Here is a 112,617-nt window from a genome sequence, read left to right as displayed (position 1 = left end):
ATGTGGGCAATCGCGGCCTCGTCGATCTTCTCGGGTTGCGCCTGCGGATAGCGGGCGATGCTGACCGACTCGCCAGGGATACCGGCCACAGGCGCCACCACCTGCCACAGGGCTTCGGTGATGAACGGGATGATGGGGTGGGCCAGGCGCAGGATGGCTTCCAGCACGCGGATCAGCGTGCGGCGCGTGGCGCGCTGCTGCGCTTCGGCGCCGTTCTGGATCTGCACCTTGGCAATTTCCAGATACCAGTCGCAGTACTCGTTCCAGACAAAGTCATAGATCGTGTTGGCCACGTTGTCGAGGCGGTATTCCTCAAAGCCCTTGGCGACCTCGGCCTCGGTCTTCTGCAGCAGCGAGGTGATCCAGCGGTCGGCCTGGCTGAACTCCATGTAGCCGTGGGCGCTGCCGCCGGGCTGGCACTCTTCCTTGGTGTGTTCCTTCAGGCCGCAGTCCTGGCCCTCGCAGTTCATCAGCACGAAGCGGCTGGCGTTCCACAGCTTGTTGCAGAAGTTGCGGTAGCCCTCGCAGCGCTTGCTGTCGAAGTTGATGCTGCGGCCCAGGCTGGCCAGCGCCGCAAAGGTGAAGCGCAGCGCATCGGCGCCGTAGGCGGGAATGCCTTCGGGGAATTCCTTTTGCGTGTTCTTGCGCACGGTGGGCGCAGTCTCGGGCTTGCGCAGGCCGGTGGTGCGCTTGTCCAGCAGGGGTTCCAGCGCAATGCCGTCGATCAGGTCCACCGGGTCGAGCACGTTGCCTTCGGACTTGCTCATCTTCTTGCCCTGCGCGTCGCGCACCAGGCCGTGGATGTACACGTGCTTGAACGGCACGCGGCCGGTGAAGTGCGTGGTCATCATGATCATCCGGGCGACCCAGAAGAAGATGATGTCGTAGCCCGTGACCAGCACGGTGCTGGGCAGGTACAGGTTGAAGTCGTCGGTCTCGGCGGTGCCTTGTTCAGGCCAGCCCATGGTGCTGAAGGGCACGAGGGCGGACGAGTACCAGGTGTCGAGCACGTCCTCGTCGCGGCGCAGCTGCTTGCCCGGGGCCTTGGCCTGCGCCTCGGCTTCCGTGCGGGCCACGATCACGCTGCCGTCTTCGTCGTACCAGGCCGGGATCTGGTGGCCCCACCACAGCTGGCGGCTAATGCACCAGTCCTGGATGTTGTTCATCCACTGGTTGTAGGTGTTCACCCAGTTCTCGGGCACGAACTTCACATCGCCGCTGGCCACGGCATCGATCGCCTTTTGCGCAATGCTCTTGCCCGTGGGGTCCTGGTCGCTGACTTTGCTCATGGCCACGAACCATTGGTCGGTCAGCATGGGCTCGATCACCTGGCCGGTGCGGGTGCAGATCGGCACCATGAGCTTGTGCTTCTTCACCTCGACCAGCGCGCCGATGGCTTCGAGGTCGCCCACCACGGCCTTGCGGGCCACGAAGCGGTCCATGCCCTGGTATTTGGCGGGCGCGTTCTCGTTGATGGTGGCCTGCAGCGTCAGCACCACGATCATGGGCAGCTTGTGGCGCTGGCCCACGGCATAGTCGTTCTGGTCGTGTGCGGGGGTGACCTTGACCACGCCCGTGCCGAACTCCTTGTCCACGTACTCGTCGGCGATCACCGGAATCTGGCGGTCGCACAGGGGCAGGTTGACCATCTTGCCGATGAGGTGCGTGTAACGCGCGTCTTCCGGGTGCACCATCAGCGCCACGTCGCCCAGCATGGTCTCAGGCCGGGTGGTGGCCACGGTCAGGCTGCCCGATCCATCGGCCAGTGGGTAGGCGATGTGCCACAGCGAGCCGTCTTTTTCTTCGCTCTCGACTTCCAGGTCGGACACGGCGGACTGCAGCTTGGGGTCCCAATTCACCAGGCGCTTGCCGCGGTAGATCAGGCCTTGCTCGTACAGCTTCACGAAGGTGTCGGTCACCACGGCGCTCAGCTTGTCGTCCATGGTGAAGTATTCGCGGCTCCAGTCCACGCTGTCGCCCATGCGGCGCATCTGCGTGGTGATGGTGTTGCCGGACTTTTCCTTCCACTCCCACACCTTGCTCACAAAGTTCTTGCGCGCCTCGGGCGGGGTGGGGCCCATGTCGTAGCGGCTGATGCCTTGCTCTTGCAACTGGCGCTCCACCACGATCTGCGTGGCGATGCCCGCGTGGTCGGTGCCGGGCACCCAGACGGTGTTGAAGCCGCGCATGCGGTGGTAGCGCGTGAGGCTGTCCATGATCGTCTGGTTGAACGCATGGCCCATGTGCAGCGTGCCCGTCACGTTGGGGGGCGGCAGCTGGATGGAGAACGCCGGTTCGCCCGCCTGGGGCTGGCCCGTGCCACGGTGGCCTGCGGTGCCATAGCCGCGCTTTTCCCATTCGGGGCCCCAGTGGGCTTCCAGTGCGGCAGGTTCAAAAGACTTGGACAGGCTGTCGAGGCCGGGTTGTGCTTGGGGCGTGCTCATGGGGTCTGGCAGAAGGAAGAGGCGGGCACAGGGCGCGCCTCAGCGGTCAAGAGGGTGGACCGGGCATTTTACGGGAGTGTCGGCCGGTGCCTGGCGGCGTTTTTCGCTCGTCCCGGTCCCTCCAGCGCTCCATTGTCGTTCCGCCTGTCGGGCATTTCTCGCCAATTGTTACCTTGTCGCTCGACCGGCCCGCCGTGGCGTCTTGATAATCCCGCCCGGTGGAGCAAGAGGGCCTTCGGAGAGGGAGGCGTAGCTTCATGCTTCGCCCGGGTCAAAAACATATAACCAATCGGTCCCACCCATGCATCTTTCCTCCGCACTCCGCGCGGGCCTTGCCAAGGTCTTTGTCTATGCGCTGCTGGCGCTTTTTCTCATCCCGGCGTTGACCTTGGGGTTCAGCGTCTACGCACAGCGCGACCAGGACGCGGATTTTGTGGCGGGCATGAGCCAGCGCATCGACGCCGCAAAGGCCATGCCATCGGCCGAGAAGCAGGCGCGCAAGGACTACTTCCGCAGCAACCCGCCGTCCACCATTTGCGACAACCGCTCTGTCGAGGCGCAGGAGTACCGCGAAGCCCTGTGCGAGCGGTTTTCCGACGTGTGGCAGTTCCACATGGCGCACAAGGTGTCGTTCTGGACCCTGGTCGCCAGCGTTGTGCTGCTGGTGGTGGTGCTGGGCCTGGGCGCGCTGGCCTTTGCCGACCGCACGCTGCAGTACACCAGCTTTGTGGCGGGCTGGCGCCTGACCACCTGGGCCAGTGCTGCCGCGCTGGTGGTGCAGGGGGCGATGGCGGTGTGGTTGTCGTTCTGGGTCACGGCCTTCTTCTTTCACAAGTATTCGCCCAAGCTGGTGCTGTTTGTGGGGTTTGCGGTGCTGGCGGGCGTGCTGGTGGCGGTGGCTGGCATCTTCAAGCGCGTGCAGTCCCAGAGCCGTGCCGTGGGCGAGCTGGTGTCCGAGGACGATGCGCCGCTGCTGTGGAAGCGCATCCGCCACATGGCGCGGCGCCTCAAGACCGATCCGCCGCAGCACATCGTGGCGGGCATCGACGCCAACTTTTTCGTGACCGAGGCGCCGCTCACGGTGGGCAACCAGACACTGACAGGACGCACCCTGTTTGTCAGCCTGCCGCTGCTGCGCATCCTCGACCAGGCCGAGGCCGACGCCGTGTTCGGCCACGAGTTGGCCCACCTGCGCGGCGGCGACACCCAGAGCAGCGCCCGGCTGGGTCCGAAGCTGGTGCAGTTTGACCACTACCGCCACGCGGTCCGCAGCGGCGGGTTGTCGGCCGTGGTGTCGCCAGTGCTGGACCTGTTCCGCACCATCTTCGAGTTTGCCCTGGCGCGCGACAGCCGCGAGCGCGAGTTCAAGGCCGACCGCATTGCCGCCAAGCTCATCTCGCCCGCTGCGATTGCGCAGTCGCTGGTCAAGATTGCGGCCTACGCGCAATACCGCGCCAGGATCGAGGACGAGCTGTTTGGCCGCAATGAGCAGCAGGACGGTGCCACGCTGGGCATTGCGCGTTTTGTGGCCCAGGGGCTGGCGCCGTATGCGGCGTCCGACGATTTCCTGGAGGCGATGAAAACGGCCAACGTGCCGCACCCCTTCGACTCGCACCCCGCCATGCCCGAGCGCCTGCGCAACGTGGGCATGGCGCTGAAGGAGCGGGACTATGGCGCCATCGCCGTGCGCGTGCCCGCCACCACCTGGGTGCAGGAGATTTTGACGGCCGACGCGATTGAGCAGCGTCTGTGGAGCGACTACGAACAGCAGTTTGCGCAGGACCACGAACGCAGCCTGGCCTACCGCTACGAGCCCGCCACCGACGAAGAGCGCGCGCTGGTGCTGCGCTACTTTCCGCCCGTGGTGTTTGCGCTCAAGGGGGAGAACACGGTGGAGGTCAGCATCGACGGTATTCGCACCTCTGCCGACGAGACCACTGTGTTCTGGGACGCCGTCAAGGCGCTGGAATTCAAGGAAAGCAGCTTTGGCAACACGCTGCTCGTGACCCACCCCGAGAAGAATGCCCTGGGCCTGGGCGCCAAGACCAGCAAGGTCAAGCTGTCGGGCCTCACCAAGGAAAAAGATCGCTTCAACGCCGTGGTGGGTGCCTACTGGCAGCGCCACCAGATCATGCGGGCCCAGCAGCAGCAACACCAAGAGCCGCCGCACAAGGGGTGACCGCTACCGGCCAAAGCTGTTGAGGCTGGATTGCTATCAAATATATAGCTATTGACGCTTGATGGTCGCGCGGTAGCGGCCATTTTTGCTTCTATTTTCCGCCCGCGCCACGGCCCATCCTGCGCTGGCAGGCGGGGCGTGGCAGCGGCAAGAGCGGATCAGGCCTTGACGAATTCCGGCCGGTCGTTCTGCTGTGGCTTGAGCGGCTCGGCCACCTTGCCTTCGGCGCGCTCCTTGCGCCACTGTTCCTTGCGGGCCGTCCATTCGGCCAGGCGTGCGTGGGCCACGGTGCTGTCCTTGGCCATCTGCTCCTCGTTGGCCAGTTGGGCCGACAGCTCCAGCCGGATGCCGTTGGGGTCAAAGAAATAGATGCTGTGGAAGATGTGGTGGTCCGTCACGCCCAGCACCTCGATGCCGTGGGCTTCCAGGCGCTTCTTGGTGTTCTCCAGCTCCTGCACCGTGTCCACGCGGAAGGCGATGTGGTTGACCCACAGCGGTGTGTTGGGCGAAGGCTCGGCCTTCACGTCGTCGCCCAGGTCGAAGAAGGCAATGAACGAGCCATCCTTGAGGCGGAAGAAGAAATGCGTGTAGGGGCAGTATTCGCCCGTGCTGGGCACGTAGTCGCTCTGGATGATGTGGTACAGCGGCAGGCCCAGGATGTCTTCGTAGAACTGGCGTGTTTCCTCGGCATCACGGGCCTTGTAGGCGTAGTGGTGCAGCTGCTGGATGGCAGCAGGCGCGGGCAGGGTGGCCAGGTCGGGCTTCTTCAGGACAGCGTTCATGCGGAGTCTCCTCAAATCGGTTTGGTAATTCTACTATTCGTAATTGATTTACGTTAAGTTAATTTTCAATAGAACGAGCCACCAAAGAAAAAGCCACCCGCAACACGGATGCTGCGGGTGGCTTGCACAGAAGAGGGTCCAGGGCTCAGGGCTCGTGGCACCTCTGTCTTGGAGGCGTGCTGGTTTACTGCTTCACAGCTTCAATCTGCACCACCAGGCGCACGTTCTTGGGGAAGCCCCATTCCACGCCGTAGTTCATGCCCCACTGGGTGCGGTCGATGGTGGTTTCAAAGTCGCCGCCGCACACTTCGCGCTTGAGCATCGGGCTGTCGTAGCAGTTGAACTGCGTGGCCTTCAGGGTGACGGGCGCGGTCTTGCCCAGCAGCGTGAGCTGGCCGGTCACTTCGCTGACCTTGTCGCCGTTGAAGCTGAACTTGTCGGACACGAACTTGATCGTGGGGTGCTTGGCGGCGTCGAACAGGTCGGCGCTTTGCAGGTGCTTGTCAAACGGAGGCGTGCCCGAGTTCACCGAGGTGGTGTCGATGGAGATCTCCACCTTGCCGGTCTTGGCGGCGCGATCAAACTCGACCGTGCCTTGCTTCTTGTCGAAGCGGGCGCGGTTGGTGGTGGCGCCAAAGTGACCGATCTCGAACGTCACAAAGGTGTGCGTGGGGTCGATGGCGTAGTTGGCGGCCTGGGCGGCGCCAGCGGTCATTGCAGTGGCAGCGGCCACGGCGAGCAGGGAGAACAGGGACTTGCGCATGAAAAGACTCCTTGAAAAGAGGAACTACGAAACGAACCAGGGGAAAACGGAGGACGAAAGAGGCGGCGCTGCAGCCAGAGACCGGTCAAAGACCGGTCACAGCTTGCCTACGCCGGTCAGTGCGAGCTTGAACTTCACGGTCACGTCGTCGGCCACCATCGAGGTGTCGGCCCACTCGTTCTCACCGATCTTGAACGCCAAGCGCTTGATGGGCAGGGTGCCGGTGGCCGTGGTGGTGGCGCCGCTTTGGGTCAGTGTGACCGGCACGGTCACGTTCTGTGGCGTGCCCTTGATGGTGAGCTTGCCCGCCACTTCGAACTTGCCGCCGCCCAGCGCCTTGATGCTGGTGGACTCGAACTGCGCCTGCGGGAACTTGGGCACGTTGAACCAGGTGGGCTTGGGCAATTCCGCGTCGGTCTCGCGCGAGCCCAGCGTGGCGCTGCCGGTATCCACCGTGAGGGCGATCTTGCTGCTGGCCAGCTTGGCCGGGTCAAACGCCACCTGGGCGCTGAACTTCTTGAAATGGCCGTCCAGCGGCACGCCCATCTGGCGCGCGGTGAACTGCACCTCGCTCTGGGCGGGCACCAGCTGCTGCTGGGCCATGGCGGCCTGGGCGCCCACCACCAGGGCGGCGCCGAGCACGATGCGGGACAGGGGGGAAGACAGATTCATTCGCAAACTCCGTTCAAAAGACAGAAAGTGAAAGCCGTGTCGGTGGCCGAGGGCGCTGCGCGCCGCTGGCAGTGTTGGAGACTGGTGAGGCCGTGGCCTGTGCGCCTGTGAGAGCGGCAAAGCCGGGCCACCGGGTGCATACCCCGTCCAGAGGAGAGGGGGCGTGAGGTGCAGGCGAGTAGATCAGGGAACGCCCCGTTTACCAGGGCAGCATGCGCGAGAGCAGGCCATCGCGGTCGATGAGGTGGTGCTTGATGGCGGCGGCCACATGCAGCAGCACCAGGCCCGCCATGGCGAAGGCGGTGATCTGGTGCCAGGGCTTGATGGCCTCGGCCAGCTCCTTGCTCACGGGCACAAAGTCGGGCAGCTGCCACAGGCCCATGAACACGATGGGGAACCCTGCGGCCGAGCTGTAGGCCCAGCCAATCAGCGGCACGGCAAAGAACAGGGCGTACAGCAGCCCGTGGGTGCCATGGTGGGCCAGTTTCTGCCAGCCGGGCATGGCCTTGGCCATCGCCGATGGCAGGGCTGGCGGGCGGTGCGTGGCACGCCACAGCAGGCGCAGAACCGACAGCACCAGCAGGATGACCCCCGCCCACTTGTGCCAGTTGTAGAGCTTGAGCCGCTGCGGCGAAAACGGCAGGCCCGTCATGTAGATGCCCACGCCAAACAGGCTGATCAGCGCAAGGCCCAGCACCCAGTGCAGCAGCATGGCGGTGCGCGTGTAACGGCGCGGGGCGGTGGCCGTGGTGGTGGCAGAAGCAGTCATCAAAAGCGTGTGCAGTGAAAGGGCTGGAAACCTGTGTGCCGGGGCCCGGTAGGATGCGGGCGGGTACGGCGTGAAGGCAGTGTAGGAAGCACCTGCCGGGCGAGGCTTCAGGCAGATTGACGCTTCATTTCAAAAAAAATGAATTGAGAAGCCCCCAGCAATCAAAGTTCCCCAATGCTTTGCGCTTTTTTTGCGGGCAACCAGGTGCGCGCAGGCACGCCGGGCCAGGCGGCGCAATGCCGCGCGTGGGAGCCGACAGGGGTGGCCGAAGGGGGCGGATGTTGGCGTTGGAGCGCTCTGGCGGAGAGTGCCCGCCCACCGGGCTGCTTTGGAGCCGCCCCCGGCGTGTGGATGCTGCCAGGGGGCTGGTGGCTTAGAACAGGTTCTTAGCGGTTCAGCGCGGCCTGCTTCCAGGCGTTGGCGGCGGCGCTTTCGTCGCCGCGCTGCTCGGCCAGTTCAGCCAGGCGGCGCCAGGCGCTGGTGCGCAGCTGGGGGTCGGTCAGTTGCTGGGCCGACTGGGTCAGCAGCTGCTGGGCCTTGCCCCAGAGTTGGCGCTTGAGGCAGGCCATGCCTGCCAGGTACTGCAGCCGGGCGTCGCGCGGGTTGGTCTGGTGGGCCGATTCGATGCGGGCCAGCCAGGGGGCGTCGAGTTCGTCGAGCCCGGCTTCGAGTGCACGCACCAGCTTCAGCGCGTGGTGATCTGCCAGGGCATCGGGCAGGTCCACCATGCGTTCCCACACGGGCAGCAGCCAGGCGCGCACCTGGGTGGCTTCGCCGCCCAGCGCGGCCAGGCGTTGCGCCGCGTGGATGGCCAGCTCGGGCATGCTGCGCTCGGCAGGTTCCAGCGACAGCCAGATCTGCTGCAGCTGGGCGGTGTCGTGGGCGCTGTTGATGAGTTCGGTGGCCAGGCCCCGCACGATGCTTTGTGCTGCGGCGGGTGAGAAGGCGCGGTGTTTGCCCAGCAGGCGGGCGGTGTCCAGCGCTTCCTGGGTCTGCCGGTCCAGGCGTGTGGCCTTGAGCTTGATGCGCAGTGCCAGCGTGCGGCGGGCTGCGCCCTGGGGCAGGGCGGCCAGGCGCTCCAGGGCGGCGCTGGCATCGCGATCGTCGAGCGACCAGCGGGCAGCGCGCATCTGGGCGCCTTCGTGCATTTCCTGCTCGTTCACCGTGCCACGCATCGGGGCTTCCTGCAGGGCGTCCTGCAAATGGCTTTCGCGTGTGGCGCGGTCTTGCAGGGCATGCGATGCCTCGGCTGCAATCATGTGGGCCAGGGCGCGCAGCTGTTTGCCGTGGGGCACGGCCTCGCCACTGGCCTCCAGAGCGTGTTCCTGCGACAGCGCCGCCACGGCGGCCTTGCGCGAGCGGATGAAGCGGCCCCCCAGCATGTGGGTGAGCGCATCAAGCAAGGCGGCGTGCATCGCACGCTCCTTTTGCTGCACGCGCCAGCGGCGGGCCTGGTGGGGCAATTCGAGCAGCGCAGCCAGGGCGCGCAGTGCCGCATAGAGGGTGACGAACCCGCCCACCAGCAGCAGCAACACCATGTTGAGCGACAGGTCGATGCGGTACGGCGGCCAGTACAGGGTGATGGTGCCCTGGTTGTTGCCCGCAAACAAGGCGGTGGCCACGGCCACGCCAAACAACGCCAGGAGCCAGAGTGCAGCGCGCATGCGTACCGCCCTTTACCGGCCCGCTGCCGCAGTGGCCAGCGCGGACAGGGTTTCGTCCAGGCGGGGCTGTTCGGCCGCCTTCAGGCTGGCCTGGGCGGTCTGCAGCGTATTGGCGGCGATCTGGGTGCGCCGTGCGGCCGGGTCGAAGTATTTGTTGAGCGCCACCGTGGCGGCGCCCAGGTCGGCGCGGGCCGAGTCGAACTGGCGTGCCAGCACGGCCAGGCGCGCGTTGAGCAGCTTGAGCTTGAGGTTTTCGCGCAGGAAAAAGGTTTGTTCGGGCGCCAGCAGGATGGCCTCGGGCTGGTCGATGCGGCTCACGCGCACCAGGCCCCTGGCCTCGTCGCGCACCACCTCCCAGCTGCGTTGCAGGGCTGCCTGCCACCAGGCCAGGCCTTCGGTGGGGGCGGGGGCACTGCCCGGGGCGGCGGGGCCGGTGGACAGGCGCTTGGTGGACGCAGCCTGGGCTACGGCGTTGAGCACGGGCAGCTCGTCCACCTGGCGCACCAGGTCGTCGAGGCGGCCCAGCAGGCCGGCGGTGTCGGTCACGGTGGCACGGGTCAGGCGGTCCAGGTCGCGGCCGATGGCGCGCTGCACGGGCGCCAGGCGCGGCTGGGCGGCACGCTCGATGCGCTGATTGGCGCTCTTGAGGGCGGCCACCAGCGGCTCCAGGCTGCCGGTGAGCTGGGCCTGTTGTTGAGCGAGGCGGATGGCGGATTCGATGTCCACCACCAGGTTTTCGTCGCGCGAACGCGACAGGCTTTGCATCAGTTCTTCGAGCTGGCTGCGCTGCAGCGCCACTTCGCTCACTCGGGCTTCGGCCACCGACAGGCGGGCGGCCGTCTCGCGCACCAGCTCTTCGGCCTGGCGGGCCATGGTGCGGGCCTCGATGGCCTGCGCACCCGAGTCGGCGGACTGCCGGGCGAGCTGTTCCTGGATGGCGCTGAGCTTTTGCCACAGCATGCCGCTGCTGACCAGCGCGGCTGCGGCCACGGCGCCCAGCAGCAGGGTGACGGCGCTCCCCCGGCCTGGCGTGGGGCCGCCTGCAGCGGGTGTCGCTGCTGCAGGGCCTGCCGCAGGCGCGCCCACGGGTGCGGCCACAGGGGCGGCGGTGGGGGCTGGAGGCAGGTCGTTGGGCGGCGCAGAACTCATGCGGCCGATTCTATCGAGGCCACCACGTCTTCCAGCGCCGGACGGCATTCCCCCACGGTGCCAAAGCCCGCCGCACGCGCCGCTTCGGCAATGCGCGGGTGGGTGGCCAGCGCACGCGCCGCCCCCCAGCGCTGGCCGGGCAGGGCCTCTGACAGGTGCGCCACGGCTTCGGAGCTGCTCAGCAGCCAGACCGATCCGTCCTGCGCCGCCTGTTGCGCCAACGCCACCTCGGCCGGGGTCAGCCGGGGGGCGCCGCGTTGGTAGGCCACCACAAAGTCCACCTGACCGCCTGCGGCCTCGATCTGCCGGGCCAGCCAGTCGCGCCCGCTGCCCTGGGCCGTGTCGTGCACACAGCCAGAGCGCCCGCGCACGATCAGCACCCGGTCGCCGGGCTGGATTTGCCCGGCCACCTCCTGCCACAGCGCTTCCGAGTCGAACTGCGGGGCGTCGGGCGCCGGGCCGTCAATGCGGTCTGGCGGCACCCCGGCCTGCTCCAGCGCGCGCGCTGTGCCGGGGCCAGGTGCCCATGCTCTTGCTTTTATAGCTAAAAGCGCTTGACTGTCGCGCGCAAAGGCCGATTTTTTCTCAAAGAAATGAACCACGGCGTTGCCGCTGACAAACATCAGCGCCCGGTACTGCGCCAGCCGGGCATGGGCCTGGGCCAGCGCATGCTGCGCCGCCGCGTCGGGGCAGGGGCCAATGTCAATCAGCGGCAGGGCCACGGCCGGGACGCCATGTGCGGCCAGCAGCCCGACCCAGTGCGCAGCCTCGCGGGCAGGCCGCGTGACGATCACCCGGGGCGTGGGCATGGGGCTCAGGCGTGGGCCGGGTCCACACCCCGCGCACCACCGGCGCGCAGGCGCTGTGCAATCGCGTCGCCCAGCGCTTCGGCCTGAGCCAGGGTCGTGACGGGCGCGCTGGCTGCGGCACGGACCAGCGGGGCCTGGCCGTCCGGGTCACCCCAGGCCGCGTCGAGCTGCAGCACGCTGCCGTTCAGCGTGCCGTGCGCCGCCAGCGGCATGGAGCAGCTGCCGCCCATCGCGCGGCTCACGGCGCGCTCGGCGGCCACGGTGAGCCAGGTGGGCTGATGGGCCAGCGGTGCCAGCGCGTCGATGAGGTCTTGCCGGTCGCTGCGCACTTCGATGCCCAGTGCGCCCTGGCCTGCCGCAGGCAACATGGCGGTGGGCGCGAAGGTGGCACGGATGCGGGATTCGAGCCCCAGGCGCTTCAGGCCCGCAGCCGCCAGTACGATGGCGTCGTACTGGCCTTCGTCCAGCTTGCGCAGGCGGGTGTCCAGGTTGCCGCGCAAGGGCTCAATCTTTAGGTCAGGCCGCAGGGCCTGGAGCAGCACCTGGCGGCGCAGGCTCGATGTGCCCACCACCGCCCCCTGGGGCAGGGCGTCAATGTTCGCGTAGTTGGGCGAGACAAAGGCATCGCGCGGGTCTTCGCGCTCCATCACGCAGGCCAGCGCAAAGCCCTCGGGCAGCTCCATCGGCACATCTTTCAGCGAGTGCACGGCGATGTGGGCGCGGCCTTCTTCCAGCGCCACTTCCAGCTCTTTCACAAACAGGCCCTTGCCGCCCACCTTGGACAGCGACCGGTCGAGGATCTGGTCGCCCTTGGTGGTCATGCCCAGCAGCTCCACCTGGTGGCCCTGCGCGCGCAAAAGGGCCTGCACATGCTCGGCCTGCCACAGCGCCAGGCGGCTCTCGCGCGTGGCGATCACGATGGAAAGAGGGGCGTTCTGGAGGCTCAAGTTCGTAACCTGTTTGTAATCTTTCAGGGGCCGGCGATGCTAGCATGCGCCCGCACTGGGGCTGGTGCGCCCCGGGGGACACGGGGGCAGGCGGCTCCCGGCCACCACCCACCTCCGGAGACTCACGCACCATGAAACGATCCGACAAGGACCAGCCCCTGATCGACGACATCCGCCTGCTCGGCCGCATTCTGGGCGATGTGATTCGGGACCAGGAGGGCGTGGCCGCGTATGAGCTGGTCGAGCAGGTGCGCAAACTCTCCGTGGCCTTCCGCCGCGATGCGGACCAGGAGGCCGACCGCGCGCTCAAGAAGCTGCTCAAGTCGCTCTCGGGCGACCAGACGGTGAGCGTGATCCGCGCCTTCACCTACTTCAGCCACCTGGCCAACCTGGCCGAAGACCGCCACCACATCCGACGCCGCGCCGTGCACGAACGTGCGGGCGACACGCAAGAGGGCAGCATCGAAGTCGCCCTCTCGCGCCTGCGCTGGGCTGGCATCGCACCCAAGACCATCTCGCAGACGCTCGCCGGCAGCTACGTGGCTCCGGTGCTGACGGCCCACCCCACCGAAGTGCAGCGCAAGAGCATTCTGGATGCCGAGCGCGATATCGCCCAGCTGCTGGCAACGCGCGACGACATCCAGGTGCGCGCCCAGCTCTACAACAGCGCCAAGGACGCACTCACCCCGCGCGAGCTGGCCGCCAACGAAGCCCAGCTGCGCGCCCGCGTGGCCCAGTTGTGGCAGACGCGCCTGTTGCGCTACAGCAAGCTCACCGTGGCCGACGAGATCGAGAACGCGCTCTCTTACTACGAAGCCACCTTCCTGCGCGAGATCCCCAAGATCTATGCCGACCTGGAGAGCGAACTGGGCCAATACCCCGTGCACAGCTTTCTGCGCATGGGCCAGTGGATCGGCGGCGACCGCGACGGCAACCCCAATGTGACGGCGCAGACGTTGCAATACGCTCTGGGCCGCCAGGCCGAGGTGGCCCTGCGCCACTACCTCACTGAGGTGCACTACCTGGGCGGCGAGCTGTCGCTGTCCGCCCGCCTGGTGCAGGTGTCGGCCGAGATGGAGGCCCTGGCCCAGCGTTCGCCCGACACCAACGAGCACCGTGTGGACGAGCCTTACCGCCGCGCGCTCACCGGCATCTACGCGCGCCTGGCTGCATCGCTCAAGGACCTGACGGGTGGCGAGGCCGCGCGCCATGCCGTGGCGCCGCAGAATGCGTATGCCAGTGCCGAAGAATTTCTGGCGGACCTGCGCGTGATCGAAGCATCGTTGAAGTCGCACCACGGCGAAGCCCTGGCGCAAGAGCGCCTGCACCCCCTGATCCGCGCCGTTCAGGTGTTTGGCTTTCACCTGGCCACAGTAGACCTGCGTCAAAGCTCCGACAAACACGAAGACGTGGTGGCCGAGCTGCTGGCCAAGGCGCGCATCGAACCGAACTATGCAGGCCTGCAGGAAGCCGCCAAACGTGCGCTGCTGATCAAGCTGCTCAATGACGCCCGCCCATTGCGCGTGGTGGGCGCCGAGTATTCCGCCCACACACAGGGCGAACTGGCTATTTTCGAGACCGCCCGTGTGATGCGCGAGCGTTTTGGCCACGAGGCCATCCGCCACTACATCATCAGCCACACCGAAACGGTGAGCGACCTGCTCGAAGTGCTGCTGCTGCAAAAGGAAGTGGGGCTGATGAACGGCACGCTGGATGCCGAGTCGCACAACCACCTCATCGTGGTGCCCCTGTTCGAGACCATCGAAGACCTGCGCAACGCCGCGCCCATCATGCGCGAGTTCTACGCACTGCCCGGTGTGGCTGCGCTGGTACAGCGCAGCGGTGGCGAACAGGACATCATGCTGGGCTACAGCGACAGCAACAAGGATGGCGGCATCTTCACCAGCAACTGGGAGCTGTACCGCGCCGAAATCGCTCTCGTCGAACTCTTCGACGAACTCGCCACCACCCACGGCATCCAGCTGCGCATGTTCCATGGCCGGGGCGGCACCGTGGGCCGGGGCGGCGGCCCCAGCTACCAGGCCATCCTGGCCCAACCCCCTGGCACCGTGCGCGGCCAGATCCGCCTGACTGAGCAAGGCGAGGTGATCGCCTCCAAATACGCCAACCCCGAGATTGGCCGGCGCAACCTCGAGACCCTGGTGGCCGCCACGCTCGAAGCCACCCTGCTGCAGCCCACCAAGCCTGCGACCAAGGCCTTCCTGGACGCCGCCGCGCAGCTCTCGCTGGCCAGCATGGGCAGCTACCGCGCGCTGGTGTACGAGACACCGGGCTTCACCGACTATTTCTTCAACTCCACCCCCATCCGCGAGATTGCCGAACTCAACATTGGCTCGCGCCCTGCATCGCGCAAGGCCAGCCAGAAGATCGAAGACCTGCGTGCCATCCCCTGGGGCTTCAGCTGGGGGCAATGCCGCCTCACGCTGCCCGGCTGGTTCGGCTTTGGCTCGGCGGTGGAAGCCTTCATCAACACCGAAGGCAAGGACCCCAAGGCCCAGCTGGCCCTGCTGCAGAAGATGTACCGCCAGTGGCCCTTCTTCCGCACCCTGCTGTCCAACATGGACATGGTGCTGGCCAAGAGCGACCTGGCCCTGGCCTCGCGCTACAGCGAACTGGTGACCGACGCGCGCCTGCGCAAGAAAGTGTTCACCGCCATCGAGGCCGAGTGGCAGCGCACGGCCGATGCGCTCACGCGCATCACGGGCGACAAGCAGCGCCTGACACACAACACCGCGCTGGCGCGCTCCATCAAGCACCGCTTTCCGTACATCGACCCGCTGCACCACTTGCAGGTCGAGCTGGTGCGCCGCTGGCGCGCGGGGCAGGGAGACGAGCGGGTGCAGACGGGTATCCACATCTCCATCAACGGGATTGCTGCCGGGCTGCGCAACACGGGCTGATCCCGCCCGTCTTGTCCTCCGTTTTGCCGCCAGTGCCCGCGCACGCTAGCATGCTTGCCTGGGCGCGGTAGTGCCCCTGGCGGGGCGCTGGCAGCAGCGTCCCAGACTGTAGGTGTGGGGCCGTTGCTGTGGTGGCTGGCCCTGCGTGCGTCGTCATGGTGGTGGCCCGCCAACGGGCTGGGAGGCATGGCTTTGGGCATTGATCTGGCGGCCTGGAGGGTGTTGCTGTCGCAACGGCTGGAGGCTGTTGCGCGCGCCGACTCCATGCGCGCTATCCGCGAAGGGCTGCTGTGGGTGCTGCCCTGTCTCATGGTGTCGGCGGTGTTTTTGGTGCTGTCCGTGCTGGCGCGTGTGGTGGGCCTGCCGCCCGCGGTAGGCGACATGCTTGCGGGGCTGCATGGAGAGATCAGCCGCATCCTGCCCCTGCTGATTGCTGCTTCGATTGGCTACATGCTGGCCATTCGCCACCAGTTGCCACGGCTGCCGGTGGCTTTTCTGTGTTTTGTGTATGTGGCGCTGGCGTCGTACCAGCTCAGCGGGCAGCCACGTGCCGCTGCCACGCTGGTGCTGTTCATCGCGATAGCGTCCCCTCTCGTCAATGTGCCGCTGATGGCCCGTTTGATGCGGGTGCGCTGGCTGCAGGTGTCGCGCGGGGCGCTGGTCAGCGACAACGTCGAGGACGCCGTGAACATGGTGGTGCCCGGCATCCTCACCGCCGCGCTACTGGCGGCGGTGTTGGCGCTGTTGCAGCAATGGTCGGGCCTGGCGCACTGGAGCCTGCCGATGGACATGGTGGACCCCGGCCGTCCCTACTTCAATGCCGTGGTGCTCACCGGCATGAACTCGCTGCTGTGGTTCTTTGGCATCCATGGCTACCACGCGCTGCAGCCCCTGTTCCAGCTGCTGGACCAGGCCGTGGGCTGGAACGCCATCGAGTTGCTGACCGACCAGGTGCCCCAGTACCCGTTGAATGCGGGGCTGCTGGGGGCGTTTGCCTTCATCGGCGGCGCGGGTGGCACCTTGTCGCTGGTGGTGGCCGTGCTGTGGCGTGCGCGCAGCCCGGGCCTGCGCCTGCTGGCAGTGGCGAGCCTGCCCATGGCCCTGCTGAACGTGAATGAACTGCTGTTGTTCGGTATCCCGTTGATCCTGAATCCGCGCCTGCTTGTCCCCTTCATCCTGGTGCCTGCGGTCAACGCCTGCCTGGCCTTGGCGGCCGTGCAGGCAGGCTGGGTGCCCATGGCCACGGTGCCCCTGCCTCTCAACGCCCCGGTGGTGTTCAATGCCTATGTCAGCACCCAGGGGGCCTGGTCGGCCGTGATCTTGCAACTGGCCCTGGTGCTGATCGGGGCCTGTATCTATGCACCGGCTGTGCGCGCGCTGGAGCGCCACCACGCCACCACCGTGCACCTGCCCGGCCTGGACACCACGTTCACGCGGTTGCAGGAGGAGGGGAGCCTGTATGCCCACGACCCCATCGTGGCAGCGCAACAGGGCCAGGCCCGCAGGGAGGATCTGGTAGCACGGGTGCGCCGCATGGGGGACTATGAGTTCTTCCTGGAGTACCAGCCGCAGGTGTCGCCACGCACGGGCCTGTGTGTGGGGTGTGAGGCGTTGCTGAGGGCCCGCGATTCACAGGGGCGCACCCAATCGCCAGGGTCTTTCCTGGTCTGGCTGTCCGAGGCGGGGCTGATGAAGGAGGTGGACCTGTGGGTGGCTGCGGCAGCGCTGCGGCAGTACCGGCGCTGGCGCAATGCGGGGTTTGAGTTGCCTATTTCCATCAACGTCACAGGGCCCACCCTGATGTCGCCCGTGCATTGCCAGCGCCTGGTGGCGTTGATAGCACCAGCGGCAGGTTGTATCAGCATCGAGATCACGGAGGACGCCCTGGCGGCCGATGTGGCGCAGATGCGCGACGCCATCGCGCGGCTGCATGCCGTGGGTGCCAAGGTGTCCATCGACGACTTTGGCACGGGGTACTCGTCCCTGAGCTATCTGCATGCGTTTGCGGTAGACACCATCAAGATCGACCGCAGCTTTGTGGTGACGAGCGCCGAGCCACAGGGCGCCCGCGTGCTGGAAGGCTTGCTGCACTTTTGCCAGAGCCTGGGGCTGGGCATTGTGGTCGAGGGCGTGGAGACCGATGGGCAGTTGCAGGTGCTGCCCGCCTCCATCGACCTGAGCGTGCAGGGCTGGTACTACAGCCGCGCGCTGGCGGCTGACGGCCTGCCCGCATTTGTGCAGCAGTGCGCGCAGCAGGCCAGGGGCCAGGTGGCGCCTATTGCCCCAGCAGTTCACCCACCGGTTTGAGGTCTTCCACCCGGTCGCACACCGCTTTCACGGCCATCATCACCGGGATGCCCAGCAGCAGCCCCCACAGGCCCCAGAGCCAGCCCCAGGCCAGCACGCTCACGAACACGGCCACGGGGCTCATGCGGCTGGTGCGGCTGGTGAGCCAGGGGGTGAGCAGGTTGCCGACAATGGTGTGGATCACGAGCGATGCACCGCCGACGGCCAGGGCCATGTCGAGCGTGCCGAACTGCAAGAAGGCCACCAGCGCCGACGCCCCTGTGACCAGCGCCGACCCGATATAGGGCGCCAGGTTGAGCACCCCGGCCGCCACACCCCACACTGCTGCGTTCTCCAAGCCCAGTGCCCAGTAGGCCAGGCCCGTGGCCAGGCCCACCAGCACGCTGGTGAACACCTGCAGCAGCAGGTAGCGCTGGATCTGCCGCGTGATGTCTTCGAGCACATGGGCCGTGACCTTGCGCCGCTCCAGGCTGGTGCCCGCGATGCGCAGCAGTTTGTCGCGCAGCAGGTTGCCCGAGGCCAGGGCAAAGAAGGTCAGGAACACCACCACCATGAGCTGCCCCAGGGCGGACATCAGGCCCACGGTGCCACTCCAGAGGTAGTCGCGGATATTGAAGGGGGGCCGTTCGACGATGACCCGCTGTACGCCCCGGCGCGGTGTGGCCGTGGCGCTGTTTTCGTTGGCTGCCTGCTCGATCTGCGTGGCGGCCTTCTGCATGGTGTCCAGTGGGCTGCTCCCGCCCGCGCGGGCCTTGAGGTTGTCGCGCACCTTCTTGGTCGCCACGGGCAGCGAGTCCACCAGCTGCGCGGCACCGTCGCTGAGCGACCAGGCGGCGCTGGCCAGCCCGGCCACAATGGCGACCAGCAACATACCCGCGCCCAGCCAGCGCGGGATGTACCAGCGGTGCAGGATGTCCACCGATGGCCGCAGCGCCGTGGTGAGCAACAGGCTCAGCATGATCGGGATGAACACCGCACTGGCCCAGTGCAGCAGCGCCACACTCGCAAAAAGCGCCAGCAGCGCAAGCGAGAGGTTGCGCACGTCCACAGGCATGTGGATGGTCAGGGGTGATGCGGGCGGCGCCTCGATGCTCGGGGCCGCTGGTGTGGCTGCTTCAGGGACTGCCTCTGGCCCTTCGCGGGGCGAAGGGCTGGTTGCGGGAAGGCCCGCTCCCTCATCTGCAGTGAAGTGGGTGTCTTGCGATGGTGCGGCGGTGATGGAATCGGTCGTCATGTGCCCATCGTAAACAGGCTTTTGTGCCTGCTGCTTGCCGCCGCTCCGAGGCGACTGTCCCTACCGCCATCAGCACAAAGGCAAAGTGCGCTGTTTGTTGAGTGCATCCACGGTGCCCAGCATCTGCTGCCAGTAGGTGGGCAGCGCGGACCAGGGCGCTCCGATGGCCAGATTGGTGGCATAGACCAGACCAGTATTCATGCGCGGGCGATTGGCATTCTTCACGGCCGTTTGCATGTCGGTGCAGGTGCTTGCTGTGTGCACCAGCATCGCCTGCGCACTGTTGTCCTTGGCATAGACCCAGGTGTTGCCCGGCTGAGGGTCAATGTTCGTGTAGGCCGCCGCATTGCCCGCATAGGTCACCAGTGTGTCCGCTACGCCTGCATAGGCCGCGACCGGGTAGGTGCCTGTGTTGCCGATCACGACGGGGGCGGAGGGCGGTGTTGCGCCGGTGGTTAGGCCCGTGGTCAGCCCCTTCACATGGGTGTAGACCTCCTGGTAGTGTGCTACCCGGGAACTGTCGGTGGCCATGCCGTCCAGGAAGAAACCATCAAACAGGCCGGGGTAGAGCCGGATGTAGTTGGTGATGGTGGCCTTGATGTCGGCAACCGACAGCGCACCGCTGCTGGTTGACGTGGTGGCGACGTAGCCAATCACCCGGTTGCTGGTGCCCGCAACCGCCTGGAATGCCTTGATGGCCTTGGTGAGGTCTGTGTCTTCCTTGGTGTCCGCCGTCAGCACCCCACTGCTGGGGTTGGCGATGGCTGTGATTTTGACGTCGGGGTAGCTCGTCGCGCCGCCGGTGAGGGTGACCCAGGGCGACGTGGTGCCGGTGGCACTGAAATAGGCGGGCACCAGCACCTGCAATGGTTTGTGCGCGGGGCGCACATAGTAGGTAAGGCTGTCCGTGGCCGTATTGGAACTGCTGACGGCTGTGGCTGTGGTCTGGAAGGTGGCAGTGGGCGGCAGGCTGCTCACCGTCAATGTCGTACTGGCAACGCCGCCCACTGTTGTCGGAGCCACGGGTGCCAGGGTGGCTGCACTCGCAGGGCTGACCGTGAATGTCGTGGTGGTGCCGTTGGGGGCCTGGCTGCCATTGACGGTGACGTTGACCGACAGGGGCTCTGACGCGTTGGGTTCGAGCACGTTGTTGCCGGGTTGTACAAAACCCACGCCGATCGGCGCCGTTGGAACGGGGGCCGGTGCCGGTGTTGGTGCGGGCGACGGGGCAGGTGTGCTGGCCTTGTCGGAGGCACCTCCGCAGCCCGCCAGAGCAGCGGTCAAGGCCAGCAGGGATGCGAGGCGGTTTGTCGTGTTCATGGTGCGCATGGTGTTCAGGAGGTTCGTTTTGTGGAGCTATTGTGAACGCATGCCGTGGTGCTTCCAAGCGCTGAAAGCGGGGCTTTGGGCCGGAAAAGCCGTGTTGTTGTGCCGATCGTGGCGGGCCTGTGCCGCTACCATGGGTTCCATGTCATCCCCCTTCCTCCGCATTCCGAGCCTCGCGGTCGTGCTGGCTGCGGTGCTGCTGTCAGGCTGTGGCACCCTGGACGTGCCGCGCGCCGACAACTATCCTGCCACCGGCCAGAAAAAGGCGCGTGCCGTGCACCATTGGGATGTGCTCGCCGGCGACGTGGCGGCACGTGTGGCAGACAAAATTGCGTCCTGGCCACAAGGCGAGTACCCCATTCACGTCACGGTAGCGGACAACTCCAGCTTCAATCTCGGTTTTCTCAAGCTCTTGAAGGTGCATTTGCTCAATCGGGGGGTGGCTGTTTCGACAGTGCCAACCGCCGTAGAGCTGGAGGTGCAAACCCAGCTGGTCCAGCACGAGTCGGCGGTTCCCCGCAACTTGCCTGTTCCCATCGGCGGGACGCTGCTGGGCACGGGTGTGGGTGTCTGGCGCGACTGGAAGGTGCACTACGCAGACCGCACGCTGCTCCCGGGTGTGGCGACTGCACTGGGTGTGGGCGCCGGGGTGGCCCTGGACATGGCGCAGTTGTATACGCAAGGTGCTGCGGCGGGAGGCCCCACACGCACAGAAGTGCTCATTACCACTGCACTCAAAAGTCAGGACCGCTACCTGGCAGGGTCGGCAGACATGTACTACATCGAACGAGCCGATGCCGTGCTCTACCTTCCCGAGCTGCCGCCAGTTGCTCCGCCGCCCACTCCGGTCAAGACCTGGCGGGTGGTGGCGCCATGAAGATGCAGCATCCTCTGGTGCGCAGGGCCTGGTGGTGGCCGGCCATTTTTTTTGCGGCTTGCAGTCTTCCTGCCTGCGTCAGCAATCCGGTCAGTGCCTACTACTACGGTGACCGTTCCGGTGGTGGGGCCCGCTCCGACCTGATCGAGGTCAATGACCAGGCCACCGATGCGTTGCTGCAGAACGCGAGGCTGGACCCCCATCAGCCGGTGCTGGTGGCAACCTTGGTCAGCGTGGATCGGCTGAATGAGTCTTCCCGCCTGGGGCGCATTTTTTCAGAACAGATTGCCGGGCGCATGGTGCAAAGAGGTCTTCGCTTGACGGAGGTGAAGCTGCGCGAGAGCCTCGTGCTGCACCGCGACCAAGGGGAGTTGCTGCTTTCCCGCGAGGCGCGGGAGGTCAGTCAGGCCCAGAATGCCCAGGCCGTGGTGGTGGGCACATACGCGGTATCGGCGTCGATGCTGTACATCAGCCTCAAGATGGTGAATCCAGTGGGTAACCAGGTGGTTGCCGCCCATAACTACGCGGTGCCGGTGGACGAAAACGTGCGGACCTTGCTGGCTGGCCGTTGAGAAACGGTCCATTGCCGCGTGTATGTGGCCTGGCGGTAAAGACGAAATGCTGTGACCAAAAAGAAAACCAGCCACCCAAGGTGGCTGGTCGGTCCGTCAGGCACCCCGGCCTGTGCTGGTGGTTCTGGATTTCTGGACGGCGCAGGTTCAATGCAACATCAACGCACCCGCCGTCTTGCTCTTGCCTGCGCGCGCTGGGGGGTTGCACAGGCCGCAGGTGAAATGGCGGTTTTCGTACAGCTCGGTCACGAACTGGCCGCTGCACTGCGAGCACTTGGTGCGCGTCAGCATGCCGGCGTCCACAAACTTCACCAGGCGCCAGGCGCGGGTGAACGACAGCAGGGGCTCGATCTCGGCCGTGGTGACCTGCTCGTTGTAGAGCCGGTAGGCCTTGGTCAGCAATTCCACAGAATCCAGGTCCACACCCTTGGACAGGTACTCGTAGATGTTCAGGAACAGCGAGCTGTGGATGTTCTCCTGCCAGGTCAGGAACCAGTCGGTTGAGAAGGGCAGCTGGCCCTTGGATGGCGACTTGCCTGCAATCTCCTTGTAGAGGCGGATCAGGCGCTCATACGACAGCGTGGTTTCCGATTCCAGCACCTGCATGCGGGCACCCATCTGGATCAGCATGGCGGCGCGCTCGATCTGCTTGGATTCGTTGAGAACGCTCTTGGCTGGGGCTTTGGCGGAGGTGGACATGGCGGGCTTTCAGGCTGGATGAAGGTTCGGGTTCAGAGCACTTCCGACACGCGGCTGGCCATCAGGATGTTGGCGTGCAGTGTGTTGGTGGCTTCGTTGCCCACCTTCTTGGCCGAGTGGTTGGTCAACAAGCTCCACACCAGGTTGTCATCCACGCGGAAGCTGCAAAGAAGCGTGTTGCGTGACGCCAATTTCATCACTTGTGCTGCGGATAGCGAAGCGAGAATATCGGCAGACTCTTCGTTCATGCCCAGGCGGAACACGGCTTCTGCCTTGTCCTGGCGAATCAGGGTCTGTGCCAGCATCAGGTAAGTGAGGTTGGCTTCGCGGATTTCGGCGAGGAGTTGTTCGTTGGTCATGGCGGCTTCCTTTGTTCCAGTTCCCGGACCCTGCGTTGCCTGCTGGTTGCAGGTTTGCGTGATCCGTTGAAATGGATTGTGAAACCGCCCCAATCAGAAATTAAGTCGGGATTTGGCTGTGCCGCGTGTCTGGTTCTGCGGTGGGCTGTGTAGGAATTTGCCTTACACGCCGATCAGGCCTTGGCTGGCTTTTCAGGAGTGGGTTCCTGCTGCGTTGCTCGGCAGCGAGCCCTGAATTCTGCTCATGGTTTTGATAGCGCCTGCAAAGCCATCTTTTTTGCGCTTTTGCAACTGCCGCCGATCGGGTTGGGCCCCGGTCAGCCTTTTTCGACAGGTCGCGCAGGGTCGGCACACCACTCGCTCCAGCTGCCGGCAAAAAGTGCCGTGGGGCCCAGACCGGCCACTTCCATGGCCAGCAGATTGGGCACGGCGCTCACGCCGCTGCCGCACTGGTGCACCACGGTGGCGGGGTCGCGGCCTGCGAGCAGGGTGTCGAATTCAGCACGCAGCGTGGCTGCGGGTTTGAAGCGTCCGTCGCTGCCAATGTTCTCTGTGAACGGGCGGTTGAGTGCTCCCGGGATGTGGCCCGCCACCGGGTCCAGAGGCTCCACTTCGCCACGGTAGCGCGCGCCCGCCCTGGCATCAATCACGTTCTGCTGGGGGCTGTGCAGGGCGGCCAGCACGTCACTGGCCGTGGCCAGCCTGCGCAGGGGTTGGCCCAGTTCGAAATTGGATTGGAAATGTGCGGGCTCTTCACCGCTCTGCACGGGGCCCCCGGCCGCTTGCCAGGCCTGCAGCCCGCCGTCGAGCACCGCCACGGCGTCATGGCCGGCCCACTTGAGCATCCACCACAGCCGCCCGCAGTAGTTGGCACCCTGGCGGTCGTACACCACGGCCTGCATGTTGTTGGCAAAGCCCACGCTGGACAGCCACATCGCAAAGCGCTCGCGGCTGGGCAGCGGGTGGCGGCCACCGGATGCGGGCTTGTCGGCCTCCTGTGCGGTGACGGTGCCGCCCGCACCCGGCACGCCATGTTTGGCGCTCAGGTGGTTGTTGAGATCGGCGTACACCGCGCCCGGGATGTGAGCCTCGCTGTACTGCTGGGCGCCAGCCGAGGCCTGCATCAGGTCAAAGCTGCAGTCGAACACCATCAGCGGCGCGCCGCTGTCGATCTGGGCCTGCAGTTCGGTGGCAGAGATGAGGGTTGTGTAGGTCATGGTGTGTGCCGGTGCGAAGGGAAAACGGGCTCCATTGTGTCCAACTGCCTACAGCCTCGTGCAGCCACGTTGTATCAATGTTCTTCTGCGGGGGCTCCGGGCGCCGCGCGGGCGCGCAGGATGGTGGCCACAATGCCGCTGCCCACGATGAGGGCCATGCCGATCCAGCCGATGGGGGGGATCTGGTCACCAAACAGCAGCACGCTGTAGAGGCCCGCAAACACGATGCCCGAATACTGCAGGTTGGCCACCACCAGCGTGCCGCGCTGGGTCTTGGCGCTGGCATAGGCCTTGGTCATGCACAGCTGGCCCCCGGCGGCCAGAATGCCGATGGGCAGCAGCCACAGCGCCTGCCAGCCCGGCCAGGGCGAAGTGCCCGTGAACAGCAGGGCGCCACCGCCCGCCACGGCCGAGCCCACCGCAAAGTAAAAAACGGTGCGTGATTCGGGCTCGCCGATGCGCGACAGCGCCACCACCTGCATGTAGGCAAATGCTGCCGTCAGGCCGGACATCAGTCCGATCAATCCGGCAAAAGCCTGGTTCTGGTCCAGGCTGGGGCGCAGCATCAGCACCACGCCCACAAAACCGACCAGCACGGTCACCACCAGCGGGCCTTGCAGGGCGGGGCGGGGAGTGGCCGCAGAGGGGCGCCAGGCCAGCAACGTGCCCCCAATCAGAAAGGCCGCGATCCACACACTGCTCATGTAATTGAGCGTCATGGCCGTGGCCAGGGGCAGATGGGCGATGGCAAAGAACCAGGCCCCAAGCGACGTCACACCCACCAGGCTGCGCCAGGCATGCATGCCGGGGTACTGCGTGGCCAGCGTCACCTTTTGCGAACGCGCCAGCAGCCAGAGGATGAACATGCCGATCAGGCCCCGGTAGCACACCAGCTCGGCCGAGTTGAAGAAGTCCGATGCGATCTTCACGCACACGCCCATGCTGGCGAACAGGAACGCGGCCAACACCATCCAAAGGGCTTGCATCGGGTTGAGGTCTCTTCAGGGGCGCCGTGGGGCGCAGAAATGAAAATAGCTGCCAGCGCTTATTTTTTGAGCACTGGCAGCTATTGTAATGAGAGCAGGCCACAGCGGGCCTGCGGATTGGCGGGGTTTTGCCGCCGTATTCAGCGTTTTGCCGCAGCTGGGTCGAGGGTGTCGCTCCCCATAGCCTCGCGGTACCACTCGTGGAAGTGCTGCATGCCATCTTCCATGGGGCTCTGGTAGGGGCCGACTTCGTTGTCACCGCGCGCTAGCAGGGCCTTGCGACCGGCATCCATGCGCTCGCCGATCTCGTCGTCCTCGATGCAGGTCTCCATGTAGGCGGCCTTCTGCGCCTCGACGAATTCGCGCTCGAAGGCGGCGATTTCCTCGGGGTAGTAGAACTCCACCATGTTCAGCGTTTTGGTGGGGCTGATGGGGTGCAGCGTGGACACGGTGAGCACATGCGGGTACCACTCCACCATGATGTGTGGGTACAGCGTGAGCCAGATGGCGCCGTACTGTGGTGGCTTGCCGTCCCGGTAGTCCAGCAGCGCCTTGTGCCAGCGCTCGTACACGGGGCTGCCGGCCTTGCCCAGGCGGTTGGCTACGCCCACAGTCTGCACCGAGTAGTTCTTGCCGAACTCCCAGCGCAGGTCGTCGCAGGTGACGAAGCTGCCCAGGCCCGGGTGGAAGGGCCCGACGTGGTAGTCCTCCAGATAGACCTCGATGAAGGTCTTCCAGTTGTAGTTGCACTCGTGCAGCTCTACGTGGTCGAGCACGTAGCCGCCAAAGTCCAGGTCGGCGCGCGGGCCCATCTGGGTCAGGTCCGCAGCCACGTCGCAGCCGTTGTCTTCAAACAGAAGGCCGTTCCACTCGCGCAGCTTGTAGTTGTTCAGGTCCAGGCAGGGGTCGTGTGCAAAATGCGGCGCACCCAGCAGTTCGCCCTTGGGGTTGTAGGTCCAGCGGTGCAGGGGGCAGACGATGTTGCCACCGGCATGGCCCTTGCCCTGGCCCGACAGCGAGCCCTTGCCCTTGAGCATGACGGCCTGGCGGTGGCGGCAGACGTTGGAGACCAGCTCGATGCCGCCCTGGGCGTTGCGCACCAGGGCGCGGCCCTCGCCCTCCTGGGGCAGTGCATAGTAGTCGCCGGGGTTCGGCACGCTCAATTGATGCCCCACATAACGGGGCCCGCGCTGGAAGATGGTGTCCAGCTCGCGCTGGAACAGCGCTTCGTCAAAGTAGCTTGAAACTGGTAGTTGGCTTGCGGCCTGCTGCAGTTGAAGACTTAAATCAGACATGGGTGACCTGACCTAAAGACTCCCCACAGGGAAGTGCGGGAGGTGCGCCATGGCGCATCCAGAAAAAAGAAACCGGCTAGGGTGGGTAGCCGGCTCGACGGGAATGGGATTATAGGCGGTGGGGTTATTCCCGCACCCCCCCTACGTGTATTGAAATCCTTGTTCTAGACGCAGGTCAAACAGGCGCTGGCTGGTCCTGTGCCTTTGGCGGTTGCCGGGCGGGTTCTGGGGCGCCGCATCCATTCGGCGTGCTCCGGTCTGTGCGCCGTGATGGTGCGCCTAAAATGGCCGGTTTTCTCACCTGCGCTCTGCCGCCTCCCCCATGCCCAAGGCTCCTGCCACCCCCGCGCCGCCCGCCGAACCTGCCAGCTACGAAGCGGCGCTGGAAGAGCTGGAGCAGCTTGTGGCCCGCATCGAGTCGGGGCAGTTGCCGCTGGACCAGATGCTGGCCGGTTACCAGCGTGGCGCGGCGCTGCTGGCGTTTTGCCGCCAGCGGCTCACCGCCGTGCAGGACCAGATCAAGGTGCTGGACGATGGCCAGCTCCAACCATGGACCCAGGAATGAGTGCAGTGCCCGCGCCGACCGCCGCAGTGATGAGTCATCTCCCTTTGTTTGATGTGAGCCCCTGGAGCCAGAACCACCTGGCCCGCGTGGAGCAGGCCCTGTCCGGGTGGGTGGGCCACGGCGCCCCTGCCGGGCTGGGCGATGCCATGCGCTACGCCGTGCTCGATGGCGGCAAGCGCCTGCGGCCGCTGCTGGTGCTGGCCGCGTACGAGGCGGTGTGCAGTGGCACGCCTGCTGCGGAGGTGTCCGGCGAAGCGGCCCTGCGCGCCGCCTGTGCGGTGGAACTGATCCATGCCTATTCCCTCGTGCACGACGACATGCCCTGCATGGACAACGACGTGCTGCGCCGGGGCAAGCCCACGGTGCATGTGCAGTTTGGCGAAGCCCAGGCCTTGCTGGCGGGCGACGCGCTGCAGGCCTTTGCGTTCGAACTGCTCACCCCCGATGACAGCGCCGTGCCAGCCACCATGCAGGCCACGCTGTGTCGCCTGCTGGCGCGCGCCGCAGGCTCGGCCGGCATGGCGGGCGGCCAGGCGATCGACCTGGCCAGTGTGGGCGTGGCGCTGACCGAAGACCAACTGCGCCAGATGCACCGGCTCAAGACCGGCGCGCTGCTGCAGGGCAGCGTGCTCATGGGCGCCGTGTGTGGCCACGCGGCACCCGACGCCTACCAGGCACTGTCCGACTACGGGGCGGCCATGGGTCTCGCGTTCCAGGTGGTGGACGACATCCTGGACGTGGTGGCTGATTCCGCCACGCTGGGCAAGACTGCAGGCAAGGATGCCGCCGCCGACAAGCCCACCTATGTCTCGTTGCTGGGCCTGGAGCGCGCCCAGGCGCATGCCCAGGAACTGCTGCACGACGCCCACGCCGCATTGGCGCGCAGCGGTTTGCCCGACACCCGCGCCCTGGCCGCGTTGGCCGACATGGTGGTGCGCCGCTCTTACTAGAATTTGAACAAAATTGGCCTCTACCGCCTGTCCATCATGCGTTAGTAGCTATTAAAAGAATAGTAAATGTCCACGACCTCATTCCCCCTGCTGCAGACCATCAATGACCCGGCAGACCTGCGCCAGCTGGCGCGGGCCGACCTCAAGGCGCTGGCTGCCGAGCTGCGCGAGTTTGTGGTGCACAGCGTCTCCCAGACCGGCGGCCACCTCAGCTCGAACCTGGGCACGGTGGAGCTGACCGTGGCCCTGCACCATGTCTTCAACACCCCGGAAGACCGCCTGGTGTGGGACGTGGGCCACCAGACCTATCCGCACAAGATCCTGACCGGCCGGCGCGACCGCATGCACACGCTGCGCCAGCTGGGTGGCATCTCGGGCTTTCCGCAGCGTGCCGAAAGCATCTACGACACCTTTGGCACAGCGCATTCCAGCACCAGTATCTCGGCCGCACTGGGCATGGCCCTGGCCGCCAAGCGCAAGGGTGAGAACCGCCACGCGGTGGCCATCATTGGCGATGGCGCCATGACGGCAGGCATGGCCTTCGAGGCGCTGAACAACGCGGGCGTGGCCGACGCCAACCTGCTCGTGGTGCTCAACGACAACGACATGTCGATCAGCCCGCCCGTGGGCGCGCTCAACCGCTACCTGGCACAGCTCATGAGCGGCCAGTTCTACGCGGCTGCCAAGAACGTGGGCAAGACCGTGCTCAAGCCCGTGCCGCCGCTGCTGGAGCTGGCCAAGCGCTTCGAGCAGCAGGCCAAGGGCATGGTGGTGCCCGCCACGCTGTTCGAAAAATTCGGCTTCAACTACATCGGCCCCATCGACGGGCACGACCTCGATTCGCTGATCCCCACGCTCGAAAACATCAAGAGCCTGAAGGGCCCGCAGTTCCTGCATGTGGTGACCAAGAAGGGCCAGGGCTACAAGCTGGCCGAGGCCGATCCCGTGGCCTACCACGGCCCCGGCAAGTTCGACCCCAGCGTGGGCCTGACCAAGCCCGCCACCCCGCCCAAGCCCACCTTTACCCAGGTGTTCGGCCAGTGGCTGTGCGACATGGCCGCGCAGGACATGCGCCTGGTGGGCATCACGCCTGCCATGCGCGAAGGCTCGGGCATGGTCGAATTTGAAAAGCGCTTTCCCGACCGCTACTACGACGTGGGCATTGCCGAGCAGCACGCCGTTACGTTTGCAGCGGGCATGGCCTGCGAGGGCGTGAAGCCCGTGGTGGCGATCTATTCCACCTTCCTGCAGCGCGGCTACGACCAGCTGATCCACGACGTGGCCCTGCAAAACCTGCCCGTGGTGTTTGCGCTGGACCGCGCGGGCCTGGTCGGCGCTGACGGCGCCACCCATGCGGGGGCGTATGACATCCCCTTCGTGCGCTGCATCCCCAACATGGGCATGGCCTGCCCGGCCGACGAGCGCGAATGCCGTCAGCTGCTCACAACGGCCTTCGAACAGAACCATCCCGTGGCCGTGCGCTATCCGCGCGGCAGCGGCGCGGGTGTTGCGCCGCTGGCTGGTCTGGAGGCCCTGCCGTACGGCAAGGGCGAGATCCGCCGTGAGCGCCAGGGCACAGACGCCAAGGCGCCGCGCATTGCTATCCTCTCGTTTGGCACCCTGCTGTACCCTGCGCTGGAGGCGGCTGAATCGCTCGATGCCACCGTGGTCAACATGCGCTGGGCCAAACCCATCGACGAGGCCCTGCTGCGCGATGTGGCCGAGCGCCACGATGCCCTGGTCACGCTGGAAGAGGGTGCCATCCAGGGCGGTGCTGGCAGCGCGGTGACCGAGGCGCTCAACACCATGGGCATCGTGCGCCCCGTGCTGCAACTGGGCCTGCCCGATGTGTTCATCGAACACGGTGACCCCGCCAAGCTGCTGTCGCTGCAAGGGCTGGATGCGGCAGGCATCCGCGCATCGATTGCGGCGCGTTTCCTGCCCGGCCACGCCGCCTGACCGTCCGTGCCTGCCGGGTGGTGGAGCCCGGTGGTTGTTTCGCGCGTCGCCGGGCGCGCCTTTCCGTGCTGCCTTGCGGATGCTTGCAGAAGCCTGAAGGTGCATCGCCAGCGCCGGATTTCGCGGGAAAACCCGCAAAAGTCCCCCGGGGCATGTTCCTACAATGAGCCTCGGCTGAATCGAGTCCTTGGCTTGTCGTGCACAACGCGTGCAGTCCAAGTTTTGCAATCAATATATCGGAGAGAACCTCATGGATCGTCGTTCAATCATCAAGCACGCTGGCATCGCCGGTGTGCTGGCTGCGGGCGCTGCGCCTGCTGTCCACGCCCAGGCCGCCATCCGCTGGCGTCTGGCTTCCAGCTTCCCCAAGTCGCTGGACACCATCTACGGTGGCGCTGATGTGTTCTCCAAGGCCGTCAAGGCCATGTCCGGTGGCAAGTTTGAAATCTCCGTGCACGCAGGTGGCGAGCTGATGCCTCCCTTCGGCGTGATGGACGGCGTGCAGCAAGGCACCGTGGAGATGTGCCACACCGTGCCTTACTACTTCTATGGCAAGAACCCCGCCTTCGCGCTGGGCTCGGCCATCCCCTTCGGCTTCAATGCCCGCCAGATGAACGCCTGGATGCTGCATGGCAACGGCCGCAAGCTGATGAACGAGTTCTACGCGAACTACAACGCCATCAGCTTTGCAGGCGGCAACACCGGCACCCAGATGGGTGGCTGGTACCGCAAGGAAATCAAGTCGCCTGCCGACTTCAAGGGCATGAAGATGCGCCTGGGCGGCGGTCTGGTGGGTGAAGTGATGCAGAAGTTGGGTGCCGTGCCCCAGAGCATCCCTGGCGGTGAAATCTACCAAGCCCTCGAAAAGGGCACGCTGGACGCTGCCGAGTGGGTGGGTCCTTACGACGACCAGAAGCTGGGCTTCAACAAGGTTGCTCCCTTCTACTACTACCCCGGCTGGTGGGAAGGTGGTCCTGAAGTGGACTTCTTCGTCAACCAGAAGGCGTTTGACGGCCTGTCGGCTGAGAACAAGGCCATCATCGAAGCCGCTACCAATGTGGCCCACATCGACATGCTGGCCAAGTACGACGCACTGAACCCGACGGCGCTCAAGCAACTGGTGGCTGCCAAGACCAAGGTGCTGCCGTTCTCGCAGGCGGTGATGGATGCCTCCTTCAAGGCCTCCATGGAAGTGTTCGCCGAGAACGACGCCAAGAGCCCCGAGTGGAAGAAGATCTACGCCGACATGCGCACTTTCCAGCGCGATCAGATCCTGTGGTTCCGCTTTGCCGAAGCCCGTTACGACACCTTCATGTCCGCGCAGAAGGTCTAAGCGCTGCGAGTCCTTGCGGCCCCGTGCCGCATGGTTCCAACGATCAACCCGCCAGGTTCGCCTGGCGGGTTTTTTTGTGCCTGAGCCTTGCCAACAGTGCTTGTCTTGTGCCCGGTGCCCGGGGTGGCGTGATATTCCCGCTGCAGAGCTGCTGATGCTGGAGGGGCGATGGCGGGAAGCGGCTGTGCGAAAGGCGGCCATGCGGGATGGGGCAGTGTTTCTAACCGCGCATGTCTCGGGATGGAGGGGCGGAAGCTTCTGCAGCGGGCTGTAAAAGCGCCAGTCGGCATTGCGCTGGCCCTTGCCTTGCGCCGTCCTCCACAGTCCCGTTCCCGAGTCCCTGCAACTGCGCCACGACCCCGCCTGGCGAGTTGCGGACACAAACATCGGAGGGTGCCCCGGCCTGCCTTCTGTGGGTGCCGGGTGTTCCGCACCACGGGTGGCCTGGGGCTGCTTCTGGTCTGCCCTCGATCGGTCCCTGTGCGTGCGGCCATGAAAAAAGCCCCGGCGGATGGCGTCCGCCGGGGCTTTGAAGGGGCTCTGTGAGAGGCTGTTGTCAGGGGTGTTGCCGCCCCTGCAGCCGTGTCACATCACTTCTTATCGTTGGCCATCGAGTCTTGCAGGGCCTTCAGTGGGTCATCTGCTGCGGGCGCTGCCGTGTCGCTGCCGGGGGCTGCTGCGGCGCCCTCCATGCCTGCGGTGGGGTCCGCGGCTTCGGCTGCCTCGCCTGGCATGGTGGCTTCCATTTCCATGCGCACCTTGTCGAGGTCATAGACCACTTCCTTGTCGAGACCGCTGGAGACGATGCCGGGGAACGCAATGATCAGGCCCACCATCAGCAGCTGGATGCACAGGAAGGGAATGGCGCCCCAGTAGATCTGTGGCGTGGTCACTGGTGCAATCATCTTCTTGGTGACCTTGTCCATGTACTCCTTGGCTGGTGCCACGCTGCGCAGGTAGAACAGCGCAAAGCCAAATGGGGGGTGCATGAACGAGGTCTGCATGTTCACGGCCAGCAGCACGCCGAACCAGATCAGGTCAATACCCAGCTTGTGGGCCACGGGGGCCAGCAAAGGCACCACGATGAAGGACAGCTCGAAGAAGTCCAGGAAGAACGCCAGGAAGAACACCATGATGTTCACGACGATGAGGAAGCCGAGCTGGCCGCCAGGCAGGCCGGTCAGCAGGTGCTCCACCCACAGCGGGCCGTCCACACCCTGGAAGGTGAGACCGAAGATGGTGGCTCCCACCAGGATGAAAACCACAAAACACGACAGCTTGGTGGTGGTGGTGATGGCCTGCTTGAGCAGCGACAGCGTCAGTCGGCCACGGATGATGGCCATGATGCCGGCGCCCAGTGCGCCCATGGCGCCGCCTTCGGTGGGGGTGGCAACACCCAGGAAGATGGTGCCCAGCACCAGGAAGATCAGCAGCAGCGGCGGGATCAGCACAAAGGTCACACGCTCGGCCACGCGGGAGAGCAGGCCCATGCGGGTGATCTTGTTGATGCTGGCGGCCACAAAGGCCAGGGCCACGCCAAAACACATGGAGACCACGATGGTTTCGTCCAGCGCGACCTTGTCTACGGTTTCACCCGACCACCAGCTGTGCAGGGCGGGCATGTTCTTGGCGACATAGATCGAAGCGGCCACGCAGATGCCGGTCAGCACCAGCAGCGAAGGCACGCCGCTCTTGCCGTCGTCACCCCGGAGCGTGCGTGCTTCGGGGGGGATGGCAGGCACCCACTGGGGCTTGAAGATGGCCAGCAGGATGACGTATAGCGCATAGAAGCCGGTGAGCATCAGGCCGGGCAGGAAGGCGCCCTTGTACATGTCGCCCACGCTGCGGCCCATCTGGTCGGCAATGATGATCAGCACCAGAGAGGGCGGAATGATCTGCGCCAGCGTGCCGGAGGCGGCAATCACCCCGGCGGCCAGCCGCCGGTCATAGCCGTACCGCAGCATGATGGGCAGCGAGATCAGGCCCATCGAGATCACCGAAGCGGCCACCACGCCCGTGGTGGCTGCCAGCAGCGCGCCCACGAAGATCACGGCCAGTGCCAGGCCACCACGGATGGGACCGAACAGCTGACCGATGGTGTCCAGCAGGTCTTCCGCCATCCCGCTTCGCTCCAATATGAGCCCCATGAGCGTGAAGAACGGAATGGCCAGCAGGGTGTCGTTCTGCATGATGCCGAAGATGCGCAGCGGCACGGCTTGCAGCAGGGCCTCGGGCAATACATTCAGCTCGATGCCGATGAATGCGAAGAACAGGCCGCAGGCACCCAGGCTGAAGGCGACCGGGAAGCCGACCAGCAAGAAGCAGATGAGCCCCGCGAACATGATCGGGGCGAGGTTGTGTGCAATGAATTCCATGGTGTGTGCTCCGCTCAGACGGCCTCGGTCTTGTTCTTGCCGTTGCCCTTGGCGGCTTCAGCCAGGTTGCGGATCGATTCGGCGAGTTCTTCCTCGGCGGTTTTTTCCACTTTCTTGACCGTGGGGTCTTCGATCAGGCCCTGGAGGAAGCCCAGGCGCTTGATCAGCTCGGAGATACCCTGCAGCCACAGCAGCGCAAAGCCCAGCGGCATCATCAGGTAGACGGGCCAGCGGATCAGGCCGCCTGCGTTGTTCGACATTTCGCCCGACGCCAGTGCGCGGGTGAAGAAGGGAATGCCATACCAGAGCACGGCCAGGCACATGGGCGTGAGGAAGGCGATGTAGCCAAACACGTCGATCCAGATCTGGGTGCGCTTGGAAAAGCGGCTGGAGATCACGTCCACCTTCACATGCTCGCCCTGCAGCAGCGTGTAACCCGCTGCCAGCAGGAACGAAGCGGCAAACAGGTACCACTGCACTTCGAGGAAGGCGTTGGAGCTGATGTTGAACGCCTTGCGCACGATGGCATTCACGCCGCTGATGATTGTGGAGGCCAGAATCAGCCAGACCACGTATTTACCGACCTGGGTGTTAAGCCAGTCGATCCCCCTTGATAACTTCAGTAGAGCCTGCATGGTGTCTCCAATAAAAAGGCTGTGCATGCGATATGTCGGGCTGCGCGCAGGTGGGCGCAGCGGCCCGACAAACTTTTACAACGGCGCGATTCTACGGAGCACTGTAGGCCCAGGCTGACGGATGCGTGACGGTGTTATCCCGCAGCAGGCTCTTGTTCTTTAGCTATCAAAAGTGGAGCGATTAGGGTTTCTTCCTAGATGTCGGAGCGCGTTTTTTGCGCGTGAACTCCCACCAGGGCAGTACCCGGCTCATGGCCAGCACCTCGCCGCAGCGCAAGGGGCTGTAGCCGGGCAGGGTGGCCATCTGCGCCAGCCATTCGGGGGTTTGCAGCAGGGTGCGCAGGGCCAGCGTGGCGGGCTGGTCCAGGCTGGCTTTCAGGCAGGCCAGGTGGTAGCGCTCGTGCACCAGCGGCACAAAATCCAGCCCGCGCGCACGCGCCGCCACCTCGATGCCCATGCCCACATCGGCCGCCCCGGCGGCCACGGCCTGGGCAATGGCGGTGTGGGAGGGCTCGTTGAGTTCGTAGCCCAGGATGCGGGCCGGCTCCAGCCCCGCCTGCGCGAGCAGGTCGTCCAGCAGCACCCGCGTGCCTGTGCCCAGAGGGCGGTTCAAAAAGCGGGCGCCGGTGCGGGCCACATCCTGCAGGCTCTGCAGCGCCAGCGGGTTGCCCGGCGCGACGATGAGGCCCTGCGTGCGCTGCGCAAAGCCGATGATCTTGTGCAGGCCCGGCTGCAGCAGGGGCTGGTAGGTCTGGGCGGTGAGCGAGTCGGCCCCGGCCTTGTCCACCGTGTGGAAGCCTGCGAGCGTGCCGCGCCCCTCGTTCAGTGCGCGGATCGCGTCCACGCTGCCGGTGAAGCGGATATCCAGGTGCAGCGCCCCTGTATCGGCCTGTGCGGCGTGTGTGCGCAGCGCCACCAGGGCGTCGTCGTGGCTGGCGTACAGGGTAAGCACATGGGCGTTGGGGTCGAAGGCCACGGCAAACGCGCGCTCCAGGTCGGCGTTCAGGGCTGCAATCTGCGGTGCCAGCCGGGCCTGGGCCTGGCGCTCGGCCCACAGCAGCTTGGCGCCAAACTCGCTGAGTTGGGCCGACTGGCCCTTGCCCCAGATGATCAGCTCGCCGCCCAGCTGGTCCTCCCAGCGCTTGAGTGCGCCCCAGACATGGCGGTACGAGAGGTCCAGTGCGCGTGCAGCGCCAGAGATGGATCCGTGTTCTGCCACGGCCTGCAGCAGCTCGGGCAGCGGGTTGCGGATGAGGGCGTTGCCTGCATCCTTGCTGAGTGTGTAGTGAAGTTGGACCCTATGCACGGACGTTCATATCGCTGGATATTGGATGGGTGCCTACGATAGCCGAACCCATGTCTACCCTCACCGAAAGCGCGGTCACAGCGCTGCAGCTCACCCTCTCCTCCGACCCCGTCCTCTGGACCATCGTGGGCCGATCCCTGTCCGTCAGCGCCACCGCATGCCTGTTGGCGTGTGGTGCGGGCCTGGTGCTGGGCGCCTGGCTGGGCGTGGCCCGCTTCACGGGGCGCGGGGCGGCACTGGCGGTGCTCAACACCCTGCTGGCCGTGCCCTCGGTGGTGGTGGGGCTGGTGGTTTACCTGGTTCTGTCGCGCAGCGGGCCGCTGGGGTCGCTGGGCTGGTTGTTCAGTTTCAAGGCCATGGTGCTGGCGCAGGCCATCCTGGTGCTGCCTGTGGTCACGGCGCTTACGCGCCAGGTGGTGGAAGACGCCGAACGCGCGCATGGCGAGCAGTTGCGGTCCATGGGCGCGGGCCCGTTGGTGCGGGCGCTGCTGCTGGCCTGGGACGAGCGCTATGCCTTGCTCACAGTGCTGCTCGCATCGTTTGGCCGCGCCATTTCCGAGGTGGGTGCGGTGATGATCGTGGGCGGCAACATCGACGGTTTCACGCGTGTGATGACCACCGCCATCGCGCTGGAGACCAGCAAGGGCGACCTGCCGCTGGCGCTGGCGCTGGGCATCATCCTGCTGGCCGTGGTGCTGGCGCTCAATGTGCTGATTGCGCTGCTGCGCCGCTGGCGCGAGCGGGTGGATGGCTCGGCATCCGGCACCTCGGTGGGGGTGGCTGCATGAGCGGCTTGCCAGACACCCCCTGGGCCGAACTGCGCCAGGTGACGGTGCGCTATGGCCGCGTGCCCGCGCTCGAACAGGTCACGCTGCGCATCACCCCCGGCGAGCGCGTGGCGCTGGTGGGCGCCAACGGCTGTGGCAAAAGCACCTTGCTGCGTTTGCTCAATGGTCTGGCGGGCACCCAGGCGGGCGGCCTGCACTGCGATGCCACGCTGCGCCAGGCCATGCTGTTCCAGCGCCCGCACATGCTGCGCACCAGCGCGCAGAACAACGTGGCGCTGGGCCTGTGGTTGCGTGGCATGCGCTGGCGCGATGCGCGGCTTCAGGCGCTCACGGCGCTGCAGCGCGTGGGCCTGCAGGACATTGCTGCGCAGAACGCCCGCACGCTGTCCGGCGGCCAGCAGCAGCGCGTGGCGCTGGCCCGCGCCTGGGCCCTGCGGCCCGATGTGCTGCTGCTGGACGAACCCACCGCCAGCCTCGACCCGCATGCCAAGCGCGAGGTCGAGGCCCTGATGGCCGACTTTGCCGCCAGCCACGGCGCCGCAGGCCCGGCCCACCCCGTGACCATGGTGTTCAGCAGCCACAACCTGGGCCAGGTCAAGCGCCTGGCCAGCCGCGTGATCTACCTGGAGCACGGCCGCCTGGTGGCCGACCTGCCCGTGCACGATTTTTTCAACGGCCCCTTGCCGGAGGCTGCCCGTTTGTTTGTCAAAGGAGAACTGGGATGATGTCGATGACAGAAAATTTCAAGGTTTTTAAGCCTCTTGCGCGCGTCCAGTATGCGCTGATAGCTACTGTTTTTGTAGCGAGCGGCACTGCGTCAGCCCAGAGCATCACGATGGCGTCCACCACGTCCACCGAGCAGTCGGGTCTGTTTGGCCACTTGATGCCCGAGTTCAAAAAGGCCAGCGGCCTGGATGTGAAGGTGGTGGCCCTGGGCACCGGCCAGGCGCTCGACATGGCACGGCGCGGTGACGCCGATGTGCTGTTTGTGCACGACCAGGTGGCTGAGGAAAAGTTTGTGGCTGACGGCTGGGGCGTGAAGCGCTACCCCGTGATGTACAACGACTTCATCCTGATTGGCCCCAAGGACGACCCGCTAGGCACCAAGGGCAAGGACATCGTGGCGGCGCTGCAGAAGCTGGCCACTGCCAACGGCAACTTTGTCTCGCGCGGCGACAAGAGCGGCACCCACGCGGCCGAGCTGCGCTACTGGAAGCTCGCGGGCGCTGACGCAGCCAAGGGCAGCGGCTACAAGGAATGCGGCTGTGGCATGGGCCCTGCGCTCAACATCGCCGCGTCGAGCAACGCCTACGTGCTGGCCGATCGGGGCACCTGGCTCAACTTCAAGAACCGTGCCGATCTGGCCATCCTGGTCGAGGGCGACACCAAGCTTTTCAACCAGTACGGCGTGATGGTGGTCAACCCTGCCAAGCACCCGCATGTGAAGACACAGGACGCGCAGAAGTTTGTGGACTGGGTGGTGTCGCCCACAGGCCAGCAGGCCATTGCGGGCTACAAGATCGGTGGGGAGCAGCTGTTCTTCCCCAACGCAGCGAAGTGAGCGGTCGCCATGGCACGCCGTTCCCTGGTGGCTGCGGCTGCAGTCGCCGCGTGGGCCCTGGCCGGTTGTTCGGCGGGCCCTGCGAAGGCGCCGGTGGCTGACACAGCCCCTGTGCTGGTCCACGCCGCAGGCAGCCTGCGCGAGGCCTTCACCGAGATCGCCCGCGACCACGAAGCGCGCACGGGCCAGAAAGTGGCGCTGGCCTTTGGCGCCTCGGGCCTGCTGCGCGAGCGCATCGAAAAGGGCGAGCCCGCGCAGGTGTTTGTCTCGGCCGACACCGACCACCCCCAGCGCCTGGCGGCGCGGGGCGGCTGGTTGGCCCCGGTGGTGTTCACACGCAATGCGCTGTGTGCCTTGACCAGCGAGCAGATCAGCGCCACCCCCGACACCCTGCTGGCCACCCTGCTGCGCAACGATGTGCGTGTGGGCACCTCCACGCCCAAGGCCGACCCGTCGGGCGACTACGCTTGGGCGTTGTTCCGCCAGGCCGACAAGATGCAGACGGGCGCCTACGCGCAGCTGGACGCCAAGGCCCTGAAGCTCACGGGCGGTGCGGATTCGCCCAAACCGCCTACAGGCCGGGGCACCTACGCCTGGGTGATGGACCAGCGCCAGGCCGATGTGTTCCTGACCTACTGCACCAATGCCGTGGCCGCGCAGGCCGAGGTGCCGCGTCTGCGCGTGGTGCAGCTGCCGCCTGCGCTGCAGGTGGGCGCGGCCTATGGCCTGACGGTGCGCGCCGATGCGCCTGCGGCAGCGCAGGCCTTTGCCGAGGCGCTGCGCCAACCGGCGGCACAGGCGGTGCTGCGCCGCATGGGGTTTGGGGCGCCCTGACCACCGCGCGCATAGGGCGTTGATTCTTGTGTGCACACACCGCGTCTGCCCGCCTGGTGGGGCGGCACGGTGTGTGGCTTTTTCAGATGGTTGAGCCGTGGCGCGGCAACACCCGCAATTTCCCAGTCGTCAGTCATCGTCCCGGTGGTGGCTGCTGCGCCAGATGGCGCGCACCAGCCACAGGCCACACACCACCGCGCCAAAGAAGCCCAGAAAACCAAACGCGGGCAGCCCGAACAGCGTGGGCCCTCCCTTCACGGTCATCACGATGGACGAGCCGATGATCAGCGCCGCAATCACCAGCGCCATGGCCAGGCGGTTGGCCGAGCGGTCGATCTGGTCGCCCACGCGCTTGAGGTGGGCCAGCTCAATGCCCACCTGCAGGTGCCCGCGCCGCGCATTGCGCAGCAGGCGCCCTATGTCGTCCGGCAGCTGCTCCGCCGTGGCCAGCACCCGCCGCAGTGTGGTCCAGGCGCGCCCGGCCAGTGCTTCGGGGCGGTAACGGTGGCGCACCACCTGCTTTAGCACGGGCAGGGTTTCGGTGGCCATGTGAAAGCCCGGGTCCAGGTTGCGGCCCATGCCTTCAAGCGATATGAAGGCCTTGATCAGCAGCGCCAGGTCGGGCGGCAGGCCCAGGCGGTGCTCGCGCAGGATGGCGCTCACGTCGGCCAGCATCTGGCCCAGGCTCAGCTGCGCCAGCGGCACGCCGTGGTACTGGTCCACAAAGGCCTCGACCTCGGTTTCGAGCTGGCCCAGGTTCAGTCCCTGGGCGTCGCCCGTCCAGTCCAGCAGCACATCGGCCACCACCTGGGGCTGGTGCTCCACCAGGCCCAGCAGCAGTTGCAGCAGTTCGTCGCGCCGCCGCTGCGACAGCCGCCCCACCATGCCGAAGTCAATGAAGGCAATGCGGTTGCCCGGCAGGTAGAACACATTGCCCGGGTGCGGGTCGGCGTGGAAGAGGCCGTCTTCCACAATCATCTTGATCACCGCCTGTGCGCCCCGCTGCGCCAGCACGCGGCGGTCAAAACCCGCCTCGGGTGTGAGCGCTGCCAGCGCGCCGCCCGGAATGCCGTCGATGAAATCCTGCACGTTGATGCGTTCGCGCGTGTAGGTCCAGTGCACACGCGGAATCACGATGTGGGGCAGTGCCTCGGCCATGTTGGCCGCTATGCGCTCTGCCTGGCGGCATTCGCCTGCAAGGTCCAGCTCGCGCCGCAGCGAACGCGCAAACTCGCGCACCAGCTGCTGGGGCCGGTAGGGCTTGAGCGTGGGCAGCTCGGCCTCGGCCAGCGCAGCCAGGCGCTGCAGCAGGCGCAGGTCGGCGTGGATGGTGTCGGCAATGCCGGGGCGGCGGATCTTGACGATGACCTCGGTGCCGCCATGGAGGCGGGCACGGTGTACCTGGGCGATGGAGGCAGCGGCCAGCGGGGTGGTGTCGAACCAGGCAAACACCTCCTCCGGCTCGGCGCCCAGGTCTTCGCGCAGCTGCGGGCGCAGGGCGTCGATGGGCACGGCGGGCACCTGGCTGTGCAGCTTCTCGAACTCGGCAATCCATTCGGGGCCGAACAGGTCCGCCCGGCCCGCGAGGATCTGGCCGAACTTCACGAACGCCGGGCCCAGCTCTTCCAGCGCCAGCCGCACCTGCACGGGGGGCTCGACACGGGCCAGGTCGGCGGCGTGCGTCCAGTTCAGTGCCTGGCCCGCGCGCTCCAGCCGGTCGGCCAGGCCCATGCGGCGCACGGTGTCGCCAAACCCGTGGCGCACCATCACGCCCAGGATTTCCTTCAGGCGCCCCAGGTCGCGGGCCGTGTCCAGCGTTTCGATGAGCATGGGGCCATCATAGGTTCAGACGCCCAGGGTGGGCTTGTTCACCATCAGGTAGAAGACCACGGCCATCGCCACAAAGGCGGGGTAGCCCAGCGCCTCCCACCAGCGTGCATAACGCCAATACAGCGGGGGCAGCACGCCGTCCCCTTGGGCTGCCGCTGCTGCCATGTCGCGCATGCGCAGCTGCAGCCAGACCACGGGCAGCCAGCAGGCACCGGCCACGAGGTACAGCGCGATGGACACCGCGAGCCACGGTGTGCTCCAGGGCAGCCCGGCCATGGCCGCCATGGCGAGCCCGGTGGCTGGCTGGATGAGCACCGTGGGCGTGGTGAACCACCAGTCCGCCCGCACCACCAGGCGCGTGACCACCGCCTGCGCCTGCACATTGCCGCTGCGGTTGGTGAAGAACATGTAGAACGCCGAGCCCAGCCCGGTACCCACCAGCAGCACGCTGGAGACGATATGCAGCCATTTCAGGATCAGGTACAGGCTCATGGCTCGGGCGTGGGATTGGTCGTGTCTTGCAGCAGCACCCACAAAATGGCTGCAATCGGCAGGTTCTTGGTCAGCGGGCCCAGTGGGTGCAGCCACCATGCGGGGTGGATGAAGGTGGCCAGCAGCGTCATCGCCCCCATCAGCACCAGCGCGCCCAGGTAAGCACTGCGACTGGGGCGCAACGCCAGCCACAGCCCGAGCACGGCATCGGCCGCCGCGCCCGCCAGAATGATCGCCGTGGGCAGCCATACGGCGTTGCCCGTGGTCCAGCCGCTGGGCAAGCCCGCAAGCAGTTCGCGGCTTTGGCCGTTCAGCTCCACCACGCTCACCACGGCCGTGGCCAGCCAGACGAAGACAAGGCTCCAGCGCAGCAGCGCATGGGTTGCGGGCGTCATGCCTCCTCCACGATGTCCGTCACCATGCCCCACTTTGCAAACTCGGGGGCGAAGGCCTCCAGGGGCAGCAGGCCCGTGCTGGTGTGGGCGCCGGTGGGCAGGGGCTGCCCGGCGGCCAGTTGGCGGGCCAGCAGGATGGCGGCCATGCAGGGGATCTCGGGGCCATGGTCGTGGTCGGCTGCAATGTGCCACGCACGCTGGCGCGGCTGGCCCTGGGCATCCGTGCCCGCCACCCGCACCACCATGCCACCCAGCGGAGTGCCCAGGGCGTCGAGCACGCCGCCGGTGCGGTGCAGCAGCCCCGCCAGCTTTTCGGGGTGGGGCAGCAGCCCCCAGTGGCGCAGGGCGGCCAGGGTGGCAAAGCTGCGCTGCGCCAGGCCCACTTCCAGTGCGGCGCGGAACATGACGCGGTCGCGCACCCGGTAGTGGGCCGGGAAAATTTCCAGGTCCGGGATGTCGCACACCGCCCCCAAGCGCGGCCGCAGGCGGTGGAACTGCACCGGTGTGGGCCCAGCCCAGCCCCGCCGGGCTTGCCAGCGGCCGCCTTCCCACACGGGGATCGGCAGCCCGCAGTAGCTCAGCACGGCCGCCAGCGTGGCCTCGCCGCGCGGTGCGCGCTGCGCCGGGGCGATGCAGATGTCAATGCTGTCGATGTGCTGCCAGCCTGCGCACAGGTGGTCGATGACGGCCGACGACAGCGCGGGCACGGTGCTGGCCCCGGTGACGGCGGTGCGCCCGGCCACCGCAAATGTGGCCTGCAGCGCCGCTGGAAAGTCACAGACAAACCGGCGCCCGTCGGCCAGGTCGATGTAGTGCGCGCCCGCCTCGGCCGCTGCCTGGGCCACGCCATAGGCCTGGGCCTGGAAGGGGCCCGCCGTGTGGATCACCAGGCCCACGCCCAGCGCGCGCAGCCGGTCGGCCAGGCCGGGCGCCTGGTGGTCCAGCGCGATGCCTTGTGCGCCATGGCCCAGTGTGTGCGCCAGGGCCTGGGCGCGTGTGGCATCGCGGCCTGCCACCAGCAGCGCGATGCCGTGGTGGGTGGCCGGGCCGCCTGCCAGCGCGCGGCAGATGCGTGCGCCAAAGTTGCCATAACCGCCCAGGACCAGGGTTTTGAGCGCTGCCATGGTTCAGGCCGCGCGCGGATTGTTGTGCACGCCTTCAAGGCGTCGCGCGTGCGTGCCGGTCAGTGATTGTCTGCATAGGTTTTTCCGCACCATGGCCACCCTGTCCTCCCCTTTTGTGCTGTGTGTCTGCGGGGCATCATACGGTCGGTGCGGCCTGCTCTCGGACGGGGTCAGTTCACGACGGCAACGCCCTTGACCTGTGCAAACACAGCCCGGCCCGGTGCCAGCCCCAGCGCCTGGGCCGACCGCTGGGTGACCCGCGCCAGCAGCCGCGTGGCCCCGGCATCCAGCGCCACCATGCACTGGCCCGGGCTGTCTTCGGCCAGGGCCACCACGGTGGCGGGAAGGATGTTGAGGATGCTGCTGTCTTCGGGTGCGGCCAGGGCCAGGCTCACGTCGCGGGCCTGCACCCGCAGGCGCAGTGCCTCGCCTGGCGCGCGGGCTGTGGGGCTGACCAGCAGCAGTTGCCCGCCGCTGAACCCCACGGTGGTGATGTGGTCGTGCGCGTCGTGCCGTTGCACCGTGCCTTCGATCACCGTGGCGGCCGCGTCGCCATGGGCCAGGGGCAGATCCAGCCGCGTGATCAGCTCGCCCGTGGGGCCCTGGGCCAGCACGCGGCCGTCGCCCATCAGCACCATGTGGTTTGCCAGCCGTCCCACTTCGTCGATGGCGTGGCTTACGTACAGCACCGGGATGTCGAGCGTGCGGTGCAGCGTCTCCAGGTAGGGCAGGACTTCGGCCTTGCGCTGCGCATCCAGCGCGGCCAGGGGTTCGTCCATGAGCAGCAGGCGCGGGCTTGTGGCCAGCGCGCGCGCGATGGCCACGCGCTGGCGCTCACCGCCCGACAGGGCCTGGGGCATTCGCTCCATCAGGTGGCCAATGCCCAGCAGTTCCACGGCCTGCTCCAACGCCACCTGGCGCCGTGCGGGCGGCGTGCGCTGCAGGCCGTAGGAGATGTTGCCGCGCACGTTCAGGTGGTCGAACAGGCTGGCCTCCTGGAAAACATAGCCCAGCGCGCGCTCATGGGGGGGGCGCCAAAGGTGGGCGTCTTCGTCCTGCCAGACCTCGCCATTGACCACCACGCGGCCGGGCCGTGCGCGGGACAGTCCTGCGATGGCGCGCAGGCAGGTGGTCTTGCCGCAGCCCGAGGGACCAAACAGCGCCGTCAAGCCGCGCCCGGGCAGGTGCAAATCGACATCGAGCGTGAAGCCTGGGCGCACCAGTTGCAGGCGGGCCTCGATGGAGGGGCGGTGCAGTGCTTTTTCCATCACTCCCTCACGACACCATGGACGCGCGGTGCCGCGTGAGGTTGAGCCCCAGCAGCACCAGGAACGAGAAGATCACCATGCCCCCGGCCAGCCAGTGGGCCTGGGCGTATTCCAGCGCCTCGACATGGTCGTAGATCTGCACCGACACCACGCGCGTCACGCCGGGGATGTTGCCGCCCAGCATGAGCACCACGCCAAACTCGCCCACGGTGTGCGCAAAGCTCAGGATCGCCGCAGTGATAAAGCCCGGGCGTGCCAGCGGCAGTGCCACCGTGAAGAACCGGTCGATGGGCCCCGCGCCCAGCGTGGCAGCCGCCTCCAGCGGGCGTGTACCGATGCTTTCAAACGCGTGCTGCAGCGGCTGCACCGCAAACGGCAGCGAATAGATGAGCGAGCCCACCACCAGCCCCCAGAAGGTGAAGGGCAGCGTGCCCAGGCCCAGGCTTTGGGTGAACTGCCCAACGGGGCCATGGGGCCCCAGGGTCACGAGCAGATAAAAACCGATCACCGTGGGCGGCAGCACCAGGGGCAGCGCCACCACGGCCGACACCGGCCCGCGCCAGCGCGACGGCGTGTGGGCCAGCCACCAGGCCAGCGGCGTGCACAGCACCAGCAGCAGCACCATGGTGGTGCCCGCCAGCCGCAGCGTGAGGCCGATGGCCGCCAGATCGGCGCTGGAGAAAGGCATGGAAGGTTGAAGTGCTCTGAGGTAATTGGAGTGCTGACGGCGCTTCCAGGCGTCTGATAAAACTCAGCGTAGCGGTCCTGGCTAGGCGCTCCGTCGCAGACAGTACTGAAAGTACAGCAAGGCGGGGCAACGACGCCAGGAGAGTTTTAGCAGTCGCCCGTCAGAAACTATAGCCGTAGGACTTGATGATGCCCCTGGCCTTCTCGCCCTTGAGGTACTGCATCAGCGCCAGTGCCGCCGCATTGCCCTTGCCGGTCTCCAGCAGGGCGGCATCCTGGTGGATGGGCTCATGCAGGTTGGCGGGCACCTGCCAGGCCGAGCCGCTGGTGATCTTGCCGTCGGCCATCACCTGCGACAGCGCCACAAAGCCCAGTTGTGCATTGCCGGTGGCCACGAACTGGTGGGTCTGGGCAATGTTCTCGCCCTGCACCAGGCGCGGCTGCACGCGGGCGGTCACGCCCAGCTTGTCCATGGTCTGCATGGCTGCCAGGCCATAGGGCGCGATCTTGGGGTTGGCAATGGCCAGGTGCTTGAAGTCACCGGTCTTGAGCACGGCGCCCTGGGCGTCCACATAGCCGGGCTGGGCACTCCACAGCACCAGCGTGCCGACGGCGTAGGTGAAGCGGGTGTTGGGCACGGCCTTGCCTTCTTTTTCCAGCTTGGCCGGGGTGGTGTCGTCGGCCGACAGCAGGATCTGGAACGGTGCGCCGTTGGTGATCTGTGCATAGAACTTGCCGGTGGCGCCAAACGACAGCTCGGCCTTGTGGCCGGTATCAGCCTCGAAGGCCGCAGCGATCTTCTGCATGGGGGCCGTGAAGTTGGCTGCCACGGCGACGGAGACGGTGTCGGCATGCGCTGCTGGCAGCACGGAGTAGGTGAGCCCCGCCAGCAAAAGGTGGCGGGTCAGGGGCACGATGCGATGGAGCATGGTGTGGCGGCGCAAAGCGCTATTCATGAATGGAATAGCGAGAGTATATGCACTGGCCTGCAGTAACCTTCTGGACGCATCGCTATTGACTGGGTTTTGCATGGCCTGGCTGGGTAAGCCGGGCCACAACCCGGCGCGCCAGCGGGGCAGCCAGCATCACCGCCGGAAAGGCGAACAGCCAACCGGTCAGCCAGGCGCCCATCCACAGGCCCACAAAGCCCTGGTCGGGCGGCAGCGTGCGCCAGGTGGAGATGCCCGACACCAGCAGCGACATGCATCCCGACAGGATGAGGCTGAACAGCAAAGGGGCATAGCGGGCGGGGATCACGCAGTGACCTCCTCGTGGGGCTGCGGTGCAGCCACGGTACCCAGGCGCTGCAGGGTCTGCGCAAAATGCCGGCCAAACATCCGGGCCGTTTTCACATCGCCCGGCGCAAAGGCATCGGCGGGGGACCCGTGGCCTGCCTGCGCCATCAGGCCCGACCAGGAGCCCAGCCGGTTGGCGGCCTCGTCATACGGCACACCGGCATGCTGCTCGGGCAGGATGGGGTTGCCTACCCACACCATGCCGTGCTGCATGGCAAACACAAACATCGACAGCAGCGTGGACTGCTTGTCGCCCGCAGGCAACGACGACACGGTGAAGCCTGCCGCGAGCCGGTTCTTGAGCTGCTGCGTTTTCCACAAGCGGCCGGTGGCGTCCATGAAAGACTTGAACGGCCCGGACACCCCTCCCAGGTAGGTGGGCGAGCCGAGGATGACGCCGTCGTAGCGCAGCAGGGCGTCGGGGGTGTGGGCCAGGTCTTCGGCCCGGACCAGCTCGGCGTGGATGCCGGGCAGCCCTTGGGCGCCTTGGCAGACCTGCTGCGCGATGTGGGCGGTGTGGCCGTGGGCGCTGTGATAAATGATGGCGATGTGTTGCATGGTGTGGTTTCCGTTGGGGTGATTTCTTGGGAAAGGCGCGGAAGAGGTCATCGTGAAATCAGTGCGATGGCCAGCGCGGACAGGTACAGGCCGAAGCCAAAAACGGTGTGATTGGCCAGGCTGCGCAGGCAGTTCTTGAGCGGCGTGGGCGTGCGCGATGCGGCAAAGCCCGCGCCCATAGCCGGCTGCATCACCAGCAGGGGCGCGGCCACGGTGCCAATGCCCAGGGCCAGTGCGGGCAGCAGGGTGGGGCTGCGCACCCAGTCCGCGCCCTGGATGGCCACCAACACCGTGGCAAAACCCACGCCCACGGCGTAGTGCGTGAGCCAGCCCCAGGCCTGCTCGCCCGGGATGGGGCTGGCTTTGGCGATGGCCGTGTGGGCGAACTGGCCGCGCAACAGGTGGCCCACCCAGCGGCCAATGAACGCGAAGTTGAGCGTGGGCACGCCCAGGCGCTGGAGCAGCACCAGCCAGGCATCCATGACGGCGGTGGCGCCCACGCCGATCAGCAGGGCGAGGGGGAAGTCTTGCCATTGAAAAGCCATAAAAAAACTCCTTGGACGGTGGACGTGAAAACGGGTTGAATTCACGGTTAAATGGACTGTAAAAGTTCAAGTCAACTTGAAGTCAAGGGTTTGTTGGAGGTGTTTTTATGGACATTGCAGAAGTCGCCAAACGCTCGGGCCTGCGGGCATCGACGCTGCGGTACTACGAAGAAAAGGGGCTGGTGCACTCGGTGGGCCCGCCCGGCGAGCGCCGCCGGTTTGCGCCCGGCGTGCTGGACCAGCTGGCTTTGATTGCGCTGGGGCAGTCGGCGGGGTTCTCGCTGGACGAGATCCGCTCCATGTTTCTGCCCGGCGGCGAGCCCAGCATCGACCGGCAGCTGCTCTCGGCCAAGGCCGACGAGCTGGACGCCATGGTCAAGCGCCTCAAGGCCATGAGCAACGGCCTGCGCCACGCCGCCGCCTGCCCGGCCGAGAGCCATGCGCAATGCCCGTCCTTCCAGCGGTTGCTGAAGGCTGCGGCGGACGGCGCGCTGGCGCGCCAGCAAAAGCAGGCCAAGCCGGTCACGGGGCTGCGCCGCAAGGTGGCCTGAAGGCCCTTTGCTGACAGCCCTGTGAGGCATCATCAGCCCATGCCTGCTTCACTTTCCCTCACGGACGCGCTGGGCCACGCGCTGACCGACAAACGCATCGACATCCTGCGCCAGATTGGCGCCTGTGGCTCCATCTCGCAGGCCGCCCGTGCCGTGGGCGTGAGCTACAAGGCCGCGTGGCAGGCTGTGGACACACTCACCAACCTGGCGGGCACACCGCTGGTGGCCCGCGCTGTGGGCGGGGCGGGCGGCGGCGGCGCGCAACTGACCGAGGCGGGCCACCAGCTGCTGGCCGCCGCCGATGCGATGGCGCAGGCGCGGGGCGCCGTGCTCTCACGCTGGCAGGCCACGCCCCACGCGGGCCCGGCGCTGGCGCGGCTGGCGGTGCGCACCAGCATGCGCAACCAGCTGCCCTGCGTGGTGGACCGGCTCGTGGTGCAGGGGCAGATCGTGTGTGTGCACCTGCGGCTGGAGGGGGAGGGCGCAGGCGCCTTGGGTGGGGCAGCAGGCGCCGTGTCGCTGGCCTCGCGCATCACCCGCGAGAGTGCCGAGCTGTTGGGCCTGCAGCCGGGCCTGGCTGTGCTGGCGCTGTGCAAGGCCACGGCGGTGCGGGTAGAGCGTGGCGGGCGTGCGGCGTCTGCTACCGCCACTGCCGATGCCGCGCCCGCAGGCACCCACCGGTTGCCCGCACGGGCCACCCGTGTGGTGCGCGGCGAATCGGGCGATGAGGTGTCGGCCGAGCTGGCGGCGGGCCTGCACATGGTGGGTTTTGCCGCGCCCCAGAGCGGGTTGCGCGCGGGCAGTGCCGTGGTGCTGGTGCTCGAAGAAAACGCCGTGGTGCTGGCACTGGCGGAACTCTGATCAGCGGCCTGCTGGATTACTTGTTTACTATCTATTTTATAGCTTATAAGGCAATAGGGTCGCGCGCAGAAGCCCTTTTTGACTCAGGTTTTCGACGGTGGCGGGCAGCGTGCGCGCGGGGTAGGGCTGGCGCAGCGCCGCTCATGTCCCTTTGGGCGTGCCCAGCTTGCGGTACACCGTGGCACGGCTGATACCCAGCGCGCGGGCGGCCTCGGCCACGTTGCCCCGGGCGTCTTGTACCGCCTGGCGGATCAGGGCGGTTTCGGCCTCGCGCAGCGGTGCGGCCACGGGCGGCGATGTGGGCGCCAGGGGCGCGGCCGCGCTGGGGCTGAAAGAGGTGGAAGCGCCAAGGCTTCCATGGCTACTTCGGCGGTGGTGGGCAGGCCACTGCACCAGGGCCTGCAGGCGCAGGCCCGACCACAGGGGCAGGTCCAGTGGCTGCGCGGGGTGGCGCCGGGCCGCGTCGAACAGCATGGTCCAGGGCATGGCCAGCAGGTCGCTGCAGTGGGTGGACGTTCCGGCTGCGCGCAAGGGCTGGGGCACCAACTGGCGGGCCATGCTGTTCGCGCCCACCACGCAGCCTTCGGCGTCGAGTGCAAGCAGGCCGTCGCCTTCGCCGCCCAGCGTGCAGCCGGGCCAGTTCATGCGCAGCAGCAGGGCGTGGGGGCGCTGCAGCAGCAAGGCGTCCTCCATGGCGCGGGCCGAGCGTGCCACCAGGTGGCGCAGCTCGGGCCGTTCGGGCACGTCGATGCCAGTCAAGTCCAGCATGCCCATGCACCGGCCTTCGGGGTCGAACAGCGGTGCGCCCGCGCAGCTGTAGCTGCCGTTGTCATCCAGAAAATGCTCGCCCCGGTGCAGCCACACGGGCTGCAGCTCGGCCAGCGCCGCGCCAATGGCCGTGGTGCCCACAGCGGCTTCCGAGAGGTCAATGCCCACGCGGCCGATGCTGCTGGCGCGTGGGTCGCTCGCGTCGCAGTGGCCCTGCACCTCGACCACGGTGCCCCGGGCGTCGGTCAGGATGGCGAAGTAGCGCATGCCCGCGATGGCGCGCGTGAGCTGCTCCAGCACGGGGCGGGCCGCGCGCAGCAGGGCCTGGTTCTGCTCCAGGCTGTGGCGCAGCGCTGGGGCGCTGACGGCCTCGAACACCACACGCTGCGTGGGGTCCATGCCCTGTGCCAGGCAGCGCTGCCACGACCGCGCAATCCAGGGCTCCACCTCTGCACGCAGGGGCGCTGCGCCATCCACCAGCAGGGTCTGGCGGGCCTGCGCAATCAGCGCGTGGCGGTGGGCGGTGGAGCTGGGGGCGGAGGACAGCATGGTGATCCGAATCCTTGAGCTGCGCATGATGCGCCGGTGTGCGCTGCAACATGTTTCATTTTGAGAATATCCAGCGAGGGGGCCCGAAAATCTAGGGTTGTCCCTAGGGATGGGTGGTAGGGGGCGGCAGAAGATGCGCGAGGTAAGTCCAGCCAAAACCTACCCAGGAGACAGCCAGATGCAAGTCCAGTTCACGGTCAACGGGCGCGCTGCCAGTGTTGACGTCCCTCCCAACACCCTGCTTGTCCATGCGCTGCGAGAGCACCTTGCGCTCACCGGCACCCATGTGGGCTGCGACACCAGCCAGTGCGGCGCTTGCACCGTGCACGTCAACGGCCGCGCCGTCAAATCCTGCGCCATGCTCGCCGTGCAGGCCCAGGGGGCCGAGGTGACCACCATTGAAGGCATGGCCGCGCCCGACGGCACCATGCACCCCATGCAGGCGGCGTTCAAGGAATGCCACGGCCTGCAGTGCGGCTTCTGCACCCCCGGCATGGTGATGAGCGCGGTGGACCTGTGCAAGAACCACCCCAACGCCAGCGAAGGCGAGATCCGCGAGCTGCTCGAAGGCAACATCTGCCGCTGCACGGGCTATCAGAACATCGTGCGTGCGGTGCAGGTCGGCCAAAAGGCCATGGCATCAGCTTAAACACACAGGAGAAGAACCATGGGTGCATCCGACTTTTCCAAGCTGCCGCACATTGGCGAATCGCTCAAGCGCAAGGAGGACTACCGCTTCCTCACCGGCGCAGGCCAGTACACCGACGACGTGGTGCTGGCCGCACAAAGCCATGCGGTGTTTGTGCGCTCGCCACACGCGCATGCCGCCATCAACAGCATCAACACCAGCGCCGCCAAGGCCGCGCCCGGCGTGCTGGGCGTGTTTGTGGGCGCCGATGTGGCGGCCGACAACATCAATGGCCTGCCCTGCGGCTGGCTCATCACCAGCACCAACGGCGAGCCCATGAAGGAGCCGCCACACCCCATCCTGGCGCAGGGCAAGGTGCGCTATGTGGGCGATCATGTGGCCATGGTGGTGGCCCAGACGCTGCAGCAGGCGCGCGATGCCGCCGAGCTGGTGGAGGTGGATTACGACGTGCTGCCCGCCGTGGTCAACGTGGCCGATGCGGCCGCAGGGGCCGTGCCAGGTGCTGCGCTGCACGACATCGCGCCCGACAACCACTGCTTCAAGTGGGCCATTGGCGACAAGGGCGCGGTGGACGCCGCGTTTGCCAACGCCGCCCATGTCACCCAGCTTGATTTGATCAACAACCGGCTCATCCCCAACGCCATGGAGCCGCGCGCGGCCATCGGTAGCTACAACCGGGCCAGCGACGAATACACGCTGTACGTGAGCAACCAGAACCCCCACGTCGAGCGCCTGCTGATGACGGCGTTTGTGATGGGCCTGCCCGAACACAAGGTGCGCGTGATTGCGCCCGATGTGGGGGGCGGATTCGGCTCCAAGATCTATCTGTATGCCGAAGACGTGTGCCTGACCTGGGCCGCCAAGAAGCTCAACCGCAACATCAAGTGGGTGGCGGACCGCAGCGAGTCCTTCCTGTCGGACGCGCATGGCCGCGACCACATCAGCCACGCCGAAATGGCCATGGACAAGGACGGCAAGTTCCTGGCTATGCGCGTGCACACCCACGCCAATCTGGGCGCCTACCTGAGCACCTTTGCCAGCGCCGTGCCCACCATCCTCTACGCCACGCTGCTGGCGGGGCAGTACACCACGCCGCAGGTGTACGTGGAGGTGGATTCGTGGTTCACCAACACCGCGCCCGTAGATGCCTACCGGGGCGCGGGCCGGCCCGAGGCCACCTACCTGCTTGAGCGCCTGGTCACGCGTTGCGGCTGGGAGATGGGCCTGGGCCAGGACGAAATCCGCAAGCGCAACTTCATCACCAGCTGGCCCTACCAGACACCTGTGGCGCTGCAGTACGACATTGGTGACTACCACGCGTGCATGACACAGGCGCAGCAGTTGGCCGACGTGGCCGGGTTTGCCGCGCGCAAGGCGGCCAGCGAGGCCAAAGGCCTGAAGCGTGGCATCGGCTACAGCAGCTACATCGAGGCCTGCGGCATTGCGCCTTCGAACATCGCCGGGGCGCTGGGTGCGCGCGCCGGGCTGTTTGAATGCGGCGAGGTGCGGGTGCACCCCACGGGCAGCGTGACGGTGTTCACCGGCTCGCACAGCCACGGCCAGGGGCATGAGACCACGTTTGCGCAGGTGGTGGCGGCGCGCCTGGGCATCCCGGTGGAGAACGTGGACATCGTGCACGGCGACACGGGCCGCGTGCCGTTTGGCATGGGCACGTATGGATCGCGCTCCATCAGCGTGGGCGGAGCGGCCATCATGAAGGCGCTGGACAAGATCGAGGCCAAGGCCAAGAAGATCGCGGCCCACCTGATGGAGGCCAGCGACGCCGACATCGACTTCAGCGGCGGCGAATTCACCGTGCGCGGCACGGACAAGAAGATTCCGTTTGGCCAGGTGGCGCTCACGGCCTATGTGCCACACAACTACCCGCTCGACAAGCTGGAGCCGGGCTTGAACGAAACCGCCTTCTACGACCCGACCAACTTCACCTTCCCCGCTGGCACCTACATCTGCGAGGTGGAGATCGACCCCGCCACCGGCAGCACGCGCGTGGACAAGTTCACCGCCGTGGATGACTTTGGCACCATCATCAACCCCATGATCGTGGAGGGCCAGGTGCACGGCGGGCTGGTGCAGGGCATTGGCCAGGCGCTGCTGGAAAACTGCGTGTACGACCGCGAAACGGGCCAGCTGCTCACCGGCAGCTTCATGGACTACGCCATGCCGCGCGCCGACGACTTCCCCGAGTTCAAGCTCGGCCATGTCTGCACCCCCTGCACCCACAACCCGCTGGGCACCAAGGGCTGCGGCGAGGCCGGGGCCATCGGATCGCCCCCGGCGGTGATCAACGCCGTGCTCGACGCCCTGCGCCCCCTGGGCGTGAAGGACTTCGACATGCCCGCGTCGCCGCACCGCGTGTGGGAAGCGATTCAGAACGCCAAGGCATAAGGAGATCGACCATGTACGCATTCACCTTTGAAGCGCCCACCTCCACCGCCGCTGCCGCGCAGCTCATCGCCCAGCGCGGCAAGCTGCTGGCGGGCGGGCAGAGCCTGCTGCCCTCCATGCGCCTGCGCCTGGCCAACCCCGAGAAGATCGTGGACCTGAACGGCGTGGCCGAGCTGGCGGGCATACGCCGCGACGGCAACGCCCTCGTCATCGGCGCCATGACGCGCCACATGGACGTGGCGAACAGCGCCGATGTGAAGGCCGCCATCCCCGCGCTGGCCGACCTGGCTGCGCACATTGGCGACCGGCAGGTGCGCGCACGCGGCACGCTGGGCGGCTCGGTGGCCAACAACGACCCTGCCGCCTGCTACCCCAGCGCGGTGCTGGGCCTGGGCGCTACGGTCATCACCAACCGCCGCGAGATCAAGGCCGACGACTTCTTCGTGGGCATGTACACCACGGCGCTGGATGAGGGCGAGATCATCACCGCCATCCGCTTCCCCATACCGAAGCGCGCGGCCTACATGAAGTTCAAGCAGCCTGCGTCGCGCTTCTCGCTGGTGGGGGTGTTTGTGGCGCAGACCGACAGCGGCGCGCGCGTGGCCATCACCGGCGCGGCGACCAGCGTGTTCCGCCATGCAGGGCTGGAGGCGGCGCTGGGCCAGAGCTTCACGCCTGCAGCGGCAGCAGCGGTGAAGATCGACGCGAGCGACCTGAACAGCGACATCCACGCGAGTGCCGCCTACCGCGCCAACCTCATCAGCGTGCAGACGCAGAGGGCCGTGCAGAAGATGCTTGGTTGAGCAGGGCGCGCGGCACCGCAGCAGGTCGGGTGGGCCCGTCAGGGCGTCCCCCGACCTATGGCGTGTGGCGCGGGTCGTGACAACCGTCCGGACAGCACCTGCCAGAGCCCGGGCGCATTGCCGACAAGATCAATTGATAGCCAAACAGGCCTCCTGCGCGCGTCCATCAAGCGCTGGTAGCTATATGAAGAGTAGCAATGAGTTTGCCAACCACCGTCGATGCCCTGGTGCAAGCGCTGCAAAGCGTGGGTTACTTCGCCGACCGGCGCCTGGCCACGGCGGTGTTTTTGGCGCTCAAGCTGCAGCGCCCGCTGCTGCTGGAGGGCGAGCCCGGCGTGGGCAAGACGGCGCTGGCCAAGGCGCTGTCGGAAGTATTGGCGCGCAGCCTGATCCGCCTGCAGTGCTACGACGGCCTGGAGCAGCGCGAGGCGCTGTACGAATGGAACTACGCCGCCCAGCTGCTGCACATGCGCGCTGCGGAGGGCCAAGGCAGTGCCGACATGGCACAGGTGGAGCGCGAGGTGTATCAGGACCGCTACCTCATCCGCCGCCCCCTGCTGCAGGCCCTGCAGGCCCCCGCGCCCGGCGCGGTGCTGCTCATCGACGAGGTGGACCGCGCCGACGAGCCCTTCGAGGCTTTCTTGCTCGAATACCTGGGCGAGTACCAGGTCAGCATCCCCGAGATTGGCACCGTGCGTGCCACGGCCACGCCGGTCACCATCCTCACCAGCAACCGCACGCGCGACCTGCATGACGCCGTCAAGCGCCGCTGCCTTTACCACTGGCTGGACTACCCGGAGCGCGAGCGCGAGCTGGCCATCGTGCGCGCCCAGGTGCCCGGCGCCAGCGCCGCGCTGGCGCAGCAGGTGGCCGAGTTTGTGGGCCGCCTGCGCAGCCAGCCGTTTGCCAACGCCTTCCAGCGCGCGCCGGGCATTGCCGAGAGCGTGGAATGGGCCAAGGCGCTGGTCGCGCTCGACACCATCGTGGTGGACCCCGAGGTAGTATCCGACACGGCCGGCATCTTGTTCAAGCAGCGCGAGGATGTGGCGGCGCTCACGCGCGACATGGCGGTGCAGCTGCTGCAGCCCGCCGATGCCTGAGACCGCGTGAACCCGTCAGAAGGCGTTGCCATGGCTCAGGGTGCAACCATCTCCCAGCTCGGCGATGCCCGCACTGGCAAGCTGGCCGACAACCTGAGCGGCTTTGGCCGCACCCTGCGCCGCGCCGGGGTGCGCGTGGACGCCGCCCGCATGGCGCTGGCCCAGCAGGCGGTGATGTTGGTGGGCCTACAGCGCGAGGATTTTTGCGCGGCGCTAGAGGCTGTGCTGGTCAGCCGCGAGCAAGACCGGCTGGTTTTTCGCGAGCTGTTCGACGCCTACTTCAAGAACCCCAACGTGGCCCAGAAGCTGCTCGCGCAGATGCTGCCCAGCGCCGAGTCCAAGGCAGAGCCCGCCAAGCGCCGCCCGCGCGTGAGCGAGGCGCTGGCCCCGGTGCGCGCAGCGCGCAACGCGCCGCCGCCGCGTGAGGAAGACAAGGTGGACTTCGATGCCGCGATGACGGCCAGCGACCTGCAGCGCCTGCGGCAGGCCGATTTCAACCAGCTCTCGGCCAGCGAATACATCCTGGTGGAACGCCTGGCACGCGAGATTCCCTTGCCCCTGCCGCACTACGCGGCCCGCCGCACGCGCCCCGGCGCGCGGGGCAGCCGCCCGCACTGGCCGGGTGCCATGCACCTGGCCGCACGCAGCGGTGGCGAGGTGCTGCGCGTGCCCCTGCTGCAGCGGCGCCAGCAACCCCTGCCGCTCTTGGTGCTGGTGGATGTCTCGGGCTCCATGGAGCGCTACGCGCGCCTGCTGCTGGCCTTTTTGCACGCCGCCACGGCGCCGCGCCATGTGGGCGCCGCCGTGCGCCGTGACGTGTTTGCGTTTGGCATGGGGCTGACCGACCTCACCCCCGCCTTCCGCCTGGCCGACACCGATGCCATGCTGCAGGTGGCCAGCCACGCCATCAACGACTTTGCTGGCGGCACACGCATGGGGGACAGCCTGGCCCAGCTGCGGCAGCAGCATGCGCGGCGCCTGGTGGGGCGGCGCACGCTGGTGCTGCTGATCAGCGACGGGCTGGACACCGGCACGCCCGAGGTGCTGTCGCAGGAGCTGGCTTGGCTGCGTCGCCACTGTGGCCGCCTGCTGTGGCTCAACCCCTTGCTGCGCTTTGAAGGCTATGCGCCCACGGCACGGGGGGCGGCCGAGCTGCACCGCCAGGCCCACGGCATGCTCGCTGTGCACAACCTCAGCCGCCTGCAGGACCTGGCGGCCAGCCTGGCCAGCGTGCTGCGGCAATGACCGATTTCAGACATAAGACACCAGGAGGAACCCACCATGGAAATGCAAGCCAGCCGTACCCTTGCCGTGAGCCAGCAACAGGCCTGGGAGGCGCTCAACGACCCCGAGGTCCTCAAGCTGTGCATCCCTGGCTGCGACAAGATCGAGCCCACGGGTGACAACCAGTACGCCGTGGCCATGGCGCTCAAGATCGGGCCCGTGTCGGCCAAGTTCGCGGGCAAGATCACGCTGTCGGACATCGTGCCGCCCGAGAGCTACCACATCGCCTTTGATGGCTCGGGCGGTGTGGCGGGCTTCGGCAAGGGCAATGCACAGGTCAAGCTGGTGCCCTTGGCTGTGGACGGGGTGGGGCAGACCGGCTGCGAGCTGCATTACACGGTGCATGCCACCGTGGGCGGCAAGATCGCCCAGCTGGGCCAGCGGCTGATCGACGGCGCCGCCAAGACCATGGCGGAAGACTTCTTCAAGCGCTTCGACGACGAGATGCAGCGCCGCTATCCGCGTGCCGAGGTTCCGCAAGCTGGTGCGTCGGATGCCGCGCAGGCCGAAGCTGTCAATCCACCGGGTGCGGGAGGCGATGCCATCCAGGGCGGGGGTATCCCTGCATGGGCGTGGGGTGTTGGCGCGGGGGCCCTGGTGTTGCTGGCTTGGTGGTTCAATCGCGGCTGAGTGATCCGGGTAGCCAGAGGAAGCGAGTCATGGAAAATTTGGACGTTGTGGTGCTGCGCACCTTGCAGGGCTGGCGTGCCGCCGGGCGCCGCGCGCTGCTGGCGACGGTGGTGCGCACCTGGGGCTCGTCGCCCCGGCCCGTGGGCTCCATCATGGCGCTGTGTGAGGATGGCGCAGTGGTGGGTTCGGTGTCTGGCGGGTGCATCGAGGACGACCTGATCGACCGCCACACCCGCGCCTATGCGCAGGCGGCTGCGTCAACGGCTGGCGGTGCCCACAGCATCCCCAGCGGACCGCCGTCTTTCGTCAAGTACGGCATCAGCGCCGATGAGGCCCACCGCTTTGGCCTGCCCTGTGGCGGCACGCTGGAGCTGCTGCTGGAATACGACCCGGACCCCGACAGCCTGGCAGCGCTGATTGCCGCGCTGGAGGTCGGGCGCCTGATGCGGCGCACGGTGCGCCTGTCCGATGGTGCCGTGACCCTGGCCCCCACCCAGGCGCCGGAAGAACTGGCGGTGGATGCGGCGCAGCTCACCAATACCTTCGGGCCCGAGTACCGCATGCTGCTCATCGGCGCCGGGCAGCTCACCGAGTACCTGGCCACCATGGCCTTGTTCAACGGTTTTGCTGTGACGGTGTGTGACCCGCGCGAGGAATACCGGGGCAGCTGGAGCGTGCCTGGCGCCAGAGTGGTGAGCGACATGCCCGACGACGTGGTGCAGGCCTTCAAGCCCGACCGCCGCAGCTGCGTGGTGGCGCTCACGCACGACCCCAAGCTCGACGACCTAGCGCTGCTGGAGGCGCTGAACACCGAGGCGTTCTACGTGGGCGGCATCGGCTCGCGCCGCAACAACGAGGCGCGCCGCGCGCGCATGATCGAGCACTTCGAGCAGACCGAGGCCAGCCTGGCACGCCTGCGCGGGCCGATTGGCATCTACATCGGCAGCAAGACGCCGCCCGAGATCGCGGTGAGCGTGATGGCCGAGATCCTGGCCGTGAAGAACGGTGTGGCCCTGCCGCGCGATGTGGAAGTGGCCCGGGCCAAGAACGAGCGGGAGCAAGCGCACAACGACCCCGGCGCGCTGGTGTGCGGGGTGCGGTAGCTCCGGGCTTCAGTGTCAGTGCTGCACTGGTGGCATCTGCGCCTGCGCCTGCAGCTGCCGCCGCACATGCCTGAGTAACCCTTCGCAGGCGTCTTCCACCAGGTCCAGCACCTCCTCAAAGCCCTGGCTGCCGCCGTAGTACGGGTCGGGCACTACCGGGCTGTCGAAGCGCAGGCAAAACTCGGTCAGGCGCCGCAGCTTGTGGGCATGCTCTGGCGGGCACTGGTCTTGGGCCAAGGCCAGGTTGTCCCAGTCCATCGCCAGGATCAGGTCGTGGCGGGCGAAGTCGGCATCTGTGATCTGGCGTGCTCGCAGGTCCGACAGGTCATAGCCGCGCTGTACCGCGTGGCGCCGGGTGCGGTGATCTGGCGCTTCGCCCGGGTGGTAGTTGTGGGTACCCGCCGAGTCCACCTGCACCTGGTTTGCCAAGCCACTGTGAATCATCTTGTGCCGGAACACGCCGTGGGCCGTGGGGCTGCGGCAGATGTTGCCCATGCACACAAAAAGCACCGAATAGGTGGCGATGCGATCCTGCATGTCTTTGGCCCCGGCAGTGTTCAAGCAGATATGACCACCGGGCCACCTTTGGCGATGCCGCGCTGGTAGGCGGGGCGGGCTTCCATGCGCTGCTTGAAGGCCAGCAAGTGGGGGCTGGCGCTGGTGTCGTTGGCGCGGGACAGCAGGGCCTCCACGGCAAAGCTCATCTGGAAGTCGGCCATGGTGAGGTGTTCGCCCGCAAACCAGCGGTGGGTGGCCAGGTGCGCCTCGATGAAAGCCAGTGCACCGTCCACGTTGGGGTCGATGAGCTTCTTCTGTACCGTGCCGCACAACTGGCGCGCAATGGGTTTCACGAAGAAAGGCATGGGCTGGGTGGGGATGGTCATGAACACCAGCTTCATCACCAGCCAGTTCATGAGCGAGCCCTCGGCATAGTGCATCCAGAAGCGGCACTGGCGGTGTTCGGGCGTGCGCAGTGCAGGCTGCAAGTGGGCCAGGTCACCGCTGGCTTGGGCACCGTAGGTCTCCACCAGGTATTCGATGATCGTGCCCGACTCGGCAATCACTTCGCCACCGTCGGTGATCACTGGCGATTTGCCCAGCGGGTGGATCTTCTTCAGCGCTGGCGGTGCCAGCTTGGTGGCCTTGTCGCGTTGGTAGATCTTGAGTTCATACGGCACCCCCAGTTCTTCCAGGAGCCAGAGAATGCGCTGCGATCGCGAGGTTTCGAGGTGGTGGAGGGTGATCATGGTGTGATCCTGTGCGGGTTATTGGAGCTGGGTGAGGAATGCGCGCAGCTTGCCCCAATGGTCCAGGCAATGGAGGGGATCGGGCTGGGCGGCGGCGTTCTCCAGCTGGCGTGCCCGCACGCTCTGTGTGGGGTGCCCCAGGGTCAGCAACACCGTGGCCAGGCTATGCGCCAGACGGCGCAGGGCGGGCCAGTCCTGTGCGGCGCAGGCCGCATCACCTTGCCGCACATCGTTGGGGAACTGCTGCAAGCAACTGGCGCGGTAGGCCTTGAACAGGAATTCGTCCCCCGCAAAGTGGGTGGCAATCGCTTCTGCCTCGGCCTGGGCCGTGGTTTCCGCATGGGCCGAGGTGCGGATGGTTCCGTCGGTAGGTTGGCTGGTTGGTGAGGGCGCGGGCAGCGCCAGGGCGTCGCGCACGCAGTCTTCCAGCTCCATCACCGAGGTGGGTTTGGACAACATGCGCCAGACCTTCATGGCGCTCAGCTGGTCGCGCACATCCGGCGTCAGGCCCGCGCTGAAAACGGCCACGGGGATGGGGTGGCCGGGGACTGGCTCATGCAGCAGCCGTTGCACCAGGTCAATGCCGGACTCTCCGGGCAGCATGAGGTCGGTGATGATGAGCCGCGTGTCGTGGGCCTGCAGCGCCTGCATGGCGTCGCGCACATTGGTACAGGTGACCAGCTCGATGGGAAGCTCTTCCAGGGCCAGTTGCACAAAGCGTGCAATGGAGGCGTCGTCTTCGACCAGCAGGACCCGGGGCGGATTCATGAAGGCACCTGGCCCGGTGGCAGGCAGGCCGCGAGGGCGGCGGGTAACTCGGCCACCAGCCGGGGCTTGTGGATCACTTTCACGCCCTGCAGGGCAAATGCATAGGGCTCGCGCTGCGATTCGTCCAGCGAGGTGACAACGATGAGGTGGCTGCGCGCAAACTGCGGGTGAGAACGTAGGGTGGTGATCAAGGTGGCCCCGTCGATGCCGGGCAGCAGGATGTCAACAATGAGCACATCCGGCTGGATCTGTCCGTACAGCGCCAGGCCCGTGATCCCGTCGTTGGCCACTTGCAGCGCCGCTGCCGGAAAGTGCTGCTTCACGATAAGCCCCAGCAGATTCTGGAAATGGACCGAGTCTTCAATCAGCAGGATCTGCGGTGTGTGTGCGGGCGCTGGAGCGGCAGCCGTCCTGGGGGGCACCGGGAGGGGGGCAACGGCAGCTGTAGATGCTGCGGGGGAGGGCGAGGGCGGAGTGCCGCCAGCTCCGGCTAGGCCGTGGGCGCTGGCCCAGCGTTCTACCGAGGCCCGGGATATCCGCCGGTGTCCGCCGGGGGTCTTCCAGGCCTCCAGTTCGTTGCGGTCCACCATCAGCTGGACCGAGCGCACGGCCATACCCAGGATCTTGGCGACTTCCAGTGTGGTGTAGTGATCCGGCACCTGGCGCTCCGGTGGATATTTGTCAGATTGCATAGATCCCGCATTTTGACGGGTTTTTCTGTTGGAGATCTCTTGTATTTGATAAAAATGATTGATATGATTCAATCAATCGCAAAAAATCACCTGAAGTCGCGTTTTTTTGCTCCCAATTGATTCATGTCCTGGAAAGGGGCCCGCTGTGAAGAAGATCCTCATCGTTGAAGACCATATGGATATCCGCAAGCTGCTCAAGATGACGCTGGAATTTGATGACTTCGAGATCCATGAAGCTGCCACCGGCGATGCCGGGTGGGTACTGGCCCGCGAACTGCAGCCCGACATCGTGCTGCTGGATGTGATGATGCCGGGCGCCTTGAATGGTCTGGATGTATGCCGTCGCATCAAATCCGATCCTGAGATGCGGCACACCAAGGTCATCATGCTCACGGCACGGGTGCAGTCCGAAGACAGGGCCGCAGGTTTCGTTGCCGGTGCGGATGACTACCTGATGAAGCCCTTCAGCACCTTGCAGGTCCTGGAGACGATCTACCGCATGGAGGCGGCACTGTGATGCTGGCCGCTCTTGTTGACCCTGCGCCCCAGACAGAAGAAGGGGTGCGCTGTTTCGACGAAGCCGCCGCAGCGCAGATGGAGCGTTTTGTGGACGACTTCGGCCGAATGTACCGCGAGCGCAACGAAGCCCTGCGCGAAGTCACCCGCGCTCACCACGAAGCCTTGTTGCACCTGTCAGCGGCAGCCGATCTCAAGGACGATGACACGGGCATACACATCGTGCGCATCGGCTACCTCGCAGAAGCGCTGGCTTTGGCGCTGGGGCAAACAGTGGGTTTTGCCCGCATGCTGCGCAAGGCAGCGCCTATGCACGATGTCGGCAAGATTGGCACACCCGACAGCGTGCTCAAGAAACCCGGCAAGCTGACCCCTGAGGAGCGAGAGATCATGAACGGCCATGCCGCCATGGGGGCGCAGATACTGGGGCGTTCTCGTATCCCGGTGTTCCGCATGGCCGCGGAGGTGGCGTTGACACACCATGAACGTTTTGACGGCGCAGGGTATCCGGCGGGGCTCGCCGCGGATGCCATTCCGCTGTCTGGTCGTATCACGGCTGTGGTCGATTTTTTTGACGCGCTGACCATGGACCGTGTTTACCGCCCCGCCTTCAGTGTGGCGGAGGCGCTGGAGATGCTGAAGGCAGAGCGGGGCCGTGCCTTCGATCCGGCGGTGGTGGATGCCTTCCTGGCGCATGCCGAGGACATCAATGCCCTGCGCTGCCGGATCACGCAGGAGTGTCCTTCTTTCGATTCGCTGATTGACTCGCCCTAGGGCGAAACATGTGCTGTAAACAACCGAAATTCAAGGAGTTCGTATGCTGATGTCTGGTGTGAGTCGATGGAGCGTAGCCGCGGGCCTGTGCATGGCCTTGGTCGCCCCAAGTGCCGCTGCGGGCCCGGTGCTGGATCGTGTGCAGGGCCAGGCCCTGGTGAAGGTCTGCATCTGGCCAGACTACTATGGGGTGACATATCGCCACCCGCGCACCCAGGAGCTGGCGGGTATCGACATCGAGCTGTCGGCAGAGTTGGGGCGCGATCTCAAGGCCAAAGTCGAATACGTGGAGTCTTCATTCGCAACGCTGATCGAAGATTTGCGTCAAGACCGCTGCGATGTTGCGATGTTTGCCGTTGGCATGCTGCCCCAGCGCATGGAAAAACTCGCGTTCACGCAGCCCTACATGCAAAGCGACATCTATGCTGTCACCACCAAAAGCAACGTGGTGGTCAAACAATGGGCTGATATCGACAAGCCTGGCGTGATGGTGGCCGTTCAGGCAGGCACGTTCATGGAGCCCATCATGGCTCAGCGCCTCAGGAGTGCAACCATGGTGAAAATCAGCCCCCCCGCAACCCGGGAGCGTGAACTGGTCGCAGGGCGCGTGGATGTGTTCATGACCGACTACCCCTACAGCAGACGCTTGCTGGACAACGCGGACTGGGCCCGGCTGATCGAACCTTCGGAGCCCTTCTCCGTGCTCCCTTACGCTTATGCGGTCAAGCAAGGGGATGCCGCTTGGCTCGCAGCTGTGGATGCCTTTGTCTCTCGCATAAAGGCAGACGGTCGGCTTCTACGCGCTGCGAGCCACCATAGCCTCAAATCGATCGTGGTGCGCTGATGGGCCTCAAGCGCCATCTGGAGCATTTGTCCATGAGGTCTGTTTCGTGGATATCGCATGCAAGCACCATGGTCCTGGTGGTGGGGGCACTCGCTGCGCTCGCGAGTCTTCTTGCCGTAGGGGCGTTGGCTGTGAATGACTTTCGAAGTGCCCGGGCCAATGACCTGTCGCATGCCACGATGCTGGCCCGCATCCTGGAGGACCAGGCCACCCGAACCTTCGAGACCGCGGAGTTGGCGCTGGAGGCGCTGGCTATTGCACCTGCGCTGGGGTCGGTGGCGGCGGACCCCCGGCGGATGGAAGAAGCTTTGACCCAGGCGTTGACGGGCTTGTCGTTTCTGCGCAGCCTGGCGGTGGTAGACGCCGGCGGCCGCATAGTGGCCAGTACGCAGAAGGGGGATGCGGAAACGTTTGTGGACATGTCCCGGCTCGGAGGCAAGGCTACCCTCGGGCGCAGTGTTCTGGGACCATTGACCCCCGGACGCAGCCTGCAGGCAATCCGTCTTCATGGAGCTGCTGCACCGGCACCGGCTGGCGTGGCGTTCGTACCGATGCTGTACAGCTACAAGAACGAAGCCGGGCACGAGTTGACATTGATCGCTTTGGTCAACCCGGATTCGCTCTCAAATTTTCAGCATCTGACGCTGGAGACAGACAGCTTCGATTCAGTGGTGACCTCTTACGGGGGGCAGGTTCTTGCTACTTCCGGGCCCGCTGCTGGACACGTCGGGACCTGGGTTAACCAGCGCGTCCCCGTGTTCACGCATTACCTGCCGGGCCAAGAACACGCGGCCTACCTTGGCGCGGGTGTGTTGGGCGAGGACCAGATCGTCGGCTTTCGCGTTTCGGGCACCAAGCCGCTGTTGGTCATTGTTGAAGAATCCTCGCGCAGTGCTGTGCAGCGCTGGTTGCGGGAGGCACGTGCCTTGCTGGGCATTGGCATTGCGCTGGTTTTGCTGGTAATTGGCTTGACTTTTGTGGTGTGGCGAAGTGTGAGAACCCGCGAGTTTGCGCGCCGTGCGCTGGATGCGGCGCATGCCCGTGTAGCCCGCAATGAGCGGGAACTTTCAGTCCTAATGCGCAGTGTGCAGGAGTTGATCTTTCGCACCGATGCCGATGGTGTCATTACCTATGTCAATGCCCATTGGACGGCCTTTACGGGAGATGCAACAACGCGTGCCAAGGGGCAGAATTTGCGGGACGTTGTGGCCCCCTTGAGCCGCGCCGACCTTGCCAGGATACTGAATCCCATTTCCGCCGACGGGGTGCGTACATGCCAGGTCGTGCTGAATGTGGGTGAGGGCAAGGAGATGATGCTGCAGCTCGCTGTGGTCCCGTTGCTTTCTGACGGACGTGTAACCGGCTTTGCAGGCAGCGCAGTGGATGTGACTGAACGTTGGGTCGCGCAGCAGCAGTTGCATGCTCAGTTGGCGTTTCAGGACTTGTTGCTGGAAACCAACCCGCTTCCGATCTCGGTCACCGATGAGCAGGGGCGATTCATATTGGTCAACAAGGCCTGGGAGCAATACAAAGGGCGGCAGCGCGCAACCGTGCTGGGTCGGGAATTCGTATCCGTCCTTCCACCTGATGAGGCCAAGGTGCACCAGTCCTCCAACGTCCAGTTGCTGCGCTGGGGTGGGCGGGCCTTGTTGGACACCAAGGTTCGCCACGGGGACGGATCGCGGCGTGACACGCGTATCGCCAAGGCGGCGATTGAAGACGAGCATGGCCGGGTGACGGGTGTGCTCAGCATCCTGATGGACGTGAGTGAGTTCCGCGAGGCCGAGCGTGCGACCCAGGAGGCACGTGATGCTGCCGAAGAGGCGTCGCGGGCCAAGTCGGAGTTTGTGGCCAACATGAGCCATGAACTGCGTACCCCACTGCAGTCCATCCTGGGTTTCGCCGAGCTGGGCATGTTGCGCGGGCGTGCGCAGCCCAAGCTAGCGGGAATGTTTGAAGACATTCATCTTGCGGGCAAGCGCATGCTGACGCTGGTCAACGACCTGCTGGAGGTTTCGAAGCTGGAGAGCACGGTGGGGACCTTCCACCTGGAGCGCATCGACCTGCGTGGCGTGGTGCGCCCGGTCATCCGCGAGCTGGAGCCCCTCTTGGAGCGCAGCCACTTGATGATGGATATGGACATGTCCGATACGCCCCTGGTGGCTAAGGCCGATCCACTGCGTTTTCAGCAGGTGATTCGGAACGTGGTCGCCAACGCCATCAAGTTTTCGCCTCCGGGAAGCACGATCACGCTGCAGGGCTTCATGGACCCGCAGGGCCAGGCCCACGTGGTGGTGCAGGACGAGGGGCCAGGAATCCCGGAGTCCGAAATCGAAACTATTTTCGAGGCGTTTGTGCAGTCGAGCAAAACCAAGGATGGCTCGGGGGGCACCGGTCTGGGGCTGGCCATCTGCCGCAAGATCGTCGAGGCGATGGGGGGGCAGATTTATGCGCGCAACGTGCCGGCCAGTGGTGCGGCGTTCCACATCATCCTGCCAGCCCGAGGGCAGGCGGAAACCATGCCCGCACCCCTCGGACTGGAATAGTCGATCAGTGGCCATGCACCCACTTCCAAGCTTTTTTGCAGACGGATGGTCTGTCGGTGTTGCTCCTACCGGGGCCGACTAGGGGTAAACCGGTGCCGCTTGCCAGGACTCTTGTTCAGCATTCTTGCCGTACGGCAGAGTGATCCCGAAGGTAGCAGGCAATGGCCTGCAATACGCCAGTGAGATCGCGCTGCACGGTGCCGAACTGGGCGTTGCGCTCCCGGCTGGTTTCGTCCATGTAGATCGGTCGCCGGATTTCCACTTGCATGCTGTGCCGCTGGCGCCCGGGCTGGCCGATGTGGGCAATGAGCTGTACGCCTTTGTAGGGGTCGTTCCGGGCCACGGTGTACCCCCGGGCCTTGAGTTCCCGCTCCACCAGGTCCACGAACGCCGGTTCGCAGGTGGTGCCGTCGCGGTCGCCCAGCACGAAGTCAGCCAGTGGGTGGGTGTTCTGGATCTGCAACCGCTCGTAGGCGTTGTTGGGCATGGAGTGCAGGTTCAGGTGCCAGACGGCGCCGAACCGCGCATGGGTTTGTTCAATGGCGGTGGCGAGTGCCGTGTGGTAGGGCTGATAGCAGCGTGTGATGCGCCTCTGCACCTCGGCCACCGGGAGTTTGCGGGCATAGATGGGGGTGGTGGCGTTCACATTGCGCCAGATGAGGCCGTATCCCAGGCGGGTTTTCTCGCTGGGGGCGAGAGGGGTGGGCCAGGGCGCGTCCAGCAATTCCGGGTCCAGGTCGTCCAGTGTGCGGTTGGCATCGATGTAGCTGCGCGGGAAATGCGCCGCCAGCAAGGTGGCGCCCACATCCGGTGCGGCCTGCCAGAGGGCCTCCACATGCGTGTCCTCGGCAGCGCGCAGCAGCGCGCGCGGGACCGCGTGGCCGAAGTCATCCGGGTAGGTGGTGCCGCTGTGCGGGGAGTCGCAGACCAGTGGGATGGAGGGCGCCACTGGGGTCCGAAGGGTGAATGCAGATGACCCGCCGTGCAAGTGCTCCATGTTCATTCTGCAGCCAGCTTGGCGACCTTTGCCACACGTGCATAGCGGTCCAGCGCCTGCTGGATCTGCACACCAAACTGTGCGGGCGTGCCGGGAATCAACGTGGCGCCCGCCTCGTTCATCTTCTTGATGAAGTCGGGCTGTTTCATGGCGGCATGAATCGCCTGGTTGAGCCGGTTGACCACCGGGGCGGGCGTACCAGCCGGAGCTACCACGCCGAACCAGCCCCCCGAGCCCATTTCCTTGAAGCCCAGCTCGCCGTAAGTCGGCACGTCGGGCAGCAGGGCAGAGCGGCTCTCGGACAGCACTGCCAGGGCGCGCAAACGCCCTGACTTGATATGGGGCAGGGCCGAAGGCAGGTTGTCGGTGATGCCATCGACTTGGCCTGCCACGGCGTCGTTGAGCGCCATGCCTGCGCCCTTGTAGGGGACATGCAGAAGCCGGATCTGCGCCAGACTGGAGAAGTGTTCGACATTCGCGTGTCCCAGCGAGCCTGTGCCTGGCGAGCCGAAGGTGTACTTGTCGGGGTTGGCCCTGGCCAGCGCGATGAACTCCTGCATGGTCCTGGCGGGGAAGTTTGCGTGCACCGCGAACACGCTGGGCACGGTGGCCACATTGGAGATGGGGGCGAAGTCCTTCACAGCGTCGTATTTCATGCGGCTGCCGTAGGCCGCTGCGTTGGAGCCATGCGTGCTCATGGTGGCCATGCCCAGGGTGTAGCCATCGGCGCGTGATTTGGCCACCTGCTCCATGCCCAGTGACCCGCCGGCGCCCGCCTTGTTCTCCACCACGATGGGCTGGCCCAGTTCGCGGCTTGCAAACTCGGCAATCAGCCGTGCCGCCAGGTCTGTGGAGCCGCTGGGCGCGAAAGGAACGATCAGCTTGATGGGGCGGTCTGGGTAAGCTGCCTGCGCCTGGACTGCACCGCTCCATGGTGCGAGTGCCAGTGCCAGCAACGCAGCGCGCCGGGCAAGTGAGAAAGGGGTGTGGGTGGTGGCCATGGTGGTCGGATGGATGGATGACACGCCTAGTCTCTGGGGAACGGCCTGTACCGGCAAACGACAGTCTGGCACTCTCGCATTACCATTGGTCATACAAACAGTTGGCCGCCCACTGTTTTCCGTGTCTTTTCACATTCCGCCACACCATGCGCCTTCACTCGCCGTCCATGTCCGAGCTGCATGCTTTTGTCACGGTGGTGCGTACGGGCAGCTTCTCGCGGGCGGCTGAGGAGCTGTGCGTGACCCAGGGCGCCATCAGTCGCGCTGTGGCGCGCTTGGAGGGCCACTACGGCAAGGTGTTGCTGAGGCGCAGCGCGCACCAGATGGTGCTCACCCAGTCGGGAGCGCAGTTGCTGGAGGCTGTGCGGGAGCCCTTGGCCGCCATTGAAGCGGCCAGCGAGGCGCTGAGGGTTGGCCCCTCGCAGACCACCGAGCTGGTCCTGTCGGTGGTGCCGACGCTGGCCAGTGTGTGGCTGGTGCCTCGCCTGCCGGATTTTCAGGCGCGGCATCCGCAGGTGCGTGTGCGCTTTGTCCCCTATCGCAAGGACGAGGATTTTTCTGGTCCTACGCCGCATGCCGCCATCCTGACGGGCCTCGGGCCATCCCAGTGGCCTGCCTGGGAGTGCGACTACCTGATTGGCCGCGAAGTGGTGCCCGTGTGCCATCCTGCGCGGGCTGCCAGGCAGCGCTGGCAGCACCCCGCCGACCTGATGGCCGAATCCTTGCTTGCCCACTCCACTTCTCCCAGCAACTGGGCGCATTGGCTGCATGCCGCTGGGGCTGGTGAGGTGGTGCCCGAACTCTCGACGGTGTTCGACCAGGTTTCCATCCTGATCCAGGCGGCCATGGCCGATATGGGAGTGGCGCTGGTGCAGCGCTGCCTAGTGCGCGCTGAACTGGATGCGGGCCGTCTCGTCGCGCCGTTTGATCTGCCGATCACCTTGCCGCGCGGATACTTTCTGTGCAGCTTGCCCGGCCGCCATATGGCGGCGAGTCTGCCGGTCTTCCGCCAGTGGCTGCTGGAGATGGCGCGCGAGGATATTGCGTCCATGCCTTCCTAGCGCCGCGCTGGCGGAGTGGGCACACAAAGCAAAAAGCCCTCTCGCGAGGGCTTTTCTGCAAGGTGCCAGCTGCAGCCGGCCCATGGCACACGGGCGATCAGCCGCCCTTCTTGGAGCGCTTGCCAGGGTTCTTCTTGCTACGGGTTGCCACACCGCGCTCCAGGCTCACGCGCTGGCCACGGCCGGGGGTAGCCAGGGTGTAGCCAGGCACGGGCGTAGGGCGGGGGGTGCGCTTGCGGTCTGCTTCGGTGACGATCTTGTTGCCCATGGTAGGTCTCAAAGTTGGTGGAAAAGAGATGGATTTTAGGCCACAGCCGGGTTGCCAGACTTTCAAAGGTGTTTGGTGGGTGTTTTTGCAGTGCCCCTGGCACCACAAAACAGCTGCCCACCCCATGCCCTGGATGGCCGTTCCCTTGCCTGCTCCCTTCGGATCTGCTCGGGCACCGGCAAGCTCTCTGGTCAGGCAGGGATGGCAAGACGTGCCAGTACCTCGGCTTTGCCGCTGGGGTTGGCCCGCAGGATCAGCGCTTCGCCAGAGCTGGTGTTGGCGTTTGCCAGGTCGGACAGCACAAACATGTGGGTGAACCACACCTCAAAACGATTGGGCCGGGAGGACGCCACAGCCAGCGCGGCCCGTAGCTCATGCAGATGGGCAGCACTGGTGGTCCCCGGGCTGCCACGGGGTGACCCGAGCGCTGCCCAGACCTCTGGCGGCCCAAAGGCAAGGGTGGCGCTGTCCACGCAGCGGCACCAGGGGCTCGATAAGACCTTGCTCGGTTGAAGATTTCGCTGCTGAAACCATGCACCTACGCTGCGCGCCTGTGCCCGGCCTTCTTCGCTCAGATTGCGTTGGGTGCTGCAATCACCCAAACAGAATCCGGGGGGATCAAACGTGCCAGGGGCCAGCGAGTGGCGAAAGGCTGCCACCACCCCGCCTTTGCGCAACAAGGTTTCGGCATTGGCGTCTTGTGCCGCCCAACTGCGCAGGCTGGCGAAGGCCAGCCCTGCGCCCAGCACCGCCCTGCGGGCAACACGGGGCTCAGGTGGCTGGCTGGAAGGCATAGCCGTTGCCCGAAACCGCCATCCGGCCGAATGCCGGGAACGGGAAGTGGAAGCCGCCCAGCATGGCGTTGCTGGCGGTGATGCGCGCGAACACATCGCGGCGTACCTTGCGGGCTGCCTCTGCATCCATGTCAAAAGTCACGGCCCAGTCGGGATTGCGGGCAAACAGTGCAGGCACGTTGGTGAGGTCGGCCACATAGAAGAAGTTCTGGCCTGCAGACTTCAGCTCGAACAGTGTGTGGCCCGGAGTGTGGCCGTAGGCGGCCACAGACTGGATGCCCGGCGCAACCTCGGTACCCGCTTCAAACCGCACCAGCTTGTCTGCAGGCATGCTGGCAAAGGTGCGGCGGGCGTTGTCGAATGCGCCTTTCATGCCCGCAGGGGCCGCCGCCATGCGGGCATCATCCATCCAGAAGGCGTGCTCGGCGGCGGGCACCATCACCTTGGCGTTGGGGAAGGTCCATTCGCCTGCCTTGTTGCGCAGGCCGTTGATGTGGTCGCCGTGGTAGTGGCTGATGAGGACGGTGTCGATATCAGAGGCCTGCATGCCTGCAGCGCGCAGGCTCTCCAGCAGCTTGCCGGTGGTGGGGCCGCCAAACTCCCCCAGGCCCGTGTCGATCAGGATCTTGCGCGCACCCGCTACCACCAGGAACGGGGTGTAAGGCACGTCGATATAGTCGGTGGGCAGGCTTTGCGACGCGAGCAGCGCGCGCACTTCAGCCAGCGGCGCGTTCTTCACAAACTCTTCTCCCAGCGGGCGGCGCGTGATGCCATCGTTCAGGGCAATCACCTCCACGTCGCCCACCTTCATGCGGCGGAAACTCGGGCTGGGCAGCGTGGGCATACCGAAATTGGGAGCGTTCTGCGCCCACGCGGGGACAAAGGAGCCCGCTGCGTAAACGGTGGTGGCCAGGCTTGCGCCCAGGAAGTGACGGCGTGACAGCATGAAACTCTCCGGTCTTGAGTTGAACTGATGAGTCGCAACTTTAGCGTTGTCAGAGAGACGATCACGCGCCGCTGCACTAACCTGTGCACAACGTGGGGCTTTTTGCCAGTAACTGGGGTTAACCCCTTGTTGAAGGCCTATTCAATTCCGAAGGCTTCGCGCAGTGCACTGCAAAAGGCCGGGGTTCCGCTGACTGTCAGGGTGATCGTGGTCCTAGTCGGTGCGGGGCTGCCTGCTGCAGCCCGCAGTGGCCCGGTGGCGCCGTCAAACGCCAGCACCAGAGGTGTGCTTACCTCCTGGACACCTTGCAGGTCGTATTGCCACTCGCCCCCGTCTTCTGAGGGGCCGCAGGCATCGGGCCAATGCTGGTGCGCCCAGGCCAGCACGGCGCTGATCTCGGCGTGCAACGCAGGAACCTGCGCGGGCGACACGCTCGCCATGGCATCAAAGGTGCCCACGCCTTCGGCATCTTCGCTGTAGTCAAAATCCAGGTAGTTCAGGTTCATGTTTTTCATTCAAGGTCATGCCCAGGTGCGGCCCAGCGCCTGGGCGGCTTCGCCCAGGCGGGGCACCAGTTGCAACGCCTGGGCCAGGGGCATGCGGGCTGCTGGCGCCTGCAGTGCGACGGCGCTGCGCACATGGCGCCGCCCGCCAGCCAGCACCGGCACGGCCACACAGACCAGGCCATCCACAAACTCTTCGGCGTCGGTGGCATAACCCTGCCGCAGGATTTGCTCCAGTTCGGCCTCCAGTGCGGCGCGGTCGGTCAAGGTGGTGGCCGTGTGGCGGGTCAGGGGCAGGCCATCCAGAATCGCCGCCCGGCGCGCGGCCGACAGGTGGGCCAGAAACAGCTTGCCGCTGGCCGAGCAGTGGATGGGCACCCGGGTGCCGGGCCGCAGCTCCATGCGCAGCGGAAAGGCCGATTCCACCCGGTCCAGGTAAATCACCTCGGCGCCGCTGAGCGCCGTGAGGTTGCAGCTCTCGCCGATGTCGGCCACCAACTGGCGCAGCACCGCGTGCCGCACGCCATGCTGGGTGCCTGCGCTGAGGGTGCTCTCGGCCAGGCGCAGCAGCCGGGGGGCGGGGGTGTAGCGGCGCCCGTCGGGCTCGCGGGCCAGCAAGCCGCCGCTTTCAAGCTGGCCCAGCATCCGGTGCACGCTGGGCTTGGGCCAGCCCGATGCATCGATGGCGTCCGCCAGGCTGAACGGCCGACCGTGCGCGCACATGATTTCCAGCAGTTCAAACAAACGCAGGCTGGGTGAAGGATTGGTCATAAATCCCGGAATTCGAGACGAATTCATAAAACATTTCGGGATTATTGAGCATTGTGGCTAAGCTGCAAACCAACATTTCACGGGGTGGTCATGGCGGCGACTTTTCAGAACGCGGTACTCACAGGCGCTTGTGGTGGCCTGGGCCAGGCCCTGGCGCGGGCGCTGATCGGCCATGGCGCCGCTGTGGCGCTGGTGGGGCTGGACAGGCCCAGCCTGCAGGCGCTGGCAGCGCTTGCGCCCGAGCGCTGTGCGGTGTACACGCCCGATGTGGCCGACAGCGCTGCGATGCAGGCCATGGCGGCCGATTGGATGGCGCGCGCTGGCACCCCCGACCTGGTGATTGCGAACGCGGGCGTGGCAGGCGGTTTTGACACTGCCGAAGCCGACGACCTGGCTGTGCTGCGCCGCATGCTGGAGATCAACCTGCTTGGCGCAGCCACCACCTTCCAGCCCTTTGTAAAAGCCATGCGCGAGGAGCGGCGCGGCGCACTGGTGGGTGTGGCCAGCATTGCGGGCTGGCGCGGCATGCCGGGTAACGGAGCCTATTGCGCGAGCAAGGGGGGGTTGATTCGCTACCTGGAGAGCCTGCGTGCCGAGCTGCGCAGCGATTCCATCGTGGTGAGCACGGTCAGCCCCGGCTATTTGCGCACCGCACTCACGGCGGGCAACCGGTTTGCCATGCCGGGCCTCATGGAGCCCGAAGCCGCCGCCCGGGCATTGCTGGCGGGCGTTGCGCAAGGCCGCTCCCACATCGTGCTGCCCGCGCGCATCGGTTGGTTGGCCCGCCTGCTGAACCTGTTGCCCGATGCGCTGCACGACCGTCTGCTGCTCGGCCAGCCGCGCAAGCCACGTGTGGGCGAGGCGGGTGCAACGGCCATACCAGGCCTGCTGCTGCCCGCAGAGACACCGATCAAGAACGAAAGCAAAAACGCATGACAACGGAGACAACACCCACTGTGACAGACACCCGCACCCAGATCGCCCTGATCGGCGCAGGCCCCAGCGGCCTAGCGGCCGCCCGCAACCTGCAAAAGCTGGGCCTGCCCTTCCAGGGCTTTGAAGCGCACACCGATGTGGGCGGCCTGTGGAACATCGAAAACCCGCGCAGCACGGTGTACGAATCCGCGCACCTGATCTCCAGCAAGCACACAACGGAGTTCAGCGAGTTCCCCATGCGTGCCGAGGTGGCTGACTATCCCAGCCACCGCGAGATGCGGCAGTACTTCATGGACTTTGCCGAGCACTTTGCCCTGCGCCCGCACTACCGGTTTGGAACCCGGGTGCTCAAGGTCGAGCCGGTGGGCGAGGGCGCCGCTCCGCTGTGGCGCATCACCTGGAGCCAGCAGGGCGGCCCTGCGCAAACCGCCGAATTCAAGGGCGTGGTGATCGCCAACGGCACGCTGGCCGAGCCCAACATGCCCCGTTTTGAAGGCCGGTTTGATGGCGAGCTGCTGCACACCAGCGCCTACAAAAGTGCCGAGCTGTTCAAGGGCAAACGGGTGCTGATTGTGGGCGCTGGCAATTCGGGCTGCGACATTGCGGTGGACGCGGTGCACTACGCGCGCAGCGTGGACATCTCGGTGCGGCGCGGCTACTACTTTGTGCCCAAGTATGTGTTCGGCCAGCCTGCAGACACACTGGGTGGCAAGTTCAAGATGCCGCCCTGGCTCAAGCAGACAATCGACCGGGTGGTGTTGCAGTGGTTCACGGGCGACCCGGCGCGGTTTGGCCTGCCCAAGCCGGACTACAAAATGTACGAATCCCACCCCGTGGTGAACTCGCTGGTGCTGCACCACCTGGGCCATGGCGACATCCATGTGAAGCCCGACATCGCCCGTTTGGACGGTCACACGGTGCACTTCAAGGATGGCCGCGCGCAGGACTACGACCTGGTGCTTTGCGCTACGGGCTACAAGCTGCACTATCCGTTCATTGACCACAACCTGCTCAACTGGCAGGGCATGGCGCCGCAGCTGTACCTCAACATCCTGTCGCCCCGCTTCGACAACCTTGCCGTGATGGGCATGATCGAGGCAAGCGGTATCGGCTGGCAGGGGCGCTATGAGCAGGCCGAGCTGGTGGCCCGCTTCTTCAAGGCGCAGGCTGAGGGCTCACCACGTGCTGAGGCCCTGCGCCAGGCCAAGGCCGGGCCGCCGCCCGATCTGTCGGGCGGCTTCAAGTACCTCCAGCTCGAACGCATGGCGTACTACGTGCACAAGGACACCTACCGCAACGCGGTGCGCGCGGCTTCCGCTGCACTTGCCTGAAAGGACTAACGCCATGCTGCCTGTGGACGAAATACGCCTCAACTTCAACCCTGCATCGCTGGTGGTGCTCAATGTTGTGCTGGGTTTTCTCATGTTCGGCATCGCGCTCGATACGCGGGTGGCTGATTTCAAGCGCGTGCTGCGCATGCCCGGCGCCATGGCGGTGGGGATTGCGGCTCAGTTCATCGTGCTGCCGGCCGTGACCTTTGTGCTAACGCTGCTGCTCAAGCCCGGCCCCAGCATCGCGCTGGGCATGATCCTGGTGGCCTGCTGCCCCCCAGGCAATGTGAGCAACATCCTCACCCACCGGGCCGGGGGCAATGTGGCGTTGTCGGTGTCGATGACGGCCATCTCGAATGCCTTGGCCATTGTGCTCATGCCGCTCAACTTCGCGTTCTGGGGCGGCATGCACCCCACGGCGTCCACCCTCTTGCGCAGCATTGCGCTCGATCCGCTGGAGATGGCGGGCCACATCGTGGCCATCATCGGCATTCCGTTTGTGCTGGGCATCTTGTGCGCCGAGAAGTTGCCGCGCTTCACGCAGCGCGTGCACAAGCCGGTGCGCATCCTGAGCTTCCTGTGCCTCATCGGCTTCATCGTGGGGGCTGTGGCGGGTAACTGGCGTTATTTCCTCGACTACGTGGGCCTGGTGCTGCTGGCCGTGGCGCTGCACGATGCACTGGCCTTTGGCACGGGCTATGCCTGTGCGCGGACGAGCGGCCTTTCCGACTATGACCGGCGTGCCGTGAGCATCGAGGTGGGCATCCGCAACGCGGGGCTGGGCCTGGTGCTGATCTTCAGCTTCTTCGGCGGCCTGGGTGGCATGGCCGTGGTGGCGGGCGTGTGGGGCTTCTGGGACATCATTGCGGGCCTCGCGCTCGCAGGCTGGTGGGGGCGGCGCCCGCCCGTGGTGCCGCACGCGGCAGCAGCGGGGCAGGAGGGCGGCGCATGAGTGCACGCATCCTGGTGACCGGTGCCGATGGCTTTCTGGGCCGCAGCGTGGTGGCGGCCCTGACGCGCGAAGGCGAAGGCGCACAGGCCATCGTGGCGGCCGATGTGCGCGAAGTGCCGCCCGAGCGCCGCCTGCCTGGCGTTGCCTACGTGGTGCAGGACGTGCGCGACCCGGCGCTGGCCCAGACCTTGTCCGCGCACGCTATCGACAGCGTGGTGCACCTGGCCTCCATCGTCACGCCAGGCAAGGGCTCCAGCCGCGAGTTCGAGTATTCGGTGGACGTGCTGGGCAGCCAGAACGTGCTCGATGCCTGTGTGGCCGTGGGCGTCCAACACCTGGTCGTCAGCTCCAGCGGCGCTGCTTATGGCTACCACGCGGACAACCCCGCGTGGCTGCGTGAGACGGACGCGCTGAGGGGCAACGAGGTTTTTGCCTATGCGTACCACAAGCGGTTGGTGGAGGAGATGCTGGCGCGCTACCGGGTGGAACACCCGGCGCTGGTGCAGACGGTGCTGCGCATCGGCACCATCCTGGGCGAGCGGGTGGACAACCAGATCACTGCCTTGTTCGAGAAGCCCCGCCTGCTGGCCATACGCGGCAGCGCCAGCCCGTTTGTCTTCATCTGGGACGAGGACGTGACCGGTGCCATCGTGCATGCGCTGCGCACCCGCAAAGCGGGCTGTTTCAACCTGGCAGGTGATGGCGCGCTGCCGCTGAGGGACATCGCGCGGCGCCTGGGAAAACCTGTGCTGGAGCTGCCTGCGGGCTTGTTGCGCGCCGCGCTGGCCGTGGGCTCCGCGCTCGGCGTAAGCCGCTACGGGCCGGAGCAGCTCGATTTTCTGCGCTACCGCCCGGTGCTGCTCAACACTGCGCTCAAGGAGGTGCTGGGCTATGTGCCGGGCAAGACCAGCGCACAGGCCTTCGATGCCTTTGTGGCCGCCCGCACCCGGCAAGGGCGGCCCGTGGCTGCAGCGGCGCCTGGGGCGCCCGCATGACCACCACCGCGTTGAGCCGTGGTGACCTGCTGCGCGCATTGGCCGTGGTGGTCATCTGGGGGCTGAACTTTGTGGTGATGAAGCTCGGCCTGCAGGGGCTCAGCCCGATGCTGCTGGGGGCCCTGCGCTTCACCGCAGCCTCGCTCCCCTTTCTGCTGTTCGTGCCGCGTCCATCCCTGCCGTGGCGTTTTGTGCTGGGGTACGGGCTGGCGCAGGGGCTGGGGCAGTTTGGTTTTCTGTTCCTGGGCCTGCAACTGGGCATGACTGCCGGCATGGCCTCGGTGGTCATGCAGACGCAGGCATTTTTCACCTTGCTGTTGGCTGCACCCCTGTTGGGTGAGCGTGCCAAGCCCTGGCAATGGGCGGGGCTTACGCTGGCGTTCGGAGGGCTCATGACCATCGGCCTGGCGCACGGTGAAGGACCGGGGCAGATGACGCTGGCCGGGTTTGTGCTCACGCTGGGGGCCGCGTTCATGTGGGCAGTGTCCAACCTGGTGGTGCGCCGAGCGGCACAGGCCGGGGCCTATGCGCCGTTCCCCTTTATTGTGTGGAGCAGCCTGGTGCCCATCATGCCGTTTTTTGCCCTGGCGGTGTGGAGCGAAGGGCTGAGCGGCGTAGCGGCGCAGCTGCAGGCCGTCAACGGCACGGCGCTGCTGGCCGTGGGCTACCTGGCCTTCCTGGCCACCTTGCTGGCGTACACACTGTGGACCCAGTTACTGCAGCGCCATGCGGCGGGGCGGGTGACGCCGTTTTCACTGTTGGTGCCTGTGGTGGGCTTGTGGGCGGCCTATGCCTTTTTAGGGGAAACCCCCGCACCGCTGCAGTGGGCGGGCGCGGCGGCCGTGCTGTGTGGTCTGGTGGTGAACCAGGCTGGTGGCTGGTGGTGGGCGCGCCGCGCTTCAGGTTCCTAGGGACCCTCTGCACGAATCACCGCGCCGTGTGCATTTGCGGACTCGGGCGGCCTGCGGCGTTGCAAATACTCGCAATAGCTAAGGCTATTGCTGCGTTTTGCAGCCTTGCAGTCTATCCCGATCCGCAACGCTCACTTTCCGCTCGGTTCGTGCAGAGGATCCCTAGAATCCCCGCTTTTGCTATCACGGAGGCAGGGTGGCTGAGCGCGTTTTTTTGCAGGTCGATGGACTGCGGTTTTCTTATCCCGAGTGTGCCGTGCTGGACGGGCTGTCTCTGGCATGGCCCGCAGGGCTGGCGCTGGTGCGGGGCGATGAAAGCAGTGGCAAGACCACGCTGCTGCGCCTGCTGGCCGGGGAGCTTGCCGCGCAGGCCGGGCGCATCTTGCTGCAGGGTACGGGCCCGGCCGAAACCCCTAAGGCGTATGCGCAAAAAGTTTTCTGGGCCGACCCCCGCGCGGGTGACCTGGACTCGTTCACCGCCCGGGGCTGGCTGGAGGGACTGCCCACCCGTTATCCGCTCTGGGATGCCGCCGCGCTGGCTGCACACACCGAGGGGTTCACGCTGCAAGAGCACCTGGACAAACCGTTTTATGCGCTGTCCACCGGCAGCAAGCGCAAGGTGCTCATGGCCGGTGCCCTGGCCTCGGGCGCGCCCCTGACCCTGATCGACGAGCCCGTGGGCGGGCTGGACAAACCCTCTATCCGCTACCTGGCGCAAGCCCTGGCGTCGGAGGCATCCCGGCAGGACCGCCTGACGGTGGTGGCGCACTATGAGGCCCTGGCGGATGTGCCCCGGGGCACGGTGGTGGACCTGGTGCGGCCCTGACAAGGTATGAACGGGCCTGTCGTGCCCGTTCATCCTTTCAAAACATATTCTGGATTTTCGGGGGCGTCTGCTGCCTGGGTCGCAGGGTGGGGAAGACTGCCGTAGACTGTCCTGTCCCCCCGTTGTCTCCCATTTCTGCCGCAAGGACTGCCCCATGGATGCGCTGCTATTTGTTCCGGTCGCCATCGCTATTTCGCTCACCCCTGGGCCCAACAACTTCTGTGGTCTGAACAACGGCATCCGCGCAGGTGTGGGCCCTGCCATGATCGCGACGGTGGGCCGCGCAGCGGCTTTTGCGATCTTTCTCACGGTGTCTGCGGTGGGGCTGGGTGCGATGCTGCTGGCGTCCGAAGCGGCGTTCACGGCGGTGAAATGGGTGGGCGCAGCCTACCTGTTCTGGCTGGGCTGGCGTGCTTGGCACAGCCGTGAGTTCAGCGGCCTGGCGCTGGAAGATGCGCCCGGCAGTGGCTCGTCATCGGGCCAGCCGGCGCAGGTCAATCTGCGGGCCCTCATCACCCAGGAATTCCTGCTGGGTATTACCAACCCCAAGGCCATCATCCTGTTTGCGGCGATTTTTCCGCAGTTCATCGACCCGGCGCAGCCTGCAGCGCGCCAGTTCCTGGTGCTGGGCTCCATCTACCTGGGCAGCGAATTTGTCTCTACCGCCGTGTACGCCAGCTTTGGCCGGCAGATCCGCCGCTTCATCCGCACCTCGCGCGGTGTCGCGCGGCTGAACAAGGCCACGGGCGGTTTCTTCATGGGTGCTGGTGGCCTGCTGCTGGCCACCAACCGCTGATCCCCCATGCGGGGCGGGGGGGCGTTTGTGTCCCCGGTAAACCCCGCCCAAAGCCCGCGTAAATCCTCGGTAAAGGGGGGCTGCTTGGCGGCAATCCCCGGGGCTGCGCTGGCTACCATAGCCCCTTGCCCATTCACCGTTGCGCCTGACCATGCCCCTGATCCGTTCGTTTGCCCGTCCGCAGCGGTCTGCTGTATCGCAGTCCGGCAAGCTGCGGCTGTTGCCCTCTGTGCTGTTGGCGGCCCTGCTCGTGGGCGCTGTGGGGGGCGGTGCCTGGTGGTGGAAGCAGCGCCAGGATGCGGCCGCTGTCGCCACGGCCGACGCCGGTGGCCCAGGTTCCACAGCACGCAAGCCTGCGGGCGGCCCGGGCCGGTTTGGCGGCGGTGGCGTCCAGCCCGTGTCGGTGGGCACGGTGCAGCGGGGCGATGTGCGGGTGGTGGTCAGCGCCATCGGCACCATGAGCGCCCGCGCCACGGCCGTGGTGCGTGCCAAAGTCAGTGGTGAGTTGACGTCGGTGCGCTTCAAGGAGGGTGACGAGGTGCGCGCAGGCCAGGTGCTGGCCGAGATCGATGCGCGCAGCTACCAGGCCGCACTGTCGCAGGCCCAGGGCACCTTGCAGCGCGACCAGGCGCTGCTCAAGAATGCGCAGCTCGACCTCAAGCGCTACCAGGACCTGCTGGCGCGCGACTCCATCGCCAGCCAGCAGGTGGACACCCAGGCCGCACTTGTGCGGCAGCTGGAAGGCACCGTGGCCTCGGACCAGGCGCAGGTCGATGCCGCACGCCTGCAACTGAGCTACACCCAGGTCACCGCGCCGTTTGCCGGCCGGCTGGGCCTGCGCCAGGCCGACAAGGGCAATGTGGTGGGGCCGAGCGATGCCAATGGGATCGTCACCATCAACCAGGTGCGCCCCATGGACGCAGCGTTTTCCGTGCCCGAGGCGCACCTGCCCCAGATGCGCCGCCGCCTGGCCGCCGGTGAGGAACTGCCTGTGGAGCTGTGGGACCGCGACGCGCGCCGCCAACTGGCCAAGGGGCGCGTGGTGGCGCTGGACAACGCCATCGATACAGCCACGGGCACCATCAAGGTGAAGGCGGCCTTTGCCAATGAGGACGGCGCGCTGTACCCCAACCAGTTCGTCAATGTGCGCCTGCAGGTCAATCTGATCGAATCCGTGCTCACCGTGCCTGCCACGGCTGTGCAGAACAACTACGTGTACTTGGTGCAGGAAGACAGCACCGTGACCCAGCGCCGCATCCGCGTGGGCGTGACCGATGGCGACCGCGTGAGCATTGAAGGCGAGCTGCGCGAGGGCGAGCAGGTGGTCACGGACGGCATCGACCGCCTGCGCGAAGGCGCCAAGGTTGCTGTGATCGATGCCGGTGCGGTGACCCGTGCCGACCAGGCGGCCCAGGACCAGGCTGCGCAGCGCCGTGCCTTCATCGCATCCCTGCCACCCGATGTGCGTGAAAAGCTGCAGAAGATGAGCCCCGAAGAACGCCGCGCCTTCCTGCGCGAGCGGCGTGCGCAGATGGGTGCGAGCGGCGCAACTGCGCCGGCATCGGCGGCCTCTGCTGCTTCTGCTTCTGCTCCGCAGGCCTCTGCAGCGCCACAACAGCGGCGCAGTGAAGCCCCAGCCCGCGCCGCTGCACCGCAAGCATCCCCTGGCGCTGCACCACCTGCCGCCTCAGCAGTGCCTGCAGACCGGGCCTCTGAACCTCCACGGGGCATTCCTCCGCAGGTGAAGGCACTGCTGGACCAGATGCCCGCCGACGAGCGTGCCCGCGTGATGGCAATGCCGCAGGAGGAGCGCCGTGCCTACATCCGCGAGCGGCTGCAGCAGCCGCTGTCCCCCGGTGGCACGGCCAGCCCGGCGCGCTGAGCGCAGCTGCACCCCGGTTTCTCTCCTGCCTGTTTTGCCAGCGCACCCGTCGCCATGAATCTGTCGCGCCTTTTCATCCTGCGCCCCATCGCCACCGCGCTGCTGATGGTGGCGATCCTGATCGCGGGGCTGATGGCCTACCGGCTGCTGCCCACCTCGGCCCTGCCCGAGGTGGACTACCCCACCATCCAGGTCACCACGCTCTACCCGGGCGCGAGTCCGGACGTGATGACCTCCAACGTCACGGCGCCGCTGGAGCGGCAGTTCGGCCAGATGCCGGGTCTGTCGCAGATGTCTTCCACCAGCTCGGGCGGGGCTTCGGTGATCACGCTGCGTTTTGCGCTCGACATGGCGCTCGACGTGGCCGAGCAGCAGGTGCAGGCAGCCATCAACGCGGGCAGCAACCTGCTGCCCAGCGACCTGCCCATGCCGCCGCTGTACAGCAAGGTCAACCCGGCCGATGCGCCCATCCTCACGCTGGCCATCACCTCGCCCTCGCTGCCCGTGATCCGCGTGAACGATCTGGTGGAAAACCGCCTGGCACCCAAGCTGTCGCAGGTGCAGGGCGTGGGGCTGGTTGCGATTGCGGGCGGGCGCCGCCCGGCCGTGCGCATCCAGGCCAACCCCACGGCGTTGGCGCAGCTGGGCCTCACCCTGGAGGACGTGCGCACCTCCATCGCAGCAGCCAACGTCAAGCAGGCCAAGGGCGGCTTCGACGGCCCGGCCCGTGCATCCACCATCGATGCCAACGACCAGCTGCAGTCGGCGGCCGAATACCGCGACCTCATCATCGCCTTCAAGAACGGCGCCCCCGTGCGCCTGAAGGATGTGGCCGAAACGGTGGACGATGCCGAGAACACGCGCCTCGCAGCCTGGGCGGGCACGGCAGATACCGGAGCCAAGCCCGGCGTGATCCTCAACATCCGCCGCCAGCCCGGCGCCAACGTGATCGACACGGTAGACCGCATCAAGGCCCTGCTGCCGCAGCTGCAAAGCACCTTGCCTGCGTCGCTGGATGTGCAGGTGCTGACCGACCGCACGGTCACGGTGCGCGCCTCGGTACGCGACATGCAGGTGGAGCTGGGCCTGGCCGTGCTGCTGGTGGTGGCGGTGATTTTTGTGTTCCTGCGCAGCCCCTCGGCCACGCTGATCCCGAGCGTGGCCGTGCCGCTGTCGCTCATCGGCACCTGTGGCGTGATGTACCTCGCGGGGTTTTCCATCAACAACCTCACGCTGATGGCGCTGACCATCTCCACCGGCTTTGTGGTGGACGATGCCATCGTGATGATCGAGAACATTGCCCGCTATGTGGAAGAGGGCGAGGCACCGCTGGCAGCCGCGCTCAAGGGCTCGCAGCAGATCGGCTTCACCATCATCTCGCTCACCATCTCGCTGATCGCGGTGCTGATCCCGCTGCTGTTCATGGGCGATGTGGTGGGGCGGTTGTTCCACGAGTTCGCGATCACGCTGGCCGTGTCCATCCTGATCTCGGCCGTGGTGTCGCTCACGCTCACACCCATGCTGTGCGCGCGCCTGCTGCGCCACACGCCCGAAGAGAGCCACGGCCGCCTGTACCGCGCCACGGGCCATTTCTTCGACCGCACCATTGCGGGCTATGGCCGCATGCTGGGCTGGGTGCTGAACCACCGGGGCACCACCTGGCTGGTGTTTGCGGCCACGCTGGCGCTCACCGTGGTGCTGTACCTGTTCATCCCCAAGGGCTTCTTTCCGGTGCAGGACGCCGGCACGCTGCAGGCCACCACCGAGGCCGACCAGTCGATCTCGTTTGCCGGCATGGCCACGCGCCAGCAGGCCGTTGCCGAGCGCCTGCTGCAAGACCCGGCCGTGCGCAGCGTCTCGTCGTTCATCGGTGTGGATGGCGCCAACACCACGCTCAACACAGGCCGTCTGCTGATCGACCTGCAACCCCATGCAGACCGCGACAAGGCCGATGTGGTGCAGCAGCGCCTGGCCGAGCGCGTGCAGAACCTGCCGGGCATCCGCCTGTTCATTCAGCCCGTGCAGGACCTGACGATTGAAGACCGGGTGGCGCGCACGCAATACCAGTGGCTGCTGTCGTCGCCCGACATGCAGCAACTGACCACCAGCACCACCGAGCTGCTGCGCCGCTTGCGCGCCCTGCCCGAGCTGACCGACGTGGCCAGCGACCTGCAGGACCAGGGCCGCCAGGCCTATGTGCAGATCGACCGCGCCCAAGCCAGCCGGCTGGGGGTGACGGTGGCGGGCATTGACGCGGCGCTGTACAACGCCTTTGGCCAGCGGCTGATCTCGACCATCTTCACCCAGTCCAACCAGTACCGCGTAGTGCTGGAGGTGGCGCCGCAGTTCAAGGTGGGGCCCGAGGCGCTGCAGAGCATCTATGTGCCGTCGAGCACCGGTGCGCCGGTGCCGCTGTCGTCGGTGGCGCGCATCGAGGAGCGCAACATGCCGCTGGTGGTCAACCACGTGGGCCAGCTGCCAGCCGCCACCATTTCGTTCAACACCGCGCCGGGCGTGTCGCTGGGCAACGCCGTGGCCGCTATCGAGCGCGAGAAGGCGGCCGTGCAGGCCGAGGGGTTGTTGCCGCTGTCGGTGGAGACGAGCTTTCAAGGCGCGGCGCTGGCGTTCCAGGCGTCGCTGTCGAACACGCTACTGCTTATTTTGGCGGCGGTGGTCACCATGTACATCGTGCTGGGCGTGTTGTACGAGAGCACGGTGCATCCGGTCACGATCTTGTCCACTTTGCCCTCGGCCGGGGTGGGGGCCTTGCTGGCGTTGATGGCGGCGCGGCTGGACCTGGACATCATTGCGATCATCGGGATCGTGCTGCTGATCGGCATCGTGAAGAAGAACGCGATCATGATGATCGACTTTGCGCTGGAGGCTCAGCGGGACGAAGGCTTGGGTGCGCGCGATGCGATTTATCAGGCGTGTCTGTTGCGGTTCCGGCCGATTTTGATGACGACGTTGGCGGCTTTGCTGGGGGCGTTGCCGATGATGTTGGGCACGGGGGTGGGCAGTGAGCTGCGGCATCCGTTGGGGGTGACGATGGTGGGGGGGCTGATCCTGAGTCAGTTGCTCACGCTGTTCACGACGCCGGTGATTTACCTCACGTTTGAGGGGTGGGCGCAGCGGTGGCGTGGGCGGCGGGGTGAGGGGGCGTGATGGCATCCTTGGATTTCGCTTCGTCATTTGCCGTTCTGGCTGAGCCTGTTGAAGCCAGGGCTTGTGGGTTGATTTGGCGACGTGCCTGTGCTCAGGGCGGGAGCCGGGTTGTCGCCCCGGCGGGCGACTCACTTTCTTTTGCTTCGCCAAAAGAAAGTAAGCAAAGAAAAGGCGACCCCCAGTCTGCGACCCCTTCGCGTTGCGAAGGGGCAAACCTGCGCCGTGTCGGTTGCGGGGTGCGCCGTGGAACTCGCTTTGCGCTGCGCGCGCCGCTCGGACAGCCACGGCGAGTCAGAGCACGAGGCATGGGCGCTTCGACGCCCATGCTCACCCCACAACCGCCCCGCCGCAGGCGCAGCCAGCAGGGGGTTGGGCAGCCGAACAGCCACGCGGGCCTTTGCTTCGCTCGGCCCCACCTCGCGGGCGCAAGCGCCACGCGCTGCGCAGGCCGGGCCGAGCGAAGCAATGGCCCGTGTGGATGTCCGCTCCCCGGGTTCCCTTCAGGATGCGCCGAGGAGCGCAGCGGCCAGCGGATCAGGGCTCGCGATTGTCTGAGCGCAACGCAGTGGAGCGAGTTGGAGCGAGACCCCGCTGGACGCGAGCACCGCAGGTTGCCCGCAGCGAAGCGCAGGGACGCAGCCTGCAGGGTCGCCTTTTCTTTGGTGACTTTCTTTTGGCGAAGCAAAAGAAAGCCACTGCGCCGCCGGGCGCACACCCCGGCCCCCGCCCTTGGCAAAACCACGCAAGTAACTACAAAAACAATAGCTAACAAGGCAATAACAACGCGCGGAAGAGCCTCAAAAAGCCTAAAAAAGGAGGCCCAACCATGAGCCTCTCCACCCCCTTCATCCACCGCCCCATCGGTACCATGCTCCTCACCCTGGGCCTGGCCCTGGCCGGTGCGGTGTCGTACTTTTTGCTGCCCGTGGCCCCGCTACCGCAGGTGGACTACCCCACCATCTCGGTCAGCGCCAGCCTCCCCGGCGCCAGCCCCGACACCATGGCCGCCACCGTCGCCACGCCGCTGGAGCGGTCGCTGGGCGCGATCGCGGGTGTCACCGAAATCACCTCGCGCTCCATCCTGGGCAGCACCTCCATCACGCTGCAGTTCGACCTGGACCGCAACGTGGACAGCGCCGCGCGCGATGTGCAGGCCGCCATCAACGCTGCTCGCACGCTGTTGCCCACGGGCATGCCCAGCAACCCGACCTACCGCAAGGTCAACCCGGCCGATTCGCCCATCGTGATCCTGGCGCTCACGTCCGACCTGCTCACGCGCGGGCAGATGTACGACGCGGCCTCCACGGTGCTGGCGCAAAAGCTCTCGCAGGTCGAGGGCGTGGGCCAGGCCACCGTGAGTGGCGGCGCGCTGCCCGCTGTGCGCGTGGAGCTGGACCCGGTGCGGCTCGCGTCCAACGGCATCTCTCTGGAGCAGGTGCGCAGCGCCATCGTCACCACCAATGCCAACCGCCCGCTGGGCGCGGTGGAGCGCGAGGACCACTACTGGCAGGTGGCCACCAACGACCAGGCCCGCGTGGCGGCCGACTACGCGCCGCTGGTGCTGCGCTGGAAGGACGGCCAGGCCGTGCGGCTGCAGGACGTGGCCGAAGTGGTGGACTCGGTGCAGGACGTGCGCAACTTCGGCGTGGCCAATGGCAGGCCCGCCATCCTGTTGCAGGTGTACAAGCAGCCGGGCGCCAACATCCTCGAAGCCGTGGAGCGGGTGCGGTCGTTGCTGCCTGCGCTCAAGGCCTCCATCCCGGCGGCCATCGATATTGAAATCGTCTCCGACCGCACGCCCACGCTGCGCGCCTCGGTCAAGGAGGTGGAGCACGCGCTGCTGATTGCCGTGGCGCTGGTGGTGCTGGTGGTGTTCCTGTTCTTGCGCAACGGGCGCGCCACGCTCATCCCCAGTGTGGCGGTGCCGGTGTCGCTGGCGGGCACGTTTGGCGTGATGTACCTGGCGGGCTACACGCTCGACAACCTCTCGCTCATGGCGCTCACGGTGGCCACGGGTTTTGTGGTGGACGATGCCATTGTGGTGCTGGAAAACATCATGCGCCACATGGAGCGGGGCAAGACCGCGCTGCGGGCGTCGCTGGACGGCGCGCGAGAGATCGGCTTCACCGTGGTGTCGATGAGCATCTCGCTGATTGCTGTGTTCGTGCCTATCCTTTTCATGGGCGGCATCGTGGGCCGGTTCTTCCGTGAGTTCGCCATCGTCATGTCCTCGGCCATCCTGGTGTCGATGGTGGTGTCGCTCACCACCACGCCCATGATGTGTGCGGCGCTGCTCAAGCCCCACCATCTGGCCCCTGTGCGGCGCAGGGGCTGGGGAGGGGCGGTGGGCCAGTGGCTGGGCCGCTGGATGGGCCGCGTCCAGGTGCGGGGCATGCGCCTGTACCGCCGCAGCCTGGCCTGGTGCCTGCGCCACCAGCCGGTGGCCCTGCTGGCCCTGGTCTGTGTGGTGGGGCTCAACGTATACCTCTACACCGCCATCGACAAAGGCTTCATGCCCGAGCAGGACACCGGGCGCATCTCGGGCTTCATCCGGGCCGACCAGGCCACGTCGTACCAGGCGATGGAGCAGCGGCTGCAGCGTTTTCTGGCCATCGTGCAGGCCGACCCGGCTGTGGAGCATGTGACCGGCTTCACCGGCGGCTGGCAGCGCAACGCTGCGGCCCTGTTCATGACCCTCAAGCGCGGGCCGGGGCAGGAGAGTTCGGATGCGGTCATTGCGCGGCTGCGCGAGCAGCTCAAGAACGAGCCGGGCGCGCGCCTGTTCATGTCGCCGCAGCGCGATGTGCGCATTGGCGGGCGGCAAAGCAGCGGCGCATCGTTCGACTACACGCTGCAGGCCGACGAGATTGGCGACCTGCGCACCTGGGAGCCGCGTGTGCGGCAGGTGCTGAGCCAGCTGCCCGAACTGGAGGACGTGAACAGCGACGTGCAGGACTATGGCCTGCAGACCTCGCTGGTCATCGACCGCGATGCCGTCACGCGCCTGGGGCTGACCATGGCGCAGATCGATTCCACGCTCAACAATGCCTTCGGCCAGCGCCAGGTGGGGGTGATCTACAACCCGCTCAACCAGTACCGCGTGGTGATGGAGGCCGCGCCGCGCTTTCTTCAGAGCCCTGAAACGCTGCGCGGCTTCTTCTTCGTCAACAGCCAGGGGCAACAGATCCCGCTCACGGCGTTTGCGCGCATCACCACCACCAACACGCCACTGTCGGTCAACCACGACCGGGGCACGCCCGCCAGCAGCATCAGCTTCAGCCTGGCGCCGGGCGTTTCGCTGTCACAGGCCACCGAGGCGGTGAACAACGCGGTGGCCGAGCTGGGCGTGCCCGTGGCCGTGCGGGGCACCTTCAGTGGCACGGCTGGGGCTTTCCAGTCGGCGCTGGCGGGGCAGCCGCTGCTGATCCTGGCGGCCATGATCACCATCTATCTGGTGCTGGGCATGTTGTATGAAAGCCTGGTACACCCGGTCACCATCTTGTCCACGCTGCCGTCGGCGGGCGTGGGGGCGTTGCTGGCGCTGATGCTCTTCAAGACCGAGTTCTCGCTCATCGCGCTTATCGGGGTGATCCTGCTGATCGGCATCGTGAAAAAGAATGCGATCTTGATGATCGACTTTGCGCTCACACGGCAGCGCCAGCAGGGCGGGGCGCCTGTTACGGCAGCGCAGGCCATCTACCGTGCCTGCAACCTGCGCCTGCGGCCCATCCTCATGACCACGGTGGCTGCCATTTTTGGGGCGTTGCCACTGGCCCTGGGCCGGGGCGATGGGGCCGAGCTGCGCCAGCCGCTGGGCATTGCGATTGTGGGCGGCCTGCTGGTGAGCCAGCTGCTCACGCTCTACACCACGCCGGTGATGTATGTGGCGCTGGACCGGCTGCGTGCGCGGGTGCTGCGCGCCGTGGGACGGCGCCGCAAGCAAGCGGGCGCCGCAGCTGTGGCCCCGGCGGTATTGCAAGGAAACGACGGATGACCTCTCCTACCATTTTTTCGCGCCACGCCGCCTGGCCGGTGGTGCTGGCCAGCGGCCTGTGGCTGGCAGGCTGCGCACAGACGCCGCCCTACGAGCGCCCGGGCATGGACATCCCAGGGGCCTACAAAGAACAGGCTGCGGCCCAGGCCCAGGGCATCTGGAAGCCCGCACAAACGCAGACCGCCCCGGCCTTGCCCGAGGCATGGTGGACGGCGTATGGCGACGCCGTGCTGGACCGCCTGCAACAGCAGGCCGATGCCAACAGCCCGACACTGGCGCAAAGCGCTGCCCGGCTGCGCGCGGCCCAGGCGGCCGTGACCAGCAGTGGTGCAGCCGCCTTGCCCACGGTGGGGGCCAATGCCAGCAGTAGCCGTGCGCGCAGCGGCACGCAGTTGGCCGACGGTAGCAGCACCGCACGCATCAGCACCAGCCATTCGCTGGGCCTGTCTGCCAGCTGGGAACTGGACCTGTGGGGGCGCGTGTCGGCCGGGGTGAGCGCCGCGCAGGCCAGCGCCCAGGCCAGTGCCGACGACCTGGCTGCTGCCCGCCTGTCGCTGCAGGCCGCCGTGGCGCAGACCTATTTTTCTTTGCGTGCAGCCGAGGCGCAGAGCGCCCTGCTGGCCGAAACGCTGAAGGCCTACAACAAGAGCTGGGAGCTGACGCGCAACCGCCAGGCGGCGGGTGTGGCCTCCAGCGCCGATGTGGCGCAGGCCGAGGTGCAGTACAAGTCCACCCAGGCGCAGCTGCTGGAGGCGCAAACCACGCGCACCCAGCTGGAGCACGCGCTGGCCGCGCTGCTGGGGCAGGCGCCTGCCGCCTTTGCTCTGGAGCCCACGGCTACGCTGCCCGCACCGGCGGACGTGCCCCAGGCCCTGCCGTCCGACCTGCTGCAGCGCCGGCCCGACATTGCGGCGGCCGAGCGCCGCGTGGCGGCTGCCAACGCGCAGATTGGCGTGGCGCGCGCGGCGTATTTCCCCACGCTCACGCTGTCGGCAGCGGGGGGTTACCGGGGGGCACCGCTCGCGGACCTGTTCAGCGCGCCCAACCTGTTCTGGTCGCTGGGGCCTGCGCTGGCGGCGTCGATTTTTGACGGCGGCGCGCGCAGTGCGGCGGTGGAGACAGCCCGTGCCAACCACGCGCAAGTCACGGCCGCCTACCGCCAGACGGTGCTGACCGCGCTGCAGGAGGTGGAGGACAACCTCACGGCCGCCGCCGCCCTGGCGCAAGAGGAGCAACTGCAGCGCGAGGCCACCGCCGCCGCGCAGCGTGCGCTGGACGTGGTGGAGAACCAGTACCGTGCGGGCACCGTGGGCTACCTGAATGTGCTCGCGGCCCAGACCACCGTGCTGTCGTCGCAGCGCAGCCTGATCGACGTGAAGGGCCGCCGCCTGACGGCGGTGAATGCGCTGCTGAAGAATGTGGCCGGGCGCTGGGAGGCGCTGCCGCCCGCGTGAAGCTCGCTTGAAAAGGGGCGCAGCTACATCGCCTTGAACAGGTGCGCGTAGAGGCGGCTCACCGGCAGGCGCTCGGGCCGCCCGCGCAGACTCAGGTGCTGCTTGCCTGCCTCGTCGCGCGTGACGGTGGCAATGGCCGTGGCGCGCACCAGGGTGCTGCGGTGCACCTGCCAGAACTCCTGCGGGTCGAGCTGCTCGATCAGCTCCTTGAGCGCGGTGCGGATCAGGTACTCACGCTCGGTGGTCAACACCCGCACGTACTTGTCGGCCGCCTCGAAGTACACCACCTCTGCCACCGGCACCATGTGGATCTGCGTGCCATGGCTGGCTTGGATCACGCTCAGCCGCGTGGCGGGTTGCGCGGGCTGCAAAGGCGGTGGTGCTGCGCTGGCACCCAGGCCCGGCGCTTGCAGCAGTGCGCGCAATTGGGCCATGGTCGCTTCCAGCGCGGGGGGCGCCACGGCTGCTGCGGGGGCAGGGGCGGGCTGGCGCTGTGCGAGCAGGTCCTGTACCTTGGCCACGGTGCGCGCCAGGCGGCGGGCATCGATGGGCTTGAGCAGGTAGTCCACCGCCTGGGCATCAAAGGCCTGCACGGCGTACTGGTCGTAGGCCGTGGCAAACACCAGGGCCGGGAAGGGCGTGTCGGCAGGCCAGGCGTCGGCCAGCTCCACGGCGGCGTCCAGCCCGCTCAGGCCGGGCATGCGGATGTCGAAGAACAGCACATCGGGCTGCAGTGCCAGCGCCTGCTGCACGGCCGAGAGCCCGTCACCCACGGTGGCCACGATCTCCAGCGCGGGCCAGGCGCGGGCCAGCTCCTGGCGCAGGGCGGCAGCCAGCAGGGGTTCGTCTTCGGCAATCAGGGCACGGGGGGCGGGCAGCGTCATGGTGTGGGCGAATTTTTTAAGGGAAAAGTGATGCTTGCGCGCGTCCCACCTACTTTTTCAGCTATCAATTCAAGAGTGCCTGCGGTGCCGTGCAAGGTGGCCAGCCGCTCGCGCGCCTGGGCCAGGCCAAAGCTCTGCCCGGGGCCGGAGGCGGGCAGCTGCTGCGGCAGGCCCACGCCGGTGTCGATCACTTCCAGCACCAGCTGGGGGCCGCTGCCGCCAGGCCGCGTGGTGGCGCGCACGGTGACGTGCCCGCCCTCCACCTGGGGCTCCAGCCCGTGGCGGATCGCGTTCTCGACCAGGGGCTGCAGCAGCAGCGGGGGCACAGGCACCTCGCGCAGCGCATCGGGCAGGTCCAGCGTGTAGGCCAGGCGTGGGCCCATGCGCACGGCCATCAGCTCCAGGTAGTCGCGCAGGCGGTCAAACTCGTTCTCCAGTGGGTGTTGGGTGCTGCGCGATGCGCTGAGCGTGGCGCGCAGGTAGGCAATCATGCGGTCCAGCATGTCCTGAGCGCGGGCCGGGTCGGTGCCGATGAGCACGCGCAGGTTGGCCAGTGTGTTGAACAGCATGTGGGGTTCGAGCTGGGTTTCCAGCAGCTTCAGGCGCGCCTCGGTGGCGTGCATGCGCGCCTCGGCCATCTTGCCTTCCAGATAGGCCGACTTGTTGACAGCGTAGAAGTAGAACGTGCCCACCAGCCCGGCAATGGCCGTGATGAGGATGGAGGTGCGCTGGTCTGCACCGGACAGCGATGCACCCGCCGGGTAGAAGTGAAAGTAGTGCACACACAGCGTGTCGGCCAGTAAGGTGCCCGCCAGGTAGCCGACGACGATGCCCACCACCACCAGCGCAACGCCTCGCCAGCCATGCGGCCAGCCGGTCTCTGCGGCAGAGGGCATCACTTCGCGCCCCAGGTCGATGATGGCCCAGGTGAAGGTGCCGATCAGCACCGAATACACCACCGGTGGCCCGTAGGGCTTGTCGGGCATGAAGGCGTACTGGAGCGTGGCCACGGCCAGCGTGAAGGCCACCACCTGCAGGTAGTGCCGCAGCTTGCTGACCCCGTTAAAGTCTTGGCGCAGCTTCATGATCGGTCGTGGCGGCGCTGCAGGGCCTCGCGCTCACGCTGCACCATGCGCTCGCGCAGGCCGCTGCCGGTGCCCAGCAAAAACACCGACACGCCATGCAGCACCAGCCCCAGTCCCCAGCCCAGCAGGGGGTACACCGACCAGGGGCGCGTGCCAAACGCATAGCGCGACATGGCAAAGATCAGTGCGTTGACCAGCACAAAGGCCACCGCGTGCAGGTACCAGCCCAGCTTGGCGTTGGCGCGGCGGCGGGCCAGCGTGTCCAGTTCTTCGGGGCTCAGGGGAGTTGGCATGGCGGCAAAGGGGCGTGGTGGGGCAGGGTGGTCAGAATTTTAGGGGGCACGGCGGCTTGCTACGCAGGGCAGGCCTGCCGCGCCACTGTGGCCACGGCCTGCGCATCCAGCGTCAGCCCGATGTGGTTCACGCCCGGCACCAGGGTGACGGGCACGGGCTTGCCTGCCTGGGCAAACAGGTCGGCAAAGCGGTCGGCGTAGAACAACTCGTCGTCCTGCCCGGCCACGATGCAGACGGTGCCCCGGGCATTGCGGATGTCGGCCTGGTAGTCGTTGTGGGGGCGGAAGTTGGTGGCCACGGTGTAGGAGTAGTAGGGTGTGAGCAGCCCGCGGGCCACGTCGTTCAGCGCGTAGCTGAGCACCGGCAAATGGTTCCACCGGGTGATGCCGACCTGGTTGATCAGCGTGACGGCAATCATGCGCGGCAGGCCCACCGAGACCCAGCCGCCGCTGTCCGGCCGCGATGTAGGTGCGTTGTGGTGCAGGAAAGGTGACAGCAGCACGTAGCGGTCAAAAAGGCCCTGCCGCGCGCTGCCCGCAAAACGCAGCGCAAACCCGCCGCCTGCCGAAAAGCCCATCAGCGTTTGCGGGCCCACGTGGGGCACGGCGCGCAAAAAGTCCTCGATGTCGTCTTCCATCTGTCCGATATAGGCGGCCTGGCCCCGGGGGCCGGACTCGCCATGCCCCCGCATGTCCAAGGAGGCCACGGCGTAACCTGCAGCCGCCAGCGCCTGTGCCAGCACATGGTTGGACTGTCCCCGTGCGGAAGACCCGTGCACCAGCACCACCCGGCGCAAGGGGGCGCTTGCCGAGGCATCCGTGCCCCCTGTGCCCCCCGCAGGGCTGTAGCCGTGCCAGGCGAGCGATGTGCCATCGCGTGCCGTGTAGCGCTGGGCCGGAGGCACATTGCTGTAGTCCACATCCTTGAACGGGTTGTTGATGCTGGCCAGCGGCGGGATGTCTTTGGGGCCGCCCCAGGCAATGGCGGCGGCAAGCCCAGCGATGGCGGCGGTCAGGAGGAGGGCTGCGATCAACATGGTGTAACGGCGGTGGTGCTGGGGTGTGCGGGTGGGTGTCATGGAGGCGGGCGGACCTGGCTGGCCGTGGTGATGGGGAGCATACGGTGGATGGTGGCCAGGGCGCCACCTGCTGGCGGTTCAGCGCTGGGGGGCTGGTAGCGGCTGCAGGTGCTGGGCAAAGAAGTCCGCGATGCGCGCGTCCACTTCGGGCAGCACCTTGCGGTCAAAGCCGGGCGGGTCGCCCAGCAGCGCGGTCTGCACGTCGTTGAGCAGGTGCAGCGGTGGCATGGGCGACAGCATGGCGCCATGGCTGGCGCCCGGCAAGTGGGCCACATGGGTGCAGCGGTCCTGGCAGGCGGCGAGCACGGCGCTGCTGTGAAACTGTGGCACCTGGTTTACATCCAGCCCCGCCGTGACCAGCCCGAGTGCGATGCGTGGGTGGGCAAGGGTGGCCATATCGAAGTCGGCCGCAAAAGGCACGCTGGCCACGGCGGCCTGGATGCGCGGGTCCTCGTGCGTGTAGGCGGTGTCGTCGTTGAAGCGGTGGCGTATCACGGCCAGTGCCAGCCATTTTTTCAGGCCATCCAGCAGGTTGCCATGCAGGCGTGTGATGAAGCCGACGCAGGAGGAAAAGTCATCGGCAATGTGGGCCTCGCAGTGCTGGCGAAAGCGCGTGGGCGACCAGGCGCCGCCTGCCAGCGTCAGCGCGGTGTGGCCACCGGCGGAGCCGCCAAAGACGCCCACCTTGTCCAGTGCGAGCAGCGGGGCCAGGCGGGTGTCCCGGGCCACGGCATCGATGGCGCGGGAGACCTCGGCAGGGCGGCGCTTCCAGCTCTCGGGGCCGGGCGTGGACGGGTCCCGGGAGTTGTCCCCTGCGTGTTCGGGCAGCGCAACGACAAAGCCCGCTGCCACCATCGCGCGTGCCAGGTCGGTGTGCACCCACGGGTTGCCGCCCGAGCCGTGGGTGATGACCACAAGGCGGCCATTGCCCTGCACGGGGGGCGCCTGCCAGGCCAGCTGCAGCTGGAAGGGGCCCCGCTGCACGGGCGCGTCCGCCCCGCTGCTAGGGTAGAACACGGTGACGGGGCCGTCTCCTGGCAAACCGGGCAACTCCATCAGGCCAGTGCCCGCCTGGCAGGTGGCGGCGGCGCCCAGGGTCAGCAGGGCGAGGGTCAGGCGCTGGAGCAGCTTCATGGGGTTCCTTTTGCGTAAGCTGGGGCTGTACGGAGCGCTTTTTTAGGAGCGTGGGCCTTGCTGCGCCACGCGGTCGCGCTCGGCCTGCACCATGCGTTCGTGCAGGCCGCTGCTGCCTGCCAGCACAAACACCACCACACCGTGGATGGCCAGGCCGATGCCCCAGCCCACGGCGGGGAACACGGCCCAGTGGTGCCCGCTGCTCATCGACAGCACGGCCAGCAGCAGGTTGACGAACAGGTAGACCCCGGCATGGAGGTACCAGCCCAGCTTGGCTCCAGCACGGCGGCGGGCCAGGCGTTCCAGAGGGTCGGTGATCAGGTGGTGGTGTGACATGGCAGGGGGCTTTCGTGAGTGTTGGGGGGCGGCGACGGGGCGATTCAGGCCGATGCAGACGAAGCCGCCGGTGTGGTGACGAAGGCGGCGCTGCGGCGAACCAGGCTCCACAGGCGCAGCGCCCGGGCAGCAAACAGGCCGTTGAAGACGCCGTACAGCACGGCAATCTGCAGGGCAAAGCTGCCGTCGCGGGCCAGCGCGGGCTGCAAGGCCAGCTCCACGCCCACGAAGTACTTGGTCAGGAAGATGCCGAGGATCAACGCCAGGGGCATGGCACTGCCCGGAATGAAGAAGCTGCGCGAGCTGGCGGCGTACAGCGTGCCGCTGGGGGCTGCAGGCTGAAGCCACAGCGCCAGCCCGGTGATGGCGCCAGCCGCCGCGAGCCAGGCAGCTATCGCAGTGCCTGCCTGGCCTGCGCCGCCAAAGGCAGACACCAGGCCGTAGACCGACAGGCCCGTCATGGCCAGCGGCATGGCCAGGGCCCGCGTCAGGCCAACGTGGCGGTCCATCAGCTGGCTGGCTCCCAGCGCCAGCAGGCCGGCGAGCAGTGCCCAGACCCAGTACGGGGTGTTTTGGATGATGGCGCCCAGCATCTGGGGTTGTTGGATCAGCAGGTTGGCAAGCATGGGGTGTCCTGAAGAGATAAGGGGTTGAAGGAGGGGTCAGATCACGCCCAGTGCAGACCACAGCGAGTGGCCCAGGAAGCGATCGGGCAGCAGGGTGAAACCACCGGCCACCACGCAGGCACCGATGTAGATCTGCTGCATGGTCTTGCGGTGGCCGACGATGTTGCGGCGGGCCAGGTAGACAAAGGCCATCACCAGCATGCCCAGCGTGACCGGGATCAGCAGGTGGATCAGCCCAAAACTGCCCCAGCGTGGGCCAGGGCCGCCGGTGATGAAGATGGCGGACACGGCAGTGGCCACCATCAGGGTGACCCAGGCATACCCGGCCGCACGGTGCAGGCGGGGGCGCTGCGTGGCACCCCGGCGGGCCCACAGGGCGATGGGGCCGATGGCCACGGCTGCCAGCGCGGCGGCAAGGTGGATGGCGATGACGGGGGTGATTTGCATGGTGGGGCTCCTGGCGCGTTCGATGGGGTGGACTGTGCCGGGGGCCTGCGCTAGCGGCCAGCGCGTTGCGACGAAATGCAGCCGCCGGGCCGCGAAATGCACGGGCGCGGCGTGAGTTGCGCGGCGTTTTGGGGGGCGAAAGCAGGTTGCACGGCTGCGAGAGAGCCATGCCGCCCGCTGCACCGCCACGCCCCGGCGGATAATCCCGCACCTATTTGCAAGGAGTGCGCGTGGACGTTGTATTGCTGGTGAAGGCCGCCATCATGGGGGTCGTCGAGGGGCTGACCGAGTTTTTGCCGATTTCTTCCACGGGGCACCTGATCCTGGCGGGTTCCTTGCTGGGTTTCGACGATGCCAAGGCCAAGGTGTTCGACATTGCGATCCAGACTGGCGCCATCTTTGCGGTGATCCTGGTGTACTGGCAGAAGATCCGTTCGACCCTGGTGGCCCTGCCCACCGAGCGCCAGGCGCAGCGGTTTGCGCTCAACGTATTCATCGGGTTTCTGCCCGCCGTGGTGCTGGGCCTGCTGTTTGGCAAGGCCATCAAGGCGCACCTTTTCACACCGGTGGTGGTGGCCAGCACCTTCATCATCGGGGGCTTCATCATCCTGTGGGCGGAGCGCCGCCCGGCCTCCGCCACGCGGGTGCAGAGCGTGGATGAAATGACACCGCTGGATGCGCTCAAGGTGGGCCTGGTGCAGTGCCTGGCAATGATCCCCGGCACCAGCCGCAGCGGCTCCACCATCATCGGCGGCATGCTGCTGGGCCTGTCGCGGCAGGCGGCCACCGATTTCTCCTTCTTCCTGGCCATTCCTACGCTCATCGGCGCGGGCGTGTACAGCCTCTACAAGGAGCGGGCGCTGCTGTCCATGGCGGACCTTCCGATGTTCCTCACGGGACTGGTCTTTTCCTTCCTCAGCGCCTGGCTGTGTGTGCGCTGGCTGCTGCGCTACATCAGCACCCACAGCTTTGTGCCGTTTGCGTACTACCGCATCGTGTTCGGGGTCGTTGTTTTGGTGACAGCGTGGACGGGTTGGGTGCAGTGGGCGGATTGATAATCCGTTCATGCATTGCTCTACGGGTTTGATTTTTTTGCGTGCTGGCGCCCTGGCCGTGGCGTCAGGGTTTGCCTTGTCGCCTGTATGGGCGCAAGACACGGCTGCCTCGGACGAACCGGCTGGGCCCAGGCTGCACTACGCGCTGGGGGCTATTGCCAGCAATGGCCCGGACTATGCGGGGGGCGATGGCCGCAAGAGCAGCCTGCGGCCTGCCTGGGCGGTGGAGTACGGGCGTTTCCGCCTGAGCACCTCGCGCGGCAGCGCCTTCATGGGGCACGGCCTGGGGACTCCCCGCGAATCAGGCGCCAGCGCGACCCTCGCGCAAAGCGACCGCTCTAGCCTGAGCGCCGCCTTGCGCATTGACAAGGGCCGCGATGGCTCCGATGCCCCTATCCTGGTGGGCTTGCCATCGGTGCGTTCCACGCTGCGCGCGCGGCTGAGCGCCGGGTACGTGGTCACAGACCGCTGGTCGGTGGGAGCAGGGGTGTCGCAGGACATTCTGGGCCGCGATGGCGGTGCCCAGCTGTCCACCAGTGTGGGCTACACCTGGCCCCTCACCGAGCAGACCAAGGTCACCATGGGCGCGGGGGCCAGTTTTGGCGACAGCGCCTATGTCCGGGGGCATTTTGGTGTGCCTGCGGGCAGTGCCAGCCCGTTGCCTGCGTTTGATCCGGGTGCGGGTCTCTACAGCGTGGATGGCGGGGTGGAGGTGATGTCCGCCATCAACCGCCACTGGGTGATCCTGGGGGCGGCCCGGGTGTCGCAGCTCAAGGGGGACGCGCGCCGCAGCCCCCTCACGGTGGAGCCCGTGGGTTATTCGGTGTCCGTGGGGCTGGCCTACCGCTGCTGCCGCTGAGGTGCCGGGCATGGCCCGCTGCTCTGGGGGCAGGCGGAACTGTTACCGAAAGTGATAAGCTGCGGCAACCCACTGCCGCGCGTTGCAGGCCGCTGTCAGTGCCCCGGCGGCTGCGTGCCACCTGGGGCTGTAGTCTTCCTGTTGATGACCATGCCCCGATGGGCTTTCTCCGCATGATGCAAGACGAGCCAGAGTTGTCACTGCCTTCCGCTGCCGCGCGGAAGCAAACGTGGTCCAAGGCGGAGCTGCTGGACCTGATCTCCCGCAGTGCCGGAGCGACCATGGCGGTCATCGACCGCAGCCTGGCCATGATCTACGTCAACGAAGAATATGCGCGCTGGTTTGGCACAGCGCCGGAGCGCCTCGTAGGCAAGACGCTGGTGGAGGTGTATGGCGAGCAGGACTGTGCCCGCTTCATGCCTTTTGTGGAGCGCGTGCTGCGGGGCGAGCGGGTGCAGTACCAGCGCATGCTGCACACGCCCTACGGTTTTGACGAGTGGCGCACCATTTGTCTCACGCCCTGGCACAACAGCCAGGGTGAAATCGACGGCTTCATCACCACGGCGCTGGATGTGCACGAGCTGCAGGTGACCATGAACGCGCTGCGTGCCGCCAACCAGCGGCTGTCCTCCCACATGGAAAACAGCCCGTTGGCGGTGCTGGAAATGGACCACAAGCTGCAGCTGCTGCACTGTTCGCAGCGGGCGGTGCAGCTCATGGGTTGGCTGCATGTGGCGGGGCTGGAGGGGCGTCTGCTGACCGATCTGCTCGACCCGGCTTTCGTGGATGACAGCCTGCAGCTGGCCCTGTCGCGCCTGCAGTCGGGTGAAGAATCGCAGAACCGCGCCGAGACCAGCTTTGTGCGCGGCGACGGGACCGAGGTGCATTGCGAGTGGTTCAACTCGGCACTGACAGACGAGGACGGCCAGGTGACCTCCATCATGGCCCTGGTGCAGGATGTATCGGCCAAAATCCAGATTGCGCGCCAGCAGCACTATCTGGCCAACCACGATTCGCTGACCGGGCTGCTCAACCGCGCGGCGTTCCAGGGGCGTCTGGAGCAGTCCCTGCTGCAGGCCCGCCATAGCGCCGGGGCGGTGGCGCTGTTGTTCATCGATCTGGATGGCTTCAAGCGCGTGAACGATGCCGAGGGCCACCGCGCCGGGGACGAGGTGTTGCGCACCGTGGCCCAGCGCATCGCCAGCACGGTGCGCGCGGGCGACACCCTGGCGCGCCTGGGGGGCGATGAGTTTCTGGTCATGCTGGACCAGGAGGTCACGCGCGAAGTGATCGACACCATCGGTCACCGCATCATCGAGGCCCTGCACCAGCCCATGGCCGTGGACGGGCGCGAGCTGTCCATCGGCGCCAGCATTGGCGTGGCGATGTACCCCCCGATGGAGGGCGATATCGATGCCCTCATGAACCGCGCGGACCAGGCCATGTATGCGGCCAAGCGCGCGGGCAAGGGGCGGCTGCACTACGCGCAGCAGGCGGTGTCCTGAGCCAGGCCGGGCCTCTTCCGGCCTGGTGTGTTCATCCCTGGGGCAGCCGGATGCTCTGCTGGAAGTGGAAGAAGTTGGTCGGGTCGTGAGTGGCCTTGACCTGCTGCAGCCGGGGATAGGCAGGGCCCCAGTAAGCGTTCGCAAAATCTGCCAGGCGTGCGTCCGGGTAGTTCTGGTAGACATGCCCGTTCAGGAAGGGCTTCACAAGCTGCATGAAACCGTCCAGCCAGGCCTCCATCTGTGTGCGCTCTGCGTCGTTGGTCCAGAACACATCCACCACGAGGTCGGCATCCACATGGCGGTGGATGAAGGCGCTGTCGGCCACCGGATAGCGGTTGATGGCGCCACCATAGGGCTCCAGGTAAGCTAGGGACCAGGGGTTGGGCGACGTCTTGAAGTAATCGATGATGCGCTGCCAGTCGGCGGGCGACAGCGGGGTGCTGATGTAGCCGCTGGCCTTGGTCTCTGCCACGCCGTCCGGCAGGTTGTCGGGCAGGGTGTAGGGGTGGTCTTCGAGCCAGATGTTCATTTCGGGGTAGGTGCCGGTCTTGTCCACCAGCAGCTGGGCGCTGGGGATGGCGAGCAGGGGGGCAATGGCCTGCAGGCCGGCCTCGCGGGTGCCGCAGAACATGCCCTGCACCATGTACACCGGCACACCTTGCTGGTAGCCCAGGTTCATCATGTAGCCCAGCGCATCGGGGGCGCCGGTTTTCATGAAGCTCTTTTGCATCAGCGTGAGCACCTGGGCGGCATGGGCCTGGTCCCAGCTGATGGCCCAGGCCCACACCTGGTCGAGCCGGTGCATGCGGTAGGTGACCTGCAGCAGCACTCCGAAGTTGCCGCCCGTGCCGCCCCGCATCGCCCAGTAGAGGTCGGCGTGGTCCTGGGCGCTGGCGGTGATGATGGTGCCGTTGGCCAGTGCCACTCGGAACGACTCCACCAGGTCGCTCTGGATGCCAAAGGCCCGCGAGGTGTAGCCATAGCCGCCGCCCTGTACAAACCCGCCCACGCACACGCTGCCGCAGGCCCCGGTGGGCACATGCCAGCCGGTGTGGTTCATGGCGCCATTGAAATGGTCAAAGTCGGTACCCGGCAGCACATGCACCCGTTCGCGTGCCGGGTCCAGTACCACGCCTTGCATGTCGCTCAAGTCCACCACCATGCCGCTGTTGACGGAATACCCCGCTGTGCTGTGCCCCCCGCAGCGCACGGCCACCCACACCTTGTAGGCGCGGGCCACGGCCAGACACTCCAGCACGTCGTTCTCGCAGGCGCAGTACACGATGATCTCGGGATAGGCCTGGAAGGCGGGGTTGGACTCTTGCCGTGCCTCGTTGTAGTCGGGGCTGGAGGGCAGCACGATGCGGCCCACCAGCCGGGCTTCCAGCGCGGCAATGGCGTCCCAGGCAAGCGCCGGGCCGGGGGCGGCCGCTGCATTCAGGGCGGCGGCCTGTGGGGCCGCCAGCGAGCGGAAATACGCAACACGCGCGTCTTTGGCAATGCGGGCAGGGCTTTTGCGATGGGCCATGGCGAACGATCCTCCGTGAAAAGACGAAGTCCCGTGTGTAATGGATCAGCGCCGGATTGAACAGCCGCAAATGGCCCGCGTTGCTTTTTGGGGCCGTGCCGTATGTGGCCGACAGCCTGCTGCGGGTCTCGTCTTGGTCAGGTGGATGACAGTGCCAGGTCGCCCGTGTTGCGCCGCAGGCAGAACTTGCCGCCCTGCTTGCCGCTGTACATGGCGGCATCGGCCAGCTTGAGCAGGCCGATGGCATCGTTGCCGTCGTGGGGGGCAATCGCATAGCCAATGGTCAGCCCCACTTCCACCCGCACGTTCTGCAGCGAGAACGGTGCGCGGAACGCATCCAGCAGTTTGTGGCCCAGCTCCTGCGCCTGCTGCAGGCTGTGCAGCTGCCCAGCCATCACCACGAACTCATCCCCGCCCAGGCGCGCCACCAGGTCGCTCTGGCGCACATGGCCCTGCAGGCGCCGGGTCACCGCAATCAGCAGCTCGTCGCCCACATCGTGTCCATGCTGGTCATTGACGGGCTTGAAGCCGTCCAGGTCCATCACATACACCGCGAGCATCCGCTCTGGGCTGCAGCGTGAGAGCGCCGATGCCAGCGCGATGTTGAGCCCGCGCCGGTTGGGCAGGCCAGTCAGCGGATCGGTGTGCGCCAGCGAGCGCATCACGTCGCGCTCGCGGTTGGCATCCAGCGCCTCCAGCCGCAGGGCCTTGGTGCGCAGACCCAGCACCCGCATGAAGAGCAGCATGTCCAGCGTGGCGCCGAACTGGAAGGAGTGCATGGTCCAGAAATTCACGGGCACCCGGCCATTGATCACGCCGATGACGACGGCCGTGGCCACAAAGTAAACCAGCCAGGCCAGCAGCAGGCTGGTGCCCACTCCGTCGCCCCGGATGGCGCGGCGCGCGGCGCCCGGGATGCCCATGAGTGCCGGGACCAGGCCCAGGATGCTCACGATGGCTGCGATGGCGCGGGTGGAGATCACATCCAGCCCATAGGCCACAGCCAGCAGCACACACAACACGGCACCGGCCCGCATGAAACGCATGAAACGGCTGCTGGATCCGGGCTCTGCCAGGGCCTGCCCGATGAAGAGGAACGAGCCACAGGTGGCGAGCAAGGCCGACATCCCCCCCATGTGGACTTCGAACCAGAGACTGTCGCTCCAGAGGAATTGCCGCCCCACCCCAAACAGATGCATCGAGAACAGCAGGCTGCCAGACGTCAGCAGTGCGTAGTAGATGAAAAGAGGGTCGCGCAGGCTCAGCCATTGGCCCAGGCTGTACACCAGCAGGCACAGGGCCAGCCCGGTCAACACCCCCTGCAGCATTTGTTCGTTGACAGCCTTGCTGAGCATGGCTGCCGGTTTGTAGAACGAGATCGGCAGGATCATGGCCCCCCGGGTCTGGACGCGCACCAGCAACTCGTACTGCAGCCCGGACATCAGGTTCAGCGGGATGGCGTGGGAGCGGCTTTGCAAGGGGCGCTGCGTATAAGGGTGCAGGCTGCCCAGGGTGGCTTGCTGGACCAGGTACCCGCTGGTCGTGAGGTAAATGTCGATGTGGTTCAGGTCGGAGTGGTTGATGTCCAGAATCCACTGGGCGTCAGAGGTGGAGGCCACCTCGAACGGGATGCGCAGCCAGACTGCGTCGGGCCGCACGCCCAGCGTGGCGCCCACGCTGGATGGAGGGGTGAACTTGTCGGCCAGCGGCAGCACATCCCGCACAGAAAGCTGGCGGCTGGGGTCGCTCAGCAGCTTGACGGAGGGCCAGGCGTCGATGGCACGCTTTTCATCGTTGAGCTGCAAGACGGGGCTGTTGGCCCATGCGCCGGTGCAGGCCAGCAGCACCCACAGCAGCGCCAGCCAGAGGGTGTGCTGCAGCCGCAGCCAGGGCCGGTTCGGCATGGGGCGAAGGGCTCGTGTCATGGTGCCAGCGCCAACGTGCCAGTGTTGCGCCGGATCGAGCGCTTGCCCCCCTGCTTGCCCGCGTACATGGCGGCGTCGGCCAGGCGGATCAGCCCCTGGGGGTCGTTGCTGTCCAGGGGGGCCAGGGCGTAACCGATGGTCAAGCCCACTTTCAAGCGCAGATTGCCCAGGCAAAACGGCTGATCGACGGCTTGCAACAATGCACGGCCCAGATCCTCTGCCTGCTGTGGCGTTTCGAGGTGGCAGGCCATGATGATGAACTCGTCACCCCCCAACCGTGCGACCAGATCGGTCTGCTGGCGGACGCTGGCTTGCAGCCGCTGGCCCACGGCCACCAGCAGTTCGTCGCCCACATCGTGGCCGTGAGAGTCATTGACGGGCTTGAAACCGTCCAGATCCATGAGGTACAACGCGACCAGACGCTGTGGCGAACAGTGGGCCAGTGCGGTGTGCAGGGCATGCTGAAGGCCGCGCCGGTTGCTCAGGCCTGTGAGCGGATCGGTGTTGGCCAGGGATTGCATCAGGTCGCGCTCACGCATGGCCTCTTGCGCCTGTGCCTTGGCGGCCTGGGCGCGCAGGCCCAGCACGCGGAAGAACAGCAGCATGTCCAGCGTGGCGCCGAACTGGAACGAGTGCAGCGTCCAGAAGTTCGCGGGCACCCAGCCCTGTACCAGGCACACCATCACGCCAGCGGCCACGCCAAAAGCGATCCAGGCCAACAGCAGCGTCATGCCGATCGGGTCTTTTTGTCGTACGCGCGCGATGGCGGCGGGCAAGCTGATGATGGATGGCAGGGGGCCCGCCAGGCTCATGAATGCGATGGCGATGGGTACGCTCAGCCAACCGAGCAGCAAGGCACCGCACACCGCCGAAGTGATGGCTGCGCCCGCGCGCATGGTGCGTGCATAGCGGCTTTTTTGCGTGCTGTCGGCCAGCATATGCCCCAGGAAGAGAAACGAGCCGACCAGGGCCATCAGCCCCGCCGCCGGGCCAGAATACCGATTCATCCACGGGTTGTCAGGCCACAGATATTGAGGGCCAATGCCAAAAAACTGCATCGAAAAGCCCATACTGCCCAGCACCACCAGCGCATAAAAGGCGAACATGCGGTCTCGCTGCGTGACCCACTGGATAAGGCTGTAGGCCAGCAGGCACAAAGCCAGCCCATTGAGCAGGCCCTGCAACAGCTGCTCGCTCAGGGACTGGTGCAGGTAGACGGGCATTTCGCTGACCGTAATGGGCAGGATCAGCGGACCGGTGGCCTGCACCCGTATGAGCAAGTCATAAGGTTGCCCGGGCTGCAGGTCCAACACCATGGCTGGCGTGCGGCTGGACAGTTGTGTCTGGTTGCCTTCCTTTTTGCGGGCCTGCTGGAGCACCTTGCCATCGCGGGCGAGGTAAAGCTCCGCCTGCAGCGAGCTGTAGCCGATGTTGACGACCCAGGGGGTGCGCGGCGCCTCGGGCGCAATGATGGGGATGTGCAGCCACATCGCTGCCTTGTGCACGCCTATGGACCCACCCCGCTGGGCGGGCGTATCGAACGCCCGCAACTGGCCCAGCATGTCCTGCACCGAGAGCTGGTAGGTCGGGTCTGCCTTGAGCGTGACGGCCTCCCAGGCATCCACCTGGGGTCGGTCAGGCGTCAGCACCAAGGGGGAGGCTGCCTGCACGCCCAGGGGCAGCACCATGGGCACGATCACCCACAGCAGGGTGGCCGCAACGCCGCGACGCGCGTGCCAATGCCGGGCCAGCATCAGGAGGGCGCAGAGCAGCGGGTACATCGGCGTGGAAACAACTACGGCTAGGCGGGTTGCTGCGCCTCTGCGGAGCGCGCAGTCTGCGCCGTGCGAGCCAGCCCCGGGCTCCAGCTGCCATGCGTGGTCAACCGGTCTTCGATCCGGTTGATCCAGTCGGGTGCGTGGGGGTCATCGCTCCAGCTGTGCACCACCTCGTCCACCTGGTTGAGCAGTTCGGTGGGCAGTTGCAGGGGGCGGGTCTGGCTCATCAGCACACGGCTCATGAAGTGGTAACCCAGGATGCGGGTGAGGGTTCGCACAAGGGAAAAACGTGGCAACACCATCCGCAGCAGCGTATCAAGGGCCCGTGCGAGCAGCAACACCCCCCAGAACAGCAGTGCAGACGGCCAGGGCACCGGCTGGGTCAGGCCCAGGTCGTTGGCGGTGTCGCGCCCGCACAGGTAGCGGGTCATGAGTTCGGGGAAGGGCTTCACAATGCTCCAGGGCAGTGATTTCTCCATGGTCTGCATCAAGGCCCGGCCCAGGGCGGGGCGAGGGTCTGGCTGCACTGGTTCTGCGCGGCCCCGCGCCTGCATGCGGGCCATCAGGGCCTGGCCCTGGTCCATGGTGTCCACCATCAGGGCGCGGTCGATGCCCAGGATGTGGCCCACCACGTTCCAGGCATGCAGGTAGGCCTCTTCTTCGGCCGGGCGCAAACCGATGCCCAGGCGGCGCAGGCTGCGCAGGAACACGTAGCCAAAGGTAAGCAAGGTGTAGGCCAGCTCCTCCTGGTTGCAGGGCAGGCCGTCGCCTTTCAGGTTCCAGCCGCGTGCGTACAGCGTCTTGAACATGGCCTGGCGCCCGCCCCCGGTGGGCAGGGCCTGGGGGGGCACATGTCCGCTGCCGCCGGCCACCAACTGCTTCACTGCACTTTGCGGGCTGCCGTGCAGGATCAGGTTGCGGATGGTGGCGTGGATCAGCCGCACCTTGAGCACCTGCGCCACGCCTGCGCCGCGCTGGCTCAGGCCGCCATGCATCATCACCGGGAAGATCATCGCCGCCGTGGAGCGGATGCGGTACTCGGCGTTCTGCTCCAGCTGGCCCGAGGTGTGCAGCACGCTGGAGAGATCGGGAATCACATAACACTCGGGCAGGCTGGCGCAGAACAGCAGGATGCACGACAGTGCCCCGTGCTCCATGAAGAGCTTCTCGGCGCGTTCGATCTTTTTCGCATCGGCCCAGGACGGCAGCACCTGGGCGGTCTGCACGTAGTGGTTCAGCGCCTTGGACATGGCGGCGTCCACACCGTCACCCTGGGCGGTCCAGCCCACCAGGCTCTTGTTGTCCGTCCACTCCCCGAACAGGCGGTTCACGGTGTCGATGCGTGCCCATTGCGGGGCGTCCACCGCGACATCCCCTGCGGGCCAGTCGCCCAGGATGTCGGCGATGGTCTGGTCGGCCAGCGGGTCGGCGTGGTGCTCCATGCCCGCCAGCGTGGCGTCTGAAATGGGGTGCGTGTGCAATGTGTTCTGGCTCATACGGGGGCCTTGGCGGGTGCAACCCAGCGCTGGTAGCCCGCCAGCGCGCACAACAGGGGGATGCCCATCGCAAAGGGGGCAATCGAGCGGATTTCCACGGGGTTGCCCAGAATCATCTGAAACACCATGTTGCTCCCATACAGTGCAAGCGGTACCAGCGCATGGTGGCGCAAAAACGGGCTGCTGGGTTGCATCGCCAGGGTGCGGACCGACATGCGAAAGCCCAGAAGGATCACAAAAGAGACAAACACCCAGCCAAAAAAGCCCTGCACCGTCTCGCCAAACCAGGCGCCATCGGTTTTGGTCATGATCCAGGCTTTGAGGGTGTACACCATGTAAGGGTCTGCGCCCAGGTCAAATGCGGTGACGATCATCGCCGCCAGAAATGACAGCATGACGGTATTGCCCAGGCCCCGTGCGCCGTCCACCGGGCTTTGCCAGACGATCAGGTTGGCAATCACATACCCTGCATAGGTCAGCGCAAACCACATCAGGGGGATCACCAGGGGCACATCGCCCAGGCGGGGGCCGAGCACATCGGTGTAGGTGTAGTGGCCAAAGAACCAGCCGTGCGACGAGCCCATCTGCTCGGCAAACCAGCCAAAGCTCACGGCGATCAGCACAAACTGCAGCGCGGGACGCGCACCCAGCAAATGGGTGGCGCTGGCCCAGCAGCAGGCAAACATCACCACCGAGGCAATCACCAGGGCGATGGTGGTGTCGTTGTGGGTGCGAAACGCGAGGATGACCAGGTAGATCGCCAGGAGCACGTAGCTCAGCGCGGGCAGGCGCGAGGCGAAGTAGGGCTGTGCAGGCATGTCGGCTGTATCACGCTGTAACAATTCCACCAGTGTAGGGGATTGCCCAGACCGCCGTGCTCCCTGTTTGCCCTGATCAAAGGCAGTCTCAGCAGCGCTGTTTGGGGCGCTGCACCAGGGGTTTTGGTGCTATAGGAGGGCCCGCAGGCAGCGGGCCCGGGGCTCAAGCCTGTGCGGGGGTGAGCGAGGCCAGGTTCAGCAGCGCGGCCTCGATGGCCGCCGCCGTGGCCTGCGGCTGCTCCATGGGGAACAGGTGGCTGCCGTCCAGCATCATGGTGCGGCCCTCGGTGATGCGCAGCGTCATGGCCATGCCCACCTGCTTCATCTCTTCGGAGTCACGCCCGCCGATGAAGGCGGCCGGGCACTGCAGCGGGTGGGCGCTGAGCAGGCGGCCCAGGTTGTGGGGCAGGGTGTTGTAGATGGCGGTTTCCACCGCACGGTCAAAGCCCAGCACGCGTTTGCCGTCCTGGTCCTGCAGGCCGTGGGTGATGTAGTCCTGTAACACCTCGGGGTGCCAGCGGGCAAATGCCTTCTTCTTGCGAAAATGCTCCAGGGCCTCTTCGTCGCTGGCCCAGCTGAAGCGGCGCTGGCGGCTCACCCGCCCCGGCGAGATGGAGCCCACCACCTGGGCCCGCTTGGCCACACCGACCACGTTGGCCTTCCAGCCGCCGATCAGCGGCGAGTCGATCAGCAGCACGCCGCGCACCAATTCCGGGTGGCGGGCCGCCGCCATCACGCTCAGAAAACCGCCCAGCGAATGCCCCACCAGAAACACCGGTTGCCCCAGCCGCTCTACCTGGGCGGTCGCAAAGTCGGCCAGGTGCTGCACCAGATGGGGCCAGTTGTTGGTCACCGGGTACTGCGGGTCATGGCCATAGCGCTCCACCGCGCTGATCTGGAAACCACGGGCCTTGAGCAGCTTGAACAGCAGGCGGTAGGTGCCCGCTGGAAAGCTGTTGGCGTGCGAAAAAACGATGGGGAGCATGGGCAAAAGGCGTACCGGCAGGGCAAGGGGCAGGGCGGCCCGAAAGGCTTAGATGAGCCGGTCGGTGTGGGTCGTGATCTTCTTGAGCGGCTTGCTGCGCGCGGGACTCACCATGATTGGCACCTCGGTGGCACCGCCGCTCCAGGCCGGGTCCTCGATGCTGTCGAACACCTGGCGCAGTTTCTGGCCCCAGCTGTCGTGCAGCATGCGGAAGTAGGGGTTGTTCTCGTCGATGCAGACCACCTTGTCGGTGGCAAAGCGGTCGGCCTCGTAGACCACCAGGTCCAGGGGCAGGCCCACCGACAGGTTGGACTTGAGCGTGCTGTCCATGGACACCAGCGCACATTTGGCGGCCTCGTCCAGCGGGGTCTCGGGCGTGAGCACGCGGTCGAGCACCGGCTTGCCGTATTTGGACTCGCCCACCTGGAAGTACGGCGTCTCGGACGTGGCCTCGATGAAGTTGCCCGCCGAGTAGACCTGGAACAGGCGCATGCCCTCGCCCTTGATCTGGCCGCCAAACACCATGGACACATTGAAGTCCACGCCCGAGCGCTTGAGCGCAGCGCCGTCGCGTTCATGCACGTGGCGCACGGCAGCGCCCAGCACGCGGGCGGCATCGAACATGCTCTTGGCGTTCCAGATCGTGATGGCCTCGCCCGACTCGCCGTCCTTGATCTGCTCGTTCTGGAGGATTTCGCGCACCGATTGCGAAATAGACAGATTGCCCGCCGACAGCAGCACCATGAAGCGGTCACCCGCCTTTTCATAGACCATCATCTTGCGGAACGAGCTGATCTGGTCCAGGCCTGCATTGGTGCGGGAATCGGACAGGAAAACCAGCCCGGCGTTGAGTTTGATGGCGACGCAGTACGTCATGAACAGGAATGGGTCCGTGGTGTGGGGAACCCGCAAGTTTAGTCGTGCGCGTGCCTCACCCCCTGATGGGCGGGCTGCCACGCGCCCGGCTGTAGACTTGTTTGTTATTAATTTGATAGCAAACTTTGCTTGATGGTCGCGCGGTGACGGCAATTTTGGCCATGATTCAGGGGCCAAACCGCGCCGCTCCGGCGCGTTGGGGCCCGCCGCCCTATCATCCGGCGCTGGACTTTCTGGTGGGGTGGACCATGTGGATTGTGGGGAAGCTGGCGGGCAACCGCCGTGTGTGCGCCGCCGCGCTGGGGGCGTGCCTGGCGTTGGGGCTTGCGGGCTGCGGGGGCGGTAGCAGCACCCCGGCCGATGGGGGCTCGCCCACCGTGCCGCCCATCCTGCCCGAGCGCTCGGGGCGGCTGGAGTCCGCCCGCCTGCTCGGGGCCATCCCGGCCAGCGAGATCGCGGCCGCCCTTGCCGCCAAGGAGTCGCTGGCCCAGGACGTGGTGCCGCGCTACGGCGTCACCTCCTACCGGCTCGAATACCTCACCGCCGATGCCGATGGCCGCGAGGTGCGCGCCTCGGGCCTGGTGAGCGTGCCCATCAAGGCTGCAGGCGCCAAAAGCCCGGTGCTGAGCTACCAGCACGGCACCCTCTTCAAAGATGCCGAGGCCCCTGGCAACAACGCCGTGGCGTCGGAAGTGGCCGTGGTGCTGGCCTCGCTGGGCTACATCGTGCTCGCGCCCGACTATGTGGGCTTTGGTGCCTCCAAGGGCACGCCCCACCCCTACCTGCTGGCAGGCCCATCGGCAGCCGCCACGGTCGATTTTCTGACCGCTGCCCGCACCTGGCGCAACCAGACCGGTGTAGCGGACAACGGGCAGCTTTTCCTCACGGGCTACTCGGAAGGCGGCTACGTGACCATGGCCGCGCACCGCGCGCTGCAGGCCAGCGGCTCGCCCCACCTGCAGCAGCTGCGCATGGTGGTGCCCGGCGCCGGGCCCTACAACGTGCAGGCCACCATGGATGGGCTGGTGGACCTGGTGCGGCAAGAACAGCCGGTGATTGGCGCCCTGATCAACCCCGGCTTCCTGCGCTACCTGGGCGGCAGCGTGCAGCGCGAGGTACGCCGCCTGCTGCTGCGCGCACTCATTCCGGGCGATGCCGACGTGGCCTATGACACGCACTTCATCGACCGTTTTTTGGCGGACGATGTGCGCGCCCTGGAGGAGATCAGCAACGTCTACGACTGGAAGCCCCAGCTGCCCGTGCGCCTGTACCACGGTCGCGACGACCGCACGGTGCCCTATGCCAGCTCCGCCGCCACGGTCCGCGCCATGCAGGATCGGGGCGCAGGCGACCTGGTCAGCCTGACCGACTGCCGCGCTCAGCCCGCCGGGCACCTGCCATGTGTGCCACCGTTCATCACCTTCATGCTGGGGCAGCTGGCGCCGGTGGCGCAGGATCTGTAGGTTGGAGCGGTTTCCGCTGCGGGTGCTGTGGGCGCATCAGCCCACCAGCCGCTTGAGCTGGTACAGCGCATCCAGCGCTTCGCGCGGGCTCAGCGCATCGGGGTTGATGCCTGCCAGCGCTGCCTCGACCGGGCTGGCGCCGACACTCTCGGGCACCTCGGGGGCGGCGAACAGGTCCACCTGCAGTTCGTCTTCACCCGCGCGCTCTTCCAGCGCAGCCAGCGCATGGCGTGCGTGGTGCAGCACGGGCGATGGCATGCCCGCCAGCTTGGCCACCTGAATCCCGTAGCTGCGGCTGGCCGGGCCGGGCTGGATCTCGTGCAGGAACACGATGTCTGCGCCGCTTTCGGTGGCACTCACATGCATGTTGATCGCGTGGCGCGCCTTGGCGGGCAGCTCGGTCAGCTCGAAGTAGTGCGTGGCAAACAGCGTGAAGGCGCGGGTCTTGTCATGCAAGTGGGTGGCAATGCCGCTGGCCAGCGCCAGGCCGTCGAACGTGCTGGTGCCCCGGCCGATCTCGTCCATCAGCACCAGGCTGTGCGGCGTGGCGGCGTGCAATATTTGCGCGGCCTCGGTCATCTCCAGCATGAAGGTGGACTGCGCGTTCGCCAGGTCGTCCGCCGCGCCGATGCGGGTGTGGATGGCGTCGATGGGCCCCAGGCGGCAACTGGCCGCAGGCACATGGCTGCCCACACTGGCCAGCAGCACGATCAGCGCCACCTGCCGCATGTAGGTCGATTTACCGCCCATGTTGGGGCCGGTGATGACCTGCATGCGCGTGTTGGCGTTCAGGCGCGTGTGGTTGGCGATGAAGCTGCCGCTCGATGTCTCGGCCAGGCGGGCTTCGACCACGGGGTGGCGACCACCCTCGATCTCGATGCAGGGCTCGGGCACGAACTGGGGCGCGCACCAGTTGAGGGTGAGGGAGCGCTCGGCCAGCGTGCACAGCACATCCAGCGTGGCCAGCGCCTGCGCCAGGCGGGTGAGGGCGGGCACGTGGGGCTGGAGCTGGTCGAGGATCTGCTCATACAGCCACTTCTCGCGCGCCAGCGCACGTTCGTTGGCCGACAGGGCCTTGTCTTCAAACGCCTTGAGTTCGGGCGTGATGAAGCGCTCTGCGTTCTTCAGCGTCTGGCGGCGGCGGTAGTCGTCGGGCACGCGGTCGAGGTGGCTGCCGGTCACTTCAATGTAGAAGCCGTGCACCTTGTTGAACTGCACGCGCAGGTTGGGGATGCCGGTGCGGGCTTTTTCGCGCGTTTCCAGCTCCAGCAGGAAGTCGTCGCAATTGGTCTGGATGGCGCGCAGCTCGTCCAGCTCGGTGTCGAAGCCGTTGGCGATCACGCCGCCGTCGCGCACCAGGGCGGCGGGCTCTTCGGCAATGGCGGCCTGCAGCAGCGCCGTGCAGCCTTCGGGCGGTTGAAGATGGCCGAAAATTTGAACCAAAAAGGGCTCTGGCGCCTGTCCATTAAGCGCTAGTAGCTCTGCTTTTTGTAGCGTCTTGCCCAGGCCCACGAGTTCACGCGGGCGCACCTGGCGCAGCGCGATGCGCGCGGTGATGCGTTCCACATCGCTCACGCCCTTGAGTTCGCCGCGCAGCGTGGCCCAGGGGCCGGAGCCGCCACCTGCGCCGCCCGCACCCCGCAAGGCGGTGGTTGCCGACAGGCGCTGGCGCGCCTCGGCGCGGTCGCGCTGGGGTTCCAGCAGCCAGGTTTTGAGCAGGCGGCTGCCCATGCCGGTCATGCAGGTGTCGAGCAGCGAGAACAGCGTGGGCGCATCGTCCCCGCGCAGGGTCTTCACCAGCTCCAGGTTGCGCCGCGTGGTGGCGGGCAGGTCGATGAGGTCGTCGTTGCGCTGCACCTGCACGCTGTGCACATGGGTGAGCGTGCGGCCTTGCGTGTGTTCGGCGTAGGTCAGCAGCCCGGCGGCGGCGGCGTGGGCCTCACCCAGGTCTTGCGCGCCCCAGGCCTGCAGGCTGGCGGCGCCCAGGTTTTCGAGCAGCTTGCGCTCGCCCAAGGCGCTGTCAAACTGCCAGTCGGGCCGCAGGCTCATGGGGCAGGTGAAGGCGCCACCCTGGCGCAACGCCTGCAGTTGTTGCTCAAAGCGCTCGGTCACGCCTGCGCTGTAGATCAGCTCGCTGGGTGCCACGCGCGCCAGCCAGGCGCCCAGTTCGTCATGCGCACATTCGGCCAGGAAGACACGGCCCTGCGTCACGCTCAACCACGCCATGCCGCAGCGCGCGCGGGGCGCCTGGTGCACGGCCATCAGCAGCGATTCGGATTTGTCGGACAGCAGCTCGGTGTCGGTCAGCGTGCCGGGCGTGACCACGCGCACCACCTTGCGCTCCACTGGGCCCTTGCTCGCGCCCACTTCGCCCACCTGCTCGGCAATCGCCACCGACTCGCCCATCTTGATCAGGCGCGCGAGGTAGTTCTCCAGCGCGTGGAAGGGCACGCCCGCCATCATCACCGGTTGCCCGCCCGACTGGCCGCGCTGCGTGAGCGTGATGTCGAGCAGGCGCGCGGCCTTTTCGGCGTCTTGCCAGAAGACTTCGTAGAAGTCGCCCATGCGGTAGAACAGAAGCGTCTCCGGGTACCCGGCCTTGAGGGCCAGGTACTGTTGCATCATGGGGGTGTGGTGTTCGAGCGTGTCGGACATGCTGGGGGGGGCGCCGGGAAATGAGGCGTGGACTGTAGCAGTTCGCCCATGGGGTTTCCCCTCAATGATTTGCCACAGGTTTTGTTGCTTTGTTACGTTTGGACATACTCTTGGCTGTATGCTGGCAGTTTGGCTTTGACCGCAGGCGCCGTCCGTTGCGAGGGCGCTTTTCCCAACCCCAGGATTCGAAGGTTTCAGAGCGACCGTGATTTCGTCCGAACTGTTGACCGACCTTCTCGCCCCCGTGGGCGACGGCCTCATCGAGCCCATGGCGCAGGCACGCCTGCAGGCGCTGGTGGATGCGGTGCCGGTGGCGTTGATGGAGTTCCGGCTGCAGAACGGCCGGTTGATGCTGCTGGCTGCCAACGCAGCAGCCCGCCGCATGCCGGGTCTGGGGGCTGTGCGTGAACCTGGTGCGGACGCCAGCGAGGTGTTTGATCTTCTGGCCAGTACCCCCTTGTTGGATCAGTTGTACGGGGTGGTGCGTGTGGGAGCGCCGCTGGAGTGCCGACAGGTGGTGCGCGAGCCCGGTCGGTTGCTGCTGGCGTGGGATCTGTCGGTGCGCCGGGTCACCAGTGATTGCATCATGGTCACGGTGCGTGATGCCTCCGAGGCGGAGACTTTGCGCACTGCGCTGGCTGCGTCCGAGCGCGCGCTCGAAGAGGTCCGTCGCGAACTGCGCGAGCAGACCGAAGTCTTCAACACCATGGAGAGCCTGGCCCGTACGGGCCACTGGCGCCGCATCGAAGACCCGGGCGAAACCGTGCTGCTCTGGTCGCCGGGTCTGTGCGAGATTGCCGGTTTTGAACAACAGGAGTGGGTAGACCCCGAGCGCGCCGTGAGCGGCATCCTCCCTGAGGACCGGCATGTGTTCGACAAGGCCCGCATGCAGGGCGCGGGGCTGGATGTGGAGTACCGCTGGCGCCGGCCCGATGGCGAAGTGCGGTGGATGCGGTCTCGGGTGCAGCGCACGCTGCCTCGCGATGGGGTGCAGGTGGTGATGGGCGTGGTGCAGGACGTGACGGACGAGCACCGTGCGGCCGAGCAGCTGCGCGAACAGCTGCTGTTCATCCAGCGCATTGCCAGCCGCATTCCGGGCTTCATCTACGAATACCGCCTGCATTCCGATGGCAGCACCAGCGTGCAGTACATCAGCGATGCGGTGCGCGAATTCATGGGTGTGGAGCCACACGAGGTGACCACCGACCACGGTGTGCTCATGCACCGGGTGGTGCCCGAAGACCTGCCGCAGGTACAACGCTCGGCCATGATGTCGGTGCGCAAGCTGGTGCCCTGGCAGTGCGAATACCGCGTGCGCATGAACGATGGCAGCGTGCGCTGGCACATGACCAACGCCGTTCCCCACCGCGAGGCCGATGGCTCGGTGGTGTCGCATGGTTTCACCATGGACATCACCGACCGCAAGCTGGCCGAACAAGAAATCGAGCGCCTGGCGTTCTACGACGCGCTCACGGGCCTGCCCAACCGCCGCCTGCTGCTCGATCGCCTGCAACGCTCCATCGCCGCCTGCCAGCGCACCAGAAACCTCGGCGCCCTGCTGTTCATCGACCTCGACAACTTCAAGGATCTGAACGACACCCTGGGCCACGACATGGGCGACCAGCTTTTGTCGCAAGTGGCCGCC

At 66.3% G+C, this 112,617-nt stretch carries 100 protein-coding genes (1 of these 100 only partly in view); 43 read left to right on the top strand and 57 right to left on the bottom strand.

Features of this window, described 5'->3' with window-relative positions:
- Positions 1-2,444: the 5' portion of a valine--tRNA ligase gene (locus AvAM_RS00660; protein ID WP_137745288.1), read on the bottom strand. Its footprint begins 454 nt before the window's first position; the window shows 2,444 of its 2,898 coding nt (coding positions 1-2,444); its start codon is at positions 2,442-2,444; the stop codon falls past the left edge of the window.
- A 301-nt stretch (positions 2,445-2,745) separates the two neighbouring features.
- Between AvAM_RS00660 and AvAM_RS00655 the strand changes: the two genes are divergently transcribed.
- Complete coding sequence (locus tag AvAM_RS00655) at positions 2,746-4,623, top strand: M48 family metallopeptidase (protein ID WP_137745287.1); 1,878 nt, start codon at positions 2,746-2,748, stop codon at positions 4,621-4,623.
- Positions 4,624-4,781: 158 nt separating this feature from the next.
- On the opposite strand, the gene AvAM_RS00650 is transcribed toward AvAM_RS00655, so the two are convergent.
- The 8 genes from AvAM_RS00650 to hemC form a co-directional block, all read right to left on the bottom strand.
- A complete protein-coding gene (locus tag AvAM_RS00650) occupies positions 4,782-5,405 on the bottom strand; it encodes a VOC family protein (protein ID WP_137745286.1) in 624 nt (207 codons plus the stop codon).
- Positions 5,406-5,589: 184 nt separating this feature from the next.
- Positions 5,590-6,168, bottom strand: a complete 579-nt coding sequence (locus AvAM_RS00645; protein ID WP_137745285.1) for a YceI family protein — start codon at positions 6,166-6,168, stop codon at positions 5,590-5,592.
- 96 nt (positions 6,169-6,264) lie between these two features.
- Positions 6,265-6,840 (bottom strand): YceI family protein, encoded by a 576-nt coding sequence (locus tag AvAM_RS00640; RefSeq protein ID WP_137745284.1) that lies wholly within the window; start codon positions 6,838-6,840, stop codon positions 6,265-6,267.
- 199 nt (positions 6,841-7,039) lie between these two features.
- Positions 7,040-7,609 carry a cytochrome b gene (locus AvAM_RS00635; protein WP_137745283.1) on the bottom strand — a complete coding sequence of 190 codons (570 nt, stop codon included), beginning with the start codon at positions 7,607-7,609 and terminating at the stop codon, positions 7,040-7,042.
- Positions 7,610-7,995: 386 nt separating this feature from the next.
- Entirely contained in the window at positions 7,996-9,273 is a 1,278-nt protein-coding gene (locus AvAM_RS00630; RefSeq protein ID WP_137745282.1) for a heme biosynthesis protein HemY, read from the bottom strand.
- A 12-nt stretch (positions 9,274-9,285) separates the two neighbouring features.
- Entirely contained in the window at positions 9,286-10,422 is a 1,137-nt protein-coding gene (locus tag AvAM_RS00625; RefSeq protein WP_171012098.1) for a uroporphyrinogen-III C-methyltransferase, read from the bottom strand.
- Positions 10,419-11,231: a uroporphyrinogen-III synthase gene (locus tag AvAM_RS00620; RefSeq protein ID WP_137745281.1), complete on the bottom strand. Its 813-nt coding sequence runs from the start codon at positions 11,229-11,231 to the stop codon at positions 10,419-10,421. The genes AvAM_RS00625 and AvAM_RS00620 overlap by 4 nt, the downstream gene beginning before the upstream one ends.
- Before the next feature lie 5 nt (positions 11,232-11,236).
- A complete protein-coding gene (hemC, locus tag AvAM_RS00615; RefSeq protein WP_137745280.1) occupies positions 11,237-12,178 on the bottom strand; it encodes a hydroxymethylbilane synthase in 942 nt (313 codons plus the stop codon).
- Between the two features lie 131 nt (positions 12,179-12,309).
- Here hemC and ppc point away from each other — a divergent pair, with 131 nt between their 5' ends.
- Together ppc and AvAM_RS00605 are read left to right on the top strand one after the other, a co-directional pair.
- Complete coding sequence (ppc, locus tag AvAM_RS00610; RefSeq protein WP_137745279.1) at positions 12,310-15,099, top strand: phosphoenolpyruvate carboxylase; 2,790 nt, start codon at positions 12,310-12,312, stop codon at positions 15,097-15,099.
- A gap of 186 nt (positions 15,100-15,285) precedes the next feature.
- Entirely contained in the window at positions 15,286-17,406 is a 2,121-nt protein-coding gene (locus AvAM_RS00605) for an EAL domain-containing protein (protein WP_137745278.1), read from the top strand.
- Here the strand turns inward: AvAM_RS00605 and AvAM_RS00600 are convergent.
- Positions 17,375-18,640: an AI-2E family transporter gene (locus AvAM_RS00600; RefSeq protein ID WP_375708126.1), complete on the bottom strand. Its 1,266-nt coding sequence runs from the start codon at positions 18,638-18,640 to the stop codon at positions 17,375-17,377. The two genes, AvAM_RS00605 and AvAM_RS00600, sit on opposite strands and share 32 nt — an antisense overlap.
- A gap of 69 nt (positions 18,641-18,709) precedes the next feature.
- Positions 18,710-19,960 carry a spherulation-specific family 4 protein gene (locus AvAM_RS00595; protein ID WP_171012097.1) on the bottom strand — a complete coding sequence of 417 codons (1,251 nt, stop codon included), beginning with the start codon at positions 19,958-19,960 and terminating at the stop codon, positions 18,710-18,712.
- Between the two features lie 148 nt (positions 19,961-20,108).
- On the opposite strand from AvAM_RS00595, the gene AvAM_RS00590 reads away from it, so the two are divergent.
- Positions 20,109-20,843: a hypothetical protein gene (locus AvAM_RS00590; protein WP_249367849.1), complete on the top strand. Its 735-nt coding sequence runs from the start codon at positions 20,109-20,111 to the stop codon at positions 20,841-20,843.
- Positions 20,840-21,415 carry a FlgO family outer membrane protein gene (locus AvAM_RS00585; protein ID WP_249367848.1) on the top strand — a complete coding sequence of 192 codons (576 nt, stop codon included), beginning with the start codon at positions 20,840-20,842 and terminating at the stop codon, positions 21,413-21,415. Before AvAM_RS00590 ends, AvAM_RS00585 begins: the two co-directional genes overlap by 4 nt.
- 147 nt (positions 21,416-21,562) lie before the next feature.
- Here AvAM_RS00585 and flhC read toward each other — a convergent pair whose 3' ends face one another.
- The 5 genes from flhC to AvAM_RS00560 all read right to left on the bottom strand — a co-directional run bounded on the left by flhC (position 21,563) and on the right by AvAM_RS00560 (position 25,971).
- A complete protein-coding gene (gene flhC, locus AvAM_RS00580) occupies positions 21,563-22,114 on the bottom strand; it encodes a flagellar transcriptional regulator FlhC (protein ID WP_137745275.1) in 552 nt (183 codons plus the stop codon).
- A gap of 32 nt (positions 22,115-22,146) precedes the next feature.
- Positions 22,147-22,473, bottom strand: a complete 327-nt coding sequence (gene flhD, locus AvAM_RS00575; RefSeq protein WP_008902803.1) for a flagellar transcriptional regulator FlhD — start codon at positions 22,471-22,473, stop codon at positions 22,147-22,149.
- Positions 22,474-22,790: 317 nt separating this feature from the next.
- A complete protein-coding gene (locus AvAM_RS00570) occupies positions 22,791-23,690 on the bottom strand; it encodes a sulfurtransferase (protein ID WP_137745274.1) in 900 nt (299 codons plus the stop codon).
- A gap of 74 nt (positions 23,691-23,764) precedes the next feature.
- A complete protein-coding gene (locus AvAM_RS00565) occupies positions 23,765-24,676 on the bottom strand; it encodes a DMT family transporter (RefSeq protein ID WP_137745273.1) in 912 nt (303 codons plus the stop codon).
- A gap of 140 nt (positions 24,677-24,816) precedes the next feature.
- Positions 24,817-25,971 (bottom strand): aromatic ring-hydroxylating dioxygenase subunit alpha, encoded by a 1,155-nt coding sequence (locus tag AvAM_RS00560; protein WP_137745272.1) that lies wholly within the window; start codon positions 25,969-25,971, stop codon positions 24,817-24,819.
- Positions 25,972-26,293: 322 nt separating this feature from the next.
- On the opposite strand from AvAM_RS00560, the gene xseB reads away from it, so the two are divergent.
- The 4 genes from xseB to AvAM_RS00540 all read left to right on the top strand — a co-directional run bounded on the left by xseB (position 26,294) and on the right by AvAM_RS00540 (position 30,778).
- On the top strand, positions 26,294-26,536 hold the full coding sequence (gene xseB / locus AvAM_RS00555; RefSeq protein ID WP_137745271.1) for an exodeoxyribonuclease VII small subunit: 243 nt from the start codon (positions 26,294-26,296) through the stop codon (positions 26,534-26,536).
- A 29-nt stretch (positions 26,537-26,565) separates the two neighbouring features.
- Positions 26,566-27,486, top strand: a complete 921-nt coding sequence (locus tag AvAM_RS00550; protein ID WP_375708125.1) for a polyprenyl synthetase family protein — start codon at positions 26,566-26,568, stop codon at positions 27,484-27,486.
- A 66-nt stretch (positions 27,487-27,552) separates the two neighbouring features.
- On the top strand, positions 27,553-29,445 hold the full coding sequence (gene dxs / locus AvAM_RS00545; protein ID WP_137745269.1) for a 1-deoxy-D-xylulose-5-phosphate synthase: 1,893 nt from the start codon (positions 27,553-27,555) through the stop codon (positions 29,443-29,445).
- Positions 29,446-29,695: 250 nt separating this feature from the next.
- Positions 29,696-30,778 (top strand): TRAP transporter substrate-binding protein, encoded by a 1,083-nt coding sequence (locus AvAM_RS00540; protein WP_063462656.1) that lies wholly within the window; start codon positions 29,696-29,698, stop codon positions 30,776-30,778.
- Between the two features lie 590 nt (positions 30,779-31,368).
- On the opposite strand, the gene AvAM_RS00535 is transcribed toward AvAM_RS00540, so the two are convergent.
- The 3 genes from AvAM_RS00535 to AvAM_RS00525 form a co-directional block, all read right to left on the bottom strand.
- Entirely contained in the window at positions 31,369-33,153 is a 1,785-nt protein-coding gene (locus tag AvAM_RS00535) for a TRAP transporter large permease subunit (protein ID WP_137745268.1), read from the bottom strand.
- A gap of 14 nt (positions 33,154-33,167) precedes the next feature.
- Positions 33,168-33,788, bottom strand: coding sequence for a TRAP transporter small permease subunit (locus tag AvAM_RS00530; RefSeq protein WP_137745267.1), 621 nt, complete (start codon positions 33,786-33,788; stop codon positions 33,168-33,170).
- Positions 33,789-33,969: 181 nt separating this feature from the next.
- Positions 33,970-35,094, bottom strand: coding sequence for a substrate-binding domain-containing protein (locus tag AvAM_RS00525; protein WP_137745266.1), 1,125 nt, complete (start codon positions 35,092-35,094; stop codon positions 33,970-33,972).
- 50 nt (positions 35,095-35,144) lie between these two features.
- Between AvAM_RS00525 and AvAM_RS00520 the strand changes: the two genes are divergently transcribed.
- From AvAM_RS00520 to AvAM_RS00505, 4 genes are read left to right on the top strand one after another with little or no spacing between them, the layout of a single operon-like run.
- Positions 35,145-35,882, top strand: a complete 738-nt coding sequence (locus tag AvAM_RS00520) for an ABC transporter permease (protein ID WP_137745265.1) — start codon at positions 35,145-35,147, stop codon at positions 35,880-35,882.
- A 5-nt stretch (positions 35,883-35,887) separates the two neighbouring features.
- Positions 35,888-36,607, top strand: a complete 720-nt coding sequence (locus tag AvAM_RS00515; RefSeq protein WP_375708124.1) for a phosphate ABC transporter ATP-binding protein — start codon at positions 35,888-35,890, stop codon at positions 36,605-36,607.
- Positions 36,607-37,443 (top strand): extracellular solute-binding protein, encoded by an 837-nt coding sequence (locus AvAM_RS00510; protein WP_375708123.1) that lies wholly within the window; start codon positions 36,607-36,609, stop codon positions 37,441-37,443. Before AvAM_RS00515 ends, AvAM_RS00510 begins: the two co-directional genes overlap by 1 nt.
- Before the next feature lie 9 nt (positions 37,444-37,452).
- Positions 37,453-38,277 carry a molybdate ABC transporter substrate-binding protein gene (locus tag AvAM_RS00505; protein ID WP_137745263.1) on the top strand — a complete coding sequence of 275 codons (825 nt, stop codon included), beginning with the start codon at positions 37,453-37,455 and terminating at the stop codon, positions 38,275-38,277.
- A 129-nt stretch (positions 38,278-38,406) separates the two neighbouring features.
- Here the strand turns inward: AvAM_RS00505 and AvAM_RS00500 are convergent, their stop codons facing one another.
- The 10 genes from AvAM_RS00500 to AvAM_RS00455 all read right to left on the bottom strand — a co-directional run bounded on the left by AvAM_RS00500 (position 38,407) and on the right by AvAM_RS00455 (position 46,471).
- Entirely contained in the window at positions 38,407-40,107 is a 1,701-nt protein-coding gene (locus AvAM_RS00500) for an AarF/ABC1/UbiB kinase family protein (protein ID WP_137745262.1), read from the bottom strand.
- A 15-nt stretch (positions 40,108-40,122) separates the two neighbouring features.
- Positions 40,123-40,599, bottom strand: a complete 477-nt coding sequence (locus tag AvAM_RS00495; protein WP_137745261.1) for a DUF2269 domain-containing protein — start codon at positions 40,597-40,599, stop codon at positions 40,123-40,125.
- Positions 40,596-40,994: a DoxX-like family protein gene (locus AvAM_RS00490; protein ID WP_137745260.1), complete on the bottom strand. Its 399-nt coding sequence runs from the start codon at positions 40,992-40,994 to the stop codon at positions 40,596-40,598. The genes AvAM_RS00495 and AvAM_RS00490 overlap by 4 nt, the downstream gene beginning before the upstream one ends.
- On the bottom strand, positions 40,991-42,118 hold the full coding sequence (locus AvAM_RS00485; RefSeq protein ID WP_137745259.1) for a saccharopine dehydrogenase family protein: 1,128 nt from the start codon (positions 42,116-42,118) through the stop codon (positions 40,991-40,993). Before AvAM_RS00485 ends, AvAM_RS00490 begins: the two co-directional genes overlap by 4 nt.
- 170 nt (positions 42,119-42,288) lie before the next feature.
- Complete coding sequence (gene modC, locus AvAM_RS00480) at positions 42,289-43,386, bottom strand: molybdenum ABC transporter ATP-binding protein (protein ID WP_137745258.1); 1,098 nt, start codon at positions 43,384-43,386, stop codon at positions 42,289-42,291.
- Between the two features lie 7 nt (positions 43,387-43,393).
- The gene (gene modB, locus AvAM_RS00475; protein WP_137745257.1) at positions 43,394-44,074 is read right to left on the bottom strand and encodes a molybdate ABC transporter permease subunit; all 681 of its coding nucleotides are present in this window, start codon (positions 44,072-44,074) and stop codon (positions 43,394-43,396) included.
- Between the two features lie 160 nt (positions 44,075-44,234).
- Positions 44,235-45,002, bottom strand: a complete 768-nt coding sequence (gene modA / locus AvAM_RS00470; protein ID WP_137745256.1) for a molybdate ABC transporter substrate-binding protein — start codon at positions 45,000-45,002, stop codon at positions 44,235-44,237.
- A gap of 82 nt (positions 45,003-45,084) precedes the next feature.
- On the bottom strand, positions 45,085-45,330 hold the full coding sequence (locus tag AvAM_RS00465) for a DUF2798 domain-containing protein (protein WP_137745255.1): 246 nt from the start codon (positions 45,328-45,330) through the stop codon (positions 45,085-45,087).
- Positions 45,327-45,926 carry a flavodoxin family protein gene (locus AvAM_RS00460; protein ID WP_137745254.1) on the bottom strand — a complete coding sequence of 200 codons (600 nt, stop codon included), beginning with the start codon at positions 45,924-45,926 and terminating at the stop codon, positions 45,327-45,329. The genes AvAM_RS00465 and AvAM_RS00460 overlap by 4 nt, the downstream gene beginning before the upstream one ends.
- 47 nt (positions 45,927-45,973) lie before the next feature.
- Positions 45,974-46,471 carry a DUF2938 domain-containing protein gene (locus AvAM_RS00455; RefSeq protein ID WP_137745253.1) on the bottom strand — a complete coding sequence of 166 codons (498 nt, stop codon included), beginning with the start codon at positions 46,469-46,471 and terminating at the stop codon, positions 45,974-45,976.
- Between the two features lie 107 nt (positions 46,472-46,578).
- On the opposite strand from AvAM_RS00455, the gene AvAM_RS00450 reads away from it, so the two are divergent.
- Positions 46,579-47,022 (top strand): helix-turn-helix domain-containing protein, encoded by a 444-nt coding sequence (locus AvAM_RS00450; RefSeq protein WP_137745252.1) that lies wholly within the window; start codon positions 46,579-46,581, stop codon positions 47,020-47,022.
- 39 nt (positions 47,023-47,061) lie between these two features.
- Entirely contained in the window at positions 47,062-47,883 is an 822-nt protein-coding gene (locus AvAM_RS00445) for a TOBE domain-containing protein (RefSeq protein ID WP_137745251.1), read from the top strand.
- Positions 47,884-48,024: 141 nt separating this feature from the next.
- Here AvAM_RS00445 and AvAM_RS00440 read toward each other — a convergent pair whose 3' ends face one another.
- Positions 48,025-49,200, bottom strand: a complete 1,176-nt coding sequence (locus tag AvAM_RS00440; RefSeq protein ID WP_137745250.1) for a sigma-54-dependent Fis family transcriptional regulator — start codon at positions 49,198-49,200, stop codon at positions 48,025-48,027.
- A gap of 178 nt (positions 49,201-49,378) precedes the next feature.
- On the opposite strand from AvAM_RS00440, the gene AvAM_RS00435 reads away from it, so the two are divergent.
- The 7 genes from AvAM_RS00435 to AvAM_RS00405 all read left to right on the top strand — a co-directional run bounded on the left by AvAM_RS00435 (position 49,379) and on the right by AvAM_RS00405 (position 57,175).
- Positions 49,379-49,849 carry a (2Fe-2S)-binding protein gene (locus tag AvAM_RS00435; RefSeq protein ID WP_066691268.1) on the top strand — a complete coding sequence of 157 codons (471 nt, stop codon included), beginning with the start codon at positions 49,379-49,381 and terminating at the stop codon, positions 49,847-49,849.
- Positions 49,850-49,867: 18 nt separating this feature from the next.
- A complete protein-coding gene (locus AvAM_RS00430) occupies positions 49,868-52,255 on the top strand; it encodes a xanthine dehydrogenase family protein molybdopterin-binding subunit (protein ID WP_137745249.1) in 2,388 nt (795 codons plus the stop codon).
- Between the two features lie 11 nt (positions 52,256-52,266).
- Positions 52,267-53,058 (top strand): xanthine dehydrogenase family protein subunit M, encoded by a 792-nt coding sequence (locus AvAM_RS00425; RefSeq protein WP_137745248.1) that lies wholly within the window; start codon positions 52,267-52,269, stop codon positions 53,056-53,058.
- Between the two features lie 197 nt (positions 53,059-53,255).
- A complete protein-coding gene (locus AvAM_RS00420; RefSeq protein ID WP_137745247.1) occupies positions 53,256-54,158 on the top strand; it encodes a MoxR family ATPase in 903 nt (300 codons plus the stop codon).
- Positions 54,159-54,188: 30 nt separating this feature from the next.
- Positions 54,189-55,403: a VWA domain-containing protein gene (locus tag AvAM_RS00415; RefSeq protein ID WP_137745246.1), complete on the top strand. Its 1,215-nt coding sequence runs from the start codon at positions 54,189-54,191 to the stop codon at positions 55,401-55,403.
- A gap of 36 nt (positions 55,404-55,439) precedes the next feature.
- Positions 55,440-56,072, top strand: coding sequence for a CoxG family protein (locus AvAM_RS00410; RefSeq protein ID WP_137745245.1), 633 nt, complete (start codon positions 55,440-55,442; stop codon positions 56,070-56,072).
- 29 nt (positions 56,073-56,101) lie between these two features.
- Positions 56,102-57,175, top strand: coding sequence for an XdhC family protein (locus tag AvAM_RS00405; protein WP_137745244.1), 1,074 nt, complete (start codon positions 56,102-56,104; stop codon positions 57,173-57,175).
- Positions 57,176-57,190: 15 nt separating this feature from the next.
- On the opposite strand, the gene AvAM_RS00400 is transcribed toward AvAM_RS00405, so the two are convergent.
- From AvAM_RS00400 to AvAM_RS00385, 4 genes are read right to left on the bottom strand one after another with little or no spacing between them, the layout of a single operon-like run.
- Positions 57,191-57,712, bottom strand: a complete 522-nt coding sequence (locus AvAM_RS00400; RefSeq protein WP_171012095.1) for a low molecular weight protein-tyrosine-phosphatase — start codon at positions 57,710-57,712, stop codon at positions 57,191-57,193.
- Positions 57,713-57,732: 20 nt separating this feature from the next.
- Positions 57,733-58,422: a glutathione S-transferase family protein gene (locus AvAM_RS00395; protein ID WP_137745243.1), complete on the bottom strand. Its 690-nt coding sequence runs from the start codon at positions 58,420-58,422 to the stop codon at positions 57,733-57,735.
- 18 nt (positions 58,423-58,440) lie between these two features.
- Positions 58,441-59,190, bottom strand: a complete 750-nt coding sequence (locus tag AvAM_RS00390; RefSeq protein WP_137745242.1) for a response regulator — start codon at positions 59,188-59,190, stop codon at positions 58,441-58,443.
- Positions 59,187-59,882: a response regulator gene (locus AvAM_RS00385; protein WP_137745241.1), complete on the bottom strand. Its 696-nt coding sequence runs from the start codon at positions 59,880-59,882 to the stop codon at positions 59,187-59,189. The genes AvAM_RS00390 and AvAM_RS00385 overlap by 4 nt, the downstream gene beginning before the upstream one ends.
- A 145-nt stretch (positions 59,883-60,027) precedes the next feature.
- Here AvAM_RS00385 and AvAM_RS00380 point away from each other — a divergent pair, with 145 nt between their 5' ends.
- From AvAM_RS00380 to AvAM_RS00365, 4 genes are all read left to right on the top strand, one after another.
- Positions 60,028-60,399 carry a response regulator transcription factor gene (locus AvAM_RS00380; RefSeq protein WP_137745240.1) on the top strand — a complete coding sequence of 124 codons (372 nt, stop codon included), beginning with the start codon at positions 60,028-60,030 and terminating at the stop codon, positions 60,397-60,399.
- On the top strand, positions 60,399-61,172 hold the full coding sequence (locus AvAM_RS00375; RefSeq protein WP_137745239.1) for an HD-GYP domain-containing protein: 774 nt from the start codon (positions 60,399-60,401) through the stop codon (positions 61,170-61,172). The genes AvAM_RS00380 and AvAM_RS00375 overlap by 1 nt, the downstream gene beginning before the upstream one ends.
- Before the next feature lie 43 nt (positions 61,173-61,215).
- Entirely contained in the window at positions 61,216-62,016 is an 801-nt protein-coding gene (locus tag AvAM_RS00370) for an ABC transporter substrate-binding protein (protein WP_137745238.1), read from the top strand.
- Positions 62,017-62,084: 68 nt separating this feature from the next.
- On the top strand, positions 62,085-64,562 hold the full coding sequence (locus AvAM_RS00365; protein WP_249367845.1) for a PAS domain S-box protein: 2,478 nt from the start codon (positions 62,085-62,087) through the stop codon (positions 64,560-64,562).
- A 115-nt stretch (positions 64,563-64,677) separates the two neighbouring features.
- Here AvAM_RS00365 and AvAM_RS00360 read toward each other — a convergent pair whose 3' ends face one another.
- Together AvAM_RS00360 and AvAM_RS00355 are read right to left on the bottom strand one after the other, a co-directional pair.
- Complete coding sequence (locus AvAM_RS00360) at positions 64,678-65,559, bottom strand: N-formylglutamate amidohydrolase (RefSeq protein ID WP_137745236.1); 882 nt, start codon at positions 65,557-65,559, stop codon at positions 64,678-64,680.
- A gap of 2 nt (positions 65,560-65,561) precedes the next feature.
- Complete coding sequence (locus AvAM_RS00355; RefSeq protein WP_137745235.1) at positions 65,562-66,560, bottom strand: tripartite tricarboxylate transporter substrate binding protein BugE; 999 nt, start codon at positions 66,558-66,560, stop codon at positions 65,562-65,564.
- 146 nt (positions 66,561-66,706) lie between these two features.
- Here AvAM_RS00355 and AvAM_RS00350 point away from each other — a divergent pair, with 146 nt between their 5' ends.
- Complete coding sequence (locus AvAM_RS00350; RefSeq protein WP_137745234.1) at positions 66,707-67,621, top strand: LysR substrate-binding domain-containing protein; 915 nt, start codon at positions 66,707-66,709, stop codon at positions 67,619-67,621.
- A 97-nt stretch (positions 67,622-67,718) separates the two neighbouring features.
- On the opposite strand, the gene AvAM_RS25565 is transcribed toward AvAM_RS00350, so the two are convergent.
- From AvAM_RS25565 to AvAM_RS00330, 5 genes are all read right to left on the bottom strand, one after another.
- Positions 67,719-67,889: a hypothetical protein gene (locus AvAM_RS25565; RefSeq protein ID WP_162995995.1), complete on the bottom strand. Its 171-nt coding sequence runs from the start codon at positions 67,887-67,889 to the stop codon at positions 67,719-67,721.
- Positions 67,890-68,080: 191 nt separating this feature from the next.
- Positions 68,081-68,362, bottom strand: coding sequence for a hypothetical protein (locus tag AvAM_RS26085; protein ID WP_307722873.1), 282 nt, complete (start codon positions 68,360-68,362; stop codon positions 68,081-68,083).
- A 298-nt stretch (positions 68,363-68,660) separates the two neighbouring features.
- Positions 68,661-69,629, bottom strand: a complete 969-nt coding sequence (locus tag AvAM_RS00340; RefSeq protein WP_137745232.1) for an MBL fold metallo-hydrolase — start codon at positions 69,627-69,629, stop codon at positions 68,661-68,663.
- Between the two features lie 137 nt (positions 69,630-69,766).
- Positions 69,767-70,135: a hypothetical protein gene (locus AvAM_RS00335; protein WP_137745231.1), complete on the bottom strand. Its 369-nt coding sequence runs from the start codon at positions 70,133-70,135 to the stop codon at positions 69,767-69,769.
- A 15-nt stretch (positions 70,136-70,150) separates the two neighbouring features.
- A complete protein-coding gene (locus AvAM_RS00330) occupies positions 70,151-70,903 on the bottom strand; it encodes an IclR family transcriptional regulator (RefSeq protein ID WP_137745230.1) in 753 nt (250 codons plus the stop codon).
- Positions 70,904-70,993: 90 nt separating this feature from the next.
- On the opposite strand from AvAM_RS00330, the gene AvAM_RS00325 reads away from it, so the two are divergent.
- The 11 genes from AvAM_RS00325 to AvAM_RS00265 all read left to right on the top strand — a co-directional run bounded on the left by AvAM_RS00325 (position 70,994) and on the right by AvAM_RS00265 (position 88,145).
- On the top strand, positions 70,994-71,839 hold the full coding sequence (locus AvAM_RS00325; protein WP_137745229.1) for an SDR family oxidoreductase: 846 nt from the start codon (positions 70,994-70,996) through the stop codon (positions 71,837-71,839).
- 20 nt (positions 71,840-71,859) lie between these two features.
- The gene (locus AvAM_RS00320; RefSeq protein ID WP_249367843.1) at positions 71,860-73,170 is read left to right on the top strand and encodes an NAD(P)/FAD-dependent oxidoreductase; all 1,311 of its coding nucleotides are present in this window, start codon (positions 71,860-71,862) and stop codon (positions 73,168-73,170) included.
- Between the two features lie 13 nt (positions 73,171-73,183).
- Complete coding sequence (locus AvAM_RS00315) at positions 73,184-74,122, top strand: bile acid:sodium symporter family protein (protein ID WP_137745227.1); 939 nt, start codon at positions 73,184-73,186, stop codon at positions 74,120-74,122.
- On the top strand, positions 74,119-75,117 hold the full coding sequence (locus AvAM_RS00310; RefSeq protein ID WP_137745226.1) for an SDR family oxidoreductase: 999 nt from the start codon (positions 74,119-74,121) through the stop codon (positions 75,115-75,117). Before AvAM_RS00315 ends, AvAM_RS00310 begins: the two co-directional genes overlap by 4 nt.
- A complete protein-coding gene (locus AvAM_RS00305) occupies positions 75,114-76,028 on the top strand; it encodes an EamA family transporter (RefSeq protein ID WP_137745225.1) in 915 nt (304 codons plus the stop codon). The genes AvAM_RS00310 and AvAM_RS00305 overlap by 4 nt, the downstream gene beginning before the upstream one ends.
- A gap of 196 nt (positions 76,029-76,224) precedes the next feature.
- Entirely contained in the window at positions 76,225-76,854 is a 630-nt protein-coding gene (locus tag AvAM_RS00300; protein ID WP_137745224.1) for an ATP-binding cassette domain-containing protein, read from the top strand.
- Between the two features lie 154 nt (positions 76,855-77,008).
- Positions 77,009-77,650, top strand: coding sequence for a LysE family translocator (locus AvAM_RS00295; RefSeq protein WP_137745223.1), 642 nt, complete (start codon positions 77,009-77,011; stop codon positions 77,648-77,650).
- Positions 77,651-77,801: 151 nt separating this feature from the next.
- Positions 77,802-79,532, top strand: coding sequence for an efflux RND transporter periplasmic adaptor subunit (locus AvAM_RS00290; RefSeq protein WP_137745222.1), 1,731 nt, complete (start codon positions 77,802-77,804; stop codon positions 79,530-79,532).
- A gap of 54 nt (positions 79,533-79,586) precedes the next feature.
- Entirely contained in the window at positions 79,587-82,697 is a 3,111-nt protein-coding gene (locus AvAM_RS00285) for an MdtB/MuxB family multidrug efflux RND transporter permease subunit (protein WP_137745221.1), read from the top strand.
- Positions 82,698-83,523: 826 nt separating this feature from the next.
- Positions 83,524-86,691 carry an efflux RND transporter permease subunit gene (locus AvAM_RS00270; RefSeq protein ID WP_137745219.1) on the top strand — a complete coding sequence of 1,056 codons (3,168 nt, stop codon included), beginning with the start codon at positions 83,524-83,526 and terminating at the stop codon, positions 86,689-86,691.
- Positions 86,688-88,145 carry an efflux transporter outer membrane subunit gene (locus tag AvAM_RS00265; RefSeq protein ID WP_171012094.1) on the top strand — a complete coding sequence of 486 codons (1,458 nt, stop codon included), beginning with the start codon at positions 86,688-86,690 and terminating at the stop codon, positions 88,143-88,145. Before AvAM_RS00270 ends, AvAM_RS00265 begins: the two co-directional genes overlap by 4 nt.
- A 23-nt stretch (positions 88,146-88,168) precedes the next feature.
- On the opposite strand, the gene AvAM_RS00260 is transcribed toward AvAM_RS00265, so the two are convergent.
- The 8 genes from AvAM_RS00260 to AvAM_RS00225 form a co-directional block, all read right to left on the bottom strand.
- Complete coding sequence (locus AvAM_RS00260; protein WP_137745218.1) at positions 88,169-89,029, bottom strand: LytTR family DNA-binding domain-containing protein; 861 nt, start codon at positions 89,027-89,029, stop codon at positions 88,169-88,171.
- Positions 89,026-90,114, bottom strand: a complete 1,089-nt coding sequence (locus tag AvAM_RS00255; protein WP_137745217.1) for a sensor histidine kinase — start codon at positions 90,112-90,114, stop codon at positions 89,026-89,028. Before AvAM_RS00255 ends, AvAM_RS00260 begins: the two co-directional genes overlap by 4 nt.
- The gene (locus AvAM_RS00250) at positions 90,111-90,407 is read right to left on the bottom strand and encodes a 2TM domain-containing protein (protein WP_137745216.1); all 297 of its coding nucleotides are present in this window, start codon (positions 90,405-90,407) and stop codon (positions 90,111-90,113) included. The genes AvAM_RS00255 and AvAM_RS00250 overlap by 4 nt, the downstream gene beginning before the upstream one ends.
- A 59-nt stretch (positions 90,408-90,466) precedes the next feature.
- Positions 90,467-91,486 (bottom strand): alpha/beta hydrolase, encoded by a 1,020-nt coding sequence (locus tag AvAM_RS00245; protein ID WP_249367841.1) that lies wholly within the window; start codon positions 91,484-91,486, stop codon positions 90,467-90,469.
- A 78-nt stretch (positions 91,487-91,564) separates the two neighbouring features.
- The gene (locus AvAM_RS00240) at positions 91,565-92,620 is read right to left on the bottom strand and encodes a dienelactone hydrolase (protein WP_137745215.1); all 1,056 of its coding nucleotides are present in this window, start codon (positions 92,618-92,620) and stop codon (positions 91,565-91,567) included.
- Between the two features lie 42 nt (positions 92,621-92,662).
- Positions 92,663-92,956, bottom strand: coding sequence for a 2TM domain-containing protein (locus AvAM_RS00235; RefSeq protein ID WP_137745214.1), 294 nt, complete (start codon positions 92,954-92,956; stop codon positions 92,663-92,665).
- Positions 92,957-93,000: 44 nt separating this feature from the next.
- On the bottom strand, positions 93,001-93,582 hold the full coding sequence (locus AvAM_RS00230; RefSeq protein WP_137745213.1) for a DUF6622 family protein: 582 nt from the start codon (positions 93,580-93,582) through the stop codon (positions 93,001-93,003).
- Between the two features lie 36 nt (positions 93,583-93,618).
- The gene (locus AvAM_RS00225) at positions 93,619-94,029 is read right to left on the bottom strand and encodes a DUF2306 domain-containing protein (protein WP_137745212.1); all 411 of its coding nucleotides are present in this window, start codon (positions 94,027-94,029) and stop codon (positions 93,619-93,621) included.
- A 230-nt stretch (positions 94,030-94,259) separates the two neighbouring features.
- On the opposite strand from AvAM_RS00225, the gene AvAM_RS00220 reads away from it, so the two are divergent.
- The 3 genes from AvAM_RS00220 to AvAM_RS00210 all read left to right on the top strand — a co-directional run bounded on the left by AvAM_RS00220 (position 94,260) and on the right by AvAM_RS00210 (position 97,448).
- Positions 94,260-95,084 carry an undecaprenyl-diphosphate phosphatase gene (locus tag AvAM_RS00220; protein WP_137745211.1) on the top strand — a complete coding sequence of 275 codons (825 nt, stop codon included), beginning with the start codon at positions 94,260-94,262 and terminating at the stop codon, positions 95,082-95,084.
- A gap of 10 nt (positions 95,085-95,094) precedes the next feature.
- Positions 95,095-95,943, top strand: coding sequence for a MipA/OmpV family protein (locus tag AvAM_RS00215; RefSeq protein WP_137745210.1), 849 nt, complete (start codon positions 95,095-95,097; stop codon positions 95,941-95,943).
- Positions 95,944-96,116: 173 nt separating this feature from the next.
- Positions 96,117-97,448: a diguanylate cyclase domain-containing protein gene (locus tag AvAM_RS00210; RefSeq protein WP_137745359.1), complete on the top strand. Its 1,332-nt coding sequence runs from the start codon at positions 96,117-96,119 to the stop codon at positions 97,446-97,448.
- Between the two features lie 31 nt (positions 97,449-97,479).
- Here AvAM_RS00210 and AvAM_RS00205 read toward each other — a convergent pair whose 3' ends face one another.
- The 7 genes from AvAM_RS00205 to AvAM_RS00175 all read right to left on the bottom strand — a co-directional run bounded on the left by AvAM_RS00205 (position 97,480) and on the right by AvAM_RS00175 (position 106,854).
- A complete protein-coding gene (locus AvAM_RS00205) occupies positions 97,480-98,976 on the bottom strand; it encodes an FAD-binding oxidoreductase (RefSeq protein WP_137745209.1) in 1,497 nt (498 codons plus the stop codon).
- 137 nt (positions 98,977-99,113) lie between these two features.
- The gene (locus tag AvAM_RS00200) at positions 99,114-100,901 is read right to left on the bottom strand and encodes a diguanylate cyclase (RefSeq protein WP_137745208.1); all 1,788 of its coding nucleotides are present in this window, start codon (positions 100,899-100,901) and stop codon (positions 99,114-99,116) included.
- A complete protein-coding gene (locus AvAM_RS00195) occupies positions 100,898-102,682 on the bottom strand; it encodes a diguanylate cyclase (RefSeq protein WP_137745207.1) in 1,785 nt (594 codons plus the stop codon). The genes AvAM_RS00200 and AvAM_RS00195 overlap by 4 nt, the downstream gene beginning before the upstream one ends.
- 20 nt (positions 102,683-102,702) lie before the next feature.
- Entirely contained in the window at positions 102,703-104,175 is a 1,473-nt protein-coding gene (locus tag AvAM_RS00190; RefSeq protein ID WP_137745206.1) for an oxygenase MpaB family protein, read from the bottom strand.
- Entirely contained in the window at positions 104,172-104,993 is an 822-nt protein-coding gene (locus AvAM_RS00185; RefSeq protein ID WP_137745205.1) for a carotenoid biosynthesis protein, read from the bottom strand. The genes AvAM_RS00190 and AvAM_RS00185 overlap by 4 nt, the downstream gene beginning before the upstream one ends.
- 163 nt (positions 104,994-105,156) lie before the next feature.
- Complete coding sequence (locus tag AvAM_RS00180) at positions 105,157-105,978, bottom strand: alpha/beta fold hydrolase (RefSeq protein WP_137745204.1); 822 nt, start codon at positions 105,976-105,978, stop codon at positions 105,157-105,159.
- A 48-nt stretch (positions 105,979-106,026) separates the two neighbouring features.
- Positions 106,027-106,854, bottom strand: coding sequence for a proteasome-type protease (locus AvAM_RS00175; protein WP_137745203.1), 828 nt, complete (start codon positions 106,852-106,854; stop codon positions 106,027-106,029).
- 248 nt (positions 106,855-107,102) lie between these two features.
- Here AvAM_RS00175 and AvAM_RS00170 point away from each other — a divergent pair, with 248 nt between their 5' ends.
- Positions 107,103-108,317, top strand: a complete 1,215-nt coding sequence (locus tag AvAM_RS00170) for a S9 family peptidase (RefSeq protein ID WP_137745202.1) — start codon at positions 107,103-107,105, stop codon at positions 108,315-108,317.
- A 36-nt stretch (positions 108,318-108,353) separates the two neighbouring features.
- Here the strand turns inward: AvAM_RS00170 and mutS are convergent, their stop codons facing one another.
- On the bottom strand, positions 108,354-110,972 hold the full coding sequence (mutS, locus tag AvAM_RS00165; protein WP_137745201.1) for a DNA mismatch repair protein MutS: 2,619 nt from the start codon (positions 110,970-110,972) through the stop codon (positions 108,354-108,356).
- Between the two features lie 205 nt (positions 110,973-111,177).
- On the opposite strand from mutS, the gene AvAM_RS00160 reads away from it, so the two are divergent.
- Positions 111,178-112,617 (top strand): GGDEF domain-containing protein (locus AvAM_RS00160; RefSeq protein ID WP_249367838.1); only part of this gene is annotated, 1,440 nt, incomplete at its 3' end.

The organism is Acidovorax sp. NB1 (assembly GCF_005405905.1).
Lineage (GTDB): Bacteria > Pseudomonadota > Gammaproteobacteria > Burkholderiales > Burkholderiaceae_C > Acidovorax.
The sequence above is the reverse complement of the archived record's forward strand: the minus strand, read 5'-3'. Positions and strand labels throughout refer to the sequence as shown.

What these genes read in the sequence shown, in the direction of transcription:
- AvAM_RS00655 (WP_137745287.1), top strand. Translation starts at nt 2,746, where the DNA reads ATGCATCTTTCCTCCGCACTCCGCGCGGGCCTTGCCAAGGTCTTTGTC.
- AvAM_RS00650 (WP_137745286.1), bottom strand. Translation starts at nt 5,405, where the DNA reads ATGAACGCTGTCCTGAAGAAGCCCGACCTGGCCACCCTGCCCGCGCCT.
- AvAM_RS00645 (WP_137745285.1), bottom strand. Translation starts at nt 6,168, where the DNA reads ATGCGCAAGTCCCTGTTCTCCCTGCTCGCCGTGGCCGCTGCCACTGCA.
- AvAM_RS00640 (WP_137745284.1), bottom strand. Translation starts at nt 6,840, where the DNA reads ATGAATCTGTCTTCCCCCCTGTCCCGCATCGTGCTCGGCGCCGCCCTG.
- AvAM_RS00635 (WP_137745283.1), bottom strand. Translation starts at nt 7,609, where the DNA reads ATGACTGCTTCTGCCACCACCACGGCCACCGCCCCGCGCCGTTACACG.
- AvAM_RS00630 (WP_137745282.1), bottom strand. Translation starts at nt 9,273, where the DNA reads ATGCGCGCTGCACTCTGGCTCCTGGCGTTGTTTGGCGTGGCCGTGGCC.
- AvAM_RS00625 (WP_171012098.1), bottom strand. Translation starts at nt 10,422, where the DNA reads ATGAGTTCTGCGCCGCCCAACGACCTGCCTCCAGCCCCCACCGCCGCC.
- AvAM_RS00620 (WP_137745281.1), bottom strand. Translation starts at nt 11,231, where the DNA reads ATGCCCACGCCCCGGGTGATCGTCACGCGGCCTGCCCGCGAGGCTGCG.
- ppc (WP_137745279.1), top strand. Translation starts at nt 12,310, where the DNA reads ATGAAACGATCCGACAAGGACCAGCCCCTGATCGACGACATCCGCCTG.
- AvAM_RS00605 (WP_137745278.1), top strand. Translation starts at nt 15,286, where the DNA reads ATGGCTTTGGGCATTGATCTGGCGGCCTGGAGGGTGTTGCTGTCGCAA.
- AvAM_RS00600 (WP_375708126.1), bottom strand. Translation starts at nt 18,640, where the DNA reads ATGACGACCGATTCCATCACCGCCGCACCATCGCAAGACACCCACTTC.
- AvAM_RS00595 (WP_171012097.1), bottom strand. Translation starts at nt 19,960, where the DNA reads ATGAACACGACAAACCGCCTCGCATCCCTGCTGGCCTTGACCGCTGCT.
- AvAM_RS00590 (WP_249367849.1), top strand. Translation starts at nt 20,109, where the DNA reads ATGTCATCCCCCTTCCTCCGCATTCCGAGCCTCGCGGTCGTGCTGGCT.
- AvAM_RS00585 (WP_249367848.1), top strand. Translation starts at nt 20,840, where the DNA reads ATGAAGATGCAGCATCCTCTGGTGCGCAGGGCCTGGTGGTGGCCGGCC.
- flhC (WP_137745275.1), bottom strand. Translation starts at nt 22,114, where the DNA reads ATGTCCACCTCCGCCAAAGCCCCAGCCAAGAGCGTTCTCAACGAATCC.
- flhD (WP_008902803.1), bottom strand. Translation starts at nt 22,473, where the DNA reads ATGACCAACGAACAACTCCTCGCCGAAATCCGCGAAGCCAACCTCACT.
- AvAM_RS00570 (WP_137745274.1), bottom strand. Translation starts at nt 23,690, where the DNA reads ATGACCTACACAACCCTCATCTCTGCCACCGAACTGCAGGCCCAGATC.
- AvAM_RS00565 (WP_137745273.1), bottom strand. Translation starts at nt 24,676, where the DNA reads ATGCAAGCCCTTTGGATGGTGTTGGCCGCGTTCCTGTTCGCCAGCATG.
- AvAM_RS00560 (WP_137745272.1), bottom strand. Translation starts at nt 25,971, where the DNA reads ATGTCTGATTTAAGTCTTCAACTGCAGCAGGCCGCAAGCCAACTACCA.
- xseB (WP_137745271.1), top strand. Translation starts at nt 26,294, where the DNA reads ATGCCCAAGGCTCCTGCCACCCCCGCGCCGCCCGCCGAACCTGCCAGC.
- AvAM_RS00550 (WP_375708125.1), top strand. Translation starts at nt 26,566, where the DNA reads ATGAGTCATCTCCCTTTGTTTGATGTGAGCCCCTGGAGCCAGAACCAC.
- dxs (WP_137745269.1), top strand. Translation starts at nt 27,553, where the DNA reads ATGTCCACGACCTCATTCCCCCTGCTGCAGACCATCAATGACCCGGCA.
- AvAM_RS00540 (WP_063462656.1), top strand. Translation starts at nt 29,696, where the DNA reads ATGGATCGTCGTTCAATCATCAAGCACGCTGGCATCGCCGGTGTGCTG.
- AvAM_RS00535 (WP_137745268.1), bottom strand. Translation starts at nt 33,153, where the DNA reads ATGGAATTCATTGCACACAACCTCGCCCCGATCATGTTCGCGGGGCTC.
- AvAM_RS00530 (WP_137745267.1), bottom strand. Translation starts at nt 33,788, where the DNA reads ATGCAGGCTCTACTGAAGTTATCAAGGGGGATCGACTGGCTTAACACC.
- AvAM_RS00520 (WP_137745265.1), top strand. Translation starts at nt 35,145, where the DNA reads ATGTCTACCCTCACCGAAAGCGCGGTCACAGCGCTGCAGCTCACCCTC.
- AvAM_RS00510 (WP_375708123.1), top strand. Translation starts at nt 36,607, where the DNA reads ATGTCGATGACAGAAAATTTCAAGGTTTTTAAGCCTCTTGCGCGCGTC.
- AvAM_RS00505 (WP_137745263.1), top strand. Translation starts at nt 37,453, where the DNA reads ATGGCACGCCGTTCCCTGGTGGCTGCGGCTGCAGTCGCCGCGTGGGCC.
- AvAM_RS00500 (WP_137745262.1), bottom strand. Translation starts at nt 40,107, where the DNA reads ATGCTCATCGAAACGCTGGACACGGCCCGCGACCTGGGGCGCCTGAAG.
- AvAM_RS00495 (WP_137745261.1), bottom strand. Translation starts at nt 40,599, where the DNA reads ATGAGCCTGTACCTGATCCTGAAATGGCTGCATATCGTCTCCAGCGTG.
- AvAM_RS00490 (WP_137745260.1), bottom strand. Translation starts at nt 40,994, where the DNA reads ATGACGCCCGCAACCCATGCGCTGCTGCGCTGGAGCCTTGTCTTCGTC.
- AvAM_RS00485 (WP_137745259.1), bottom strand. Translation starts at nt 42,118, where the DNA reads ATGGCAGCGCTCAAAACCCTGGTCCTGGGCGGTTATGGCAACTTTGGC.
- modC (WP_137745258.1), bottom strand. Translation starts at nt 43,386, where the DNA reads ATGGAAAAAGCACTGCACCGCCCCTCCATCGAGGCCCGCCTGCAACTG.
- modB (WP_137745257.1), bottom strand. Translation starts at nt 44,074, where the DNA reads ATGCCTTTCTCCAGCGCCGATCTGGCGGCCATCGGCCTCACGCTGCGG.
- modA (WP_137745256.1), bottom strand. Translation starts at nt 45,002, where the DNA reads ATGCTCCATCGCATCGTGCCCCTGACCCGCCACCTTTTGCTGGCGGGG.
- AvAM_RS00460 (WP_137745254.1), bottom strand. Translation starts at nt 45,926, where the DNA reads ATGCAACACATCGCCATCATTTATCACAGCGCCCACGGCCACACCGCC.
- AvAM_RS00455 (WP_137745253.1), bottom strand. Translation starts at nt 46,471, where the DNA reads ATGGCTTTTCAATGGCAAGACTTCCCCCTCGCCCTGCTGATCGGCGTG.
- AvAM_RS00450 (WP_137745252.1), top strand. Translation starts at nt 46,579, where the DNA reads ATGGACATTGCAGAAGTCGCCAAACGCTCGGGCCTGCGGGCATCGACG.
- AvAM_RS00445 (WP_137745251.1), top strand. Translation starts at nt 47,062, where the DNA reads ATGCCTGCTTCACTTTCCCTCACGGACGCGCTGGGCCACGCGCTGACC.
- AvAM_RS00440 (WP_137745250.1), bottom strand. Translation starts at nt 49,200, where the DNA reads ATGCTGTCCTCCGCCCCCAGCTCCACCGCCCACCGCCACGCGCTGATT.
- AvAM_RS00435 (WP_066691268.1), top strand. Translation starts at nt 49,379, where the DNA reads ATGCAAGTCCAGTTCACGGTCAACGGGCGCGCTGCCAGTGTTGACGTC.
- AvAM_RS00430 (WP_137745249.1), top strand. Translation starts at nt 49,868, where the DNA reads ATGGGTGCATCCGACTTTTCCAAGCTGCCGCACATTGGCGAATCGCTC.
- AvAM_RS00425 (WP_137745248.1), top strand. Translation starts at nt 52,267, where the DNA reads ATGTACGCATTCACCTTTGAAGCGCCCACCTCCACCGCCGCTGCCGCG.
- AvAM_RS00420 (WP_137745247.1), top strand. Translation starts at nt 53,256, where the DNA reads ATGAGTTTGCCAACCACCGTCGATGCCCTGGTGCAAGCGCTGCAAAGC.
- AvAM_RS00415 (WP_137745246.1), top strand. Translation starts at nt 54,189, where the DNA reads ATGGCTCAGGGTGCAACCATCTCCCAGCTCGGCGATGCCCGCACTGGC.
- AvAM_RS00410 (WP_137745245.1), top strand. Translation starts at nt 55,440, where the DNA reads ATGGAAATGCAAGCCAGCCGTACCCTTGCCGTGAGCCAGCAACAGGCC.
- AvAM_RS00405 (WP_137745244.1), top strand. Translation starts at nt 56,102, where the DNA reads ATGGAAAATTTGGACGTTGTGGTGCTGCGCACCTTGCAGGGCTGGCGT.
- AvAM_RS00400 (WP_171012095.1), bottom strand. Translation starts at nt 57,712, where the DNA reads ATGCAGGATCGCATCGCCACCTATTCGGTGCTTTTTGTGTGCATGGGC.
- AvAM_RS00395 (WP_137745243.1), bottom strand. Translation starts at nt 58,422, where the DNA reads ATGATCACCCTCCACCACCTCGAAACCTCGCGATCGCAGCGCATTCTC.
- AvAM_RS00390 (WP_137745242.1), bottom strand. Translation starts at nt 59,190, where the DNA reads ATGAATCCGCCCCGGGTCCTGCTGGTCGAAGACGACGCCTCCATTGCA.
- AvAM_RS00385 (WP_137745241.1), bottom strand. Translation starts at nt 59,882, where the DNA reads ATGCAATCTGACAAATATCCACCGGAGCGCCAGGTGCCGGATCACTAC.
- AvAM_RS00375 (WP_137745239.1), top strand. Translation starts at nt 60,399, where the DNA reads ATGCTGGCCGCTCTTGTTGACCCTGCGCCCCAGACAGAAGAAGGGGTG.
- AvAM_RS00370 (WP_137745238.1), top strand. Translation starts at nt 61,216, where the DNA reads ATGCTGATGTCTGGTGTGAGTCGATGGAGCGTAGCCGCGGGCCTGTGC.
- AvAM_RS00365 (WP_249367845.1), top strand. Translation starts at nt 62,085, where the DNA reads ATGGTCCTGGTGGTGGGGGCACTCGCTGCGCTCGCGAGTCTTCTTGCC.
- AvAM_RS00360 (WP_137745236.1), bottom strand. Translation starts at nt 65,559, where the DNA reads ATGGAGCACTTGCACGGCGGGTCATCTGCATTCACCCTTCGGACCCCA.
- AvAM_RS00355 (WP_137745235.1), bottom strand. Translation starts at nt 66,560, where the DNA reads ATGGCCACCACCCACACCCCTTTCTCACTTGCCCGGCGCGCTGCGTTG.
- AvAM_RS00350 (WP_137745234.1), top strand. Translation starts at nt 66,707, where the DNA reads ATGCGCCTTCACTCGCCGTCCATGTCCGAGCTGCATGCTTTTGTCACG.
- AvAM_RS25565 (WP_162995995.1), bottom strand. Translation starts at nt 67,889, where the DNA reads ATGGGCAACAAGATCGTCACCGAAGCAGACCGCAAGCGCACCCCCCGC.
- AvAM_RS00340 (WP_137745232.1), bottom strand. Translation starts at nt 69,629, where the DNA reads ATGCTGTCACGCCGTCACTTCCTGGGCGCAAGCCTGGCCACCACCGTT.
- AvAM_RS00335 (WP_137745231.1), bottom strand. Translation starts at nt 70,135, where the DNA reads ATGAACCTGAACTACCTGGATTTTGACTACAGCGAAGATGCCGAAGGC.
- AvAM_RS00330 (WP_137745230.1), bottom strand. Translation starts at nt 70,903, where the DNA reads ATGACCAATCCTTCACCCAGCCTGCGTTTGTTTGAACTGCTGGAAATC.
- AvAM_RS00325 (WP_137745229.1), top strand. Translation starts at nt 70,994, where the DNA reads ATGGCGGCGACTTTTCAGAACGCGGTACTCACAGGCGCTTGTGGTGGC.
- AvAM_RS00315 (WP_137745227.1), top strand. Translation starts at nt 73,184, where the DNA reads ATGCTGCCTGTGGACGAAATACGCCTCAACTTCAACCCTGCATCGCTG.
- AvAM_RS00310 (WP_137745226.1), top strand. Translation starts at nt 74,119, where the DNA reads ATGAGTGCACGCATCCTGGTGACCGGTGCCGATGGCTTTCTGGGCCGC.
- AvAM_RS00305 (WP_137745225.1), top strand. Translation starts at nt 75,114, where the DNA reads ATGACCACCACCGCGTTGAGCCGTGGTGACCTGCTGCGCGCATTGGCC.
- AvAM_RS00295 (WP_137745223.1), top strand. Translation starts at nt 77,009, where the DNA reads ATGGATGCGCTGCTATTTGTTCCGGTCGCCATCGCTATTTCGCTCACC.
- AvAM_RS00290 (WP_137745222.1), top strand. Translation starts at nt 77,802, where the DNA reads ATGCCCCTGATCCGTTCGTTTGCCCGTCCGCAGCGGTCTGCTGTATCG.
- AvAM_RS00285 (WP_137745221.1), top strand. Translation starts at nt 79,587, where the DNA reads ATGAATCTGTCGCGCCTTTTCATCCTGCGCCCCATCGCCACCGCGCTG.
- AvAM_RS00270 (WP_137745219.1), top strand. Translation starts at nt 83,524, where the DNA reads ATGAGCCTCTCCACCCCCTTCATCCACCGCCCCATCGGTACCATGCTC.
- AvAM_RS00265 (WP_171012094.1), top strand. Translation starts at nt 86,688, where the DNA reads ATGACCTCTCCTACCATTTTTTCGCGCCACGCCGCCTGGCCGGTGGTG.
- AvAM_RS00260 (WP_137745218.1), bottom strand. Translation starts at nt 89,029, where the DNA reads ATGACGCTGCCCGCCCCCCGTGCCCTGATTGCCGAAGACGAACCCCTG.
- AvAM_RS00255 (WP_137745217.1), bottom strand. Translation starts at nt 90,114, where the DNA reads ATGAAGCTGCGCCAAGACTTTAACGGGGTCAGCAAGCTGCGGCACTAC.
- AvAM_RS00250 (WP_137745216.1), bottom strand. Translation starts at nt 90,407, where the DNA reads ATGCCAACTCCCCTGAGCCCCGAAGAACTGGACACGCTGGCCCGCCGC.
- AvAM_RS00245 (WP_249367841.1), bottom strand. Translation starts at nt 91,486, where the DNA reads ATGACACCCACCCGCACACCCCAGCACCACCGCCGTTACACCATGTTG.
- AvAM_RS00240 (WP_137745215.1), bottom strand. Translation starts at nt 92,620, where the DNA reads ATGAAGCTGCTCCAGCGCCTGACCCTCGCCCTGCTGACCCTGGGCGCC.
- AvAM_RS00235 (WP_137745214.1), bottom strand. Translation starts at nt 92,956, where the DNA reads ATGTCACACCACCACCTGATCACCGACCCTCTGGAACGCCTGGCCCGC.
- AvAM_RS00230 (WP_137745213.1), bottom strand. Translation starts at nt 93,582, where the DNA reads ATGCTTGCCAACCTGCTGATCCAACAACCCCAGATGCTGGGCGCCATC.
- AvAM_RS00225 (WP_137745212.1), bottom strand. Translation starts at nt 94,029, where the DNA reads ATGCAAATCACCCCCGTCATCGCCATCCACCTTGCCGCCGCGCTGGCA.
- AvAM_RS00215 (WP_137745210.1), top strand. Translation starts at nt 95,095, where the DNA reads ATGCATTGCTCTACGGGTTTGATTTTTTTGCGTGCTGGCGCCCTGGCC.
- AvAM_RS00210 (WP_137745359.1), top strand. Translation starts at nt 96,117, where the DNA reads ATGATGCAAGACGAGCCAGAGTTGTCACTGCCTTCCGCTGCCGCGCGG.
- AvAM_RS00205 (WP_137745209.1), bottom strand. Translation starts at nt 98,976, where the DNA reads ATGGCCCATCGCAAAAGCCCTGCCCGCATTGCCAAAGACGCGCGTGTT.
- AvAM_RS00200 (WP_137745208.1), bottom strand. Translation starts at nt 100,901, where the DNA reads ATGACACGAGCCCTTCGCCCCATGCCGAACCGGCCCTGGCTGCGGCTG.
- AvAM_RS00195 (WP_137745207.1), bottom strand. Translation starts at nt 102,682, where the DNA reads ATGTACCCGCTGCTCTGCGCCCTCCTGATGCTGGCCCGGCATTGGCAC.
- AvAM_RS00190 (WP_137745206.1), bottom strand. Translation starts at nt 104,175, where the DNA reads ATGAGCCAGAACACATTGCACACGCACCCCATTTCAGACGCCACGCTG.
- AvAM_RS00185 (WP_137745205.1), bottom strand. Translation starts at nt 104,993, where the DNA reads ATGCCTGCACAGCCCTACTTCGCCTCGCGCCTGCCCGCGCTGAGCTAC.
- AvAM_RS00180 (WP_137745204.1), bottom strand. Translation starts at nt 105,978, where the DNA reads ATGCTCCCCATCGTTTTTTCGCACGCCAACAGCTTTCCAGCGGGCACC.
- AvAM_RS00175 (WP_137745203.1), bottom strand. Translation starts at nt 106,854, where the DNA reads ATGACGTACTGCGTCGCCATCAAACTCAACGCCGGGCTGGTTTTCCTG.
- AvAM_RS00170 (WP_137745202.1), top strand. Translation starts at nt 107,103, where the DNA reads ATGTGGATTGTGGGGAAGCTGGCGGGCAACCGCCGTGTGTGCGCCGCC.
- mutS (WP_137745201.1), bottom strand. Translation starts at nt 110,972, where the DNA reads ATGTCCGACACGCTCGAACACCACACCCCCATGATGCAACAGTACCTG.